General features: G+C 51.6%; 120 protein-coding genes, 1 other RNA gene, 1 pseudogene and 1 riboswitch. Of the genes and pseudogenes, 68 read left to right on the top strand and 54 right to left on the bottom strand.

Annotated elements, in window-relative coordinates; all coding sequences use genetic code 11:
* The first annotated feature begins 231 nt into the window (after positions 1–231).
* Positions 232–897: a tetratricopeptide repeat protein gene (locus NR121_RS14955; RefSeq protein WP_054819059.1), complete on the top strand. Its 666-nt coding sequence runs from the start codon at positions 232–234 to the stop codon at positions 895–897.
* Here the strand turns inward: NR121_RS14955 and thiO are convergent.
* Positions 892–2,049, bottom strand: coding sequence for a glycine oxidase ThiO (thiO, locus tag NR121_RS14950; protein WP_054819060.1), 1,158 nt, complete (start codon positions 2,047–2,049; stop codon positions 892–894). The genes NR121_RS14955 and thiO overlap by 6 nt on opposite strands.
* Complete coding sequence (locus NR121_RS14945) at positions 2,046–2,690, bottom strand: thiamine phosphate synthase (protein ID WP_062410830.1); 645 nt, start codon at positions 2,688–2,690, stop codon at positions 2,046–2,048. The genes thiO and NR121_RS14945 overlap by 4 nt, the downstream gene beginning before the upstream one ends.
* A 220-nt stretch (positions 2,691–2,910) precedes the next feature.
* On the opposite strand from NR121_RS14945, the gene thiD reads away from it, so the two are divergent.
* The 4 genes from thiD (at position 2,911) to NR121_RS14925 (ending at position 5,423) form a co-directional block, all read left to right on the top strand.
* Positions 2,911–3,729 carry a bifunctional hydroxymethylpyrimidine kinase/phosphomethylpyrimidine kinase gene (gene thiD, locus NR121_RS14940; protein ID WP_054819061.1) on the top strand — a complete coding sequence of 273 codons (819 nt, stop codon included), beginning with the start codon at positions 2,911–2,913 and terminating at the stop codon, positions 3,727–3,729.
* 114 nt (positions 3,730–3,843) lie between these two features.
* The gene (locus NR121_RS14935) at positions 3,844–4,293 is read left to right on the top strand and encodes a DUF86 domain-containing protein (protein WP_054819062.1); all 450 of its coding nucleotides are present in this window, start codon (positions 3,844–3,846) and stop codon (positions 4,291–4,293) included.
* Between the two features lie 201 nt (positions 4,294–4,494).
* A complete protein-coding gene (locus tag NR121_RS14930) occupies positions 4,495–5,130 on the top strand; it encodes a helix-turn-helix transcriptional regulator (RefSeq protein ID WP_054819063.1) in 636 nt (211 codons plus the stop codon).
* Between the two features lie 113 nt (positions 5,131–5,243).
* Entirely contained in the window at positions 5,244–5,423 is a 180-nt protein-coding gene (locus NR121_RS14925) for a hypothetical protein (protein ID WP_054819064.1), read from the top strand.
* Between the two features lie 40 nt (positions 5,424–5,463).
* Here the strand turns inward: NR121_RS14925 and NR121_RS14920 are convergent, their stop codons facing one another.
* Positions 5,464–6,564: an LCP family protein gene (locus NR121_RS14920; protein WP_082660642.1), complete on the bottom strand. Its 1,101-nt coding sequence runs from the start codon at positions 6,562–6,564 to the stop codon at positions 5,464–5,466.
* Positions 6,565–6,865: 301 nt separating this feature from the next.
* Between NR121_RS14920 and NR121_RS14915 the strand changes: the two genes are divergently transcribed.
* On the top strand, positions 6,866–7,432 hold the full coding sequence (locus NR121_RS14915) for an FAD-dependent oxidoreductase (protein WP_062407067.1): 567 nt from the start codon (positions 6,866–6,868) through the stop codon (positions 7,430–7,432).
* Positions 7,433–7,529: 97 nt separating this feature from the next.
* Here the strand turns inward: NR121_RS14915 and NR121_RS14910 are convergent, their stop codons facing one another.
* Positions 7,530–8,165, bottom strand: a complete 636-nt coding sequence (locus NR121_RS14910) for a bifunctional 4-hydroxy-2-oxoglutarate aldolase/2-dehydro-3-deoxy-phosphogluconate aldolase (protein ID WP_256831404.1) — start codon at positions 8,163–8,165, stop codon at positions 7,530–7,532.
* Positions 8,166–8,416: 251 nt separating this feature from the next.
* On the opposite strand from NR121_RS14910, the gene NR121_RS14905 reads away from it, so the two are divergent.
* Positions 8,417–8,860, top strand: a complete 444-nt coding sequence (locus NR121_RS14905) for a DUF948 domain-containing protein (protein WP_054819068.1) — start codon at positions 8,417–8,419, stop codon at positions 8,858–8,860.
* A 7-nt stretch (positions 8,861–8,867) separates the two neighbouring features.
* Positions 8,868–9,272 carry a YtxH domain-containing protein gene (locus NR121_RS14900; protein WP_054819069.1) on the top strand — a complete coding sequence of 135 codons (405 nt, stop codon included), beginning with the start codon at positions 8,868–8,870 and terminating at the stop codon, positions 9,270–9,272.
* Between the two features lie 62 nt (positions 9,273–9,334).
* Here the strand turns inward: NR121_RS14900 and NR121_RS14895 are convergent, their stop codons facing one another.
* From NR121_RS14895 to NR121_RS14870, 7 genes are all read right to left on the bottom strand, one after another.
* Entirely contained in the window at positions 9,335–10,540 is a 1,206-nt protein-coding gene (locus tag NR121_RS14895) for a phosphodiester glycosidase family protein (protein WP_062407075.1), read from the bottom strand.
* 91 nt (positions 10,541–10,631) lie between these two features.
* Positions 10,632–12,440 carry a putative bifunctional diguanylate cyclase/phosphodiesterase gene (locus tag NR121_RS14890; RefSeq protein WP_062407076.1) on the bottom strand — a complete coding sequence of 603 codons (1,809 nt, stop codon included), beginning with the start codon at positions 12,438–12,440 and terminating at the stop codon, positions 10,632–10,634.
* A 73-nt stretch (positions 12,441–12,513) separates the two neighbouring features.
* Positions 12,514–12,636 carry a cyclic lactone autoinducer peptide gene (locus tag NR121_RS14885; RefSeq protein WP_137669923.1) on the bottom strand — a complete coding sequence of 41 codons (123 nt, stop codon included), beginning with the start codon at positions 12,634–12,636 and terminating at the stop codon, positions 12,514–12,516.
* Positions 12,608–13,165, bottom strand: a complete 558-nt coding sequence (locus tag NR121_RS25360) for an accessory gene regulator ArgB-like protein (RefSeq protein WP_062407078.1) — start codon at positions 13,163–13,165, stop codon at positions 12,608–12,610. The genes NR121_RS14885 and NR121_RS25360 overlap by 29 nt, the downstream gene beginning before the upstream one ends.
* Complete coding sequence (locus NR121_RS14880) at positions 13,137–13,871, bottom strand: hypothetical protein (protein WP_054819071.1); 735 nt, start codon at positions 13,869–13,871, stop codon at positions 13,137–13,139. Before NR121_RS14880 ends, NR121_RS25360 begins: the two co-directional genes overlap by 29 nt.
* Positions 13,872–14,234: 363 nt before the next feature.
* Positions 14,235–14,837 (bottom strand): hypothetical protein, encoded by a 603-nt coding sequence (locus NR121_RS14875; protein ID WP_256831403.1) that lies wholly within the window; start codon positions 14,835–14,837, stop codon positions 14,235–14,237.
* 296 nt (positions 14,838–15,133) lie between these two features.
* Positions 15,134–15,799, bottom strand: a complete 666-nt coding sequence (locus tag NR121_RS14870; protein ID WP_054819073.1) for a helix-turn-helix domain-containing protein — start codon at positions 15,797–15,799, stop codon at positions 15,134–15,136.
* 164 nt (positions 15,800–15,963) lie between these two features.
* On the opposite strand from NR121_RS14870, the gene NR121_RS14865 reads away from it, so the two are divergent.
* From NR121_RS14865 to NR121_RS14845, 5 genes are all read left to right on the top strand, one after another.
* The gene (locus NR121_RS14865; RefSeq protein WP_062407082.1) at positions 15,964–16,401 is read left to right on the top strand and encodes a hypothetical protein; all 438 of its coding nucleotides are present in this window, start codon (positions 15,964–15,966) and stop codon (positions 16,399–16,401) included.
* Between the two features lie 212 nt (positions 16,402–16,613).
* Complete coding sequence (locus tag NR121_RS14860) at positions 16,614–17,042, top strand: disulfide oxidoreductase (RefSeq protein ID WP_054819074.1); 429 nt, start codon at positions 16,614–16,616, stop codon at positions 17,040–17,042.
* Positions 17,043–17,214: 172 nt separating this feature from the next.
* Positions 17,215–18,024, top strand: coding sequence for a glutamate racemase (racE, locus tag NR121_RS14855; RefSeq protein ID WP_054819075.1), 810 nt, complete (start codon positions 17,215–17,217; stop codon positions 18,022–18,024).
* Positions 18,025–18,101: 77 nt separating this feature from the next.
* Positions 18,102–19,172, top strand: coding sequence for a M14 family metallopeptidase (locus NR121_RS14850; protein WP_256831401.1), 1,071 nt, complete (start codon positions 18,102–18,104; stop codon positions 19,170–19,172).
* Between the two features lie 153 nt (positions 19,173–19,325).
* The gene (locus NR121_RS14845; RefSeq protein ID WP_054819076.1) at positions 19,326–19,559 is read left to right on the top strand and encodes a hypothetical protein; all 234 of its coding nucleotides are present in this window, start codon (positions 19,326–19,328) and stop codon (positions 19,557–19,559) included.
* Positions 19,560–19,600: 41 nt separating this feature from the next.
* On the opposite strand, the gene ytvI is transcribed toward NR121_RS14845, so the two are convergent.
* Entirely contained in the window at positions 19,601–20,710 is a 1,110-nt protein-coding gene (gene ytvI / locus NR121_RS14840) for a sporulation integral membrane protein YtvI (RefSeq protein ID WP_054819077.1), read from the bottom strand.
* Positions 20,711–20,729: 19 nt separating this feature from the next.
* A complete protein-coding gene (locus NR121_RS14835) occupies positions 20,730–21,113 on the bottom strand; it encodes a winged helix-turn-helix transcriptional regulator (RefSeq protein WP_054819078.1) in 384 nt (127 codons plus the stop codon).
* Between the two features lie 305 nt (positions 21,114–21,418).
* Here NR121_RS14835 and NR121_RS14830 point away from each other — a divergent pair, with 305 nt between their 5' ends.
* The 3 genes from NR121_RS14830 (at position 21,419) to NR121_RS14820 (ending at position 22,770) form a co-directional block, all read left to right on the top strand.
* Positions 21,419–21,721: a hypothetical protein gene (locus NR121_RS14830; RefSeq protein ID WP_054819079.1), complete on the top strand. Its 303-nt coding sequence runs from the start codon at positions 21,419–21,421 to the stop codon at positions 21,719–21,721.
* A gap of 51 nt (positions 21,722–21,772) precedes the next feature.
* Positions 21,773–21,994 (top strand): YuzB family protein, encoded by a 222-nt coding sequence (locus NR121_RS14825; RefSeq protein WP_054819080.1) that lies wholly within the window; start codon positions 21,773–21,775, stop codon positions 21,992–21,994.
* A gap of 302 nt (positions 21,995–22,296) precedes the next feature.
* Positions 22,297–22,388: riboswitch (cyclic di-GMP riboswitch) on the top strand.
* Between the two features lie 82 nt (positions 22,389–22,470).
* Entirely contained in the window at positions 22,471–22,770 is a 300-nt protein-coding gene (locus NR121_RS14820; RefSeq protein WP_054819081.1) for a hypothetical protein, read from the top strand.
* 168 nt (positions 22,771–22,938) lie between these two features.
* Here the strand turns inward: NR121_RS14820 and NR121_RS14815 are convergent, their stop codons facing one another.
* Entirely contained in the window at positions 22,939–24,114 is a 1,176-nt protein-coding gene (locus NR121_RS14815) for a THUMP domain-containing class I SAM-dependent RNA methyltransferase (RefSeq protein ID WP_062407088.1), read from the bottom strand.
* Between the two features lie 228 nt (positions 24,115–24,342).
* Here NR121_RS14815 and NR121_RS14810 point away from each other — a divergent pair, with 228 nt between their 5' ends.
* Together NR121_RS14810 and aspA are read left to right on the top strand one after the other, a co-directional pair.
* Positions 24,343–24,984 (top strand): O-methyltransferase, encoded by a 642-nt coding sequence (locus tag NR121_RS14810; RefSeq protein ID WP_054819082.1) that lies wholly within the window; start codon positions 24,343–24,345, stop codon positions 24,982–24,984.
* 84 nt (positions 24,985–25,068) lie between these two features.
* Positions 25,069–26,502 (top strand): aspartate ammonia-lyase, encoded by a 1,434-nt coding sequence (gene aspA, locus NR121_RS14805; RefSeq protein WP_054819083.1) that lies wholly within the window; start codon positions 25,069–25,071, stop codon positions 26,500–26,502.
* Between the two features lie 93 nt (positions 26,503–26,595).
* Here the strand turns inward: aspA and NR121_RS14800 are convergent, their stop codons facing one another.
* A complete protein-coding gene (locus NR121_RS14800; RefSeq protein ID WP_062407090.1) occupies positions 26,596–27,357 on the bottom strand; it encodes an IclR family transcriptional regulator in 762 nt (253 codons plus the stop codon).
* A gap of 246 nt (positions 27,358–27,603) precedes the next feature.
* On the opposite strand from NR121_RS14800, the gene NR121_RS14795 reads away from it, so the two are divergent.
* Genes NR121_RS14795 through NR121_RS14775 form a run of 5 tightly spaced genes read left to right on the top strand, consistent with a single transcriptional unit; the run spans position 27,604 to position 32,656 of the window.
* Positions 27,604–28,713 carry an extracellular solute-binding protein gene (locus NR121_RS14795; protein ID WP_174350858.1) on the top strand — a complete coding sequence of 370 codons (1,110 nt, stop codon included), beginning with the start codon at positions 27,604–27,606 and terminating at the stop codon, positions 28,711–28,713.
* Between the two features lie 9 nt (positions 28,714–28,722).
* Positions 28,723–29,844, top strand: a complete 1,122-nt coding sequence (locus NR121_RS14790) for an ABC transporter ATP-binding protein (protein WP_256831399.1) — start codon at positions 28,723–28,725, stop codon at positions 29,842–29,844.
* Entirely contained in the window at positions 29,837–30,694 is an 858-nt protein-coding gene (locus NR121_RS14785; RefSeq protein ID WP_256831398.1) for an ABC transporter permease, read from the top strand. Before NR121_RS14790 ends, NR121_RS14785 begins: the two co-directional genes overlap by 8 nt.
* Positions 30,691–31,494 carry an ABC transporter permease gene (locus NR121_RS14780; protein WP_054819085.1) on the top strand — a complete coding sequence of 268 codons (804 nt, stop codon included), beginning with the start codon at positions 30,691–30,693 and terminating at the stop codon, positions 31,492–31,494. Before NR121_RS14785 ends, NR121_RS14780 begins: the two co-directional genes overlap by 4 nt.
* A gap of 55 nt (positions 31,495–31,549) precedes the next feature.
* Positions 31,550–32,656, top strand: coding sequence for a M20 family metallopeptidase (locus tag NR121_RS14775; RefSeq protein ID WP_256831408.1), 1,107 nt, complete (start codon positions 31,550–31,552; stop codon positions 32,654–32,656).
* A 130-nt stretch (positions 32,657–32,786) separates the two neighbouring features.
* Here the strand turns inward: NR121_RS14775 and NR121_RS14770 are convergent, their stop codons facing one another.
* From NR121_RS14770 to NR121_RS14750, 5 genes are all read right to left on the bottom strand, one after another.
* Positions 32,787–33,998 carry an MFS transporter gene (locus NR121_RS14770; protein ID WP_256831397.1) on the bottom strand — a complete coding sequence of 404 codons (1,212 nt, stop codon included), beginning with the start codon at positions 33,996–33,998 and terminating at the stop codon, positions 32,787–32,789.
* Between the two features lie 45 nt (positions 33,999–34,043).
* Positions 34,044–34,793 carry a metallophosphoesterase family protein gene (locus NR121_RS14765; protein WP_074727843.1) on the bottom strand — a complete coding sequence of 250 codons (750 nt, stop codon included), beginning with the start codon at positions 34,791–34,793 and terminating at the stop codon, positions 34,044–34,046.
* Between the two features lie 63 nt (positions 34,794–34,856).
* Positions 34,857–35,828 (bottom strand): ABC transporter ATP-binding protein, encoded by a 972-nt coding sequence (locus tag NR121_RS14760; RefSeq protein WP_256831396.1) that lies wholly within the window; start codon positions 35,826–35,828, stop codon positions 34,857–34,859.
* Positions 35,829–35,875: 47 nt separating this feature from the next.
* Positions 35,876–36,667 (bottom strand): ABC transporter permease, encoded by a 792-nt coding sequence (locus NR121_RS14755; protein WP_062407100.1) that lies wholly within the window; start codon positions 36,665–36,667, stop codon positions 35,876–35,878.
* On the bottom strand, positions 36,664–37,440 hold the full coding sequence (locus NR121_RS14750) for an ABC transporter permease (protein ID WP_062407102.1): 777 nt from the start codon (positions 37,438–37,440) through the stop codon (positions 36,664–36,666). Before NR121_RS14750 ends, NR121_RS14755 begins: the two co-directional genes overlap by 4 nt.
* A 295-nt stretch (positions 37,441–37,735) precedes the next feature.
* On the opposite strand from NR121_RS14750, the gene NR121_RS14745 reads away from it, so the two are divergent.
* Together NR121_RS14745 and NR121_RS14740 are read left to right on the top strand one after the other, a co-directional pair.
* The gene (locus tag NR121_RS14745) at positions 37,736–39,310 is read left to right on the top strand and encodes a CapA family protein (protein ID WP_256831394.1); all 1,575 of its coding nucleotides are present in this window, start codon (positions 37,736–37,738) and stop codon (positions 39,308–39,310) included.
* A gap of 720 nt (positions 39,311–40,030) precedes the next feature.
* Positions 40,031–40,843, top strand: a complete 813-nt coding sequence (locus NR121_RS14740) for a DUF92 domain-containing protein (RefSeq protein ID WP_256831393.1) — start codon at positions 40,031–40,033, stop codon at positions 40,841–40,843.
* 164 nt (positions 40,844–41,007) lie between these two features.
* Here the strand turns inward: NR121_RS14740 and NR121_RS14735 are convergent, their stop codons facing one another.
* The 7 genes from NR121_RS14735 to NR121_RS14705 form a co-directional block, all read right to left on the bottom strand.
* A complete protein-coding gene (locus tag NR121_RS14735; RefSeq protein ID WP_256831392.1) occupies positions 41,008–43,512 on the bottom strand; it encodes a beta-propeller domain-containing protein in 2,505 nt (834 codons plus the stop codon).
* A gap of 128 nt (positions 43,513–43,640) precedes the next feature.
* Complete coding sequence (locus NR121_RS14730) at positions 43,641–44,981, bottom strand: sensor domain-containing diguanylate cyclase (protein ID WP_062407110.1); 1,341 nt, start codon at positions 44,979–44,981, stop codon at positions 43,641–43,643.
* Between the two features lie 136 nt (positions 44,982–45,117).
* Positions 45,118–45,474 (bottom strand): LapA family protein, encoded by a 357-nt coding sequence (locus NR121_RS14725; RefSeq protein ID WP_062407112.1) that lies wholly within the window; start codon positions 45,472–45,474, stop codon positions 45,118–45,120.
* An 83-nt stretch (positions 45,475–45,557) separates the two neighbouring features.
* Positions 45,558–47,348 carry an oligoendopeptidase F gene (gene pepF, locus NR121_RS14720; RefSeq protein ID WP_256831407.1) on the bottom strand — a complete coding sequence of 597 codons (1,791 nt, stop codon included), beginning with the start codon at positions 47,346–47,348 and terminating at the stop codon, positions 45,558–45,560.
* 227 nt (positions 47,349–47,575) lie between these two features.
* A complete protein-coding gene (locus NR121_RS14715; protein WP_235594237.1) occupies positions 47,576–47,767 on the bottom strand; it encodes a hypothetical protein in 192 nt (63 codons plus the stop codon).
* A gap of 183 nt (positions 47,768–47,950) precedes the next feature.
* The gene (locus tag NR121_RS14710; protein WP_062407118.1) at positions 47,951–48,757 is read right to left on the bottom strand and encodes a TerC family protein; all 807 of its coding nucleotides are present in this window, start codon (positions 48,755–48,757) and stop codon (positions 47,951–47,953) included.
* A gap of 293 nt (positions 48,758–49,050) precedes the next feature.
* A complete protein-coding gene (locus tag NR121_RS14705; RefSeq protein ID WP_256831391.1) occupies positions 49,051–49,284 on the bottom strand; it encodes a hypothetical protein in 234 nt (77 codons plus the stop codon).
* A 371-nt stretch (positions 49,285–49,655) separates the two neighbouring features.
* Between NR121_RS14705 and NR121_RS14700 the strand changes: the two genes are divergently transcribed.
* The 3 genes from NR121_RS14700 to NR121_RS14690 all read left to right on the top strand — a co-directional run bounded on the left by NR121_RS14700 (position 49,656) and on the right by NR121_RS14690 (position 51,356).
* Positions 49,656–50,201, top strand: a complete 546-nt coding sequence (locus NR121_RS14700) for a methyltransferase domain-containing protein (protein ID WP_256831390.1) — start codon at positions 49,656–49,658, stop codon at positions 50,199–50,201.
* 86 nt (positions 50,202–50,287) lie between these two features.
* Positions 50,288–50,485 carry a cold shock domain-containing protein gene (locus NR121_RS14695; RefSeq protein WP_062407120.1) on the top strand — a complete coding sequence of 66 codons (198 nt, stop codon included), beginning with the start codon at positions 50,288–50,290 and terminating at the stop codon, positions 50,483–50,485.
* A gap of 250 nt (positions 50,486–50,735) precedes the next feature.
* Positions 50,736–51,356, top strand: coding sequence for a transposase (locus NR121_RS14690; RefSeq protein WP_256831389.1), 621 nt, complete (start codon positions 50,736–50,738; stop codon positions 51,354–51,356).
* A gap of 86 nt (positions 51,357–51,442) precedes the next feature.
* Here the strand turns inward: NR121_RS14690 and NR121_RS14685 are convergent, their stop codons facing one another.
* The 4 genes from NR121_RS14685 to NR121_RS14670 form a co-directional block, all read right to left on the bottom strand.
* Positions 51,443–52,111 carry a nitroreductase family protein gene (locus NR121_RS14685; RefSeq protein WP_082660649.1) on the bottom strand — a complete coding sequence of 223 codons (669 nt, stop codon included), beginning with the start codon at positions 52,109–52,111 and terminating at the stop codon, positions 51,443–51,445.
* Between the two features lie 100 nt (positions 52,112–52,211).
* Positions 52,212–52,343, bottom strand: a complete 132-nt coding sequence (locus NR121_RS14680; RefSeq protein WP_256380586.1) for a hypothetical protein — start codon at positions 52,341–52,343, stop codon at positions 52,212–52,214.
* On the bottom strand, positions 52,343–53,536 hold the full coding sequence (locus NR121_RS14675; RefSeq protein WP_062407124.1) for an MFS transporter: 1,194 nt from the start codon (positions 53,534–53,536) through the stop codon (positions 52,343–52,345). Before NR121_RS14675 ends, NR121_RS14680 begins: the two co-directional genes overlap by 1 nt.
* Positions 53,533–54,897 carry an MATE family efflux transporter gene (locus NR121_RS14670; RefSeq protein ID WP_062407126.1) on the bottom strand — a complete coding sequence of 455 codons (1,365 nt, stop codon included), beginning with the start codon at positions 54,895–54,897 and terminating at the stop codon, positions 53,533–53,535. The genes NR121_RS14675 and NR121_RS14670 overlap by 4 nt, the downstream gene beginning before the upstream one ends.
* A gap of 165 nt (positions 54,898–55,062) precedes the next feature.
* On the opposite strand from NR121_RS14670, the gene NR121_RS14665 reads away from it, so the two are divergent.
* From NR121_RS14665 to pfkA, 4 genes are read left to right on the top strand one after another with little or no spacing between them, the layout of a single operon-like run.
* Entirely contained in the window at positions 55,063–55,380 is a 318-nt protein-coding gene (locus NR121_RS14665; RefSeq protein WP_054819020.1) for a hypothetical protein, read from the top strand.
* A 38-nt stretch (positions 55,381–55,418) separates the two neighbouring features.
* Positions 55,419–56,015, top strand: a complete 597-nt coding sequence (locus NR121_RS14660) for a hypothetical protein (RefSeq protein WP_074727866.1) — start codon at positions 55,419–55,421, stop codon at positions 56,013–56,015.
* A 47-nt stretch (positions 56,016–56,062) separates the two neighbouring features.
* Positions 56,063–57,088 (top strand): tetraprenyl-beta-curcumene synthase family protein, encoded by a 1,026-nt coding sequence (locus NR121_RS14655; RefSeq protein WP_054819044.1) that lies wholly within the window; start codon positions 56,063–56,065, stop codon positions 57,086–57,088.
* Positions 57,089–57,135: 47 nt separating this feature from the next.
* The gene (gene pfkA / locus NR121_RS14650; protein WP_054819022.1) at positions 57,136–58,101 is read left to right on the top strand and encodes a 6-phosphofructokinase; all 966 of its coding nucleotides are present in this window, start codon (positions 57,136–57,138) and stop codon (positions 58,099–58,101) included.
* 65 nt (positions 58,102–58,166) lie between these two features.
* Here pfkA and NR121_RS14645 read toward each other — a convergent pair whose 3' ends face one another.
* The gene (locus NR121_RS14645) at positions 58,167–58,610 is read right to left on the bottom strand and encodes a peroxiredoxin (protein WP_062407130.1); all 444 of its coding nucleotides are present in this window, start codon (positions 58,608–58,610) and stop codon (positions 58,167–58,169) included.
* Between the two features lie 150 nt (positions 58,611–58,760).
* Here NR121_RS14645 and NR121_RS14640 point away from each other — a divergent pair, with 150 nt between their 5' ends.
* Positions 58,761–59,492, top strand: coding sequence for a uracil-DNA glycosylase (locus tag NR121_RS14640; RefSeq protein ID WP_062410836.1), 732 nt, complete (start codon positions 58,761–58,763; stop codon positions 59,490–59,492).
* 123 nt (positions 59,493–59,615) lie between these two features.
* Here the strand turns inward: NR121_RS14640 and NR121_RS25355 are convergent, their stop codons facing one another.
* Positions 59,616–59,741: a putative glycoside hydrolase gene (locus NR121_RS25355; protein ID WP_375162528.1), complete on the bottom strand. Its 126-nt coding sequence runs from the start codon at positions 59,739–59,741 to the stop codon at positions 59,616–59,618.
* 20 nt (positions 59,742–59,761) lie between these two features.
* Positions 59,762–60,109, bottom strand: a complete 348-nt coding sequence (locus NR121_RS25350) for a putative glycoside hydrolase (RefSeq protein ID WP_062407132.1) — start codon at positions 60,107–60,109, stop codon at positions 59,762–59,764.
* Positions 60,110–60,357: 248 nt separating this feature from the next.
* Here NR121_RS25350 and NR121_RS14630 point away from each other — a divergent pair, with 248 nt between their 5' ends.
* Positions 60,358–61,518, top strand: coding sequence for an MFS transporter (locus NR121_RS14630; protein ID WP_062407134.1), 1,161 nt, complete (start codon positions 60,358–60,360; stop codon positions 61,516–61,518).
* Here NR121_RS14630 and tatA read toward each other — a convergent pair.
* The 3 genes from tatA to NR121_RS14615 all read right to left on the bottom strand — a co-directional run bounded on the left by tatA (position 61,511) and on the right by NR121_RS14615 (position 63,074).
* Positions 61,511–61,735, bottom strand: coding sequence for a twin-arginine translocase TatA/TatE family subunit (gene tatA, locus NR121_RS14625; RefSeq protein WP_054819025.1), 225 nt, complete (start codon positions 61,733–61,735; stop codon positions 61,511–61,513). The genes NR121_RS14630 and tatA overlap by 8 nt on opposite strands.
* A 134-nt stretch (positions 61,736–61,869) precedes the next feature.
* On the bottom strand, positions 61,870–62,064 hold the full coding sequence (locus NR121_RS14620) for a hypothetical protein (protein ID WP_054819026.1): 195 nt from the start codon (positions 62,062–62,064) through the stop codon (positions 61,870–61,872).
* A 179-nt stretch (positions 62,065–62,243) separates the two neighbouring features.
* Positions 62,244–63,074, bottom strand: a complete 831-nt coding sequence (locus tag NR121_RS14615; protein ID WP_062407136.1) for a YitT family protein — start codon at positions 63,072–63,074, stop codon at positions 62,244–62,246.
* Here NR121_RS14615 and NR121_RS14610 point away from each other — a divergent pair.
* Positions 63,030–63,428: pseudogene (locus NR121_RS14610) on the top strand (transposase); the annotation flags it as partial. The gene NR121_RS14615 and the pseudogene NR121_RS14610 sit on opposite strands and share 45 nt — an antisense overlap.
* Before the next feature lie 114 nt (positions 63,429–63,542).
* Here NR121_RS14610 and NR121_RS14605 read toward each other — a convergent pair.
* A complete protein-coding gene (locus NR121_RS14605) occupies positions 63,543–64,226 on the bottom strand; it encodes a DUF4247 domain-containing protein (protein ID WP_256831388.1) in 684 nt (227 codons plus the stop codon).
* A 49-nt stretch (positions 64,227–64,275) separates the two neighbouring features.
* Complete coding sequence (locus NR121_RS14600) at positions 64,276–64,809, bottom strand: DUF4178 domain-containing protein (protein WP_137669935.1); 534 nt, start codon at positions 64,807–64,809, stop codon at positions 64,276–64,278.
* Positions 64,810–65,085: 276 nt separating this feature from the next.
* On the opposite strand from NR121_RS14600, the gene cshA reads away from it, so the two are divergent.
* From cshA to fsa, 4 genes are all read left to right on the top strand, one after another.
* The gene (gene cshA, locus NR121_RS14595) at positions 65,086–66,642 is read left to right on the top strand and encodes a degradosome RNA helicase CshA (RefSeq protein ID WP_054819027.1); all 1,557 of its coding nucleotides are present in this window, start codon (positions 65,086–65,088) and stop codon (positions 66,640–66,642) included.
* A gap of 172 nt (positions 66,643–66,814) precedes the next feature.
* Positions 66,815–67,657 (top strand): YesL family protein, encoded by an 843-nt coding sequence (locus tag NR121_RS14590; RefSeq protein WP_256831387.1) that lies wholly within the window; start codon positions 66,815–66,817, stop codon positions 67,655–67,657.
* A gap of 77 nt (positions 67,658–67,734) precedes the next feature.
* Positions 67,735–67,915, top strand: a non-coding RNA gene (gene ssrS, locus NR121_RS14585) — 6S RNA.
* A gap of 49 nt (positions 67,916–67,964) precedes the next feature.
* On the top strand, positions 67,965–68,621 hold the full coding sequence (gene fsa / locus NR121_RS14580; protein ID WP_062407143.1) for a fructose-6-phosphate aldolase: 657 nt from the start codon (positions 67,965–67,967) through the stop codon (positions 68,619–68,621).
* A 56-nt stretch (positions 68,622–68,677) separates the two neighbouring features.
* On the opposite strand, the gene xylB is transcribed toward fsa, so the two are convergent.
* A complete protein-coding gene (xylB, locus tag NR121_RS14575; protein WP_256831386.1) occupies positions 68,678–70,216 on the bottom strand; it encodes a xylulokinase in 1,539 nt (512 codons plus the stop codon).
* Between the two features lie 191 nt (positions 70,217–70,407).
* Between xylB and NR121_RS14570 the strand changes: the two genes are divergently transcribed.
* Together NR121_RS14570 and NR121_RS14565 are read left to right on the top strand one after the other, a co-directional pair.
* Positions 70,408–71,604, top strand: a complete 1,197-nt coding sequence (locus NR121_RS14570) for an ROK family transcriptional regulator (RefSeq protein ID WP_062407146.1) — start codon at positions 70,408–70,410, stop codon at positions 71,602–71,604.
* A 104-nt stretch (positions 71,605–71,708) separates the two neighbouring features.
* Positions 71,709–72,098, top strand: a complete 390-nt coding sequence (locus tag NR121_RS14565) for a DUF1499 domain-containing protein (RefSeq protein ID WP_062407148.1) — start codon at positions 71,709–71,711, stop codon at positions 72,096–72,098.
* 104 nt (positions 72,099–72,202) lie between these two features.
* Here the strand turns inward: NR121_RS14565 and tpx are convergent, their stop codons facing one another.
* Complete coding sequence (tpx, locus tag NR121_RS14560) at positions 72,203–72,706, bottom strand: thiol peroxidase (protein WP_054819028.1); 504 nt, start codon at positions 72,704–72,706, stop codon at positions 72,203–72,205.
* 127 nt (positions 72,707–72,833) lie between these two features.
* Here tpx and gltC point away from each other — a divergent pair, with 127 nt between their 5' ends.
* Positions 72,834–73,727, top strand: coding sequence for a glutamate biosynthesis transcriptional regulator GltC (gene gltC / locus NR121_RS14555; protein ID WP_054819029.1), 894 nt, complete (start codon positions 72,834–72,836; stop codon positions 73,725–73,727).
* 84 nt (positions 73,728–73,811) lie between these two features.
* On the opposite strand, the gene NR121_RS14550 is transcribed toward gltC, so the two are convergent.
* Both NR121_RS14550 and NR121_RS14545 read right to left on the bottom strand, forming a co-directional pair.
* Positions 73,812–74,495 carry a zinc metallopeptidase gene (locus NR121_RS14550; protein WP_054819030.1) on the bottom strand — a complete coding sequence of 228 codons (684 nt, stop codon included), beginning with the start codon at positions 74,493–74,495 and terminating at the stop codon, positions 73,812–73,814.
* A 30-nt stretch (positions 74,496–74,525) separates the two neighbouring features.
* Positions 74,526–74,954 (bottom strand): helix-turn-helix domain-containing protein, encoded by a 429-nt coding sequence (locus NR121_RS14545; protein ID WP_054819031.1) that lies wholly within the window; start codon positions 74,952–74,954, stop codon positions 74,526–74,528.
* A gap of 368 nt (positions 74,955–75,322) precedes the next feature.
* On the opposite strand from NR121_RS14545, the gene NR121_RS14540 reads away from it, so the two are divergent.
* Genes NR121_RS14540 through NR121_RS14530 form a run of 3 tightly spaced genes read left to right on the top strand, consistent with a single transcriptional unit; the run spans position 75,323 to position 78,575 of the window.
* Complete coding sequence (locus NR121_RS14540) at positions 75,323–76,711, top strand: ammonium transporter (RefSeq protein ID WP_373864965.1); 1,389 nt, start codon at positions 75,323–75,325, stop codon at positions 76,709–76,711.
* Positions 76,712–76,749: 38 nt separating this feature from the next.
* Complete coding sequence (locus tag NR121_RS14535) at positions 76,750–77,817, top strand: DUF294 nucleotidyltransferase-like domain-containing protein (protein ID WP_256831385.1); 1,068 nt, start codon at positions 76,750–76,752, stop codon at positions 77,815–77,817.
* Positions 77,818–77,840: 23 nt separating this feature from the next.
* Positions 77,841–78,575 (top strand): exonuclease domain-containing protein, encoded by a 735-nt coding sequence (locus NR121_RS14530; protein WP_054819033.1) that lies wholly within the window; start codon positions 77,841–77,843, stop codon positions 78,573–78,575.
* Between the two features lie 46 nt (positions 78,576–78,621).
* On the opposite strand, the gene NR121_RS14525 is transcribed toward NR121_RS14530, so the two are convergent.
* Both NR121_RS14525 and NR121_RS14520 read right to left on the bottom strand, forming a co-directional pair.
* Positions 78,622–79,071, bottom strand: a complete 450-nt coding sequence (locus NR121_RS14525) for a M67 family metallopeptidase (RefSeq protein ID WP_256831384.1) — start codon at positions 79,069–79,071, stop codon at positions 78,622–78,624.
* A 75-nt stretch (positions 79,072–79,146) separates the two neighbouring features.
* A complete protein-coding gene (locus NR121_RS14520) occupies positions 79,147–80,442 on the bottom strand; it encodes an MFS transporter (RefSeq protein WP_062407156.1) in 1,296 nt (431 codons plus the stop codon).
* A gap of 175 nt (positions 80,443–80,617) precedes the next feature.
* Here NR121_RS14520 and NR121_RS14515 point away from each other — a divergent pair, with 175 nt between their 5' ends.
* Positions 80,618–81,160, top strand: coding sequence for a TlpA family protein disulfide reductase (locus tag NR121_RS14515; protein ID WP_062407158.1), 543 nt, complete (start codon positions 80,618–80,620; stop codon positions 81,158–81,160).
* 57 nt (positions 81,161–81,217) lie between these two features.
* Here the strand turns inward: NR121_RS14515 and cimA are convergent, their stop codons facing one another.
* Complete coding sequence (cimA, locus tag NR121_RS14510; protein WP_062407160.1) at positions 81,218–82,840, bottom strand: citramalate synthase; 1,623 nt, start codon at positions 82,838–82,840, stop codon at positions 81,218–81,220.
* Positions 82,841–83,006: 166 nt separating this feature from the next.
* Here cimA and NR121_RS14505 point away from each other — a divergent pair, with 166 nt between their 5' ends.
* From NR121_RS14505 to NR121_RS14475, 7 genes are all read left to right on the top strand, one after another.
* Complete coding sequence (locus NR121_RS14505) at positions 83,007–84,314, top strand: DNA polymerase IV (RefSeq protein WP_074727873.1); 1,308 nt, start codon at positions 83,007–83,009, stop codon at positions 84,312–84,314.
* Positions 84,311–84,805 (top strand): molybdopterin-guanine dinucleotide biosynthesis protein B, encoded by a 495-nt coding sequence (gene mobB / locus NR121_RS14500; protein WP_074727875.1) that lies wholly within the window; start codon positions 84,311–84,313, stop codon positions 84,803–84,805. Before NR121_RS14505 ends, mobB begins: the two co-directional genes overlap by 4 nt.
* Before the next feature lie 99 nt (positions 84,806–84,904).
* Positions 84,905–85,141 carry a ferredoxin gene (locus tag NR121_RS14495; protein WP_054819035.1) on the top strand — a complete coding sequence of 79 codons (237 nt, stop codon included), beginning with the start codon at positions 84,905–84,907 and terminating at the stop codon, positions 85,139–85,141.
* A 142-nt stretch (positions 85,142–85,283) separates the two neighbouring features.
* Positions 85,284–87,158: a CHASE2 domain-containing protein gene (locus tag NR121_RS14490; RefSeq protein WP_083351267.1), complete on the top strand. Its 1,875-nt coding sequence runs from the start codon at positions 85,284–85,286 to the stop codon at positions 87,156–87,158.
* A complete protein-coding gene (locus NR121_RS14485; RefSeq protein WP_256831383.1) occupies positions 87,137–88,969 on the top strand; it encodes a FecR family protein in 1,833 nt (610 codons plus the stop codon). The genes NR121_RS14490 and NR121_RS14485 overlap by 22 nt, the downstream gene beginning before the upstream one ends.
* A 28-nt stretch (positions 88,970–88,997) precedes the next feature.
* Positions 88,998–90,599 carry a stalk domain-containing protein gene (locus NR121_RS14480; protein WP_054819037.1) on the top strand — a complete coding sequence of 534 codons (1,602 nt, stop codon included), beginning with the start codon at positions 88,998–89,000 and terminating at the stop codon, positions 90,597–90,599.
* Positions 90,600–90,761: 162 nt separating this feature from the next.
* Positions 90,762–92,171, top strand: coding sequence for a L,D-transpeptidase family protein (locus NR121_RS14475; protein WP_256831382.1), 1,410 nt, complete (start codon positions 90,762–90,764; stop codon positions 92,169–92,171).
* A 47-nt stretch (positions 92,172–92,218) separates the two neighbouring features.
* On the opposite strand, the gene NR121_RS14470 is transcribed toward NR121_RS14475, so the two are convergent.
* Complete coding sequence (locus NR121_RS14470; RefSeq protein ID WP_171005842.1) at positions 92,219–92,356, bottom strand: hypothetical protein; 138 nt, start codon at positions 92,354–92,356, stop codon at positions 92,219–92,221.
* Between the two features lie 166 nt (positions 92,357–92,522).
* Between NR121_RS14470 and NR121_RS14465 the strand changes: the two genes are divergently transcribed.
* The 3 genes from NR121_RS14465 to NR121_RS14455 are packed head-to-tail and all read left to right on the top strand — an operon-like array spanning position 92,523 to position 94,906.
* Positions 92,523–93,623: a quinone-dependent dihydroorotate dehydrogenase gene (locus NR121_RS14465; protein WP_054819040.1), complete on the top strand. Its 1,101-nt coding sequence runs from the start codon at positions 92,523–92,525 to the stop codon at positions 93,621–93,623.
* 19 nt (positions 93,624–93,642) lie between these two features.
* Positions 93,643–94,446 (top strand): GTP diphosphokinase, encoded by an 804-nt coding sequence (gene yjbM, locus NR121_RS14460; RefSeq protein WP_062407171.1) that lies wholly within the window; start codon positions 93,643–93,645, stop codon positions 94,444–94,446.
* Positions 94,447–94,480: 34 nt separating this feature from the next.
* Positions 94,481–94,906: a DUF309 domain-containing protein gene (locus NR121_RS14455; RefSeq protein ID WP_235594243.1), complete on the top strand. Its 426-nt coding sequence runs from the start codon at positions 94,481–94,483 to the stop codon at positions 94,904–94,906.
* Between the two features lie 73 nt (positions 94,907–94,979).
* On the opposite strand, the gene NR121_RS14450 is transcribed toward NR121_RS14455, so the two are convergent.
* A complete protein-coding gene (locus NR121_RS14450) occupies positions 94,980–95,462 on the bottom strand; it encodes a thioredoxin family protein (RefSeq protein ID WP_256831380.1) in 483 nt (160 codons plus the stop codon).
* 223 nt (positions 95,463–95,685) lie between these two features.
* Between NR121_RS14450 and NR121_RS14445 the strand changes: the two genes are divergently transcribed.
* From NR121_RS14445 to NR121_RS14435, 3 genes are read left to right on the top strand one after another with little or no spacing between them, the layout of a single operon-like run.
* Positions 95,686–97,161, top strand: a complete 1,476-nt coding sequence (locus NR121_RS14445) for an RsmB/NOP family class I SAM-dependent RNA methyltransferase (RefSeq protein WP_137669943.1) — start codon at positions 95,686–95,688, stop codon at positions 97,159–97,161.
* A gap of 2 nt (positions 97,162–97,163) precedes the next feature.
* Positions 97,164–97,919: a pseudouridine synthase gene (locus NR121_RS14440; RefSeq protein WP_074727887.1), complete on the top strand. Its 756-nt coding sequence runs from the start codon at positions 97,164–97,166 to the stop codon at positions 97,917–97,919.
* Between the two features lie 19 nt (positions 97,920–97,938).
* Positions 97,939–98,751: a Cof-type HAD-IIB family hydrolase gene (locus NR121_RS14435; protein ID WP_054820140.1), complete on the top strand. Its 813-nt coding sequence runs from the start codon at positions 97,939–97,941 to the stop codon at positions 98,749–98,751.
* Between the two features lie 96 nt (positions 98,752–98,847).
* On the opposite strand, the gene NR121_RS14430 is transcribed toward NR121_RS14435, so the two are convergent.
* Positions 98,848–98,940 carry a sporulation protein YjcZ gene (locus NR121_RS14430; protein ID WP_082660651.1) on the bottom strand — a complete coding sequence of 31 codons (93 nt, stop codon included), beginning with the start codon at positions 98,938–98,940 and terminating at the stop codon, positions 98,848–98,850.
* A 190-nt stretch (positions 98,941–99,130) separates the two neighbouring features.
* On the opposite strand from NR121_RS14430, the gene NR121_RS14425 reads away from it, so the two are divergent.
* On the top strand, positions 99,131–100,174 hold the full coding sequence (locus NR121_RS14425; protein WP_054820139.1) for a hypothetical protein: 1,044 nt from the start codon (positions 99,131–99,133) through the stop codon (positions 100,172–100,174).
* An 82-nt stretch (positions 100,175–100,256) separates the two neighbouring features.
* On the opposite strand, the gene NR121_RS14420 is transcribed toward NR121_RS14425, so the two are convergent.
* Positions 100,257–101,630: an RsmB/NOP family class I SAM-dependent RNA methyltransferase gene (locus tag NR121_RS14420; RefSeq protein ID WP_256831379.1), complete on the bottom strand. Its 1,374-nt coding sequence runs from the start codon at positions 101,628–101,630 to the stop codon at positions 100,257–100,259.
* A gap of 210 nt (positions 101,631–101,840) precedes the next feature.
* Between NR121_RS14420 and queD the strand changes: the two genes are divergently transcribed.
* From queD to queC, 3 genes are all read left to right on the top strand, one after another.
* The gene (queD, locus tag NR121_RS14415; RefSeq protein ID WP_062407184.1) at positions 101,841–102,317 is read left to right on the top strand and encodes a 6-carboxytetrahydropterin synthase QueD; all 477 of its coding nucleotides are present in this window, start codon (positions 101,841–101,843) and stop codon (positions 102,315–102,317) included.
* A 44-nt stretch (positions 102,318–102,361) separates the two neighbouring features.
* Positions 102,362–103,021 carry a 7-carboxy-7-deazaguanine synthase QueE gene (locus NR121_RS14410; RefSeq protein ID WP_082660972.1) on the top strand — a complete coding sequence of 220 codons (660 nt, stop codon included), beginning with the start codon at positions 102,362–102,364 and terminating at the stop codon, positions 103,019–103,021.
* 71 nt (positions 103,022–103,092) lie between these two features.
* The gene (queC, locus tag NR121_RS14405) at positions 103,093–103,788 is read left to right on the top strand and encodes a 7-cyano-7-deazaguanine synthase QueC (protein ID WP_062410839.1); all 696 of its coding nucleotides are present in this window, start codon (positions 103,093–103,095) and stop codon (positions 103,786–103,788) included.
* A gap of 52 nt (positions 103,789–103,840) precedes the next feature.
* On the opposite strand, the gene NR121_RS14400 is transcribed toward queC, so the two are convergent.
* The 3 genes from NR121_RS14400 to NR121_RS14390 all read right to left on the bottom strand — a co-directional run bounded on the left by NR121_RS14400 (position 103,841) and on the right by NR121_RS14390 (position 105,779).
* Positions 103,841–104,098, bottom strand: a complete 258-nt coding sequence (locus NR121_RS14400) for a DUF1450 domain-containing protein (protein WP_054820137.1) — start codon at positions 104,096–104,098, stop codon at positions 103,841–103,843.
* A 109-nt stretch (positions 104,099–104,207) separates the two neighbouring features.
* Positions 104,208–104,660 carry a helix-turn-helix domain-containing protein gene (locus NR121_RS14395; RefSeq protein ID WP_062407185.1) on the bottom strand — a complete coding sequence of 151 codons (453 nt, stop codon included), beginning with the start codon at positions 104,658–104,660 and terminating at the stop codon, positions 104,208–104,210.
* Between the two features lie 660 nt (positions 104,661–105,320).
* Positions 105,321–105,779, bottom strand: coding sequence for an S-layer homology domain-containing protein (locus NR121_RS14390; RefSeq protein WP_256831377.1), 459 nt, complete (start codon positions 105,777–105,779; stop codon positions 105,321–105,323).
* Between the two features lie 113 nt (positions 105,780–105,892).
* On the opposite strand from NR121_RS14390, the gene NR121_RS14385 reads away from it, so the two are divergent.
* Both NR121_RS14385 and NR121_RS14380 read left to right on the top strand, forming a co-directional pair.
* Positions 105,893–106,522: a rhomboid family intramembrane serine protease gene (locus NR121_RS14385; protein WP_256831376.1), complete on the top strand. Its 630-nt coding sequence runs from the start codon at positions 105,893–105,895 to the stop codon at positions 106,520–106,522.
* Between the two features lie 189 nt (positions 106,523–106,711).
* Positions 106,712–106,918, top strand: a complete 207-nt coding sequence (locus tag NR121_RS14380) for a helix-turn-helix domain-containing protein (protein ID WP_054820134.1) — start codon at positions 106,712–106,714, stop codon at positions 106,916–106,918.
* Between the two features lie 132 nt (positions 106,919–107,050).
* Here the strand turns inward: NR121_RS14380 and NR121_RS14375 are convergent, their stop codons facing one another.
* Entirely contained in the window at positions 107,051–108,193 is a 1,143-nt protein-coding gene (locus NR121_RS14375; RefSeq protein WP_256831375.1) for a GGDEF domain-containing protein, read from the bottom strand.
* A gap of 168 nt (positions 108,194–108,361) precedes the next feature.
* Here NR121_RS14375 and NR121_RS14370 point away from each other — a divergent pair, with 168 nt between their 5' ends.
* The 3 genes from NR121_RS14370 to NR121_RS14360 form a co-directional block, all read left to right on the top strand.
* Positions 108,362–109,492, top strand: coding sequence for a glycosyltransferase family 4 protein (locus NR121_RS14370; RefSeq protein WP_062407190.1), 1,131 nt, complete (start codon positions 108,362–108,364; stop codon positions 109,490–109,492).
* Positions 109,493–109,518: 26 nt separating this feature from the next.
* Entirely contained in the window at positions 109,519–110,796 is a 1,278-nt protein-coding gene (locus NR121_RS14365; RefSeq protein ID WP_256831374.1) for a metallophosphoesterase family protein, read from the top strand.
* A partial coding sequence (locus NR121_RS14360; RefSeq protein WP_256831373.1) for an AAA family ATPase occupies positions 110,793–112,688 on the top strand: 1,896 nt, incomplete at its 3' end. The genes NR121_RS14365 and NR121_RS14360, both read left to right, overlap by 4 nt.

Raw genomic sequence — 112,688 nt, 5'->3', positions numbered from 1 at the left:
CCATTCGCGACCCATTCACCGAATTCCTGCATGTTCAGAGAACGTTCACAGGTAAGCCGGGTAATTTTAAAATGTTTTGCCGTTTCTTTTATCATTATTCCATATCATGCTTATACTGCAAAATAAAGGGTTTTGGGATGGCGGATCGCGCCAGCGTTCGTGTATTGTTCACTTTACAGCAAAATATGGTACAATCGGCTAAAATGATATGAAGGCAGGAAGTGATGAAGAATGGGCAAATTATTGATTTTTTCCTTGTTGTGGTGGGTTCTGGGCAATCCTTTTGTGGCCATTATTGTGGTTATCATCCTTTTTTATTTGCTGGATCGCCGCTTTATTGGAATGACACCGAGCGTGCTCAAGCCTCTCAAGAGATCGCGGCGCTTGTCGAAGCTTAAAGAGGAGCTTCGCCTGAGTCCGCACCATACATCGACCAAGCTGGATATTGCCAGAATCTATATGGAACAAAAAAAATACGCTGCTGCGCTTGAACTGCTGGATCAGGTAGGCGAGGTCATGGAGGATTCTGCGGATGTGCTGAGCGAGAAGGGAATCTGCAAGCTGAAGCTCGGAGCGGTGGAAGAAGGAGAGCGTTTGATCCTGCAGGCGGTGCAACTGAATCCCAGGGTAAAATACGGCGATCCTTATCTTAAACTGGGCGAAGCCTTCGCGGATACGGATGCAAAGAAAGCGATTGGATATCTGGAACGGTTCCGTGAGGTGAATTCCTCCTCTTGCGAAGCGTACTATTTGCTAGGTCAATTATACCGCAAGTTGGGCAGAGAAGAAGAAGCCCGCCGGTCGTTCCGCGAGGCGGTAGAACTGTACCGGGGGCTTCCGAAATACAAACGGCGCCATGAACGCCGTTGGGCGCTGCTTGCCCGTTTGAAATCATAATGATGCCGTTGCTTTTGCGGAATCTCTCATTGGCGAGAAGGGCTTGAGATCCTCAAGAGGCTTGTCTCCTGCCGCGATCTGAGCAACAATTCTGCCGGTGACCGGAGCAAGCAGAATCCCGTTTCTATAATGACCTGTGGCGAAAATCAATCCGGGAAGCTCACTGGTTTCGCCGAGATACGGCAGCCCGTCACGTGTCCCGGGGCGCAGACCTGCCCAGGAGCTTATAAATTCGGCCTCTTCTATCCGCGGCAGCAGCGCGGCCGCTTTGCCGTGAAGCTCGGCTATGGCCTTTACGGTGACTTGCTTATCGAAACCGGCTTCCGCTTGCGTCGCTCCGATGATATAGCTGCCGTCCAGCTTCGGTACGATATAGCAGCCATGAGTAAATACGGTTGAACGGATGATCGGAGCTCCCGTTTTGACCGATATGCATTGTCCCTTTACGGGGAACATATCAAGCTTGATGCCCAGCGGCCCGGTCAATGCCGGACTCCAGGCTCCGGAAGCAAGCACGACGATGTCGGCATACAGGGGGCCCTCCGAGGTTTGAACGCCGCAGATACGTCCGGTGCCGGGCTCCGTCAGCAGCTTGAATACGGGCGTCCATTCGCGGATGCGGCAGCCTTGCCGTACAATGGCTGCGCCAAGTGATTTGGCGAGCCAGACCGGATGGACCTGGTGATCGGCGTGAAAATGTAATCCTCCCCGCACTTCAGCGGAAAGCTCTGGCTCCATCCGCCGCATGTCCTCCGGCTTCATCCAGTCGGCGTTCTGAATCCACGACAGACGGCTGCGAAGCTCAAGCTCGTCTTCTTCCGTCAGGGCGGCGCGAAGTATTCCCTTACCGATGTATTGTGCCGTTACGCCGCCGATCTGCTCAAGCTCATCGATCCAGGCTTTATATATCTCCTGGCTTTGGCGGCAAAGCTCGTAGAACGGACCGGGCTGATGTATTTCCACCTGGGCCCCGAGCATACCTGCGGCGGCAGTAGACGCTTCCTGATGAATAGCCCCTTTGTCGAGAAGGGTGCAGGCATAACCGGCCTTGGACAGTTCGAAGGCCGCTGCACAGCCGATGACGCCTCCTCCGATAATGATTGCGGTGGGGGCCGATGTCCTGCCGCCGGTTTGTTGTGCTGCCGTGCTCATGTAAATCCTCTCCTTGGTTTGTGCTTGGTCCGATCAAGCGCCTCACGGTAAGCGTATACTTGTCCGACAGGGTCAGAGTGCAGCAGGACGGAAGACAGTACAGCTACGCCTGCGGCACCGGTGGACAGAACGTCGTCCACGGTCTGCGGCTCGATGCCTCCGATGGCGATGACCGGCACGTTTGCGGCAATCACAGTTTGTCTCAGGACGGCAATGCCTTTAGGGGGGATTCCCGGCTTCGAGCCCGTAGGGTAGACATGGCCGAAGATGACGTAATCCGCGCCTTGGAGGGATGCTTCCGCCGCTTCATTGGCAGAATGCACAGAACAGCCGATAGTCATGCCTGTCGGGGCGATAGCCCGTGCCTCTGCAGGCGACAGACTGTTCCCAGTGAGCTGCACCCCGTCCGCCGAGGCTGCAAGCGCAGCGTCCATACGGTCGTTCAGCACTACCTTTGTTTGAGGGAGCAGGGGCTTCAGCATCGCGTGCCATTGCACAAGCTCGTGTGCGCTCCGGTGCTTCTCGCGTATATGCAGCACATCGATGAACGACACAGGGCACCGCTTCAGAATCGCGGCCACCTCTTCGAGCTCTTGCCGTCCCGTGGTGATGATGTGCAGCGCATGCAGTCTACTGATCATCAAAGATCGGACCCTTTCCTTAACTCTTTCGTTAACTTCATCATAACGCTTTCGCTTTGACGGCGTCAAAGCGTTTATTCCAGTTGTCATAAAATGATCACCAAACGAAACAACCCCGTCCCCCCGGGCTTCTTGACGGTAAACCGACGGAAGACTAAACTTAAACTAAGGTAAATTCTAGACACTGCGTATTATCTTATTGAATAAGGAGATTGTAGGAATGGTCATATCTAAAGCTCTGACCATCGCCGGTTCGGATAGCGGCGGCGGTGCGGGGATTCAAGCCGATCTCAAAACGTTTCAAATGCTGGACGTGTTCGGAATGTCCGCCATCACGGCCGTCACGGCACAGAATACATTGGGTGTGCATGGAATATACGATATCCCGCTCGAAGGCATCGAAAAGCAGATTCAGGCGGTCTTATCGGATCTCGGAGCCGATGCGGCCAAAACAGGCATGCTTTCGCAGCCGGAGGTCATTGAGCTTGTGGCGGACTGTATTCGTAAAGCCGGTCTGCGGCGGCTGGTGGTAGATCCTGTGATGGTTTCCAAAGGCGGTGCCCGCCTCCTTGCCGAGAACGCCCAGGACGCGCTGCGGCAAAAGCTGCTGCCGCTGGCAGCCGTCGTAACGCCGAATATTCCGGAAGCGGAGGTCATCACGGGGATGACCGTGTCGTCGCTGGAGGACATGAAGCAGGCGGCTGTACGTATAGTGAAGGAGTTGGGCGCTTCGGCAGCCATCGTGAAGGGCGGTCATCGCAGCGGCGATCCTACCGATGTGCTCTATGACGGAGAAAGCTTCCACCTGCTGACGGGGGAACGTTATGAGACGCGCCATACGCACGGGACAGGCTGCACCTTCTCCGCAGCGATATGTGCCGAGCTTGCAAAAGGGAAGCCGCTCCTGGAAGCCGCGCATACGGCCAAGCGCTTCATTACGCTGGCGATCCGCCATGAACTGGGGATTGGCGGAGGACACGGACCGACGAATCATTGGGCCTATTCGCGCGAAGGTGCGCCCTCCAGGGAGAACGAATGAAGATGAGCTACGAATATTTGATGCAGGCCGTCGTGCTTATCGTTCTGTTGTTTGTTTCATTCCCTGCAATCCTGATATGGTCTAAACGGAGAAATAAGAAACGGAGATAACCACATGTATTATGTCAACCAGGAACAAATCGATCTGCGCTTGTCATTTGTGCCTACGCTGCTGCAGGCTTGCACCGAATTAAGAGAAGCCTGGCCGGAAGATGTACAGGGGGAGGCTAAGGAAGAACCGCTTCTCCTTCATTTTGCCCAAGAGCGGACGCTTCATCTGGCTATCGAGACGGTAACGGATGTAGGCAGTCTGCTCATTGATGCGTTTATGATGCGCGATGCAAGCAGCTACGAGGACATTATCGACATTTTAGGCGATGAAGGCGTCTTTGACCAGGACACGGCTGCAACGCTAAAGGAGCTGGTTCTGCTGCGCCGACCGTTAACACAGGATTACACTGCGGTCAGGCACAAAGGATTGCATCCCATGATCGGCAGGCTCCCGGCAGCACTCGAAGCATTCGCCGAAGCGGTTCCGGCTTTCATTCGTAAGGAAATGCTGTAGGCGGTGCTGCAACGGGTAAAAGACGTGAATCCTGTTCTGTAAATCCGTTCTCGTTTTTCATATCCGGTTCTTATAACTTTGAGCACATTCATTTACTTATGGATTATTTTCGTTTACAATGTGTTGTATTCAGACGGCGACATAACCCGGCAGCGGCATGAACAAGCGGCGCTCGGCTAACAAGAAGGACGGTGAGACCGGATGAACCACGGGGCGGACGTATCCACGAGAAAAATGATTTTAACCATGCTTAAAACCAAGGGACCGCTGAGCGTCAGCGAGATGACCAGAGAGCTGGGCATTACGGAAATGGCCGTACGGCGTCATTTGAACACGCTGGAACGAGACAACCTCATCGCATCGGAGCTGGTTCGGCAAGCGATGGGAAGACCCATGAATCAGTATTCGCTGACAGAGCATGCAGAAGACTTGTTTCCGAAGAAGTACCAGCATCTCACGTTGGATTTGTTGGAAGAGCTGGAATCCGCTTTGGGGGAAGATAAGGTGAACCTGCTGTTCGAACGCCGGAAGCAGCGCCTGATCCGACGATATGAGAATCGGATGGAAGGTAAATCCCTGGTGGACCGGGTACTGGAGCTCTCGGACATTCAGAATGCGAATGGCTACATGGTGGAGCTGGAACGGAAAGAAGACGGGTCCTTTCTGCTGAACGAGCATAATTGCCCCATCTCGCAGGTGGCTAACCAATACAATCATGCGTGCAGTTGTGAGCTGGAGATGTTCAAAAGCTTGCTTGGCAAAGAAGCCAGAGTGGAGCGAATGGAATGTCTGGCCAAGGGAGGCAGCAAGTGCGCTTACGTTATACAACCTAAATAAACCATCTTCAGAAACCGTAAACCGTAATACGGCTGAAGATGGTTTTTTGCTATTTTCATAAAAAGCGGCGGATTAGAAAAAAATAATCCCTATACTGAGGCGGAGGGAAAAGCATGGAGAACGAACAAAAAAGCCGGCTGGAGCTGCAGTTCGGCAGACAACTGACGGAAGGTGAAGCGGCGGAAATATTAAATGAGCAAATCGTTCATCCGGATGACGAGGAATATGATGAAGAAATGGATGATGCTGCGCCATCTCTGGCAGCCACCCAAATCTTCAGGAGACATCTGTAATCCGTGTGAACGCTTGATCGTATGGCTGACAGGACCTCCTTTATCGGGAAGTCCTGTAATGTGTCTGGGTTATGTTTTTGTCCCGGAGGTCGGTGACGGATGGGTCTATACCGAAGCGCTTTGAAAGTACGCTATAGGTCGCGCCTGTAACCGTGCTGCTTTCCGATGGTAGGCCCAGCTGCGTCCGAAGCGCGGCGATGGCGGCACTAAGATCCTCTTCTTTGGGCACAATATAGGGGCTATCCCATCGCCCATCCAAAGGAATCGATTCGATATGATCGGGCTTCAGCTTCTGAAAGGACAGGATGAATTTGCGCAGCTGGTCAGGCGGAATATCGGTTTGCACATTTTTGCCGGCAATGTCGAGCAATCCTCCCCATTGGGTGATTCCGGTAAACGAGGTCATCTTATCAAGCAGCGTAGACAAGACCTTCTGCTGCCGTTCGTTTCGGGCAATGTCGGAGGATTCCTGCGTGCCCCGGTTGGACTTGCGGTAACGCAGGAAATCAAGCGTTTCCTTGCCGTTGAGTGTTTGCAGCCCTTTGGACAGATTGATGTTCGTACCGTCGAAGTTATCTACATAACGCATATCCATGTCGACATCAATTGTAATTCCGTTAAGCTCGTCAATCACCTGGCGGAACCCGTCAAAATCGATCACCGCTATATAATCGATCGGAACGTCAAACATGCCGCTGAAGAATTTTTTGGTATGGGCGAGGGCCGTTTCGCGGTCCTTATTATAATAGTAAGCGTAATAATAGTTGGCTTTTTGCGAGGACAGTCCGAATTCTCTTGGCTTTAGCTGCAAGTCGCGAGGGATGGAAACCATGGTGGCTGAACGCGTCTCAGGATTGAGCGAGACCAGCATCATCACGTCGCTATTCATGCTTCCTCCGCTGCCGCTTCGGTTATCCACACCGATCAGCAGAAAGCTCATCGGTTTCAGCTGCGCGCTGCTTTCAACAGCGGCTGACTGATGTGCGCCTGCGGCGGATACGGACATTTGCTCCAGAGCTTTATCAGCTTTATGTATTAAATAACCCGCATAACTGGCTGCCCCTATACCGAAAATTCCAAGGGTAAGCATGACGGTACGCAGTATTTTTCGGTTTTTTTTCTTTTTGCGCGGTGACAACATCCGTAGTTCCTCCCGATAAGGTAAAATATGCACTATCTATCATAATAACGTATATTGATGGGTAAAATGTTACAAAAATATTAAATTTTCGACGAAAAGCATGTGAAAATTTTTTTAGAGCAGGCAGCGGCAGCGAGAACGGTGAGAAGTTGACATATGCCATAATTTGGAGGATAATAGAATAAAATAGAATACGATTTACTTTTTACGTTACAAAGCAGATTGGCATATGTAAACATTTTGGAGCGGCGGACCAATTCTCTGTTTGCGTGTCCGACATACTGGAAAGGAGAATGAAATCATGTCTTACGATGTTGCTATTATCGGAGCAGGACCAGCCGGAGCCAGTGCAGCGCTTTTTACCGCCAAAGCCGGGAAGAAGACAGTGGTTATCGATAACGATCAGAGCATTACCAAACGCGCATGGGTTGAGAACCACTACGGGGTAACGGAAATCTCGGGCCCGGATCTCGTCGAGATCGGCAAGAAGCAAGCTGCCAAGTTTGGCGCAGAACTGGTGCAATCCAAGGCGGTAAATGTAAAAAAGACTGGTGATGTCTTCCAGGTGGAAACGGAAAACGGAACCTACGAGGCGAAGCATGTCATTCTTGCCACGGGTGTTTCCGTCGAACTCGCGGAAAAGATTGGCGTATCCACCAAGCCGGGTACGGAGCCCCGGATCAAAACGGTCTTTGAAGCGGACAGTGACGGCAAAACGGCTGTACCAGGTATTTGGGCGGCCGGGACGGCTGCAGGAGTAAGCGTGCATACGATCATTACAGCCGGGGACGGCGCCAAAGTGGCTATTAACGTAATCAGCGAACTGAACGGTGAACGCTACGTGGACCACGATGTCATAAAAGGTTAAGTGAAGATGAAGGCGGCCTAAAGGCCGCCTTTTTTGGTTTAACGCTTATGACTGCCGCAGCCGCTGTTGGCTTTTGTTCTCTTTGGATGAAGCGGGCTCAGCCTCTTAAACGAGCCGTTAACCGCGATGCCTTTTCCTGAATCCATCCATAATTTCCGGCGGCAATTTCCTTTAAATTGACAAGCGAGCCGCCGATGCCGACACCGTAACACCCTATTTTGATAAACTCGACTATATTGTCTTCGTTAACCCCGCCGACGGCCATCATAGGAATGTGATTCAAAGGTCCCATCAGCTCTTTAATGTAGCCCATGCCAAGGCTGGACCCCGGAAAAATTTTCACAGCCGTCGCCCCGGCTTTCCATGCTTTGACGATTTCCGTCGGCGTCATCGCTCCAGGGAAGATAGGAACGTCACGGCGGACCGCATAAGAGATGACTTCTTCCTCCATATTAGGCGTGACCAAATAGGATGCGCCCGCGTCCAGGGCTTGACGGGCATCGTCCAAATCCAATACGGTCCCGGCTCCGATATACATCCGGTCGCCGAACTGCTCTTGCAGCTTCCCGATCATCCTGAGCGCTCCGGGCGTATTCATTGTAATCTCCATGACGGGAATGCCCCCCGCCAACAGCGCCTCGGCGACGCCGACAATGTGCTGTTCTTCCACACCTCGTACGATAGCAATGATTTTGACCTCTTCAATTCGCTGCAAGCCTTGCTCTCTGTTCATATCGATGAGTCCACCGCTTTCTTATGTAATCAGGAGAATCAGAAAACGCATCCACTTCTCTCCATTATACCTTCTTTTTTCTTCTTGCCAACCAGGTTGACGTCATGAACTGCTTATGATTGTTTTGCGTTCGGACAGGTCTGCTGCCATACTTTTTTTTCAATTGTTGTGTCAAAATGGCCCCCGGCGTCTTATACTGTAGTATCTCATAGGCATTCGTCCAGAAGCTTAATGGATCGGAGGTGACGGCCATGTGGTGGCAATGGGGACTCTTGCTCTGCATGCTCGCATTCCTTCTATTTTTATTTTTCGCTGTCAGGTTGATACAAACGGCAACAGAGGTGCTGAAGCGCAGCGAAATGAAGCTCGAATTTATGCAGGAGCAGGTGCGCAGAACGACGGAGGAATCGGAGCGGCTGGTTAAGGTTTCCACCGAAGTGATGGAAGATGTGCAGAAAAAGCTGGGTACGGTCGACTTCTGGTTTGCTGCTGCGAATGAAACGGGTGAAGCGGTGGACCGGATGTCCCGTTCCGTCAAGGCTGTATCATTGGCAGTGGAAGATACGGTATCGGAAGCCCGCAGGGCTGTCCTTAACAACCGCGACACCGCTAAGGATTTGGTAGAGCTCATGACAGCCGGTCTTCATCTCTGGTATCGACTGAAAGCTTCGAAATCAAATCAATCCAAGGAGTGAAGAGAAGATGACAGCAAACAAAAAAAACAAGGATTTGATCATTGGAGCGGTGATCGGCAGTGTGCTGGGCGCCGTAACCTCGCTGCTGCTGGCACCCAAGTCCGGTCGTGAACTAAGAAACGATATTGCAGAGGGGTATCAGCAGGTCAGTGAGAAGACACAGCGGCTGGCGGGGGATGTCGCCGAGAAATCGAAGCAAATCTTTTCCGCCGTATCGGAAACGTCCCAAACGACAGTAGAGACGATCGGAAAGCATACTTCCGAATGGGCAAGCAAAGCCAAGGAAGTGGCGATTCATGTAGGGGAAGAAGTGAAATCCTGGAAAAAAGATAAAGCCGCTCAACGGCAGGACGACATAGCTGCTGCAGAAGCTTCCGTCGCCGCTACAACAGCGGAACGCGAGGAAGCATAACATAGGCAACGGGACTTGGCTTTTACTCCAAGTCCCGTTCCGTTATATAGTTGAAGATGGATTTACCACTTGGACGGGTCGATTTTACTCGGATCCAGTCCCTCCCAAATATTGCGAATGTTCGCTTTCTTCGGATCCTTGAAAACAAGCCAGGATGTCGGCAAATATCGTTCGCCATATTCACTGGAGGGCTTGTTTACAATGACGGCCTTGGTTGTTTTATTGGTGGAAGCGGACACTGCGGCATCCTGATTTCCCTGATTCCCCAGCACCAGTACTGAGGATGAGCCGCCGTCCAAATTAGCCGCAGTGACTGCACCGCGCTCTAGAAAAATATTCTGGATGTCGTAAAGCGTGGCGCCGATGCTGTGTCCGGGTTGACGCCCGTCAATAACGGCGAACATTACCGTTCCGTCGGCCTTTTGGGCCATCGCGGTCCTGGGAGCGATGCCCCAGCCGTCGGCTTTGCTCTTAATCAGCCCGACACCGTTTGCGATAAACCTGGGAGCGAACGTGACCGCTTCCTGTACGCCCATTTTCAGAAGCTCGGACGGAGAATATTTACCTGCTACCATACGCCCCTCTTTGTCGATACCGACGATATGGGTTGGCGTATTCATGCCGCCGTCATTATAAAAGATTTGGCCTCCGGACATGACAAGCCCTGTAGGCTGGAAGCCGTTTCCTTTCCATTCCGGGTCTACAAAGCCCCCCGCATTCACGCCGGCGAGCGCATCCAGACGCTGCACCATATCGGAAACCTTCTCGCCCTTTCCGGCTTTTCCGGGCACAGCGATACGCAGCATCGTCGGATCATGGACAATCAGAAGCTTACCTTTAAAATTCGTACCTTGAATATCTTCAATCTCAATAGGCGGCTTGGACTGCTTCTCTATCGTGGAAGTGCTTGTGCCGTCCACATGGACGAGCCCTTGATCCTGGACTTCCGAATAGGTGTCGAATTGCGACCAGTATCGATGAACCCGCTTTTCCAGCTCATCATTGCCGATAATATATTTGGCCCAGTGGCGGTGCTGGGTTGTAATCAGCGTATCGGCCATCAAATATCGAAGGTTGGTGCCTGATTCGGTTAGAAAAAACCATAGTAAGAAAAATAAGCCGAAGATAAACAATACAAACAGAGTATAGAAAAATAATGTTACCGAAACGGATAATCTGCGGTTTTTAACGTTTTTTTTTCTCTTGGGAACCGCGCTGTAAGAAGGCCGCGATGACGAACGGGAGCTGCGGGATAGAGGAGCAGGCATGGTTCAAATCCTTTCCGAATGAGCTGGACTACCATAATTTGACGAAAAAAAAAGAAAAAAGTTGCAGCCGCAGACCGCCTTTTTTCTTGGTTCAGATGTTTACATACAGTTGCTTGTTATTTTTAATTAAATGTTCAAAGTCGCTGGCGGGGATCGGCTTACTGAATACATTGCCTTGAATCTCGTCACAGCCTTGAGCAATCAGGAAATGAAGTTGGTCCATGGTTTCTACGCCTTCCGCCAATGACTTGATCTTTAATTGACGGGACATGGCGATCAAGGCCGTTACAATCGCAGCATTGTCTTCATCGGAAGAAATATCCCGAATAAACGATTGGTCGATTTTCAGCGTATGTACATGGAACCGTTTCAAATAGCTTAAGGAGGAATATCCGGTGCCGAAGTCATCAATGGAGAGGCGTACGCCGAGCACCTTCAGCTTTTGCAGGGTCTCGATAATGTAAGGGACGTTATTCATCGCTACATTTTCCGTGATTTCCAGACAGAGCCGATCGGGGGCCAAGCCGGACTCTTGCAGGGTATCCATCACCGTCTGCACAAAATTCGACTGGTGAAACTGTATCGCTGAAATATTGACAGATACGACCAGAGGGGGGAGGCCCTTTTGCTGCCACTCTTTGTTTTGCATGCACGATTGCTTCAAAATCCAGTTGCCGATCGGTATGATCAGACCGGTTTCCTCGGCCAGCGGAATAAATTCCGTGGGGGATACCATGCCCCAATCGGGGTGCTGCCAACGGACGAGAGACTCCATGCCGATCACGGACCCATGGCGAAGATCAACGATCGGTTGATAATAAATTTCAAACTCTCCGCGCTCCAGGGCTTTGCGCAAATGCACCTCAAGGTTCAAACGGTGCAAGGATCGCTTGTTCATATCCGGGTGGTAATAATGATATGAATTTCCCCCTTTCTCTTTGGAACGGTACATGGCGATATCCGCATTTTTTAAAAGGCTCTCCACTTCGGTGCCGTCCTGCGGGTAAATACTGATGCCGATGCTGGACGTGACAAAAAGCTCGTTGTCCTCAATAACGAACGGTTCCTTGAGCAAATCCGATATTCCTCCGGCAAACTGCGCAGCTTCTTCCGCTTGAGTCACATCCGTAAGAAGAATGATAAATTCGTCACCGCCGAAGCGGGCGACGATGTTTTCGCCTTTAACATATTCCTGAAGCTTACGGGCCAGCATTTGAAGCAGCTGATCTCCGATATGATGTCCGAGCGTATCGTTAATGACTTTAAAGCGGTCCAGATCAAGAAAAATAACCGCCATCATCGAACCGGTGCGCTGCGCTTCTTCAAAATAGTCCTTCAGCTTCTCGTCGAACATCGTGCGGTTAGGCAGGTTGGTCAACGAGTCATGGTAGGCCATGTGCAAAATTTTTTGCTCTGCTAGCTTGCGTTCATTTACGGCACGAATGGTAGCATATGAACGGAGCAGCTGGTAATCGTTGGTTTCGCTTGTGATTTTGGTGAACAGTTTCTCATGCAGCGTAGGATTATGCTCTGCGGAAGCGGAATTGGATGTTTTAATTAGCTGTATCGCATTCTCGATGTGTTCTTTGTGAATTCTTGCGGCGGATGCGGTTATATGGCTTGCCCGGTTTGATGTCAGATACACCAGGCCTTTTTTGGAGTCGTATCGATCGACATGATTCATATTCACGATATTGGTGCTGTCCAGCTGGCGAAATCCGTCCTCGAATAACCATTCTTCTAAGTTGTCAAAGGAAAAATCCAAATAGTACTGTTCGTCTTTGGTATGAACGATGACTTCGCGGTCCCGAATGCGGTCGATCTTGATTACATCGGATGCATCGACTACAAGTGCCTCGGAACCCCTTTTGCCATCGCGAGTAACGGGAATTTTCTGCATGAATGTTCAGCTCCATGGAAAAGGATGAGGCTGACGCGCCATGGCCCGTCAGCCCTAAAGTGCTACGATGTTCTTATTTTTTCAAGAGTTCTTGCGGAGTTTCCGGACGATTCGCAATGATGGTGTTGGTGAAAACAAAGAATGAAGCAAGTACTACAGCAACGCTATTAGCTACTTTTGCCATTTTCAGTTTCATTGTACCACCTCCTTTCCATTAATTTAAACAAGAAGTATCCCGGCTTGGTCAAAGTAACGGACTGTGCAAAAAAAACGGCGGATAAAAGGGAGGATTGAAAGTAAAAATTGCTGCCTATAAATATTAAACATATGATTTTTAAGTAAAGGTAGTTTTTGGGATCGATGCGGCTTATATTTTCCAACCCTTCCGGTGCCTTGATCAAAAAAATTATGAAGCTGAGTATATTAAGAATCAACCCGGTATGAAAGTAAGCGTAATCGATATGGGCCAAGGAAGTTAAAATCGTCAAGGAAAAGATGCAACACCCCAGCGAGGAACTGAGGTGAGCGCCGCCGCTCAAGTATCTAAGGAACAAAAAAGAAAAAATCGTTATAACCGCCTCGGGCAGGCGGCCCGTAAACGTACAGATGATTAAAGTCGCAGCAATAGCCAGGGATGTATTGATCAATAAACTGAGCGAATAAAACAGAACTTTCTCGGATGCGGCATCGGCATAATTATTTCGGATTGCTTTTGCTATGCTCATTGCTGAGCGATCGATCAAGTTCATCTCTCACAGGCCTTTCATAAGTTTCTCTAATGATTTTTTTGTTGTGAATATAAGCGACATATATACCAATCAGAAAGATGAAGGCAATAAAAGTAGAACTTACAATATTCATAGAATGATTGTAAAAAGAGATCAATTCGAGCTGAGCTAGGACAATGCTCAAAACTAAAAAAGCCGACAAGATAAAATTATATCCTTTAAGTGCCGTGCGGGATGCCAAATACTTGGTTTTAAACAAGAATCCGATCTTTCTTCTTTGCAGAGGATAGATGATCAAACTGATGATGAATGCGGTAATCAATTGTATAGAACCGAGCACCGCAACCGACTGCTGAATTTGTACCGGGTCAAATAACCCCAGCTTGATGCCGGAAAGCATGACGGCGGATTCGATAATGACTCCGGCGATAAAACCGGTTACACTGACAAGAAGAGAGTAGAAAAAGGGAATTCTGTAAATGATCATGATTAATATGATTTCAGCAGACAGGGCGGAAATTACGGCAAAAGTGCCTAACTCGACGATATCCCTGAAATAAAACGTGATCAAAGACATGATGAATGCGGTACCGTATATCTTATGTAAATAGTAATAATACTGAAAACGAAACATCGTTAGAGAGAGCACGATCATAGCGCTTAGTTCGATGGAGGAAAGAAATACTTTTATAGCAAAACTCATTGGAATGGGCTCCCTTGTCTTCTATTCTATAGGGTAATTAGAACTTGGTACATAGTTAAATAGACTCATGCTGATCCATGTTCATTATTGTTGTATAAAATTTACTTGTATTTTAGTTTAATACACTTTAAGTAGGGTGACAAGCGAATTATGTCGAATTTTGCTGATAACTTGAATCTCTCCCTATATTGATTTATGTACTGGAATCAAGGCGCATAATGTGCGATTCTATTGTGCGCAGGACAGGAGTGCAAAAAGTAATGAAGAAAAACAACAGGTTCGCAGTGCCGATTGGCTTATAAATAACCGGGACTTAAGAACCATCCGTTTTGATCATAAAAAATGCGCATTTGAGTTTTGAACCTAGTCATCCGACAATTCCTTTTCATAAAAAATGCGTATGATCCCGATCAACAGCAGCACAGAAAACAATTGAATGACCGCAGTTTCGGCCTTCCAATAAAATATGGAGGATACGGTTAGGGTAATGATCAACAGACCGGTACTCATGATAAAAAACATGGCTTTGTGAAAGCGGGGGTGAATGTGGTCTTTGCAGTTAATATGAAAGGGCACGAATGAAAAGCCGAGTCTGAATTTTTTAAGGATACAGGCGGCGGACAAATTCAGCAAGAACAAAGAAATGACGGGCATCGTCATGCTTTCCTGCGCGATCTTATAAAAATCTTCTGAAGTAAGCCGACTAATCATCAAGAAGAATCCCAGTTCCGTTGTAGTATCCACCAGATAGACCACTACACTAACGATCAAAGCGTATATAAAACGAAGTCTGAAAATCATGTAAAAGCATAAGATAACAAAAAGAGGCTGCAAAATTAAGCCTATGACCGAATGTGTCGTTTGGACAAAAACGGATATAAGCGTCAGTACAACAGCGCTGACAACAATCTGTTTCCGGTATTCTTTAAGCCGCTGACGAAACACTGCCAAAGCTAACACAATCATCGACAGCCAACATATAAAAAATAAGGGAACTAAATATAACACCCTCATAATATACCAACTTTCCTTGGGTAGTTACTTGGACATTGTATTGAAGTAAGGATGCTCCAATGGTTTATGGCTCTCGCTATATGCTTAGCGCCCAAACATGGAAAACAAGCCCGCAGCACATGATCGCGCAGACGGGCCAGTAGGCGGCGGTTGTATGAAGATTAAACGATTCAGATCAGGGCAGGGTAAACGTATCCCGTGATGTCTCTCATCTTATGTCTGCCCATTACTGCCAGCGCCGGTTTAAGTTAAATGTGTTTGTTGGCTGCGGAAAACGTCGGGGTGTTTCCGCTTTTGCCGAATGAAAATTCAAGGCTCTTCTCGGTATTGGCCGCTACTTTGCGGGCAATCAGGTCGTGATACTTTTTCTGCCGGATCGCAGAGATGGTTACGCGGGGGCCGGTGCCGTCTTCATGAAAAAAAAGCAGTCCCTTACGTTCGTCATACTTGCGAATGTGATTTAGATTAACATACAGATCGGTATCCATTTTCTTGAAGTCGTTTTCTTCCAGTTCGTCTAAAAACGTGCTGAAATCCAGCAGCGAATCGATGCTATGGACAATGTTCGAGCCCTCTGTATGATAAGTGATGTCCTTCCTGCCGATTTCGATAAAATACACGTGATTGAGATCCATATCCAATCGGTTGCCGTTGGATTGCGAATCGGTATCGCCGCCCGGCAGATGTCCCGCTTTGATCATCAATTCCGTATAAGAATAACCGTATGCAGCCGAGAGCTTCTTCAGCGTATCGGGCGAAGGGGTGATTTTGTCGTTGGTCGAACGGTTTCGTTCCAGTTCCAAATCTCTGATATAAGCATGAGAAAGACCGCTTTTCTTAGCCGCTTCTCTCAAAGACATGGATCCTCGAAGACCTTCAAGAAATTTTCCAAAATCAGGAATAGGACGTCCCATCCCGGTTCACTCCTTTCTAGTACTTAATTGTAATGGACAAATGCGGGAAAAGAAATAGTTTTCTTTACATTGCGCCATCTGACAAAGTATCCCTTGACGGTTTGTAATATCGATACTACATTAGATGTAGCAGTCTTTTTCAGTGTGAAGGGGGAGAATCACTATTGCGAGATAAAATAATGAGTCGTTGGAGTACATATGAACCCTTCCATGTACCATTTAACGGATATAAAATAGCCGACATCGTAATCACCAGCCACGCACAAAACCGGTGGTCCGAGCGTGTGGAAGACGAAAAGGGCGGAATTGAGCATATTTGCAGTTTTTTATGGAATAAATTGAAGTACGGCGGAATTCAACCGTATTATGCGAATGAGAAGGACGTTTATCTCATTGACGAGGACCTGGTGATGGTATCAGAGTTTGTCGAAATAAAAGATGAGATCGACATTGCCGGCAACCCTTTGCACAAAATGATCGTAGTGACGTTTCTTGGCCGCGTCTCTCAAGACATTCAGCTTCGTGATTTGAAGGCGTATTATTCATGGCTTAGGCACAGCCGAAGAATGACTCTTGTGAAGAACGGAAGAAAGAAAAGATAATGAAAACCGGTGTTCAGAGGCCGGCCTGCGGGCCGGCCTTTTTTGGGGTATCTCTGCTTTTCGGTGTAGAGAAAGAACGGTGAAACCAGCGAGCTGTGCCTGAACGGGCCAGGCTCGCTGGTTTGTTTCTGCGGAATGAGCGGACTTTCGTAAGATGGAACACCTCCGCCGGTTCTGATATGATGAGATTAATAGAAGGGAGAGAAAGAGTTATGAATTGGAGGAACACCATCCGCGAGAACGGGCTGCATCTTTCCTGGTTCGTGGCGTTGACCGCCACCCTCGGCAGCCTGTATTTTTCCGAAATTCTGCATTACATTCCATGCAAGCTCTGCTGGTATCAGCGTATTTTGATGTATCCGCTCGTCATTATCCTGGGCATTGCTGCCGTTCGCAAGGAACGACATATGTACATATATGCGCTCCCTATGTCCATTTGGGGCGCCGGCATCTCGCTTTATCATTATTTGATGCAAAAAACATCATGGTTTACAAGCGGCGCGCAAGCCTGCGGTCCGATTCCATGCGATGTCGACTATGTGAATTATTTCGGATTTATCACCATTCCTTTTATGGCATTAACCGCATTTGTAATCATTGCTGTTCTGCAGATTTTGATGTGGGCCGCAGAACGCAAATAAAGGGCGCATTCGTGGAGAGCAGCGGGTTTGGGTTTTCTTTGGACAAGGGGTCTGTTAATATAGAATAACTTGTGCGGTTACAGTATACGCCAGGTACCAATTGTTTCCTTCATTCATAGACTGGAAAAGCATACATCGTTTCAACACACCAACATAAAGGAAGCGAAAACACGTGCAGCAAGCGATAGCCATACTGGATTCAGGGGTTGGAGGATTGACCGTGGTCAAGGAGGTCATGCGTCAATTGCCGCAAGAAAAGATCATTTACTTCGGGGATACGGCCCGTACACCGTACGGCCCGCGGCCTGCGGAAGAGGTATTGATTTTTACCCGCCAGATTGTCGATTATTTGCTTCAATTTCATCCCAAAATGATTGTTATCGCCTGCAATACGGCAACGGCGGTAGCTCTTGAAGAGATTCGCAGCAGACTGCCGATCCCCGTCGTCGGTGTGATTCATCCGGGGGCCCGGGCAGCGATCAAAACGAGCAGGAATTTGAGAGTCGGGGTCATCGGTACCGAAGGCACCATCAAAAGTCGTGCTTACGAGTACGCTCTCCGCCAAATATCGCCACAAATTCAGGTAATCTGCCAGGCTTGCCCATCGTTCGTACCGCTGGTGGAGCAGGGTCTGTTCCATGCTGAAGAGACGCGGAAGGTTGTGGCGGATACATTATCCGAGCTGAGGAAGAAGCCTATAGACTGTTTGATCTTAGGTTGTACGCACTATCCTTTTCTTTCCGATATCATCTCCCAGGTTATGGGACCCAACGTGACTCTGATCAGTTCTGCGGACGAAACGGCCAGAGAAATCAGCACGATCTTGTATCATAAGGGGAAACTTGCGACCACGGGTACCGTACCCGTACATCAGTTCTTTTGCAGCGGCGACCCGGTATTGTTCAGGAAGATCGCCCAATCATGGCTGAACGAGCATATTAAAGTAACGCCTGTGGTTTGGCAGGTTCCGAATATTATCTAATTCCCGTTCATATGCATTAGCTAGGCTATCGGCCCTTTATAAGCGGATAGGCATTTGAACTTGAAGGGGGAAATGAGATGATATTCCCTTATACGGTGCGGTATGGAAAACCGTTATTCCGGTTGGCCGCGAGGAAAGGCGGGAACGTGGCGGACCGGATCGCGGCAAATCCGGGCGGTGATCCGCATCGCCCTTGTATCTGTATCGGACAAACCGTTGCTGTGGCGCCTGGCAGGACGATGGAAGCCGTGGATACGGCCAACCCCTATGATTATGAGCGCATGATGGAGGATTTGGGGCTCTTGAAGCAAAGGTATCCGTTCCTGGCGGTCGAATCGATCGGCCGGAGTGTGCTTGGAAAGACCATTCCCTCCATCCGTATCGGATCAGGACCCGCGGAGGTGCACTATAACGGTTCATTTCATGCGAATGAATGGATTACAAGCCTGCTGTTGATGAAGTTCATTGAGGACTACGCTTCAGCCTATGTGAATGGTGCGCCGCTTGGAGCATGGGATGTACGGTCGCTGTTCGAACAAACGTCGCTTTGGATCGTACCTATGGTGAATCCGGACGGAGTGGAGCTTGTCTTGCGGGGCCTTTCAAGGGAAAACCCCTATTACAGGCAGCTGATGGAATGGAACTGCGGATTGCAGGATTTCTCGGGCTGGAAGGCCAACATCCGCGGCGTTGATCTCAATGACCAGTTCCCCGCGCACTGGGAGATCGAGCGCGACCGCCGCGGCGTACCCGGGCCGGGCCCGCGGGATTATACCGGTATGGCTCCCCTGTCGGAACCGGAAGCTTTGGCGATGGCGGAATTTACGAAAAGCCGTAACTTTCAACTCGTCGCGGCGCTGCATACGCAGGGGAAAGAAATCTATTGGAATTACCGCGATCTGGAGCCCCGTGAATCGGAAGCGATAGCATGCCGATTGGCCAGCGTGAGCGGATATGAAGCGGTTAAGCTCCATGGCAGCGATGCGGGATACAAGGATTGGTTTATTCAAGAGTTTCGGCGTCCCGGCTTCACTGTGGAAGCCGGCCTCGGGGTTAACCCGCTGCCCGTTTCACAGTTTGGGGAAATGTATCGCGAAATCGCTCCTTTACTTCTGGAGGGGCTGGCGTCGGTTTCCATCAAATCGTAAATGACAAATCCTATCCTTTCGTCAAGGGGCAAGCCGGCTCTGTTATGACAGATGCCGGCTCGTCTTTTTTTGCTGCATGCTGTTGGGTGAATGCCGGGCATTTGGTGTATAATGGAATATAGAGCTGGGAGAGCACTAGGAGGAGAGAGCATCATGTGGAGACGATTATTATCGGTAAGGCGCTGGGCGCATGTGTTCCGCAGGATTGTGCCGCTTCTGCGCTCTTCGCGAATTCCTTTCCGTGAGAAGCTGTTGTTCGCCGTTCCGGCACTGGTGTATTGGATCATACCTGACGTGCTGCCGGCGCTGCCTATTGACGATGTGGCCGTCATCATGCTGCTGATGAACTGGTTCACCGAACGGGCAGAGCGCAAATATGGCGCCTAACCGGCAAGAGCCGCCCAAGCGGGCGGCTCTTGCCGTTATGCCTAACGGGAGGCACCGGGGTCTTGTTCATATTCTTCAGCAGGCATGCGAATCCATCTTTTCAAGTATCCCTGCTCATACAGCGCTTTAATCAGAATGATCAGAATCGGCGATAAAATCAAACCCGCGACCCCAAAAAGCGAAAGTGAAATGATGATAAACGCCAGCATGGTAAAGGCCGATACGCCGAGCGAATCACCGGTAATTTTGGGCTCAAGGATTTGTCTCGTTGTAATGACAACGGCAAGCAGCACCGACAGCCAGATCCCCAGCGTTGTTTGTCCGACGATGAACAGGTAGATGATCCACGGGATGAACAGCGTAGATACGCCGAGAAGCGGCAGCACGTCAAATACCGCCGATAAAAGCGCGATGGAGAAAGCGTTCTTCACATCCAACAAGAGCAGCGATATGAAAACGACGATAAACGTCAGCGTGATCAGCTTGGCCTGTGCCTTGATGTAGGTGACGATTCCCTTCAATACGTTTTCGCGCAGAAAATGGAACGCCTTTTTAAAGGTTTTGGGCGTTTTCTCTTCAGCCATACGCTTCCATGATTCGATTTCGATGCTTAAGAAATAGGCCAAAATGATCCCGATGGCGAAATTAATCAAAAAGGTTGAAACCGAGGTTAATGCCGTAAAAGTTCCCGTAAGAAAACCGGTGACGAATTGGGTTATTTTACCGGTGATGACCGTCGAATATTCTTTGGCCTGTTCAATCAGATCCTGGATAGGCAGCGGACCCAGGTAATTCTGAAGAGCTTCGGACCGCTGAATGATTTCCCTTTCCATGACGGCCGTATATTCGGGAAACTTATCTTTAAGGTGTAAAATCTGCGTTGTAAAAATGGCGCCGAGTCCGGTAATCGCCCCAAGGATAACCAGAATAAACAAAATGGTCGAGATGCCGGAAGCAATCGATTTCTTGAGCCCTCTGCGGTGCAGAAATTTCGCGAGCGGCTCGATAATCATGTAAATGACGAACGAAAAGAAAATCGGCGTGGCGATCCGATACAAGAGACTGAAGATGTACATAAACAAATACACCGTCAAAATCAGGAGCGCAATATCGAAGATGGTTTTGTAATATTTGCGGTAAAAACTAATCATTCGGTCACCTCGGACTTCGTCAATCCTCTGCGGCTTGCGCACACCATTTGGCGGCCCAGAGCTTCATCTCTTTTAACATGCGGTGCAAATCCTTGCCTTTGGGTGTAAGCTTGTACTCCACGGTAACAGGAACCGTCGGATAGGCGGTCCGTTCCAATACGCCGTTATCCTCCAGGTGACGAAGCGTGTCCGTTAACGATTTGGGGCTGACGGATTTGATTTTGCGCTGAAGCTCGCCAAACCGTTTGGTACCGCCGAACAATTCGCGAATGACGAGAAATGACCATTTGCCTCCGATAACATCGAGCGCTTTTTCGATGGAGCACTCGATATGAACCGGCTTCACCGGAATAGAACTGCTGGACTGACGCTGTTTGAGCTGCTCGTTTTCCCGCATGGACATGGTTCTCATCCTTTCCGTATGGCTATGTCTGTGTAGGTGCCGAGAGGCAGTAACCTTGTGGTAAGTAATGATATGAAAATGTAATAATATCCGAATTTTTTCACTCCTTTCCATTTTATATAACAAGCCATAGAATAGCAAATGCAGCGGCGATACCGTTTGATAGGGAGAAAGCGCGTATGAAAAGGGTGAAGCCGGTTCCCGGCTGGACGCAGCTGCGTGAGATCATGATACGTGAAAGTTGCTTTCACCACCAAGTTTCTATACAATAAGGTGAAAACGATAAGTGCTGGGAGATGGAAATCATGAAATGCAAAATTTCGCGCAATGCCGCCAAAGTGCTTTTGGCCGAAATAGAGAAAGAGGAAGACAAAGAATTGAAGCTCCGCGTATACGTGACGCATTCACACGGAGATCATGCGCATTACGGTATGAAATTGGACAAGCCTACGGAAAACGATGTCGTCGTCTCGACCGACAAAGGCATCGATGTGATTCTTCAGAAGGACGAGCCGTTTTTGGACGGTATTCGCATCGATTACTTCTATGTGCCTGAGGAAGGCTTTTCGGTGACCAATCCGGGCAAAGGCAACCACGGCGACCACTGATTGTTTAGCGGGTTCCGCAATGGGTTAATGCAATAGAAAGGAAGCCCCCGTATGGCCAACGATATACGTATTTGCGATAAATGCAAGCATATGAGATTAAAAACGGCTTTGCCCAAGCTGCAGAAGCTGGCCCCCGACGCAGAAATCAAGGTGGGGTGCAAATCGTACTGCGGGCCCTGTTCGCGCTTTGCCTTCATCTTCGTCAATGGCCGGTACGTTACCGGCAAGACGGAGGACGAAGCGATCGAAAAGGCCAGTAAATATGTGAAGTGACTTCATAGCGGATACCTACGCGCTTATGTTCAGGTCAGGTCCTGACCGCAGGTTGCTGCGGGTTTATAAGCGTTTCGGAGTCCGCTTTTTTTCTTTATCATCCGTCTTTTTAAGGAGTTAAGTACCTCATCATTTTGGCCCGTATCGGTTCCTTATAGGAGAAATTGGGCTGTTATATATTGAAAATAGTTCCAAAGACTCAATATATTTGGTGAAAATAGGAATTTTGAATTATGTATCTCTTAGGTCTTATCTTTTATTCTTAAGGAAATGAAGTTCATTTGAAGACATTATTCGAGCAAACTCGATAAAGGCAAACCAGGCGAAAGCCTGGGCACGCAAAGCTATAGGGGCTAAAGCGCTGATTCCGGCGCCAAGCCAGCCAGTTGCCGAAGGTAAGGAGCGACGCATCCATTTGCTACTCCTGTACCCGTAGGTTGAGAGTCTCTTTGTTTTTGAAAAAGGAGTGGAAACGGATGCAGGGTCAGGATCGGAGCATCATGTCAAGAAAAGGCTTTTACACGAAAGTAGGGAATGATTTCGTAGGCGTGTTTTTGTCGAACGAAGGTCCGAAAATGTTCATTAACCGTGAGGTTTACGAACTGATGGCGCCGTGCTGGGACGTCGAAATGGTTAAGGGGCGCAGCCATCAGATCGTGAATTTTTACTGGTGCGGCGAAGTCAAGCTGTCTGTAAGATGCGAAGCGGATAATGACATATTCATGCCGCTATTCGATTATTTGAGCTGCAGGGAGTCTCTGGTTCGTCACGCCTGATTGCCGGAATAGAAGAATAACCGATATCGCAAAAAGAACCGCGGATAAGGCGAAGTGCCTTTGAAGCGGTTCTTTTGCATGCTTATATGATATGTCCGGGCTGCTTCAGCATAAACATGGAAAGATGAAGAAGCTTAAGACGATCACAGTACGGCAAGGTCCCGAATGTTATTGTTCGGAAGGAGCCGCCTTGTTGCTGCGCCAACCGTATAAACCGCCGGGGGCGAAATATTGGTAAAGACTGCATTCGATGCGGCCGTTGAACAGCTTGCGTTTCTTGTCGGTTTTACGGCCCATATGATGCTCAAGCTGTTTGTTCGGGCTCAGGATGAAGGCGGACCATGTAGGCAGCTGCCCGTATAAATGGCTGAACTGGCGAATAGCCCGTTCCGCTTCACCGTGGTCGCCCAGACGTTCGCCATACGGCGGATTCGTAATGATACATCCGTAATCTCCCCGCGGCATGACCTTGGCAACCGGGAGCACCTGCAGGGTCAGCTCCTTTGCCAGGCCGGCCGCCTTCGCGGCGGCCAAAGCGACATCGATCGCTTTCCGGTCGATATCGGAGCCCGTAATCTGGAGCGGGATGTCATCCTTTACAAGATCGTAAGCTTCTTCGCGGGCTTGAGACCATAATTCATTAGGAATGAGCGGCCACTTCTCGGCGTTGAAGCTGCGTCTTAAGCCCGGGGCCAAATTCCATCCGATCATTGCGGCTTCGATGGGTATCGTGCCCGATCCGCAGAAGGGGTCATAGAGCGGGCGTTCGGCCTGCCACCGGCTCAGCAGGACCAAGGCTGCGGCCATGGTTTCTTTCAGCGGGGCTTCCGTGACCAGCTTGCGGTAGCCGCGCTTGTGAAGTCCGGGGCCGGTTGTGTCCAGCGTCAATGTAGCGATGTCGTTGAGCAGCGACACCTCGATGACGAAGCGGCCGCCGGTTTCGCGGAACCACTCCGTACCGTACCGCCGTTTCATGCTTTCGACGATCGCTTTCTTGACGATACCCTGGCACGCGGGAACACTGGACAGCTGTGACTTGTGCGACCGTCCTTCCACAGGAAACTCCCCGTCCTCGGGAATCCAGTCCGGCCAAGGCAGCGCCTTGACGCCTTCAAACAGCTCGTCGAAAGTAGCGGCTTTGAATTGGCCCATCTTGACGAGTACGCGGTCGGCCGTGCGAAGCCACAAATTGGCGCGGCATATGGCTAAATAATCACCTACGAACGTTACGCGTCCGTTCTCAACCGTGACTTGATCGTAGCCGAGATTGCGCACTTCTCTGGCTACAACGGCCTCGAGCCCCATAGGGGAGGTGGCGATGATTTCAATGGAATCTGACGACATGTTGAACTCACTCCGTATCTGTTATGAAAGGGAAAACTCCGAATATCAGCAGGTTGAACTAAGTCTGGAAAAGCCATACAATTAATTAGTATAGGCGATTGACGGTGATTATACAATGACACAAAGCCATTATGGCGGGTATTGGCGCCGCATTGCAGGGTTTCGCCTATTGGCGCAAACCATCGTGCATGGGCGCGGGCCGGCCCAAAACGGGAAGGAAGGAAAACCATGACAACATCAATAACGGCAGAGCAGTACCTGGAAGGATTTTTTGAACCGGATGAGCTGTTGGAGCGGGTTAATGAAGGCATCCGGGCCAACGATATGCCGGAAATCTCGGTAGCCGCCGGTTACGGGCGGCTTTTGACTATGCTTGTGCGCATTACAGGGGCCAAAGAGGTGCTGGAGATCGGAGCGCTTGGGGGATACAGCGGAATTTGTCTGGCACGGGGGCTGCCGCATGACGGTAAACTGGTCTCGCTGGAGTTGAAGCAGGAATATGCGGATCTGGCTTTCAAGCATGTAAGCGAAGCAGGATTTGGCGGGAACGTGGAGTATCGGATCGGTGAGGCGCTGGACAGTCTGAAGGCGCTCGATGCGGAGGGACGGAAGTTCGACCTGTTTTTTATTGACGCGGATAAAGGCAATTATCCGAATTATCTGGAATGGGCGATCAAGCTGGCCCGGCCGGGGGCTATCATCCTGGGCGACAATTTGCTTATGCGCGGGAAAGCCGTAAACCCGGAGGCAAAGGGGAATGCGGTTACCCAAATGAGGCTGTTTACGGAAGCGGTGGCTCGGGATCCCAGGCTCGAAGGCGTGCTGCTGCCTGCCTACGACGGTTTAGCCATAGCAAGGGTGAGGGAATAATCATTATAAGAGGAGCCGTTGTTTTCATATCTTGTTAGGGAAACAGGAACATGCTGCTTTCCATGCGTTTCCATCGATAGGAGGATGAGAAGTTTGACACAGGTGCGGTTAGAAAAAGATTTTCTGGGCTCCAGGGAGGTTCCGGTTCAAGCTTACTATGGCATTCAGACGCTGCGGGCAGTGGAGAATTTTCCGATCACCGGTTATAAAATTCATTCCGAATTGATTCGCGCGATGGGGATGGTGAAGAAAGCCGCCGCCACCGCCAATATGGAAATCAAACAGCTGAATCCGCGCATCGGGCAGGCTATCGTTCAGGCGGCAAAGGAAATTGTTGAAGGGCAGTGGCACGATCAGTTTATTGTCGATCCGATTCAAGGAGGAGCAGGCACTTCGCTGAACATGAATGCGAACGAAGTGATTGCCAATCGGGCGATCGAGCTTTTGGGCGGAACGAAAGGGGACTATTTCATGGTCAGCCCGAATACCCACGTCAATATGGCTCAATCGACGAACGACGCGTTCCCAACAGCCATCCATATCGCGGCCCTCTCCTCCATTCAGAAACTGCTTGAAACGATGCGCGAGCTGCATGCCGTTTTCGTGGAAAAAGCCCGGGCATTTGACGGGGTTATCAAGATGGGGCGGACGCATCTGCAGGACGGGGTCCCGATCCGTCTCGGTCAAGAATTCGAAGCCTACGCAAGGGTGCTGCTTCGGGATATCGAACGCATTACGCATTCCCGGCGGCACTTGTATGAGGTCAACATGGGAGCCACGGCGGTTGGAACCGGACTCAACGCAGACCCGAGATATATTGTCCGCGTGGTCGAGCTTCTGGCGGAAGAAAGCGGGCTCCCGCTGGTCACCGCCGAGCATCTGGTCGACGCCACCCAAAACACGGATGCGTATACGGAGGTTTCCTCGGCTTTGAAGGTGTGCATGATCAATATGTCCAAAGTCGCCAACGATCTTAGATTGATGGCATCCGGGCCGCGGGCCGGCCTCGGTGAAATTATGCTGCCGCCCCGTCAGCCCGGATCTTCCATCATGCCGGGCAAGGTTAATCCGGTGATGTGTGAGGTCGTCAATCAGGTAGCGTTCCAGGTGATCGGCAACGACCACACCATTTCGTTGGCTTCCGAAGCAGGACAGCTCGAGCTGAATGTGATGGAGCCGGTCCTGGTGTTCAATCTGCTGCAATCGATCAGCATGATGGATCAGGTGTTTCAGGTGTTTAACAAGCACTGTCTGCAGGGCATCGATGCCAATGTGGAACGCTGCCGTGAATACGTGGAAAAAAGTGTGGGAGTGATCACTGCGCTGAATCCCCATCTCGGTTACGAGACGGTGGCGCGCATTGCCCGCGAAGCTATTGTGACCGGACGCTCCGTGCGGGAATTATGCCTGCTGTACGATGTGCTCAGGGAAGAGGAATTGAATCTGATTCTCGATCCTTATGAAATGACCAATCCCGGGATTGCGGGGGCCTCTTTATTGACCGATAAGACAGAGTAAATGAGAAAAAGACTTGGCCTGTACACCGGCCAAGTCTTTTTTAGCTCCTGAAAGACCCGGACATTCCAATCCTAACGCAGCCTCTTTTTGTTTCTACCTGCCCTCCCGATACCCCAGTTCTTGGGAAATTTCCCGCGTAATCTGCAAAAGCTCCCGGACCCACTGCTCCTGATAAGGCGTCATACGGTCGGTTGGCCCGATGACGCTGACAGAGGCCGGCACTTTACCGTAAGCGTCGAAAATGGGGGCCGCAATCCCTGTCGCCCCTACGTTACGCAGATTGGAGCTGATCTCGTAGCCGTTTTTCCGGATTTCCTCAAGCCGGTCTTGCATCATTCGCGATTCGGTAATGGAATAAGGCGTGAATGTAATTAAATCGTCGGCCAGCACCTCATCGATAAACTCACGGTCATGAAAAGCCAGTATCGCTCTGGCTGCGGAAGTGGCATACAAGGGAAATCTCCGGTATTCCTCCGCGTTGAAACGAATGGGATGCTTCGAATCGATTTTGTCCACATAGATTGCATCTTTGCCGTCGATAATACACAGGCAAACGAGTTCCTTCGTCTTTTCCGAAAGTCTTTGCAAGTAGGGCTTGGCGAAATCCACCAGATTATGATTCTTCAACACCTTGTTTCCAAGCTCCAATAGAGTATATCCTAGCGAGTACTGTTTGTTTAAAGGGTTTTGCTTGATAAACCCCTCGCTTTCGAGCGTCATTAACAGCTTATGTACGGCGCCTTTGGATAGCTCAAGCTTTCGGCTTAATTCGCTCACACCGAGCTCTTTGGGTGAATTCAAAAATATTTTCAGCAGTTTGCAGCTATTTTTGACCGAAGATAAATAATTGTCCATAGTAAATGTGCTCCTTATGTTGATAATAAGCTTGGATTCATAATGAAATTAGAGTTAGTGTAACACAAACCGAGAATTCTTCCCATATCCTTCAAATTATGTGATGTAATCTTCCATGGAAGAGAGTTTTTTTAAAAAAGAGTATTGCACAACCTAATGCTGCATGCTAAAATCACAATATGTTTTACACATAGAAAACGTCGTTCTCATATAGAGAACGATAACACAACAAAAGGAGGAAAATCAATGAACAAAAAAGCGGGGATATTGGCAGTATTGACTTTGTGCGGAACGGTATTGGCAGCATGCGGTTCTTCGACCAAGGAAAACCCGGCTCCCGCCGCAGGGACGGGGGGACAGGACCAGTCTGCGGCGGCTGTGGAAAAAAAGCTGGTTGTCGCCGGTAACGGGGCAACGGTTGAGCAGCTGATGAAAGACGAAGTGTTCAAGAAATTCAATGAAAAGTATCCTGACGTGAAATTAACTTATGTAGCCGGCGTGGCTACGGAAATTGTGGCAAAAGTCAAAGCGCAAAAGGCTTCTCCTCAGATCGACGTTACGGTAATCGAAGCAGGCGAGCAGGAAGCGGGCCGTGTAGAGGGTTTGTGGGAACCGATTACAGAAAAAGATGTCCCATCGATTTCCAAAGTGTCGCCTGAGCTCAAAGTCAATGAAAACAGCGGCGTAGCCGTCAACTTTACACCGATGGGCATTTCGTATAATGCCGCCCTTGTGCAATCCAAAGGCTTGCCGGTGCCTGAATCCTGGAACGATCTTGCCAGGCCGGAAATGAAGGGCAACCTTACGTTGAGCGAAATATCCAGCAACTTCGGCCGTTCGGCGCTGATCATGCTGTCCTATGCCAACGGCGGTTCAGAGAAGGATATGGAGCCCGGATTCAAAAAATTAGAAACCATTGCAGGCTATATGCCCACATTTGCCAAAAATGCGGCTCAATTGCAGCAGAACCTGCAAAATCAAACCGCAGCTTATACCGCATGGACGATGGCCCGCAGCTTAGTGCAGAAAGACGCCGGGCTCGACCTCCAATTCGTCATTCCGAAGGAAGGCTCCAATCTGGTTCCGACGGTAGCCTCCGTTGTCAAGGGAACGAAAAGCCCGAACGCAGCCAAGCTGTTCGTAGAATTCCTTCTGTCCGATGAAGTACAAACCTCGTTTGCCACAAAGCTTTATTATAACCCGGCAACAAATGTCAAACTTCCGGACGATATTTCTAATAAGCTGAAGGTTGATATGAGCAAAGCCGTGAAATTCGATTATGCCGTTCTTAGCAGCGAATCTTCCAAATGGCTCGATCGCTTCAACAAAGAAATCGCACCAAAAGTAGGGAAATAGGTGATCCTCGTGTCGAAAATGATTGATGTAGAATTGAAAGGCGTTCAGAAAAAATTCGGTTCCAATGTGGTTGTAGAAAATTTCAACCTGCAGGTGGAGCAGGGAGAATGCGTCTCTTTCCTCGGTCCTTCGGGATGCGGCAAAACGACTACGCTCAACATGATTGCCGGCTTCCTTGAGCCAGATCAGGGCGAACTCATCATTAAAGGAAAGAAAATGAATGGCGTTCCATCCAATAAAAGAGAGCTCGGCATGGTGTTTCAGACGTACTCCTTATTTCCGCACATGACGGTATTTGAGAATGTAGCCTACGGCCTCAAGCTGCGCAAAACGCCGAAGACGGAAATTCAAGAGCGCGTGAAAAAGGTGCTGGAGCTTGTGAAGCTGCCGCATGTGTCGGACCGTTATCCGAAGCAATTATCGGGCGGTCAGCGCCAGCGGATTGCTATAGCAAGAGCGCTTGTGACCGAGCCTTCCCTGCTGCTGTTGGACGAACCGCTCAGCAATCTGGATGCGAAGCTCCGCGAAGAGCTGCGCGACGAGTTAAAGCGTTTGCAGCAGGAGATCGGCGTGACGACGATTTTCGTAACGCACGATCAGGAGGAAGCGATGTACCTGTCGAACCGGATCGTTGTACTGGACCACGGTAAAGTGGAGCAAATCGGCAGCCCGTGGGATATTTACAATTTGCCTGCATCAGAGTTCGTTCATACCTTTATTGGCAAATCGAACCGGTTGAACGGTACCGTTTTATCGGCTTCGGAGAGAGACGGAATCGTTCTGAGGACCAATGAAGGACTAGAGCTTCGTGCGTCATTTAAAGGCCGGACATTCCAGTCCGGAGAGGCGGTATCGATCTATGTGCGTCCGGAGAAAATTGCCTTTTCTACAGGTACAGGGGGAGGCTTGCAGGCGGAAAGCCGCAATGAAGCACAAGGACGCATAGGCCAGATCTCGTTCCTGGGTTCCTACGCGGAAAGTGAAGTCCTGCTCGGGAATACGGTCATCCATGTGCGTATGCCTTCGGACAGCCAGAACCGTATATGGACGGCCGGCGATACAGTGAACTTGCAGTGGAAGCCGGAGGATGTATTCGTATTCCCGGGAAAGGGGAATGGGGCTCATGGGTAAAGGCGCTTTGTCCTCTGTGCGTTCGGCCGCTTTCCTTCTTGCTCCGAGCCTTGCCGTCGTGGCAGGCGTATTCCTGCTGCCGATGCTGTATATTCTTATGCTCAGCTTCCAGGATGGTGAAGGACAATTTTCATTCGAGAATTATGCGCTCCTTGTCCAGGATCCCTATTATCTGCAAATTTTGTGGAGAACGGTCAAATTGGGGCTGCTGACGGTATTGGCCTGTCTCATTTTAGGCTATCCGGTCGCCATGTATATGGCTAAGTGCTCGGGCAAAATGCGCGGTTTGATCACGTTCCTGATCATCTCCCCTCACTTGATCAGCGTAGTCATCCGAAACTTCGGCTGGGTCATCATTCTGGGGGAAAAGGGCTGGATTAACAACACGCTCATGCAGCTCGGTCTGATCGATCAGCCGATCAAGCTGCTGTATAACGAGCTTGGCGTTGTCATCGGCTTGACCGATTCGCTGATCGTTTACATGATTCTGGCGATCGCCACCAGCATGTATCAGATCGACGAATCGCTGTATAAGGCGGCCGGAATTCTCGGCGCCGGCAAATTGCGCACATTCTTTACTGTGACGCTTCCGCTCACGCTGCCCGGCATCATGGCGGGAACGACTCTCGTGTTCAGCTTGTCGATGAGCTCATTTGTGACACCTGCTCTGATGGGCGGTACGTCCGTCAAGGTACTGCCTGTGATCGCCTATGAGAAAATTATGGCTCAGATGAACTGGCCGCTCGGTGCTGCGCTTGCGTTCCTGCTGCTCGGATCGACGATTGCGCTTGTCACTTTGTTTACCCGGCTTATGGAGACAAAGCGGTATAAAGAGGTGTTTTCTTCATGATCAAACGAATCACTCCGCTGGGAGTCATCACCTTTTTCGTCGTTTTGTTTGTGATCTCGCCGCTGCTGATCATTATTCCAACCTCTTTAACGTCGGCAAAGTATCTTTCTTTTCCGCCGGTCGGTTTTTCTTTGGACTGGTATGAAAGAATATTCGACCGCCCCGAATTTGTCGAATCCTTCTGGTTCAGTCTGCAGCTTGCGGCACTTTCGGCTGTGCTTTCAACCTTGATTGGAACGATTGCCGGTCTAGCCTTGCATAAGTACAAGTTTCCCGGAAAAGACGTCATTAACGGACTTTTGCTGTCGCCGCTTACCGTGCCGGCGCTGATCATCGGCATTGCGGCTTTGCTCTTCTTCACGAGGATCGGACTGGCGGGCACCTTCACCGGCCTCCTGTTGGCGCATATCTTAATTTCGATTCCCTATGTCGTGCGCCTGGTGCTGACAGGACTCAGCTCCTTCGATTATACCCTGGAGCGTGCCGCATACATTCTGGGCGCGAAGCCGATCAACGTCTTTTGGGATATTACGATGCCGATCATTAAACCGGCTATTTTGTCGGGAGCGATTTTCGCCTTCTTGACCTCCTTTGACAATGTCACGGTGTCTCTCTTTCTGGTCTCACCGACGACGACAACGCTCCCGATGGCGATATTCAGCTACATGCAGGAAACACTTGACCCGCTTGTAGCCTCGATTTCATCGGTCGTCATTTTATTAAGTCTTGTATTTATTATTTTATTGGAACGTGTGTACGGTTTGGACCGGCTGTTCGGTTCGAAATCGCATTCGCACTAACGGAGATGCTGCTTTGGTGAAGTTACAGACAATAAAAGAACAAATTGAAGGGTATATGCCTGACATTCTCCGATTGCTGGAGGAGAGTGTGAATATCGATTCGCCGTCTACAGACAAGCGGCAGAACGATTTGATGGCCGACTGGTTTACGCGTCAATTTCAACGGCTGACCGGAGGCAGGGTCATTCGGGTTCCGAACGAAACGTATGGCGACCGCCTTTTGTGCGAAGTCGGAAGCGGGGAAAAACAGATTCTTCTGTTGGGTCATTACGATACCGTTTGGCCGCTGGGAGAAGCTGCCCGAAGGCCGTTCCGCATCGAGGACGGGCGAGCCTACGGTCCCGGCGTTTACGATATGAAGGCCGGTTTGCTGCAGGCCATATTCGCACTTAAAGCGCTGTTGGACTCCGGACGGTTTCCAGAGGATAAGAAAGTCGTACTGCTCATGAACAGCGACGAAGAGCTGGGAAGTCCGACGTCCCGTGCTTTGATCGAGGAGCAGGCGAAACTGTCGGCTGTCGCTTTCGTATTGGAGCCGCCGATGGAGCCAAGCGGTGCGCTCAAGACGTCCCGCAAAGGCAGCGGACGCTATAAGCTTGCGGTACAGGGCATCTCGGCGCATGCCGGGGTAAATCCGGAGAAAGGCGTATCTGCCATTCATGAGCTGGCTTGTCAGATTCAGCGTCTTCATGCGCTTACGGACCTTTCGCGGGGGACCACGGTGAACGTCGGCGTGATCCGGGGCGGTATCGGGAGCAATGTCGTTGCGGAGCATGCTGAAGGAGAAATCGATGTGCGCGTGGCTACCTCAGCCGAAGCGGAGCGCATCGAAGCGGAGCTTGCCCGGCTTATTCCGGCGCTCCCTCAAGCCCGGCTTACGCTTACCGGCCGGATGATGCGCCCTCCGATGGAACGTACCGACCGTACGGCGGCCCTGTTCGCCTTGGCGCAGGAAATCGCCCGGACGGATCACGGACTCGAACTGGCGGAGACACATACCGGCGGTGTGAGTGACGGAAACTTCACCGCCGCCGTCGGCACACCGACGCTGGACGGTTTGGGCGCAAGAGGCGACTTTGCCCATTCTCCGGATGAATACGTCCGGATTGACGAGATACCGCTGCGCACCGCGTTGCTGGCCGAGCTCATCCGGCGCTGCTAAAGTCTTAAATGAAACAGCCTGGTACCTCTATGGGGTAACAGGCTGTTTTGCTGTACATTCCTCGTCAGGTTTCATATCTGAAGGGCATCCTCATTCATACCCGAATGGGATGCCCTTTATTAGCGATAAGCTACGAACCTGTTTTCTGCACATGATTTCTCGGGAATAGAGAGAGCCTGACCCATAAAGCGTTTAGCAGCAGCAGCACGGCGGCCGTCATGAAGATTCCCCGGATGCCGATCAACCCCGATACGGCTCCCCCGATGACCGGTCCGAGCATATTGCCCAAAGCCAGGGCGCTCGTATTAAAGCTATAGGCCCGGCTTTCCATGCCGCTTGGTGTATACTGGCGTATTAAGGTCTGCACGGAAGGGAGAAGCCCTCCCATAAAAACGCCCAACAGGAAACGCGAGGCGAGCAGCTGCCAGATGTTGGTGACAAAGGCCTGGGGAATAAAGGCCAGACCCGTCCCGATTAAAGCGATCGCCAGAATGCGCTGCGATCCCAGCCGGTCCCCCAGTCTACCCAGCAGCGGTGATGCGATCATGTTCGAAAAGCCGGTCACCGAACCGACAAGTCCGGCATAAAAGGCCAGCAGCTGGCCGCTGCCGTGGAGCTCTTGTACGAACAAGGGAATCAGCGGCATCGAGCTAAGAATCGAAAACTGGATCAGGAAGGTAACGGAATACAGAGCCGGCAGCTGGCGGATCCGGATCAGCTCGCGAAACCCGCTGAACACCGACATTGTTGGCCTGGTTTTGGCTTGCTCGATGTCGAATTTTTCTTTTACCAAGAACGCGGCGAGCACGGAAGCGGCGAACAACAATCCCCCGGTGATGTAAAAAATGGGGCGAAAGCCGACCCATTCCGCCAATACTCCCCCAAACAAAGGTCCGAGAATCGTGCCCGCCACGCTGCCGGATTGCAGAGTACCCATGGCGAAGCCCATCCGTTCACGGGGCGTATTCGCGGATACCAACGCGACGGCGGCCGGCATAAAGCCCGATATAACGCCGTTAGCCAAACGAAGCAGCAGCAAATGCAGAGGCGTAGCGGCCATGCCCATGAACATCATGACAAAAGCCATGCCGAAGCCTGACCTAAGGAGCATGACCTTGCGTCCGAACCGGTCGGCAAGTCCTCCCCAGATCGGCTGAAAAATAAACGAAGAGACGAAGTTGGCGGCGAAGATCAAGCCCGCCCACACGGCCACTTCATGCGGATCGTGAATTCCCATTTCCTGTATGTATAGGGGCAGGAACGGAATAATCATGGTCATGCCGGACATGACCATGAATTGTCCAAGCCAGAGTACGATTAAGTTGATTTTCCAACGTTCCAAAAAAGGTTCCTTCTTTCCTTGCTTGGATGGATAACTTACAGCGCTTCAACGTTCCAGGCCGGTTGTCTGTTCATAACGGAACCGCTCCAGCTCAGGCAGTCCGACCTGCTCTGCGATAGCGACGGCTTTCTCGATATCGTAAGGGACGCGTACGGATTGCACGGAGAACGGGGCTTCCTCCATAAGGTCCGCCACACCCTCCAGAATCACGTAGCTGGCCTGCGCCAGTCCGTCGTAGGGAGCGCCGACGCTGCCCGTATTGAACAGCAAAAGTCCTTTGCTTTGTTTGGATTTGAGCGTCTGCATGAACGGGATGTGAATGTCCCCGTAGCCGATCACATCCGGCGTATGCTCCGTTCCCAGGAATCCTCCGGTATGCTCGGTGTTCTCGAACATCGCCAGCTTTTCTTTCTTGTCCGCTTTTTGCGGTACGCGATGATAGACGCTTTTCGCGGAAGCGTGCAGCAGCCGGATACGCCTGCCGCTCATCCGAAGATCCACGAAAAAAGGCAGCTCCCGCAAATAACGGAGCCGTTCCGCTCCAAGCCGTTCCTGCTGCCACAAGCCGGATTCCTTATCCTGAGGCTGGTTGATTCCGTGTTCCCAATTGCCCAGCACCGTCACTTCGCAAAGCTCGCGAATCCGATCCACAACCTCACAAGGCTGAGGGCCTTTGCCGACCAGATCGCCAAGACAAATGATGCGCCGGATCTCGCGGCAGCGGATGTCCCGCACAACAGCTTCCAATGCCTCCAGGTTACCGTGGATGTCGGAAATGACTGCGATTTTGTCCATTGTCACCCATGGCCTCCTGTTATTCCATTTTTTCATATGTTTTTCATTATACCACATACCGGGCTAGTATATTTGATGAATCACTTCTTCAAAATCAGGCTCCTCCATATGAACGTCGCTGATCGTACCGAACGATTCCAGCTTCCGGAGCACTTCCATCGCAGGGATATCCCGCCGGTTGAAATGAATCGCAAGCCCGCGGCCGCTCGTCTTTGCGATGCTGAATTCGGGTAACGCATCCGGGCCCGGAACGTCCGCTTCCGAGGTGAAGGTAACCTGAAGGAGGGTAGGAAGCCCGATACGTTCGCGGAGCTGACCGATCGTTCCGTCATAAACGAGCGACCCGTGGTTAATGACCATCACACGGCTACATAACTGCTCGATGTCATCCATATCGTGAGTCGTGAGCAGCACCGTTTTTCCCAGCTCCCGGTTAACGGTGGACAGCAGCTTGCGGATATTTCGCTTGGCCAGAATATCCAGCCCGATCGTCGGTTCGTCCAGAAACAGCAATTCGGGCTCATGAAGCAGGGCGGCAGCCAGATCGGCACGCATCCGTTGGCCGAGGGACAGCTTGCGGACAGGGACGTCCATCAAATCGCGCAGCTCGAGAAGCTCGTCCAGCTCGCCAAGCGTCTTTGCTTTACGGCGCGGGTCAATGCGGTACATTGCGGCAAGAATATCGAACGAATCGCGAACGGGCAGATCCCACCACAGCTGGCTGCGTTGTCCGAATACGACGCCGATCCGGGAGGCTACCCGCCGCCGGTCCTTATGGGGATTAAGTCCGCCGATGCGGACTTCCCCGGAGGAGGGATGAAGGATACCCGCCAGCATTTTGATGGTGGTCGATTTGCCGGCGCCGTTCGGTCCGATATATCCGACAAATTCGCCTTGCTCTATGGTGAAGTTAATCTCGCGGACGGCTATTTTTTCCGCACCCGCCCCGGAGAGTACCGACTTCAACCGCTCCCACCTGCTTGGATGGTTCGGGGGGAGCCGAAAGCTTTTATGCAAATTTCTCACTTCGATCATTCAAACGGCAGCTCCTCTCTATATTTATGGAAGGATGCAGGCTTGCATCAGCTTCCCGTGCTTTGATAGCGGGTAAGGCCGAGCTTCCAGAAACGCAGCATAAGCCCCAGAAAAACAACGGTAAACAGCATGACGCCGGGCAGCAGCCACCAGCCGAATTCCCCTCTCAGCACATACAGTGCGGGAATGTAGTTGGCCATTCCTACGGGAATGAGCGTAAGCAGAACGGTTCGCAGCCAAAGCGGGTACAGATCCATCGGGTACTGAACGGCGGTTCGGGCGGCGTCTTCCGTCAGATTTTGAAGGTCGCTGATGCGTGTAATCCAAAAGCCGAAGGTGGCGGTGCCAAGTCCGATCGCGAACAGCAGGGCCGCTCCGGTGACAAGAATGAGCAGCGTTAAAGGAACCGCCAGCCATGTGACTTGCCCTATGCTCATCATGTGGCTTAAGCAAAGCGTCAGAATGATCCCACCCTGGATGCACTCGCCGAACATGGGCCGGAAGTTTTGCGACATCAGCGCGAGCAGAACGGGGACCGGTCGGATCAGCAGGCCGTCGAGGTCGCCCGACACCAAATATTTTTCCAGATGGTGCACATCGTTGGCAAAGCTGCGATAGAGCGCCTTGGACAGCAGTATGGTGGAATACAGATAGCCGATATCGTACAGGGACCATTCTTGGATGTTATCGAATTTCCATAAAATGATCGAAATCAGTAAAAAATCGGTCGCATTGACTACAGCGGCCAGCAGCGTAGACAGCCAGAAGTTGAATTTGTACTGCATTCGGCTGCGGATGCTTGCTCTAATTAGCAGAACATACATTCGAAGCGTGTTCATCCGCCCTGCACCTCCACTTTGCGCCGAACGAACGCGGTGGCTGCCAAACAAAGCGCCGTAAGCAGCGCGCACCACAAAAAACCGCCACACATGGTGGAGGGGGGAGCGAGGCCTAAATAGATTTTGCTTGGAACGTGCTGCATATAGGGATATGGGGTCCAAGCGCTTATCCGCGAAAGCCAGTCGGGCAGCCATTCGATCGGGACCAGAAAGCCGGAGAGGACGGAAGAGACGGAAAAATGGACCCAATACAGCCAGTTGGACTCGGTGGTCCAAAGCGCCGTGACGCCGATGAGGTAGTTGATGCAGATGTTCATATAAGAGGCGGATGCCAGCGACGTTAATGTAAAGATCCATGTTGCCGCGTCTGTAGGGACGGGCAGACCGATCGTCCAGATATAGATGAAGTAGATGGGCACCGTTTTGTATATCAGCTGATAGCCGATTTGTCCCCATTCCCGCCCCATCAACTGATAGAAAAGATGAACCGGGCGCATCAGGTCCAGGGCGATATGTCCGCTGCGAACGGAACGTTCGATGCCAAGTCCGTTGGTGATGAACAAGGTGATCCACAATACCGCCTGATTGAACGCAACATAATGGATGACATTTTGCAGGCTGTAGCCGTTCATCCCCGCGGGCTCGCCGATTCCTTTCCAGATGGAAACGTAAATAAGACCGAACATGGCGCTCGCGACGGTATTGATCGCATGCGAGGAACGGTACTGCAGGTTTCGCGAGAACGCTTTTTTAACCAATACGGGAAAAAGCATAGGCACCTCCAAGGTTTCAAACTCTCTCCAACTGGTAACGGCAGTGGAGAAGTGAATGGGTTCGTGCAATCATGCCTAAGTCCGCTCGGGGTGAGTAAGTCTGAAAATCGAAAGGATATCTATCATACCAGAAGGCAGCGGGGAACAGCAACATATTTTTGGTACAATTGCCCATGACCGGGGGAGGGCCTTTTGGTATAATGGTACACGGAGGTTGCCGGCAGTTGGGAGGAAAAAGGGGTAGGTTGCGATTAGATCACGTACAGAAAAACATAAGCGTCTTAAAGAGAAAAAAATGAATCGCATGTTATGGCTGAAGATCACTTTGTTGACAGTTTTGACGATAGGTGCCTTCGCCTATTTAATGCAGGAGCTTGATCGGCCTCATGGTATGGTGGAAGGTGAAGCGGCGTCAGGAGCCAAAACGCCGCCAGCTCCAAGCGCAGGAGTTCAGCCGCGGCAGGATGATGCGGACAAGCCGCCGGCGGTGAATGAAAACGAACAGGCGAATATCGCCCCAGATAACGATAAAGCAGCGGACCGTGTGAACATGTCCTTTGTCGGCGATGTGATGTTCGCGGGTAAAGTGGAGGCTCTCCTGAAGCAGCACGGATATGATTATCCGTTCAAATATGTTCGTTCCTATCTGGAGAAGGCGGATATTGCCGTCGCCAATCTGGAGACGCCCATTACGACCCGAGGCACGCCGGAGGATAAGACCTATGCTTACCGTTCGTCGCCGTTGGCCCTTTCCGAGCTCAGGAAAGCAGGGGTGGATCTCGTCAATTTGGCGAACAACCACAGCATGGACTATGGGGTGGAGGGTCTCCTCGATACTTTGGATTACCTGGATGCGGAGGGGATCAGGCGGGTCGGGGCCGGAAGAGACAGCGAAGAAGCGTACCGTCACGTCATCATGGAGCATAACGGAATGAACATCGCGTTTCTCGGGTTCAGCCGGGTGATTCATTCCGCAAGCTGGTATGCGGGTAAAAACAAGCCGGGGCTTGCTGAAACCTATACGACAAAGCTGCCGCTTCAGGCAATCGCCAAAGCCAGGGAAGAGGCCGACCTCGTTGTCGTCATCGCCCATTGGGGAGAAGAACGAAATCACCGACCGATCAAGGTGCAAACCGATCTGGCCAGACAGTATATCGATCAAGGTGCGGATCTGGTTATCGCGAGCCATCCGCATGTATTGCAGGGCTTCGAGCAGTATAAGGGCAAGTGGATTGCGTACAGCCTCGGCAACTTTATTTTTACGACCAACGAAAATTCGGCTACGTGGGAAAGTATGATACTGGAAGCGTCCTGCTCGAAAGAAGGAAGCTGCGATTTGCAGCTTGTGCCTATCTTGACCAAATGGGCTCAACCAATCCGTATGGTAAAGGAGGAAGGCCGCAAGCTGTTCGACAAATTGACTGCTATTTCGGTTAATGCCCAGGTTGATGAGGAAGGGCGGGTTACGGCAGCATCCCGACCGTCAACGGGGCAGGCGGCAGTGAAGTCATCGGTGAACGAGACCAAGAAGCCGGCAGAATCCAATCAGGCTGTTCGATCGGGAAGCAAGGCGGACCCGGGCAACAAATCCGATAGCAATACTGCAAAGCAAAGCGAATCAGCCAAATCCGGAAGCACAGCGAATCGGAATGAAACGCCGAAATTGAACGGAACGACCAAGCCGGATGAAGCGCCGAAATCGAACGGAACGTCGAAACCGAACGCGAATCCTAATTCAGATGAACCGGCAAAAACAAATCATCCCGTCAAACCCGGCGGGACACCGAATGTGGGCGAATCCGGGCAAACCGGTAACCAAACCAATCCGGGAGGTACGGCCGAGTCCGGAGAACCTGTTTCCGGTGAGTAAACAAAAGAATGGCCATGAGGAAAATACAAACCGGCCCAGGATCGGCTACAAAAGAAAGTCTGCAGCAGAACTTGAGATCCGTACATATGAATCCGTACATATGAAAAAAGACGCTCCATAAGACTGATTTTCAATGCAGTGGCCAGCGTGTGGTAGGCAGAAACGTGGTCGGCGATCTCCGGCTTCAGAAATGGGTACGTCAATAGTGGGATGAGGTGGAAGCTGACTTGGCAAAAAAAGAAACAGCCAGCAGAACTATTGGCCAAAGAGACCCTGGACGTGCAGAAGAAATACGAGCAAGCGATGAAAAAACTGTTGGGTGAGAAGAGATCACCCGACTCAAAGTAGCCCATCGCTGGATTGGGAGGGGAAACATACCCGGTTCGGACGGTTCTTAAGATCGGCGAAGTCCCTAGATCCACCTACTACTACCGTCTTCTTACGCGGCAGGACATTTTAACGAGCCTCTTTTGAAGCTGTAGTGATTCCACAGCAGCATCATTGGCCCCATACCCACCAGTCTAGAGAATTGCCCGGCCGGCGGCCGGGTTTTCTTGATGCTGCACAATGAGTAAGTTCAGTCAAGCGCTAAGTAAAACCGGGATGATGATCCGGCATCCTTGAAAGGACTTCGACGGGAATATTCCTTTTCGCAAGAAAAGCTGCTGTCAAACTTTGATCGAATGTGTTTTTTATTCAGGAAGAGGAGTTGAAGTACAAATGGCGGATCTGCTGGTTGGACTTGCCGGGAGTTTGCTTATCGCAGGAGCGGCCTATTGGAAAAAGTCGCTGACGATTTCAGGCCTGGCGGCGGCTGTACTGCTTGGCACCTTGATGTATGCGTTAGGAAGCCTTCCCTGGTTTGGGACGCTGATTGCCTTTTTTATTACCTCATCGGCATGGTCCAAATGGAAAAGCCGAAGAAAAGAGGCCGCGGAAAGCGGCTATGCCAAATCGGGGAGGCGTGATGCAGGACAGGTTTGGGCTAACGGCGGGCTGGGGCTTGCGCTGTGCATCGGATATTGGTTGTTTCCGCACCCGCTCTGGTGGGCCGCTTTTGTCGGTGTCATGGCAACGGTTACCGCCGACACTTGGGCAACGGAAATCGGCGGCGTCAGCCGCTCGGTTCCCAGGTCCATCGTCAGCCTGCGCACCGTAGAGCCCGGGACATCCGGTGGCGTGACACCGCTTGGGCTCGCCGCCTCGGCGGCCGGCGGGCTGTTCATCGGAGCCGCAGCTTGGCCGCTCCTGCTGCTGTCGCCGCAAGGGCCTCTCCCGTCCGCAGCGGCCTTGTGCTTCATCGGCCTGCTCGGCGGTTTGGCCGGGTCGTTGGCGGACTCCTGGTTTGGTGCGGTTTGCCAAGTCATGTACCGCTGCCAGGTGTGCGGCAAAGAGATCGAAAAAAACCGCCACTGCGAGGCAGCGGCGGTTCGAATCCGTGGGCATGCGCTGATGACCAACGATACGGTTAACGCCCTAAGTTCCGCGTTCGGAGGTCTGATCGCCTTGGCCATGTGGCATTGGATTGTTTAGTCTTGTTTGCGTGAATAGGCTTTGTAAGTAACGTAGATCGTTAGTCCCGAAACAACCAATGCAATAATGACGGAGATGGTAATGATGGTGTTTACCATAGCTTACCTCCATATAGGATTTGACACTTGTAATTGTACCCGATGAGGAAGCCGCTGCCAAGCCCGTTATTGGCGCGGCTTCCATGGAGGGAGCTTGAGCGATCCGATTTCGGTTAACGTGGACAAATCGTTTGCTTTCAGCATATCCGGCGAAGCGGTATACAGGGTATCGCCGATATAGAGCAGCCGTTCGACGTTGCGGTCGCTGCTGTACCATTCACGCCCGGCCTTTTGCAGGTCTTCATCGCTCAAATGGGTAATCCTGCCCCGAAGCTGGAAGCCATTTTGCAGATCCAGCCCGTAGACGTATGCACCCTGGAACGTGAACTCGCCGTATTTTGTCGCATCTGCGGGAGCACCGCCGGAGGATTTGTCTTTGACCTCCATAACCGTCACCGGAAAAGCGAGCAAATTTTTCTCTTTGGAGAACAGCAGGGCTTTATGATTGTTCAGCAGCTCCGAATGCGTGCCCCGGCCGCCGATCGACTCTTTGAACAGCTCTTTCGGATGGGCGACATCCGATACGTCGAACAGCGCCAGCTTCATGCCTTGATAATATGCAGTAGGACCGCCTTCGAAACCGGAACCGTTTTTGTTGTCCACTACTACGGCGTCCTTGCCGAAGCCAATGATATGGTTCTCGTCATAGGGGTGCAAATAATCGCTGTAGCCCGGTATTTTGAGCTGACCCAGCACTTTGGGCGCCTGAGGATCCTTCAAATCGATAACAAACAGAGGATCGACGTTCTTGAAGGTAACCATATAAGCCCGGCTTCCGGCATAACGTACGGAGTAAATGCGCTCGCCTGGGGCCAGATCTTCCACTTTGCCTACGACATTCATCGTTTCGTTCAAAACATACATATTGTTCTTTGAAGTAAATTCATCGTCGCGCCACATGTCTCCCTTGGTGGTTGCGATGCGGAAATAGCCGTCGTGTTCATCCATGGAAAATTGATTCAGCGGGTGTCCGGGCACTTTGCCGCGTCCGAGGTACTTGACCGTGCCGTTATCCATGCCAAATTTATAAATGACGCTGCTCGTTTCGACCGGTACCGGCCGGATCGGCATAATTTCCTGCCCGATTCCGGGAACCGCCTTTGACGATTGTTCAGGTTCTTCTTTAACGGGTTCGTATTCATTCACTGTAATATACAGATTGTTTTGCGATGCATACACATATTGGCCGGAACCGAGATAGCTGGTCACCTGCATTTTTTGCTCCGGCTTGCTGAGGTTGAGTCCGCCGACGAGCAAATAATTCGGCTCCACCGCTTTCGGGAAATATCGAATGTCCTCGTAGCCGATGGTGATAAAAGAGTCCCCGGCCGCAGAGTCACGGTAAGCCGGTGTGGAGAGGGCCGCTTTCTTTTCCGCAGGGCTGATCTGTTTGTCCATAAGCCAATACGTATCCATCCCTTTGTTGGTGACGATGTAAAGCGAATCGCCGATTTTACGCGACGAAATGTAATTTCCCTCGAGTTCCGTTTCTCGGACAGGTTTCATTTCCGTACGGTCGCCCAGCTCATATACGATCGCCTTGGTGGTGAAACGTTGAGGCGCGGGCCAGATCATTTTTTTTCGCTCCATAAACTCGGGTACGGGCGCGACCTTGATACTTTTTGTCGCTGGGGCATCCACCGCCGGACTGCTGACCGGGGTGGAGGGATCGCTCGCAGCCGGCGCGGCCGAATTAGACGGTTTTATCTTATCGTTTATCGGATAATGGGTATTGCCGATCACCACGAGATGCTTGCCGTCGACATAAATTTCCTGCGGGTAAAATTGGCGGTCGGCCCAGTACACCGTACTGACGACGCTCATACTATCGGCAGGGTAGGCCTGGGATACGATCACCCGGTCACGGTTTACCTGATAAATGTATTTGCCGTCCGTCTTGATGATATCCGCCTCATCCACGCCTTCCACCTGTACATTAGTACCGGAGTGCGAGGGGGCTGCAGAAAACGTCGGAGCCGTAGAGGCGGATTCACTGGTTGGTGTTTTGGCGGCACCGGATTGTGAAGCCAATTTATCGGTAACCATTAAACGCATGCCGCCATGGACCGCAGCGGAATCCTTCAGCAGCTCCTCCATTCGTTCGAGCGATCCGACCGTGGGCAGGCTTTTGTCCGCGTCCACGATGTCCACCGATCGGTTGGCGCCATCCCAATACACATTAAAATCAAAAGATTCACTGAAAAAACGGAGCGGCACAAGCATATAGCCGTTATCCGATACCGGTGCCGCGTCCAGCGTTACGGGTGTGCTGCCGCGATACGCCTGGTTGCTGTCCAGGCTCAGCTTAATGTTTCGCTCTCCTTTGCTGGCTATCGCCGTCCGTTCGCGTTCGTTCCACTGCACCGTGACACCCAGAGCTTCCGAAAGCTCCCGCAGCGGTACCATCAGCGTGTTTTGGATCAAGCGGGGTTGGATCGAGAAACGGACCGATTCTCCGTTCAAGCTCAAGCCGACCGTCTTTTCCGTTTCGGCCTGCATTTGTTGAGCCGGTACGCTAGAAGCAAGCAGCGTGAGCGCGACCATGCATGAGAGCAGGGTTGTTTTTCTCACATAAGTCCCTCCATTCGTTTTTATGTATTTCCATGATTTGCTTTCAACTCTACTGACGCAAACCGCACCCGATTTGTTTCAATATAAAAACGCCCTTTTCTTCAATAAAGAAAAGGGCGCAGCTGCGTTTAGGAGGGTTCATAGGTTTTGACCCGGTTTCGTCCGTCTTTTTTGGCCTGGTACAACGCCTTGTCCGCTTGCAGGAGGAGCTCGTGGCTGGTCATCTCCAGAGTAGGAATGACCGTCGCCGTTCCCAAGCTGGCTGTCACCACGGGGGATACATCGGATTGCCTGTGAGGAATGGACAGGCTTTCCACTTCTCTGCGCAATTGTTCGGCCACCGTCTGTGCCCCGCGCTTATCCGTAAAAGGAAGCACGATGACAAATTCTTCACCGCCGTATCTGGCAATGATATCGCCGGGACGCTTGACAGCCGCACGCAGCGCATTGGCTACTTGCTGCAGACAAAGGTCTCCCTTTTGGTGACCATAGGTGTCGTTGTACTTTTTGAAATAGTCGATATCGATTAGTATGACGGTTAGCGGAGTAGAGAAGCGAAGGGCCTGCCGCCATTCCAGCGCGTAGCATTCATCGAATCTTCTTCGGTTGGCCACACCGGTCAATGCATCGATATTGGATATTTGCTGCAGCAATTCGTTCGTTTGAAGCAGCTGATGCTCCAATTTTTTTCTGGCAGAGATGTCCCGGGAAGTGCACAGCGCTTCTTTAAACTCCCCGTCGTCGCCTCTCAGGATACTTCCGGTGGTTTCAAACCAGACATAGCTGCCGTCCTTACGGCGGAAACGATATGAAAAAAGGACAATATCGGAACGGCCATCGACGATGTCTTGCGGTTGGGGAACGGCATCCAGATCCTCCGGGTGAAGCAGCTCGTAAGCGATGATGCCGACCAGTTCTTCGGGTTCATACCCGAGAAGCTTGCGGCAGGCGGGAGAGACGTACAAGAACCTGCCCGACCTGTCGTGCTTTGAAATCATGTCCGTGGAATGATCGGCAATCATCCGGTACATTCGTTCGCTTTCGAGTAAGGCGTTCCAAGCCTGCTTGGCGTCGTCCTCCTTGCGTTTGCGCTCCGTCACATCCTGAACCAGCTTGAAATATAAAGGACGGATGCCGTTGGACGGTGTAATCTGAGAAATGCTGACGCAAGTCCACAAGGTTTCACCATTTCGGCAGATATATCTGATTTCATGCTGCTTCAACGACCGATCGTTGGCAGGACTGTCCGACAGGAACGAATACAGGAGATCGCGGTCATCGGGATGAATGACCGATTTCCATGGTTTATCGGACAATTCTTCCTCCGCATATCCGAGAAGTGAGCAAAATGAAGAATTCACATGAATAAAAAAGCCATCAGCAGATACAAGGGCCATACTTAAAGCCGATTGGTGAAATGAGCTGGCCAATAACTCTTTTTCCTGAATTTCCGCCCATTGAAAATCCATGATGACGGCATCCTTCCTTCATAGTATAGGACTTTCGCCCTGCTAATAGTACTATATTAATGAATGCCGTCATTCAGTTCAATGAGGAATGTTGAAAAATGCTCATTTTCAAATGCATTTGACTAAAACTTGATTTTTACGATTTAAAATCCTCGGAATTTGGGTTGAGCGATTCCTTTGGGAGAACGATTTCACGATCCCCCGGGGATAAAGATGAGTCCTTCCATTCCTCCGGGGCTTGTCCGTTCCCGGATTCTGCGAGCCGCTTCTCCAATTGCTTGATGGTCCGCTGCAGCTTGAACTGTCTCATGAATCCGATAAAAAGGGCAATCAGTCCTCCGAGAAAAGTGGAGCCGATAATCACCAATATGAGAGGGATATCCGCTTGCGTGAACAAAAAATTAACCTGAACCGGCTCTACGTTAATCACTGCAAATACGGCGGTAATCAGGGCAAAAATAAGTATGAACATGAGAAACCACTGTGCTTTCATAGTCCCTCCCCTTTACATGAGTGTCTATAATAAGGCTTAAAAAAGCTGAGCCGGGAGAACCGGTCTCAGCCTGCGGCGCATGGTTATTTCGCCAGTGCCTCCATTTGTTCGAGCAGCTCTTTAAATACGCTCATGGCTTGCTTGATTGGCTCCGGAGAGGACATATCCACGCCGGCCCGTTTTAAAATGTTAATCGAATAGTCGCTGCCGCCGCTTTTCAGAAAACCGATGTAGCGCTGCACCGCCGGCTCGCCTTCCTCCAGAATTTGCTTGGCGAAGCTGGTGGCTGCGGAGAATCCTGTAGCGTATTTATACACATAGAAGCTGTTGTAGAAATGCGGAATCCGCGCCCATTCCATCTCGATATCCTGGTCTACGACCATGCCTTTGCCGTAATACAGCACATTCAGATCGTAGTAAATTTGGCTGAGTAGCTGAGGCGTTAACGATTCGCCTTGCTCCGCTTTTTCGTGAATGATTTTCTCGAATTCGGCAAACATCGTCTGGCGGAAGACAGTCGTCCGGAATTGGTCCATATAGTAGGTAAGCAGGTACATTTTTTCCTTTTTGTCCGTCGACTTTTTCAACATATAGTCCATCAGCAGCGCTTCGTTAAGCGTAGAGGCGACCTCCGCCAGGAAAATCGTATATTGCGCGTAACGGTAAGGCTGGTTGACATCGGATAAATACGAATGAAGCGCATGACCCATTTCATGCGTCAATGTAAACATGCTGTTGAGATTGTCTTTATGATTCAGCAGCACATATGGATGGGTCCCGTAAGCTCCCCAGCTGTAGGCGCCGTTGCGCTTGCCTTCATTCTCGTAAATATCGATCCAGCGGTTGTCGAAGCCTTCCTGCAGGATGCCCAGATAATCGTCGCCTAGAGGCTTCAAGCTTTCTTTGACCATTTGCTTCGCTTCCGGAAACGTAATATCCATTTTGTACTCGTCGACGAGCGGAGCGAACAAATCGTACATGTGCAATTCGTCCACTTTCAGCAGCTTTTTGCGCAGCTCCATGTAACGGTACATCAAAGGCAGCGATTCGTGGATGGTGTCGATCAGGTTCGTATAAACTTCCTTTTTGATATTATCGCCGAAGAGGGACATCTCCAGCGTGGAAGGGTATTTGCGCGCCTTCGCATAAAAGATGTTCTTGGTTACGTTCGCGGCCAACGTAGCGGCAAGGGTATTTTTTTGCTTGGCGTAAGTGGAATACATCGCTTCAAAAGCCTGCTTGCGGACCTCGCGGTCTTTGCTTTCGAGGAACTGAATATATCTTCCATGTGTCAGTTCGATTTCCTCGCCGTGCTCATTTTTTACCTTGGGGAATTTTAAGTCGGCGTTATTCAGCATGCCGAAGATGGTTCCCGGAGCCTGCGAAAGATTGCCTACTTGGGCGAGCAGCGCTTCTTCTGTTTTACTGAGCACATGCTGCTTTTGGCGGATCATCTCCTCCAGCGTGCGCTTATAAAAGGAAAGCTCTGGGTTTTCGACGAGCTTATGCAGCTGTTCGTCTGTCAGGCTCAAAATTTCCGGGGAAATAAACGACATGGCTTCGTTGGCTTCGACGCTTAATTTTTTGGATTTATCGGATAAGGCCTGATATGTAGGATCCGCCATATCTTCATGGTGCTTCATGTTGGCGTATACATACAGTCGTTCGGTATGTAGGGAAATTTTGTCCTCCAGCTCGAAGCATTTTTTTATCGCAGCCGGGTCGTTAAGCTTACCTTCAAAACGCCCGATTTCTTTCAGGTCATCCTTGACCAGTTGATACTCCTTATCCCAAGCCTGTTGATTTGGAAAAAGGTCTTCCAGGTTCCAGCGGTGTTCCAAGGCTACGTCCTTACGCTTTGGCAGTTGATTCATGGGAGCCCTCCTTGTCATATGATATGGTTTGGCCGCTGCATCCGTCTGCATCGCGGATGCGCTCAGCAAGCCGGACAACAGCATGCCGCACAGCAGCAAAGGCATGATTCTCAAATTTGCTCACGCTCCATGGAAAATAGGGGTTGGTCTGGAAAGCATTCCTTAGTATGACCGGAGCGAGGCTTAAATATTAGTATATGAAAATCATGGAAGGAAGTCTAATGCCTCTAAGCGGGTGCGGCAAAAAAGCTGAATATCATCAGCACGAAGGAAAAAGAAACCAGCACCAGTGCGATGATCGCCAGAGGACGTTTCACTCCGGGGGGCAGCGTATCTCTTTTCATGATTAATACGAGTGCCAAAGAAAAGGACAAGATCATAAACGTAACAACGGATGCCGCATTGCTCAACAGAATCACCTCTTGCTAAGTAGTTTCGCCACAAAGGTTGAAATTCCTGCGTTTCCATAGGCAAGATATACCTGAAATCAGGAAGGGGAGAGTCGGCTGCAGGATGCGAAAATATAATACGCCCGAACACGATGGTTTTCATTGGAAAAAAATAAACAACCCGGCGAGAATACCGCCGGATTGTTTTATTGGTCAGCCCTCGGATTTGGCGACTTTCACCAATACGATGCGGCCTTGATCATCGACTTTTGCTTCAAAGCTGTCATTAGCTTCGATTTGAGCTTCATTTTTTATACTGTCAGGGATGGTCAGTTGTCCTTGTTCATTGATGGAAATGAAGTTTTTTGACAGCTTCTTCAAGTAACCGGCGAGAATGACGCCGATGACGACAATGGCGATGAATGCCCACTTCATTACAGGATTTTCATCAAACCAGCCTTTGACAAAAGGATCCCCCGTCAGCATGGAACCTGCAGTGTACGCGAGCACCCCGGCACCGATCGTAATAATAACAGGGAATTTTTCGACCAAACGAATGAACAGCGTGCTGCCCCAAACCATGATAGGGACACTGACGATCAAGCCGATGATTACCAGATCGAAGCTGCCGTGGGCTGCGCCTGCCACGGCGATGACATTGTCAAAGCCCATGACTGCGTCGGCGATAATGATGGTTCGGATAGCGGGCCAGAGCTGAGGCTTCGCTTCGATGTTATGCTCCTTTTCATCCACGAGCAGTTTATACGCGATCCATACCAGCAGTACGCCTCCGATGAGCAGGAGGAAAGGCAGCTGCAGGAGCCAAACAACGGCCAACGTAGCGGCGATCCGTATGATAACGGCGCCTACGGTTCCCCAAATGATCGCTTTCTTCTGATGTTCTTTCGGTAAATTTCGGGCGGCCAATGCGATAACAATGGCGTTGTCCCCGGCGAGCACCAAATCGATCAAGATGATGTTGAACAATTTGATGAAATAATCCAGTGTAAGGAAGTCCATTTTTAAATACCACTCCTTCATCCAAATGATTTTTACACAAAAATGACCTCTACCGATACGGTAAAGGTCGTTTTCAATCAAAAATAGACCTTTACCGCAATAGGCAAAGGTCTTGCTAACAACGTTTCGTTGCCAATAAAGCCGGGGTTTATCAAAAACCCGAACTGACGACTTTATTGTGACAGCTACTCCCCTTTGGAGGACATCCTTATGTAATTGCCCTCATTATAACGAGTGGACAAGCTGCAAGTCAAGCCTAATTTTGTCGGTTTCATGTCGTAACGTTTATGGAATTATATTTGACGGAAAGCCTCGATTAAAGCCTCATACTCTTCTTCCGTGCCTTGAAAACGGTCTTTGGGGAATCGCTCGTGAACCCAGCTCATCATCTCCAGACGGCTCAGGAATGTGTGGCATTCTTCTCCCCAATCTTCGGATATTTCCCGCAGGATCAGCTGCTTTCCGTTAACCTCTACCGTCATCATATTCCATTTGTCCTTCTTGTAAATTGTGTGTTTTTTGATCATTTTCAAGAGCTCCGTTCTATTATGATATATTTGAACACCGTCTATGCGCGAAATGATACCTTAGCTGTAAGGGAAAATCAAGGAAAAGAAACAATGACGCTTTTTGTTGGTGTATGATATAATTCCGGATACGCTTCAGCGCCGGCCCTCCGGCCGACGTTGAAGCGTATCCGGAACAGATGAGGAGAGTGGATTTTGAGATGAGTGGAGAAGCAAGAAAGTACGAACAAGCAGGCGTTGCCATGACATTCCGTTCCTATGTGGAATATGAGCGGATGGTTCTCACTGGATGAAGAGGTGCTTGGGGCTGGCCCTATCCTGGATATTGCCGCAGGGGCTTCATCCTTTGTGGCTGAGGCGGCAGATCGCGGGTGGGAAGCGGCCGCAGTCGATCCCTTGTACGCCATGACGCTGAAGAGCTGTTTGAACACGGAAAGAAGGAAATTCAGGTATCTACTCACAAGCTTGCCGGGCTGGAGAGGGTTTGCGACTGGACGTATTACGGAAGTCTCAGGAATCACAGATCCATGCGTGAAGCGTCGCTCGGCCGCTTTATTGAAGACTATAAGGCCCGCGGCAAGAAAAATTATATGGCAGGGATGCTCCCGAAGCTGCCGGTGGAGGACAATTCACAGGGACTTGTGCTGTGCAGCCACTTCTTGTTTTTGTATCATGAGCAGTTTGATTATGATTTTCATCTGGAGGCGATAAATGAGATGCTTCGCGTTTGCCGTCCGGGCGGTGAGATTCGTTTGTATCCGCTAGTCACACTCGGGTGGGAGAGGTATCCTTTCCTTAAATGCCTTTTAAAAGAGCTGGAAGGGGAGGAGCAGAAGCTAACTTTGATGCCTTCATCGCTTCCATTCATCCCCGGATCGAACCAGTTATTGCGTATACAAAAAAGCGATTTCGAATAAATTTCATTGTGTTGATTTATCCTTATAAGGGTGCTATAATTGAACCATTCGCCCTTGATGGCGATACATCTAGGAGGTTGTTTTCATTGAAAGGTACAGTAAAATGGTTTAACGCAGAAAAAGGCTACGGATTCATTCAAGTAGAAGGCGGCGACGATGTATTCGTTCACTTCTCCGCAATCCAAGGCGAAGGCTTCAAAACATTGGAAGAAGGCCAATCCGTTGAATTCGAAATCGTTGAAGGAAACCGTGGTCCTCAAGCGGCTAACGTTCAAAAGCTGTAAGCTTAACACTAAACTATAACTACCCTTTACGGGTTAGCATGATATAATGTTTCTCTGGAAATCAAATGACTGGCTTCTAGTACTTGCTCCTTGATTTCACAAGAAAACGTACCGCTGCTTTGCGGTGGCTCCTTTCATGTGCAGGTAGTTTTCTTATAGGTTAGTGCCACAACAACAAGCCGATAAGAGCGGTTCTTGGAATAAATCCAAGAACCGCTCTTTTTGCTAAATCAAGGTTTCGCTGCCGGCAATGGAACAAATCGTTTTATGTTCATCACTGAAGTTATTGGATTTTGTCCAACAAGAAATGAACGCATTAGAAGCAGATTGGTTTGCAAGGGCCAAGAAAAACCCTAATGTACCCTTACTTATGGGTATACCGGGCATATCGGTGTTGAGTGCTTTAACCATCCTTGCAGAAATTGGGGATGTGACAAGATTTCTTTCTCCAAAGAAGCCAGCATGCTATGCCGGACTTGTGCCATCCGCTCATCAATCCGGAAAAACGCGTTATACGGGGAACATAACGAAAGAGAGCCGAGCAACACTGCGATGGATTCTGGTACAATGCGCGCAGCGAGCCATTCAGAGCAAGGGGAAATTACGTGCTTTTTACTTAGGGTTGAAGGAGAAGAAAGGGCATAAGATTGCGATTGTAGCAACGGCTCGCAAGTTACTGCACATCATATGGGCTGTGTTGGTTAGGCAAGAGGAATATAGGGATCTGCGGAAGGATTTGCTGGAGAGAAAGCTTAAGAAGATGCAAAAGCAAGCCGCGGAGTACGATGCTTCCATGGATGAGCTATTCAGCATGATTGAAATTTTAGAGGAATTTTCAGATGAGCATTCCCTCATAATACATATTTTTTGAACAAGGGATTTGCATGTTTTCATAGGTGAGAGGACGGGGGTTAGTCGCCCTCTCCTACTCGATTACCGCAAAAGCTGCTGTTGATATTACTCCACAATACGAAGAATATCGTCAATTTCTTTACGCGCGAGCCGTGCAGGACGCTCTGCCGGATGCCCGAGCGCGATGACCATATTGATCTGGCACTCCGGGCGAATATCCAGGTAAGCGCGAAGCTGCTCGCCGGCGAGCAGGACGGGGCCGGTCATTGGGCATGTGGCAAGTCCGCGGGCATGTGCGGCGAGCATCAGGTTTTGTGCGGCCAAGCAGCTGCTCTTGATACCTTCTTCTTCCCATATCGCGTCATCAACCAATTGGATCGGATCGAAAATCCGCTCGCGGAACTTGGAGTTGTAGGGCGTAGCCAAGCAGATAATCAGCACCGGGGCATCGGCGAATGCAGTCGCATAAGGTCCGAAGGATTTGGTCAGCAGCCGCGCTTCCCTGGAAAGTCCCCGCCGTTCGGCTTCTGCGGCTTTGAGGTGCAGCTGCTCCCAGGTCATCCGTTCGATTTCTTTAATTTTATTTCGATTCATAACGGCGATAAATTCCCAGGTTTGCGAGTTCGTATCGCTCGGGGCGTATCTGGCACAATCGATGATGTCGCGAATATCTTCAATCGAAACCGGTTGCTCGGTAAATTTGCGAATGCTGCGTCGATCCAGCAGGATCGATTTGAAATCCTGATAGGGCAGTGTCATGATGTCGTCAGTCATGTATGGTTCATCCTCTCCGTATGGCAAGCCGTCAGCTTACTGCTTAGTACTTGGTACTAAATTATCCCTTATTATACCGTTCGTCAGAGGAAAAGACAACTCAACGGTTTCGCCTTCGCCGATCCCGGAGACGATCCGTCTTCTCCATCGTTTCCATGCCGATCTGCACAATGCGGCGCCCGCCTTTAAGCTCGCCTTTCTCTTTTGCCGACAGGTGCGGTCGTCCCTCCATCAGGAGGGACCCTGTTCCAACTCATGAAGGGCCGTACGCCCTCTGGTTCGAAGGTGAAGCCCCAGGAAACCCAGCATCGCGGCAAAAGCCAATGCCGACGCCAAGGCGTACATGGCGTGCGGTCCCCAGGAGTTAAAGACGGTTCCGCCCAAAGCACCGCTAATTAAACCGGCCAGCCCGGACCAGGTGATGGCGAACAGCGCCTGGCCGCTGGCACGAAACTGGTCGGGCACCACGCTTTGAATATAGCGGATGACGGTGAACAGAAAGATCCCGAAGGAGACGGAGTGCATGAATTGAATCCCGATAACCCACAGCGGGTTGTCTATAACGCTCATCAATAAAAAGCGGGCCAAGTATACGAGGCAGCAAATGATGAGCAGAGGCAGCTCCTTGTATTTATGGCCATGCTTGCTAAGCCAAAAGAATATAGGGATTTCGCTCACGGCCGAAACCATCCAGGACCATCCGACGATGGTCTGATCGGCGCCAAGGCGTTCAAGATAGAGGGCCAGAAAGCCGTCATTCATCCGGTGTGCCACGGAGATTACGAGGACCGTGAGCAGGAACGCGAGAAACGAGCGGGAGGTGACAATCGGCACGAGTCCGGAGAAATCCGGTTTCTTATAACCCGTCTGGCGGGCGTCCTTCAGCATCAAGGATAAAAGAAGGGAGCAGCCGATCGTTATCATCATCAATACAGCCGTCAGCTCTATGCCGAAGTCTTTCAACAGCTTGCCGAAGACCAGTGCAGCGGCGGCAAAGCCGATCGAACCCCAAACGCGGAAGGAAGCATAGCTCTTTCCGGTGTTTTTGATCGTCAGCAGAATTTGGCTATCGTTCAACGAGCTCATCGGGGATTGAAAAAAATAAAAGCTCCCCATCAGTACCATCAGAAGACCGAACGCATCGGTGCGGAAGATGAAAGCCGCGGTAAGCCATTGTCCGATCAGAACCAGGATGACTATTTTTTTCACCGTTTGCCATCGGTCGCTCACCACGCCCCAGAATAGGTTGGACACGATACCGAGCATCGGGCCGACAGAATACAAGAGGCCAATTTGGACCGTTGAGAATCCCTTGGACAAAAAGTAAAGCGGAAAATAAGAAGTAATAACGGCAACCGTCGTATATATAGAGAAGGTAAAGCAGCAAAGCGTTGCAGCATTACCTCTGATTAATCGCTCACTCATGCATTTTCACTCAATTCTTTTGTGTTTCCTGCGGCAGAAAGCGGCGGTCCGGGGATTTTACCCTCCATTTTGGCCGTCTCCCGGATGACGAACCAGACTACGGCGGCTTCTGCGGCTGTGCCGAGCGACTGCGCCAAGGCGCCGATCATCCCGTTCCAGCCGGGACTAAAAGCGATGCACAGAAATAAAGCCAGCAGGGTGGCGCACACGTTTGCAGCCTGAGACCAAACCATCACCTTCGTTTGGCTGCGCAGCATCAGCAGTCCGTTCCCGTAATCCAGCCAAGGGAAAATCAAGGTCATGATCATAAACACACGGAGCGTAGCAAGACTCGCCTCCAGCAACCTCTCGTTCACTCCCATCACATGCTCCATAAACCAAGGACCGGCAGGCGTATAGGACATTACGGCAATCAGCAGGCCGGGAATCAACGAGATCATCAGTGTGAAGCGAAGCACAGACTCCGGATCCTTGCGGTAAAAATTCAGAACTAGCTGGTGCACGTAAGTAAAAAAACTTTGTACGAGCTGCGTCAGGCTGGCTGCGATGGCAAAGGCTGCTATGGACAGCTGAATATCCGTCGTTTTGCCGAGAAACGCATTGATGGCGGGGATGGAGATCACCGCAATAAACGACGAGTACATTAACGGCTTGTAGAATCCGAATACTTGCGAAGATTTCTCGATGGAATGCCCGGGATGCTTCTCCGGAATGACGCTGCGCAGCAGCGACCGGCCTTCCCAGTAACTGACGGCCGCTTCAATGATCATCCCGGTGAGGAAGATGATCGCACCGACCGTAGCGCTCGTAACCCCGGTTTTAATAAAATACAGCGAGAGCGAGTACATGCCGACCAAACGGATCAGCATTCCGATCGTAAGCCATTTCGTCCGCATGTTATAGATGATGATTCCGTGATAAATACAGCGGATGCCCGAAAAAATACTGACGAACATCAGCACCCGGTACACGTCGACCATCGGGGCGATCATGCTTTCCTCTGCTCCGAACAAATGCACGAACACCCACGGACCGATAGAGGTGTAGCTGATGAGAAGACCGATGAGAGAAACCGAGCCAAGCACATAAAAGCCCACAAGCGACATCGCCCGAAACGATTGTCTGTCGCGGACGAGGGCTGAGCAGGTTTGACGCAGCAAAACGGCGGGTTTTTCGGTAATGCCTAGTATGCTCATCGGCAAAGCGTAGGCGGAAATGATGATCTCCGGATGGGAAGATCGCGCCAATGTGCTGTTAATGATGACATGGGATATGGTAACCAAGCTCGCCGAAAATCCTAGCGGAAGGAAGAAGGCAAGCAGCTGACGAAACGTGATGCGAGTTTGTTCCGATGCGTTCATGACGGGCTCCCTCTTTTCACATGTCACACATTATACCATGAACCGGACCGGCAGGGGAGAAAAATTTGTTTTCCTACTGGAAGCAGTGAAGCGTTCGTGATACATTAATATAGATAAGCTGTCAGCGCCTTTTGCGGTGATCCGGAACAGAAAGGTGGAACAGAAATGTCTTACTCTTTTATTATGGATGAGAGGATAGGTATACCGCTGCCTCACCTGGAGAAAAATTTTGAAGATTACAGCGAGCAGGAGCAGGCGGAGATTCTTCTTCGCTGGGAGGAAATCCGGGGAATGATCCCGGATCGGATCAAGCGGCTGGAGACGATGATCATCGCCAGACAGGATCAGCTTAACGTAGAAGATAATTTTGCGGTTTCCTGCCGCCTGAATACTGAAATTGCAGATCTGGCCAGTACGATCAATGAGCTTCATTTATGGTTTCGGGTTCATCAGGACATGGCCGTGGGAGCGGCTCATCACTAATAGATTCCATTCGCTGATTGATAGAGGAGGTAAGAAGCTTGACCTGGACCGAAAGCTTATACAAGCTTGCAGCGAAGCTGACGGCTCACAAGCCTTCGCTGTATCCGACGGAGGAGCTTGACGATTTGACGGATGTCAAGATAACGAAGCTCTCCGTGGACGGATTCGAAGGCGAACGCCGATCCTATGCGCTTTCCGTTAAAGCGGGCTTGCACTTGTTTAACGAAAGTTTGGAACCGTCGCACGCCATTTCTCAGGATATCGATACGCCGACCGGAAGCTATTGGCACGCGATCATGCATCGGATGGAAGGGGATTACAGCAATGCGAAATACTGGTTTCGCATGGCGGGTGCTCATCCGGTATATGATGATGTGGCCAAAGAAGCGTTCGCGTATATAAGACAAACGGGTTTGGAGGATATCCAAAGCGCGGCGCTCAAGCAGCAGTTTGAACAATGGTTATCGGCAAGCGGCTATGATCCGGTTCGGTTCACGGATCTGGTGGAGTATCAAGTCACGAAGGCTAACGACGAGCGGGGAGAGGAGCTGCTGAAGCATATTCAATGGATCGAAATGCGTAAGCTCCTCCGGCATGGTTATGCGTTCAGTGGCGGCGAAAGGGAGTTATTCTGATTTTCTTGAACCGCAATCCTCAAGTTCCCAGAAGCCCGTTGCAGCTTATGCTTCGCGTTTATCGCCACGTTCTTCCCGCTGTCCGGGAACAGCTGGATCATTGGCGTTCCAAGGCGGAACAGATCCCGGATGCGGAGCTGCGCAAGCAGGCGATTAACAGCTTAACCTCAAAGCAGTTTCACTGTGAAGGCGGAGCCGTATATGCGGCGGCGAACCTGTCGATGCGGCATATACTCATTCCGCTCATCGCCGCTTTTCAAACGATCAGCGATTATTTGGACAATTTGTGCGACCGGAGCACATCGCTCGATCCGGAGGATTTCCGTCGGCTGCATCAATCAATGCTGGATGCGGTGGATCCGTCCGCGCCGCTGCACGACTATTACGAATTTCATAAGGAGCAGGAAGACGGAAACTACCTGAATGAGCTTGTCAAAACATGCCAGGCCAGCATTCGCATGCTTCCGTCCTATGCGCCGGCGGCTTCTTCCGTTCGGGAACTCGTCAGCTTGTATTGCGATCTGCAAGTTTACAAGCATATGGCCAAGCCTTTGCGCGAGGATGCGCTGCTGTCTTGGTGGGAGATGCACCGGGAACGCTATCCCTCTATAGGATGGAATGAATTTGCCGCTGCGACGGGATCCACTCTCGGCGTTTTTGTGCTGTTCCTGGCGGCATCCGAGCCCGAACTTAGTCCGGAAACCGTGCGGAACATCCATGTCGCTTATTTTCCGTATATTTGCGGACTGCATATTTTGCTTGATTATTTGATCGACCAGGAAGAAGACGCGATTGGCGGGGATCTTAATTTTTGTAGCTATTATGACAATATGGACAAGACCGTTGAGCGGATTGCACTGATTGTGAAGGAGGCCAAACGCACATCGGAGAGGCTGGAGCATGCCGCATTTCACCGGATGATCATCGAAGGGCTGCTTGCGCTTTACTTGTCCGATCCGAAGGTCAGAAAGCAGCGGCAGGTCAAACGGGTTTCCCGGCAGTTGATGAAGGACAGTCCGCTGATGCGGATGTTTTTCCTCGTTAACAGCATTTGGATTCGCAAAAACTCGTAATTCCAACGATAATTAATGGTGTGCTTTATCAACAAGGAGGAATCATCATGTCGGTAAAAAAAATCGCAGTACTTACAAGCGGAGGGGATTCGCAAGGGATGAACGCGGCCGTTCGCGCTGTCGTTCGCAGCGGCCTGTATCACGGGCTGGAGGTATTCGCCGTTCAGCGCGGCTATGCCGGCCTGATTAACGACGATATTCGCGAGATGGACCTGCGTAGCGTGGGTGACATTATTCAACGCGGGGGAACGATTCTGCAGACGGCCCGCTGTAAGGAGTTTCTGACGCCGGAAGGGCAGCAGCTCGGCGCGGAGAACCTGCGCAAGCGGGGCATCGACGGTCTGGTTGTCATCGGCGGGGACGGCTCCTATCAAGGGGCAAACAAGCTCAACAAGCTCGGGATCAAAACGATGGGCTTGCCGGGCACGATTGACAACGACATTCCTTTTACCGATTTTACGATCGGCTTCGATACGGCCGTCAGCATTGTCGTGGACGCGATCAACAAGATCCGCGACACCATGAGTTCCCATGAACGATCTTCCGTCGTTGAAGTCATGGGCCGCCATTGCGGAGATATCGCATTGTACTCGGGACTTGCCAGCGGGGCGGAGACCATTCTGGTGCCGGAGGTTCCGTATGATCTGGATGAGATCGCGAACCGGATGTCCGAAAATTTCAAAATGGGCAAGCGCCACAGTATCATTATTGTTGCCGAAGGGGTAGGAAAAGGGGAAGATATTGCCGCGGAAATTACGAAGCGCAACGGCATCGAACCGCGTGTGACCGTGCTTGGCCATATTCAAAGAGGCGGTACGCCGACGCATAACGACCGGATTTTGGCGAGCAACCTCGGCGATTTTGCAGTGCGCAAGCTGCTGGAGGGCGTCTCCGGTAAAGCGTGCGGCATCATCAAGGGAGAGCTTACGGTAACCGATATCGATCTGGTAGTAAACTCCAAAAAACAATTCAACATGGAGCTTTATGAATTGGCTAAACGGTTGTCTCAGTAATAAGGGAAAAAATATAAGCATTCTCACTCCTTTTGAAGGGGAGAGAATGCCTATTTTTTCAACAGTTATCGATGCTCCTCCAGCGCCTTCAATATTTCGGCGGTGGGGCGGTTGCCTTTCATGGCGTACACGATGGTTCCGTTGCGGCCGATGACATAGACGGTGCGCTGTTGACCGAGAAGACCAAACAGGGTGTGTCCGACGTCGTACAGCTTTTGAATGTTGGCTCCTTTGTCGGCAACCAGCGGAAAGTCGTACATAAATTTGTTGGCGAACTGTCGGTGCTCCTCCAGGAACCCGGAGTTGATCCCGAGCACCAGCGCATCATATTTGGCGTACTGCTCTTTAGAGTCGCGGACAGCGCACAGCTGCTTTGTACATATGGGCGTATGGTCCTTCGGATAAAAAATGAGAACAATCGGACGCTTGCCCAATGTCTCCTCCAGTCGAATCTCACCTTGTGTACTGTCCGCCGAAAAAGACGGAGCTCTTGTACCCACAGCCAGCATAAGAATCACCCCTCATCTTTGCTGCATCAAGTAAAGATGAACAGCATCCAGCTACATTGTAGCGGATTGCGGTGAACGCTTGCAAGGAAAGCGCGTCACGTTCAAGTGCCTGGAAGCTGCTGCTTGCGCATCATTTCGTCCGGTCTGATCATGATTTCAAATAAAAGGAGGCGTGCGTCGGTGGGCGTCATTCTGAAAAACGATTGGGCGGACCTGCTCGAAAACGAGTTCCAAAAACCTTACTACATCAGGCTGAAGCATTTTTTAAAACAGGAATATGCTTCGCATACCGTGTATCCAAACATGTACGACATTTTTAATGCGCTTCATTATACGTCATATGCAGATACGAAAGTTGTTATTTTGGGACAAGACCCGTACCATGGACCCGGACAGGCCCATGGCCTCAGCTTCTCCGTCAAGCCGGGAGTTCCCGCACCGCCGTCCCTGCAGAACATGTTCAAGGAGCTGCAAAGCGATTTGGGCTGCCCCATTCCGGATAACGGTTATTTGGTTCGTTGGGCGGAGCAGGGAGTGCTGCTGCTCAACACGGTGCTGACCGTGCGGGCCGGAGAGGCCAACTCGCATAAAGGAAAGGGCTGGGAATCATTCACAGATCAGGTGATTCGCCTTCTGAACGAGAGGGAGGAACCGGTAGTCTTCATTCTTTGGGGAAGCCATGCCCAAAAAAAATTGGAGCTGATTACGGAAAAACGCCACTGCATTCTACGTTCGGTTCATCCGAGTCCGTTATCCTCTCACCGCGGTTTTTTCGGAAGCCGTCCGTATTCAAAGGCCAATGAGTTCCTCCAAACCATCGGCAGGTCGCCGATCGATTGGCAAATTCCTAATATCGGCAGGAGCGGGGCGGCCAACGGATAGCTTTTATTCAAACGGTGAAGGCCCGATTCCGGTATATACGAAGTCGGGCCTGCCTGTTATTGGTATTCTACACCCTGCGTGTAAGAGTTCACAGCGTTCCATAGAAGAAACTCTTCAATGCCGTTATCCTTTAGTGCGCGGATTTGCTCTATAAATCATCGGGCAAATGACATCTACCTGCTCCGATATTTTTTGAAAATCCTGGCCGATCCCTTCGGCAGCAGGCACGGATGCGGCATAGCCGAATATATCTGCGGATACGCGGACGCCTAACGGGTTGAGCTGTTCTCTGGCATACTTCGCAAATTAATAAGTGCAGGCATATCGCGAATAATGTTCTTGGTTGTGTCCATGGCAAGCAAATCCGGGTTTCCGGTGTTATATGTGATATAGCCCCAATCGTCCTTTACATCGACTACCAGTGCATTGAGTTCCGTACGATCCATCAGCTCCAGCAGTGAATGTAACCGGGAACCGCCGGCGCTGTGAGCGGTTGCGTAGACGCCCTTAACCTTGGGAGCATCTGGTTGAGGGTCCTGCTTGTTTACCGGCCTCAATCGGTTTTCGGGGCTGCCGTTTGACGGTATCTGCTGTACAACGGCGTTTTTTCGAATCAAGAGATGCTTGCGCCAGCTGTTCGAACGTCATATTCGGATGTTCAGCGCTGACACCCCCCCAGGCGAGGAGAAACGCGGCCAGCAATAATTCCATTTTCTTGTCTCTCTTTGGCAGTTATTCTATATATTTGTAGTTTATTCTGATATTATAATAGAATAGCAGGTCATTCGGATAGAGAGTTTTGAAGTATGTTGTTGATTGGAAGGACCAACCCGCAAGAAACTAGAGTAAAAAGGATCGATATCGGATGAAGAATCAACTGCGGATGCTGCGGGGACTTAATTTTTCATACTATGCCACCAGCGCGGTGCTTATGCCGTTCTTGCCCATTTACTTCGAAGGCAGAGGATACTCCTCTTCCCAAATCGGGCTGCTGATGATGATCGGGCCTTTCGTCTCCATCTTCGCCCAACCGATATGGGGCTATTTAAGTGACCGCTATCAGACACTGAAGCTGATTATATTCGGGCTTTGGGGGATGACCCTTTTGTCCAGCGTAGGCATCTTTACAACGACCGGCTATTCGTTTGCTTTGTTGTTCATGCTGCTGCTTTACTTTTTCATGCTGTCGTCGGTACCGCTGCTGGATACGTTAACAATCAAGTCTGCGGTGCAGGCGGGGGCCAGTTACGGCTCGATCCGATTATGGGGATCCATAGGCTTTACGCTGCTGGCCGTCTCCAGCGGGTTTATTCTGCAGGCGCTGGGCGGACTTCAGAATATTCCTTATTTATACTGGAGCATTTGGATGCTGCCGCTCGTGCTTTTACTTTTCTTAAAGGATGAACGAAGCCCTGCGCCGCGGGTATCGTTCCGTTCCTTTACCAGCATGTTTCGGAACGGCCATTTTCTTTGGTTTCTGCTGCTTGTGTTTATTCTAACCGTACCGCACCGGATGAACGACGTCATGTTCGTGCTGTATCTCAAAGATTTGGGGGCAACGAATGCGATGGCGGGCTGGGCGTGGGCCTTGGCCGCCTTCAGCGAAATCCCTACGTTCGCGCTGTTAAGCCGTTATATGCACAAGTTTCACGAGCTTGCACTTCTCGGTATTGTGGCCATATTGTACACGCTCCGTTGGCTGGCTTACGGTTGGATTACGGATCCGCTCATGCTGATGGTTCTTCAAGTGACGCACTCCATCACCTTTGCCGTATTTTGGATTGTAGCGGTACAGTATGCGGTTCGGCTGGTTCCTCCTGAACTGCAGTCCACGGGACAATCCATGCTTTCCATGGTATTTCTGGGGTTGGCCGGCATTACCGGAGGATTTGTCGGAGGTTGGATTAAGGATGAATGGAGCGGGGCGGGCATGTATATGTTCGGAGCGGGAATGACTTGCATCGCCGCGATTTTGCTGCTTGGCACCCATGTTTATTATCGCAAAAAAACCATCCGGCTTAATTAGCGGATGGTTTTTCGTTGGAAGCGGTCAGTTCTTTCTTGGTCGGCTCCGTATCATGTATGGCTTCGCTGCTGTTGCCGCTGTTTCCGTTCGTAGCATCTTTAAACTCCCGAAACATGCGGCCGAAGCTGCGTCCGAGCTCTGGAAGCTTGTTCGGCCCAAACAGAAGCAAAGCGACGAGAACTATCAATAGAATATGCATGGGTGACAAAGCGCCCATTGTAAACACCTCCGGAAAACTTTTTCTACTACAGCATACCACGAGCATAACATGAAAATGAAGCCGGCAGGAACGGTCAATTATTACGAAAAGACAACATTTTTGCGTCGCTGCGACAGATTAAAACGCCTATCTTAATGAAGATAGGCGTCTTTTTGATGTTCAGAAATGCTGTATTGAATAATTTCCATTGCATCCTCCGCTTCAAGAGCGGCCAGGCCATTGCGCAGGACAATCTCTGATTCAAGCTCGTGTTTCTTTAAAGTAGGATATAAATCAGGCGTTAATTTCATAACAATAGTCGCCAACTTTACTGTTTCCACAAGCATCACCCTTCCCGTCATCATCTAGTGTTGAAGAGAGCAAGTGCGACTTACGAGCAATACAGGTAAGGCCGGTGAAAAGATATGAAATTACGCTCATATTATAACATAATCAAAACAAAAAATCTTGGTTTATTTATGCCAAATTTGGCATCAGTGCCGCCAATTGTTGAATGAGCCCGGGGCTACCGGCGGAAAAGACCCATGACATTTACCGTTTCCGTAATATTCACGAACGCTTGCGGATCCCACTGCCTGATCAGGCCTTGAAGGTCGTACAGCTCATACCGGGTAGTTACCGTCATTAGCATATGCTGAGGGTCCTTTGTATAGGATCCTTCCGTATTGATAACGGTAACGCCCCGCTGAAGCTTTTGCATTTTTTTCAGGAGCAGATTCTTTTTGCGGGTTACGATAAACACCGTCACTTTCAGATGCCGGATATGGATCGTATCGATCATTCTGCCCGTGATATAGATGGACAGCATGGAATAAAGGGCCAGATCCCAGTCGTTCTTGAAATATCCGAGGGCCAGAATGACCAGGCCGTTAAGCCCGAATAGAAAGGTACCCAGAGGAAAATCGCGTTTGCGCGTGAGGATGGAGCCCAAAATATCGAAGCCGCCGGTTGATCCGCCCGCCCACATGGATAAACCTGAACCTAAGCCGATAAGAACGCCTCCGGTGACCGATGACATAATGATATCCCGACTGACTTCCGCAACCGGAATCATGTGCATGAACCAGGAGGTCAGGATAACCGAAATCACGCTGAGAATGATAAATTTACGGCCAACAGTAAGTAAGCCCCATATCAGCATAGGCAGATTGAAAACAAAATACAAGAGGGAGATATGAAGCCCTGTAAAATAGCCTACGATCATGGAAATACCGGAGATTCCGCCGCTGAGCAGCTGATGGGGAATCAGGAACAAATTAAAGCTGGCAGCGATTAAAGCGGAGCCGAGCACACAGATGAGCACGGAGCCTATGACGGACCGTTGGAAATAGAGCATGAGCGTACCTCCCTAAGTTCTTCATGTAGTATATCCCAAAAAGGGTCCGTCCCAAAACAGGACATCAGCAAGGTGGACAACTGGTCATATGATGAAGCCAGCGACACTTGGCATTATCCTGGCGGTCAGGCACGAGAGCTGCTCCAAAGTGAAGAAGGATACAAGCTTTCCGTTCGTCGTATGATTGAACCCGAGAGTGTGTTTGGACAAATGAAAAGCAACCGGAGCTTCCGGCGTTTCCTGCTTCGCGGCTTGCCTAAAGTGAGCCTGGAGGTCGGGTGGCTTTCCCTTGCCCATAATCTGCTCAAATGGGCAACAACGAAGGAAAAAGAGCGAGTAGGGGTGGGAATCTGACCACCAAACTCGCTCTTTTTCACTAAATCGTTGGCTTATTTGTAAACTATGGTTGTTTCTCAGTAGTTTTGATACTACTTATGAGACAGCCCCTTGGATTGGTTTCCGTTCCGGCTATCTTCTCTTAAAGGAACCGGAGCGGATGCTTGTACTTGGTTTCGAACCGGTGATGCGGGAAGGCGTTTTATAATTTTTCGTTGAACCGTCATTACGTCTGATCGACTGGCTGCTTCCTGACACCGATTTGGACGGCGAGGTGGTAAAGGTGCCTTTACGCTCACTGGTCGAAGGTGCGGTGGTTGAAGAAGGGGCGGGAGCGCTTTGGTGCTTGCCGTAATCCTCGTACCGTTTGGTAGACGTGTAGCCTCTATAGCCGCCGCTATCGCCGGACCAGACGGAGCCAAACAGCGACTGCAGCAGGCTGGCGGCCACATAGCCCTGGAGGAAGGAAGAGTCGTAATGTTCCTTCGCATACTCTATGGAATCTAACTGCACCAGCGTGGTATTCTCGTTTTCTTTGTCTTTTTGTATGTTGATGATCTTGTTGTCGTAGACCAGGAACATCTGGTTCTCATCTTCTTTGCTGATTTCCAAAGGGGGTTCTTGATCTGCGAGTTCTTTGGCGACAGTCGGAACATTCTTGCCTTCTACAGAATAGATTTTGGCCGTGCTTTTTCCTTGACCTTGAACATCAATTAAGGAATAATTCTCTTTTATATAATTGCTTGCATCCCCGCAGCCGGCCAGCAGTGCAAATACCAGTACGACGGCAAGCCATTTGGATATCCTGCTCATCATGTTCCGTCACCTCCTGCATAAAGCTTCATTTATACTTGCTTTCGCCTGGTTACTTTGAGCCTTTCAAAAATTGAATTTGACTGCCCGGAGTGGGCGCACCTTCCATGGCGACGTATTTGCCGTCTTGCCATTGCAGGAAGAAATAACGGTCTCCCGTTCCGATATAACGCCAGAACAGCACCTGATCGTTGCCGCGGAAATCCGTATTGCCTTCTGTCCTCACCGTATCGCTGCGATGATGCTCCAATTCAAAGAGGCTTTCGGCTCCGATATCAAGCCGGGTCGGAACGTCATTGGGATCGTCCAGCGATCCTTCCACAAATTCACACAAGAAACATTCATAGATTCTTCCTTTTTCCACAAGGAGGCAGGAAATATGCTTGCCGTTCTGCAAATAATAAGCAAACCGGTGCGGCGGGAATCCTCTGTCGAAATAGACGGCTTTTCCGGAAACGACATATTCCTCTAAATCTACGTTTACGATATCGCCCACTTGAGTATCCTCGAAAGGATTGGACGGCTTCGCTTCCGGCTGTGGTTTGCTGCCTTTTATGATCGAACCAACTCTTTTCCAGATGGACATGGGTGTTTCGCTCCTTTTACGGTTTAACACGAAGACTTTAGCATCATTATAATATTATATACGATATTTGATGTTTTTGGGTTTCAATTTGAAGTTATCTGGTATATGGATGTTGGGTGTGGTATAATACTAAAGATATTCTTAAGTACGGCGTAACTGTTCATTTCTGACACGTTTGAAAAGTGTTTTATGAAGAGATAAATAAAGCAAAGATAGGAGTCGCACTTAAGGGTATAGACAAATAAAAGAACCCTAGTACAAAGGAGATTGAAATTTTTGAAAACATTTAGTGAATTCGGCTTAGAGCCAAAGGTGCTGCGCGCCATTACGGAAATGGGCTTTGAGGAGTCGACACCGATTCAAGAAAAAGCCATTCCGGTAGCGTTGGAAGGCCGCGACCTGATTGGCCAAGCCCAAACGGGAACAGGAAAAACCGCTGCATTCGGTATTCCGCTCGTAAACAAAATCGATGTAAAAGAAGACCGCATCGTAGCGCTCATCATGTGCCCTACACGTGAGCTAGCGATTCAAGTAGCGGAAGAAATCGAGAAGCTGGGACGCTTCAAAGGGATTCGCTCTCTTCCTATTTACGGCGGTCAGGATATCGTAAAGCAAATTCGCGCACTGCGCAAAAAGCCGCAAATTATCATCGGTACGCCAGGACGGCTGCTTGATCATATTAACCGCAAGACGATTAAGCTTGATGATGTGCAGACCGTTATTCTGGACGAAGCGGACGAAATGCTCGACATGGGCTTCATGGATGATATCCAATCGATTCTCAAATTGGTTCCCGAAGAACGCAAAACGATGCTGTTCTCCGCCACGATGCCGGCCAATATTCGCAGGCTGGCCGATCAGTTCCTAAAGAACCCTGAACACGTATCCGTCATTCCAAAGCAAGTCAGTGCTCCGCTGATCGATCAAGCATATATCGAGCTGCATGAGCGTCAGAAATTCGAAGCGCTTTGCCGCTTGCTGGATATGGAAGCTCCGGATCTTGCGATCATTTTCGGCCGGACCAAGCGTCGTGTCGACGAGCTCTCCGAAGCGCTGCAGAAGCGCGGCTATACGGCAGAAGGACTTCATGGCGACTTGTCCCAGAACCAGCGCGATAATGTGATGCGCAAGTTCCGGGACGGCAGTATCGACGTTCTGGTAGCAACGGATGTAGCCGCTCGCGGCTTGGACGTATCCGGTGTAACGCATGTCATCAACTTCGACCTGCCCCAGGATCCGGAAAGCTATGTACACCGTATCGGCCGTACCGGTCGCGCGGGCAAAGAAGGCGTTGCCTACACGTTCGTTACACCGCGTGAGATCGACCACTTGTACTTCATCGAGAAAATTACGCGTCACCGCATAACCCGCAAGCCGATGCCGAGCTTGGCTGAAGCCATTGAAGGCAAGCAAAAATTGACGGCTGAGCGCGTGCTCGATGTGCTGCAGCAAGAAGAGCATAACGAATACAAGGGCCTTGCGATTTCTCTTCTGGAGCAGCATGACTCCGTACATTTGCTTGCGGCCGCGCTGAAGCTGTTGACCGGAGAGAAGAAGGATGTAGCCATTGAGCTTACTCCGGAGGATCCGATTCGCGCCAAGAAGAGAAGACCGGATGTTCGCAGCTACGGCCGCAAACCGGCAGGTCCTTACGGAACGGCCGGCGGTGCCCGCAGGAACGACAGGCCTTACGATCGTGACCGGAATGGACGCGGACGCCGTGAGGATGGCGGATACCGCGATAACCGCGATTATCGCGGACGTTCGGACGGCCGTGATCAAAAAGGCTATTCCCGTCCTTCCAACCGTTCGAATGAGGGAAGTTTGGTATAATGGAATGAAAGCAAGCGCGCAGGCAGTAGCGTGCTTGCTTTTTTTATCGAAGCGTCAAGTATTTAGCTCCCGGTTTTATAGACCCGTTCGTTGAGGTATTGGGTATAGATGTCTGTCTTGAAAGTGAGAATTAAGCTATAATAGTTGTTGTATTATGAAGGAGGGCATAATTTTGGAGTTTCGTGGAATGATGGGTGGGTTTTACCGCATTTCCGAGTGGATCATGCGTCTTTCGGTCATTAACATCCTTTGGGTCATATGCGCCATCCCTTTCTTTTTGCTTGGGCTTGTCCTGCTGCAATCGCAGACGGGCGACCAGGTAGTGCAAACCCTTTTTCTCATGGCGGTCGTTTCTCCCTTTACGATTTTTCCTTCGACAGCGGCCATGTTCACGGTGGCCCGAAAGTGGCTTACAGGTGAAGAGGATGTTCCTCTGCTAAAAACCTTTTTCCGCGGTTACAAAGAAAATTTCCTGCAGAGCATGCTCGGCGGATTCATCTATATACTGCTCGGCGTAATCCTGTACACGAACTTCCGGTTTTACGGCAGCCAAACGGGAGTCTTTGGAGTTTTGCGCTTCCTGGTATTATCGCTCACAGTGGTTCTGATAATCTCGCTGTTCCATTTTTTCTCCATCATGACCCATTTGCACATGAAATGGTTTCAGATTGTAAAAAATGCGATCCTGATCACGATCGGCAATCCGATCCGTTCGTTATCGATGATGGTGCTGAACGTCATCATCCTGTACGTCAGTTTCGCGATATTCACGTTTTTGATTCCGTTTTTTATGGGGAGCTTCATCGCGATCGTATCGTTTTGGCACTTCAACCTGATTTTCGGCAAACTGCAGGAAAAACAGCAGGAGATTGCGGATCAGGATGAGGAAAAGGCGGATAGAAAGCAAGGAGGAGCGGAACAGGAGTCCGAGACCCGGATGGAGAGAGGCCAGAGGCCTAGTGAATCGGGAGCGATCGAAGAGGGGGATTACCAAGGTAAGAATGGAAAGCCATAATGTCCCGCCGATTCCACAAAGATAAAAACGCAACAGGTTTACTTTCCGCTTGAAGTGCACTATAATAAGACTACAACAAAATCCTGCGATGTGCGTTTCGGTTTTCAGTTGTTTTGAACCAATGACTGTTTCTAGGGAGACCTACATAGAATCGCGGCTGACATGCCCTCGAAAAGGGACTTCAAAACCGATTCTGCGGACACCCACCTGCGAGAGCGGGTTTGAAACAAGAAAATCGGACGGCATTGCGGGTTTTTTTTGTGCACTTGTGTAAGCGTAAAAAAATGTGAAGAGAGGATTTTTGGAGATGAAGCTGTTTATTGATACCGCTAATGTAGAAGAGATCCGTAAAGCTCATGAACTCGGCGTCATCGCCGGAGTAACAACGAATCCTTCACTCATCGCTAAAGAAGGCAGAGATTTCTTCGAGACGATTAAAGAAATTATCTCCATCGTCGGCGATCTCCCGATCAGCGCAGAAGTGATCAGCCTCCAAGCTGATGAAATGGTGGAGCAGGGCAAAAAGCTCGCTGCACTTGGAGAAAGTATAGTAGTGAAAGTGCCGATGACAGAAGAAGGTTTGAAAGCGACCAAGCGCTTCAGTGAACTCGGCATCAAAACGAACGTTACGCTCATCTTCAGCTCTCCGCAAGCCTTGTTGGCAGCACGCGCAGGGGCAACGTATGTTTCTCCGTTTGTCGGACGTTTGGATGATATCAACCAGGTAGGTATGAATCTGATTAAGGAAATCAGCCAGATTTTTGCCGTACACGGTATTGAATCCGAGATCATTACAGCCAGCGTTCGTACGACAACGCATGTCATCGATGCGGCTCTGCTCGGTGCGGACATCGCGACCGTACCTTATAAAGTGATTCAACAGATGGTCAAGCATCCTCTGACGGATACTGGTATTGAGCGGTTCCTGAAAGACTGGGAAGGCGCCAACTTAACATCGTTTTAATAAGCTACATATAACAAACAACAACCCGGCATCGTTTGAATGCCGGGTTCGTTCATTCATGGCCGTGCGGCCAGATTCGTTAATTGATGCATCGTCTGCTTCAACGTACCGTATAAAGATCGGTAGATCTTGTAATAAGCGTCGTAGCGCTGAGAGCTTGAAGCATCAGGCTCGATGAGGTCCTCTATGTCAATCCATTCCCCGCATAATGACGGGATATCCCGGCCAAGGACTCCGGAAGCAGCCATGAGCGCGGCTCCGTAAGCCGGACCGTCCGTTGAGTTCACAGTAACGACGGGCAGCCCGAAAATATCAGCAATCATCTGTCTCCAGAAACGGCTTCTTGCCCCGCCGCCGTTCACACGCAGCTGTCTGATTTCGATTCCAGATGCCTTGATCAGCTCCATGGAGTCGCGCAAACCGAAGGTGATGCCTTCCAAAATCGTTCGGGTCAGATGAGCTTTGGAGTGACGCAGGTTGAGGCCAATGAACCCCCCTCGCGCTTTGGCATCGGCATAAGGGGTCCGTTCGCCGGTTAAATAGGGCATAAAGAGCAGTCCTTCGCTTCCGGGAGGAGCGGTTTCCGCCAGAGCGGTCAAATATTCATATACGTCCCGTCCTTCCGCCTTCGCTTGCTCCAGCTCCTCGCAAGCAAAGTGGTTTTTCCACCATTGGAACGATCCCCCCGCGGAGAGCATAACGCCCATTCGATGCCACTTTCCGGGCACTCCATGACAGAAGGTGTGAAGACGGCACTCCGAATCCGCTTGATAAGGATAAGTATCGTCATGGACGAAGACGACGCCTGATGTGCCCAGCGCAACGGAAGCGATGCCGCTTTGTACCGCCCCGACGCCGACAGCGCCGCAGGCTTGGTCGCCGCCGCCTGCCACTACCGGTATGCCCGGGGCAAGGCCTGTCGCTTCTGCAGCGTCAGGCTGAACATACCCGGCCACCTCATTGCTTTCGTAGAGCGGAGGAAGCCATTCCTCCGGCAGGTCCAGCCGTTGGAGCAGCTCGCTCGACCAACGGCGCTCGGCCACATTCAGCAGCAGCGTCCCGCTGGCGTCGGCGAGGTCCATGCCGAAGGCTCCGGTCAGCTTGAGACGCACGTAATCTTTGGGCAGCATTAAATGTGCCGTTCGTTTGTAATGTTCCGGCTCGTGATTCCGCAGCCATACGGCCTTGGGTGCCGTAAAACCGGTTAGCGCCCGGTTGCCTGTAAGTCTGGAAAGCTCATCTCTGCCGATCGTTTGTTCTATCCACCGGCATTCTGCCTCCGTTCTTTGGTCACACCATAACAGGGCGGGACGGATTGGGCGAAGCCGGCGGTCAAGAAATACCGAGCCGTGCATTTGTCCGGACAGACCGATGCCTGCAATTTGATTCCCGTTTACCCCGCTTTCATTTAGCAGTGCACGGATGCAAACGGCTGTGCCGTTCCACCAATCCTCCGGCTCCTGCTCCGCCCAACCCGGCTGCGGCTGAAAAAGCGGGTATTCCACGCTTCTGCCCGCCTTGACGGCGCCGTGATTGTCCACCAGAATACATTTGACCGCGGACGTGCCGAGATCGATCCCCAAATAATAAGTCAATGCGCTCACCCCATCTGTGGATTACAGTGCTATCGGCCTTTCAGACTTTGTTTATCGGATAAACAAATATGATTATATATATTCGCAGAGGAACGGTAAAATCCTGCACACTTTCCGGTGGCTTCAGATGAAAATCCATTGATTTTGCGGTACAATGTTAGCGAATGACACAGCTCGGAAGGTGACTGGATTTGAAGCAGGGACCGGTTTCTGGTGATAGTACATTTCTTAAAACGCTAAACAAATCAACGCTTCTGGATCTGATTCGAAGGCACGCTCCGCTTTCGCGAGCGGATTTGGCCAAAAGTACAAAACTGACGAGGGCAACGGTTTCAGCTCTGGTGGAGGAATTGATCGCGGAGCATTGGGTCGTGGAGACCGGTACCGGTGAATCCAGCGGAGGGCGGAAGCCGATGATGCTTGAACTGAACCGCAGCGCGGGATGTGTGATCGGACTGGATTTACGGATGACCAACATCCTGCTGATTGTTACCGATATGCAGGGGACGATTATTCGCAAGTCGGTGCATCCATATCGTTCCCACACGGGCACGAGCGGTTTCCCCTCCGATCCCGACCAGTTATTCGAGCAGATTGTAGCGGTCATAAAAAAGGAAAGACAGGCGCTTCCTGAGACGCCGTTAGGGCTCGTCGGAGCAGGGATCGGCGTTCATGGATTTGTGGAGTATCCTTCCGGACGCATTGTATTTATGCCGCATACCGGTTGGAAAGGGCTGAGCTGGAAGGAAGAAATGGAAGCACGGCTTCAACTTCCGGTGATTCTCGACAATGAAGCGAATTTGGCCGCATTAGGAGAGCACGAATTTGGAGCCGGTGCCGATAGCCATGCCGGAGATATGCTGTATTTAAGTATTGCCGGCGGTATTGGAGCAGGGTTTATATCGGGAGGCGAGCTGTTTCGGGGAAGCGGGGGCCTGGCCGGAGAAGTAGGGCATACGACGATTGAAGCCAATGGTTTGCCTTGCTCCTGCGGCAATCGGGGCTGCTGGGAACGGTATGCGTCTGAACGGGCGGTAGCCGACAAGCTGAATTTGCAATACGCGCCCGGGATTACGGACAGGATTTTGCGCAAGTTGAGAGAAAAGGATCCTGACGCACTGTCGGCCATCCGCGAGGCGGGAATATACCTGGGCATTGGCATCGGGAATATGATGCATGCGCTCAATCCGCAAATGATTGTTGTCGGCAATGCCATGAGTGAATACGGTCCATGGATCAATGATCAAGTGCAGGAGGTTCTCTCAACGCGATATTCCTATGTCCGTTCGTATCAGGTCCAAGTCCGGTATTCCCGGCTCGGTGAAGACAGCTGCGCTCTTGGAGCCGCATCCTCCGTCATTCGTTCGATCATGCAGCAGAGGTCATAAATATGAATAATTTGTGAATTCCCCTCTTTCTCTTCAAGGGAAACAATGATATGATTAAAGATAGTGTTTCATTGTAATTGTTACTTCATTAAGGAGGGAATGCTTTGTTAAAGCGAACCTTAGTCGGATTCATCCGCAGTCATGAGACAACAGGAGAGAAAGCGAAGGATCCGGCTTTAAAGACCCGCTATTATAAAATCTCCATGGATCAGGCCTGGGATGAGATCATCAACTTGTTAAAAAAGCTAAACGGGTATAAGCTTCTTCATGAAGTACGCAGCGTAGGGGAGATTGTGGTTGAGCGTAAAACCATCACCGGAAGAACACAGGACATCACGCTGACCTTGTTCGGTATCAACCCGCTCAAAACCGCTGTTGATATTTATTCGGCATCCCGCGGATCTCTTGGGGATCTAGGCTCCAATTATCGTACGATCCTCGATTTATATAAACATATAGATAAGCGGCTGGCCGCTTATAAAATAGACAACTGAATGTAAAAAAACAGCGTGGAGTCCTGTTTTGGCACCACGCTGTTTTTTTGTGAATCAGTTATAGTACAAGTCTGAAATGAGCATCGCTCAATCCGGATAATGGATTAAACCAATTTTTTAACGGCTTCAATGGCCGCTTCGTAGTTCGGGTGATCCGTCATCTCGCTCAGGTACTCGACGTATTGGATCGTGTCGTTGGCGTCAATGACGAATATGGATCTCATCAGCAGGCGAAGCTCATCGATCAATACGCCGTAATTTTTGCCGAAAGAGTGGTTTTTGTAATCGGAGAGCGTAATCACTTTGTCGATTCCGGCAGCACCGCACCAGCGGGATTGGGCAAACGGCAGGTCTACGCTGATCGTAAGCACGACTACGTTGTCGCCAAGCTTCGCTGCTTCTTCGTTGAAGCGGCGGGTTTGCGCATCGCATACGCCGGTGTCAAGGGAAGGAACTACGCTGATCAGCTTCACCTTGCCTGCATAATCGGCCAGAGATGCGGTTTCGAGCAGATTCTTATTCACAGTGAAGTCAGGAGCTTTGTCGCCAACTTTGACTTGTGTTCCGACTAACGTAATCGGATTGCCTTTCAGTGTCGCTTGTGCCATATATACAGGGGCCTCCTTCAAGGATTGAGAATGATTGGTATTCCACCGTAATATATTATAAGCTTTTATAAGAGAACTTGTCCAATAACAATATGCATTAAAGTTAGGATACGGGAGGAAACACAACGTGGAACTCAGACAGCTGCAGTATTTTGTAAAGGTGGCGCGTAAACAGCATGTGACGCAAGCAGCCGAAGAGCTGCATGTAGCCCAATCGGCGGTCAGCCGGCAAATCCGCCAACTCGAGGAGGAGCTTGGTGTACAGCTGTTTGTGCAAAAAGGACGCAATCTGCAGATTACCGCGGTAGGGAAGCTTTTCTTAAGCCGAATCGAAGCTGTGCTTACGGACCTTGAACGCGCAGTGAATGAAATTCATGAATATTTGGACCCGGAGCACGGAGAAATTCGTGTAGGCTTCCCCCACAGTCTGGGTATATACTTGCTTCCGACCGTGATTGCACATTTTCGCAAAAACCATCCGAAGGTTAAATTTCGGTTGCGGCAGGGAACATACAATAGTCTGATCCGGGACGTCATGAAGGGTGAAATCGATTTGGCGTTTATTTCGCCGTTTCCCGAAAAGCACAGTCACGTTGCCGGCGAGCTGCTGCTCCGGGAGGAGCTGTATGCGATCGTACCGCAGGGGCATGTCCTGTGTGAATATCAAACGATTCGGCTTGAGCAATTGAAGGAAGATTCATTTGTGATGTTTAGCGAGGAATATTCGCTGCGTGCGATTGTGCTGGAGGCGTGCAGAAAGGCCGGTTTCTCACCGCGCATCGGGTTTGAGGGAGAAGAAACGGATACCATTCGGGGGTTAGTGGCAGCGGGCATGGGGGTCAGCCTGCTGCCGGAAATGGCGCTTACGGAAATCAGCGAGCTTCAACCGGTCAAGGTACGCGTTATTGAGCCGCAGGTCACCCGCAGCATAGGGCTGATTCATCGTACAGGGGAGAAGCTCCCGCTGGTTGCCGAGGTGTTCCGTGAATTCTTGATCGACTTCTTCATCAGGTACAAATAATCACGATATGGAGTCCGCCAGAAGCATAAAATGCCGCCCGGTGCTTGTTTAATGAAGCATCGGGCGGCATCTTTGTACCATCTGTTATTCGTTGCGGTTGGTGAAGATCATAATATATTTGACCAGCTCCAGCAGGGAGATCAGCGCCGCGGCGACATAGGTAAGGGCAGCCGCGTTCAATACCTTTGCTACTCCCCGTTCTTCATCGTTGGTGATAAAGCCCTCAGCGACCATCAGGTCACGTGCGCGGTTGCTGGCGTTGAATTCGACCGGCAGCGTAACAAGCTGGAAAGCTACGGCAGCGGAGAAGAAGATGATTCCGACGCCGAGCAGGAAGTTAAACTGCTGGAAGAAGAGACCCGCCAAGATCAGCAACGGAGCGACGCCCGAGGTCAGGTTGACCACCGGAAACATCCGGTGGCGAAGCACCAGCATCGGATAAGACTGTTGGTGCTGAATCGCGTGTCCAACTTCGTGGCAGGCAACCGATACGGCGGAGATGGAATTCTCGTAATACACCGGCTCCGACAGCCGTACGGCGCGGGCTATAGGGTCGTAGTGGTCCGTCAGCGCTCCCGGTACCGGTTCAACCGGGACGTCGTAAAGTCCGTTTGCATCAAGCAATCGGCGGGCGGCTTCGTAACCGGTCATACCTGAATGAATCGGAACCTCGGACCATTTATTGAAAGTTCCCTTGACCCGAAACTGCGCCCATAAGGAAAGACCGAACGCAACAATGATAAGGTAGTCCATAGGGTGAAAAAACATGGCTTCATTCCTCCGTTATATTTTTTATGATTAAAGGGGACCTTTACCCAACAGCAACAACAAGGCTTCGATACATGCAGCCGCAGACGGCGTCAGTGACTTGTGAAGCGTTTTTAGCTGGGACGGCTTCAGCTTCTCAAGCAGCGGTTCAACCTCTTTCGCCTCTTTCTCCAGCTGATGCAATAATACCTGTAAAGACGTCAATTTATCTGTCACTAATTCATCATGGCTAACCTTGTTCCACTGCTGCAGCGTAGCCTTGATTTCCTCTAAGGTATATTTCTCCCGCTTCATACTTTCAATACGTTTGAGCCGCATTAAGGTTTCATCGCTGTATAACCGGTAATTGGTATTTGATCTTTTCTCAGGTTGGATCAATCCGAGCTTCGTATAATAGTCGACTGTTCTGGGACTGACATTCGATAACTGAGCCAGTTCGCCGATTTTGTAAAGCTTCATATCCCCATGATATGCTCCCTCCATTTTCGCCATATGATGGTATTTTCAAGGTCTATAGAACTAATAATACTGAAACCGAACCATACAGTCAAACGTTATACTTTGAGCTTTTCGACGAATGAACGGAGAGGAAGATCAGAAAAGAAACAAATCTGTATTAAGAGGTTAGTATATGTTTGCCATATTACGAATATTCGATTTTTTTACAGCTTGTAAAACCGAATAATGTACATTTTATGTAAGGTTATTTTTCGTTTTTTACATGATTTATAGAAAAAAACCTATTGCCAAATGAAAAGTACGTGTATATAATGACAATATGAATTTCAATTGATGTTATATAAACTAACATTAAAAAGGAAGTGGTCATGATGTTAAAGAAGTTACTATTATCCACGGGCCTTATGTCAGTTTTGATTCCTGCGGCAGCCTTTGCTGAGGATGCGACGCCGGCGCAGCTGCAAGGGGCAGTCGATGCTGTATGGGTCATGCTGGCTGCCATTCTTGTCATCTTCATGCAGGCAGGCTTTGCTTTGCTGGAAGCCGGCTCCACCCGAATGAAGAATGCAGGCCACGTTGCAGGTAAAACGATTCTTACGTTCGGTATTTGCGCCATCGCGTTCTGGGCTATAGGTTTCGGCTTAGCTTTCGGTGACGGCAACGGGTTTATTGGAATGACAGGTTTCTTCGTAGACGGAACGGAAACCCAAGCGGCGGCCGCATTCGGAGCATTGAGCTTCTCGGACGTTCCGATCGGAATCAAGTTTTTGTTCCAGTTGGCTTTCGCAGGGGTATCGCTGGCCATTGCATTCGGCGGATTTGCCGAACGCGCCAAGTTATCGGTATACTTTATCTTTAGCGTACTGTATGTTATTGTCATTTATCCGATTGTTGCTCACTGGGTATGGGGCGGCGGATGGCTTGCAGGTCACGGTAAACAGGATTTTGCCGGCTCTACGGTCGTTCACCTGCAGGGCGCAACGGCTGCTCTCGTAGCGACGCTGATGCTTAAGCCGCGTATCGGTAAATATAATAAGGATAAAACGCCGAATTTGATTCCAGGCCATAACCAGGTCCTGTCCGTGCTTGGCGTCATTATTCTCTGGATCGGCTGGTTCGGCTTTAATCCGGGCTCCACTTTAAGTGCTATGGGTGACGGCTTCTTTGGATATATCGCCATGACGACGAATTTGGCGGCTGCTGCCGGAGGCGTTGCAGCGATTATCGTAGCATGGATGTATTTTGGCAAGGCGGATATTCCCAGCATGTTGAACGGTGTGCTTGCTGCACTGGTTGCTATTACAGCTTCTTGCGCATTCGTTACGGTCAGAGACGCCATCATTATTGGCGTAGTTGCCGGCGTCATTACTTTCTTTACGGCACAATGGTTTGAAAAAGCAGGGATTGACGATCCGATTTACGCCTTCTCCGTACATGGTATTGCCGGAATATGGGGAACGCTGGCCAATGGTATTTTCGCCACGCCGGAGCTTGTCGAGAAAGTAGGCGTAGGTAAACCGGGGCTTCTCTATGGCGGAGGCTTTGAGCAATTGGGCGTGCAGGCGATGGGGGTATTCAGCGCATTCTTCTTCGTACTTGTCCTGTCCTGGATCATCCTGTCGATCTTGAAAGCGACCATCGGTCTTCGTGTGACGGAGGAAGAAGAAATCATCGGTCTTGACCTGTCCGAGCACGGTACGTATGGCTACCCTGAGCAAATGAAGAAAGCGGCTCAAGGCGGCACGGTGAATGCATAAGTAAACAAAACGCCTTCGTTTTTAAAGGGGATGTCGGTATGGAACGCCTCTCATTGGAAATGATTCAACAGGAAGCAGCCAAAGCTCACAGCTTGCAGGAGCTAAGGATCTTTCGGGATCAGGCGCATGAGGAGCTTCAGCGGCATCTCCTTTTTGCCCGTCCATTGGATTGGAATAGAAAAGTGAATACATTGCATGATGCGATCATCCGTCGGGTCATTCAACTGTCGGAAGCGCAGCTGGTTCGCGAGTCGGGCGAAGCCCCGCCGGTTCCTTACGCATTCCTGCTGTTCGGCAGCGGGGGGCGCGGCGAGCAAACGCTGTGGAGCGATCAGGATAACGGGCTTATCTATGCCGAACCGGACAGTGAAGAGGCGAAAGCCGGGGCGGAACGTTATTTTGCCGGACTGGCGCAGCGCATTTCAGCCAATTTGGAGGAGGCGGGATATCCGCCTTGCAGCGGCGGCGTGATCTGCACCAATGACCAGTGGCGCAAGACGGCGGCCGGATATCGGCGGATGCTGCGGGAATGGCTGGAAAACCCGCATTGGGAGCATGTAAGGTATTTGCTTATCTCGGCCGATGTCCGAACGATATATGGCGATCCCGGTTTAGACGGCGCGATCTCCGGCGAAATCATCGGGTTCATCAAATCGAACCCCGCAATGCTGGAGCATATGCTTCATAATACACTGCATCATAAAGTTTCGATCGGGTTATTCGGTCAGCTCATTAAAGAGCGCTATGGCGAGGATGCGGGAGGCGTGGATGTCAAATACGGGGCCTATATTCCAATGGTTAACGGAATAAGGCTGCTCGCTTTGGAAGCGGGGATTCGCGTCTCATCGACCGAAAGGCGTATACAGGAGTTGATGGCAAACGGTCACGTAGATCAAGAAATCGGCCGCGATTGGCTGGAGGCGTTGACCATCGCCCTGAAGCTGCGTTCCATGACGCCTTATCAAATAGAAGGCAGCCACTACACTACCCGCGGGAAGCTTACACCGGAACAGTTGACCAAGGAACGAATAACGGAGCTTAAACGTTGTCTGCGTATCGGAATCGATCTGCAGAAGTATGTGAAAAGCAAATTTGCTAAAAGATAGAAAAGGGTTAGGAGAGATCTTCAATGAAGGATATGAAGCCGGCCGGAAGGATGTGGCATCTGTACAAAACGGGTGGGTTCACTTCTGCTCTTACCTCGATGTTCGATGTGCAGAGCGCCCAGCAGATGGCCTTCATTCGATCCATCATGAAGGAGCAACGGAAAAATTCATTGTACGACATTCCTTTACATTCGGTGGAACTGGTGGTATTCGATTTGGAAACCACCGGATTCTCTCCTTATAACGGGGATGAAATCATTGCTTTCGGTGCGGTCTCGGTTAACGGAAGCCAGATTGCCGAAAGCCAAACCTTCTACAGCCTGGTCCATCCGAAACGTTCGATTCCGGACGAAATTGAGAAGCTGACCGGGATCACGAATGAAATGGTGGCAGAAGCGCCGGACCTGCTGCATGCGCTCAGAGGGTTTCTTGAGTTTGTGCAGCGGAAGGTGCTTGTCGCCCACGGTTCCGGGCATGATAAGCATTTCCTCAATTCCGCGCTGTGGAAAACCTCCAGAGTGAGCCTGTCCCACCGGTTGCTCGACACTATGATGATCGCCAAGTGGCTGAATCCCAGGCTGAAAGCCTATGATCTGGATACGCTGCTTGATCTGTACGGAGTTGAAGTGACCAAGCGCCATCACGCCCTTGAGGATGCTTTGATGACGGCGAGGCTGTGGTCCAAACTGATGCTGGAAGTGCAAGCCAGAGATATCCAGACACTGGGCGACCTGTATACGCAATTAAGTTATCATTGACTCTTCTCCGGCGAGCGGATTGGCGGATTCGTGAACCGGGATTTTTTTATTTACAGTCTGATTCCAGGATTTCAAAGGGGTAGGAAGTATAGTGCCAGGTTCCGTCTCCTTGCTGGTCATATTGATAAGCCTTCACCAAGGGGATTTGGGGATCTTCCAAAGAGACAATCCAATGCCATGCTGCTCCCCGCCAGGATGACCGTATGTCCTCTGCCGAAGGAACGGGAGGGGTGCGCGGATGCGAATGCACGATCCCCGCAGGTTTCTGATTCCCATGGCGCCCCGCAAATAAAGCCCGAATCATTTCTTCCGGATCCATCAAAAAATGCCGCTCCGGCTCGTTGTGGACGTTGGCTACCGGTACAAAATAATCCATCTCTCTTTCATTGCTCCCAAACAGAAAACCGCAGGCCTCCTGCGGCTTTTGCTCGATGCAGTGCCGAAGCATGGCAGTCCATGCCTCACGGCGGATACATAAGCTTTTAAGTATGCTCATCGTATAACGGCGACCTCATTCCAAACAGGATGGTTAGCACCATTATACAGGATCCGGCGCCTGCACGCCTCCCTTTTAGCCTCCGACCTTCCCCTCCGGTTTAATGAAGAAAAATACGAGGCCAAGCGCCAATAAGGCCAATGCCGTAACGGAAATAAATACAATCTGATGCGATTTTTCCATCATCCAGCCAAATAAGGGCGGTCCAGCCGCAACACCCAAAAATCTCAGGCTGCTGTATATGGAAGTAATCATGCCTCTCTGTTCGCGTTCGACAGAGCCGGTAATCATCGTATTCAGACAAGGCAGGAGGAGTCCCGTACCGATGCTGCTGAGCGTCAGCAAGCCGATGAACAAGGTTAGATTTTGGTTAAAGAAAAAAATGCATAAGCCCAAAGACACGGTCATCAAAGCAAGTCCGATATTCATAAGCCACCGCATCAGTATTCCGTTCTTCTTGATGACGGAGCCGGTTGTGTAAGAGGTAACCACCAGGCCGAGGAGGGGAATAGCCAGCACAAATCCCTTTTTGACGCCGTCAATATAGTAAGGCTCGAGCTCAAGAATGTCGGATAAATAAAACAGGACGCCGAATAAGACGAACAACGCCAGGGATCCTGCAAAGAAGGACGTGATTAGCCAACGGCCTTTTTCTTTCAGCACCTTCCCGATATTTTTCATGTATGGCCCCGGTTCGGGAGCTTTTTTTTCTTTTTTCGGTTCTTTAAGCAGAAACATAACGGCCAGTAAGGACATGAGACAAAAGAAAGGGAAAGCGAAAAAGGGGGCGTACCATACCCACAAGGCGAGCAGCGCGCCCAGGATCGGGCTGATGACCTTTCCGGCTCCATTCGAAGCTTCGGTCAAGCCGAGCGCCTTGCTTTCCGTTGCTTCCTTATACATATCGCCCGCCAAGGCCATAGCGATGGGAGCCGTACCTGCCGCTCCAAGTCCTTGGATGGCTCTTGCGATAATGATCACCGTGTAGGAGTTCCACACGGCCCCGAAGCCTGCCAATACCCCCGCAGCCCCATATATAATTAATGAAGGGATCATAATGGCCTTTCTGGAGAAGCGGTCGGACAAATAGCCGGAAAGCGGAATGACCAGGCCCGCCGTGACGGAGAACAGGGTGATGACGAGGCTGCTCTGAAACTGGCTGATCCCCAGCCGTTCCTGCATATCCGGCAGGATGGGAACGAGCATGGAATTCCCGAGCACAAGCACCAGAGGTACGGTGGCAATAGCGATAAATTCCCAGACCTGCCCTTTGGACGCCTCATTGTTCCGGCCTGATTCCTCCGATTTGTATTGCGGTTCAATATCGCTGTCGAAAAAAATTTGAAGCTTTTTCCTTTTGCTTTTTTCCATGTCGAACCTGCCCCTCTGAAGACAAAAGAATGTAGCTCTAATGTTCCCGTACCCTAGCGGGATCATGCCTTCCGGCTTATTCCAGCAGAAACAAGGGCACAGCCTGAAATCTTTCTGTAAATGAGGGGAATACTTAGGAGGAGAAGCACAGCGGGTCGGACTGGAGGAACCACTCATGAAAAAAAACGCAATACTGCTGCTGGTCGCGTTGCTTTTGGCAGGCATTGCCTTTTACCAACATGTCAGGGGGCCTGAGTCCTCTACACAAGCTGCATCGGCAATGAACCGGCTGGCTGTAGGTCAGCCTGTGCCCCAAATCATATTACAGGGGCTGGACGGCTCGGATTATCGGCTTGGCGGAGCCCGGGATAAACCGTTGGTGATAAACTTTTGGGCATCCTGGTGCAGGCCCTGCCATGAAGAAGCGCCTGATTTAAGTCAGGTATACGAGCGGTATCAAGGCAAAATCGATTTGTATGCAGTTAATGTAACAAAAGATGACAGTATAAACCTGGTGCAAAGCTTTGTGCAGCAGTATCGCTATACGTTTCCTGTCCTTCTGGATTCGAAAGGAGAAGCGGCGTCCGCTTACCGGATTTTATTTGTGCCGACCAGCTTTCTGATCGACCGTCAGGGGAGGCTGCTGGAGGTTATTCATGTCCTCCCTAAAGAGGAACTGGATAAAAAAATCAGAAGGCTCGTCGAATCGGCGGCCTGAAAAAAAGCCGCAGTCCTGTTTAAAGAATTAAACAGTCTGCGGCTTTTACTATAGGTTTTAATGATTGATGAGCCCGACCTGTTCCCGCTGCTGTTCTTTAAGTTGGCGGGCGGCCCGGGTTTGGCTCAGCAGGGCGTAGCGCATGCTGTCGACCAGCGCCTGCCAGCTTGCTTCAATGACATTTTCGGATACGCCGACTGTACTCCATGTGGATTGGAAATCGGACGATTCAATCAGCACCCGAACTTTTGCGGCTGTCGTATCCTTCTCGTCCAATACGCGAACCTTGTAGTCCGTCAAGTGCATATTTTGCAGCCCCGGATAATACTGCATCAGGCATTTGCGCAGCGCATTATCCAACGCATTGACCGGGCCGTTGCCCTCGGCAGCGTTATAAACAGTCTCGCCGTGTACCTTGACTTTAACGATGGCTTCGGAAACAACCGGTTGGTCCTCGGATTTGGCAACCATGATTTTAAAGGATTCCAACGTGAAGACTTCTTCCAGATGTCCGTATGCGCCGCGGATAAGCAGCTCCAATGTAGCGTCGGCCCCTTCGAATTGATAGCCTTGATGCTCCATCTCTTTAATTTGGGCGATCAATTGCTTCGTCTGCTGGTTATTGGTATTGAAATCGAGTCCCAGCTCCTGCGCCTTGAACACCAGATTGCTTTGACCCGCCAGCTCGGAAACAAGAACACGCTGCTTGTTGCCTACCAGCTCCGGCGTAATATGCTCGTATGTGCTGGAATTCCGCAAAATGGCGGACACGTGGATGCCCCCTTTATGGGCGAACGCAGCGGTGCCGACGTACGGCTGGTTCATCGGCATGTGCATGTTGGCGATCTCGCTGACGTAACGGGCGACATTCGTTAAGTTTGCCAGCTGCTCGTCGCTGATGACATCATATTTCAACTTTAATTGGAGGTTCGGAATAATCGAGACGAGATTCGCGTTCCCGCAGCGTTCTCCGTATCCGTTAATCGTCCCCTGAACCTGGGTGGCTCCGGCCATAACGGCGGCGATACTGTTAGCGACCCCGACCTCACAGTCATTGTGGGCATGAATGCCGATCGGACATTTCACCGCCCGGCGTACGGCGGCAACGATTTCCGATATCTCATGAGGAAGCGTCCCTCCATTGGTATCGCAGAGGGCAATCCAATCGGCTCCGGCTTCTTCCGCTTTCTTGATGGTTGCCAGGGCGTATTCCGGATTGCTTTTGTACCCGTCGAAAAAATGCTCCGCGTCATAGATGATTTCCAAACCGCGGCTCTTCAAGTAGCGGACGGAATCATAAATCATCGCCAAGTTTTCTTCAAGCGTCGTTTGAATAGCCGTGTGCACTTGGAAATCCCAAGATTTGCCGAAAATCGCGGCGGCTTGTACACCGACTTCCAGAATGCGGTTCAGGTTGGCATCGTTCTCAGGCAAAGTGTCCTTGCGGCGCGTGCTGCCAAAAGCGGTTACTTTGGCCTGCTTAAGACCAAGCTCCTTGACACGAATGAAAAATTCAATATCTTTATTGTTGCTTCCCGGCCATCCGCCTTCAATATAGGAAACGCCCAGTTCATCCAGCTTCTGGGCGATTTTGAGTTTGTCTTCGACAGACAGGCTGATGCCTTCCCCTTGAGTTCCATCTCTCAAGGTCGTATCGAATATTTTAATTTTGGCTCCCATGGTAAAGTCCTCCTGTTCCATTAACCTGTATACACCATCAAATGAATGAAAAATAGATTTCATAATTATAGCACATTGTTTCTTGTAAAGGATATTATTAAAATAAAAATAACACCTATCTTTTTAATGACGAGTATACTGACATCAGGGCGAGGTGACCTTGAACATGCCGGAAAGAAAGCCGGGGACCGGGGATGGTTATCCCGTGAACGGCAGAGTCATACTCCATATCGATATGAATGCATTTTATTGTTCCGTGCATGAGGCGGTGGAACCTGACAAATACAAAGACAAGCCGCTGGCCGTCGCCGGCAGCGTGGAACTGCGGAAAGGGATCATTGTCACTTGCTCCTACAAGGCCCGCAGCAAGGGAGTGAAGACGGGGATGCTTGTCGGGCAAGCGCTGAAGCTTTGTCCCGAACTGATTGTCATCCAGCCGGATTTTGAACTCTACCGGAGCTTCTCCAGACGGTTTATGAAAATCGCTTACGAATATTCGCCGCTGGTCGAAGCCATGTCTATTGACGAATGCTACGTGGATATTACAGGCTCCAAGACGTTCGGGACACCGCTTGAGATTGCTTCGGCCATTCAGGAACGAATTCGCAAAGAGCTGCACCTTCCTTGTTCGATCGGCATAGCTCCCAATAGACTGCTCGCCAAGATGGCGTCGGATATGAAGAAGCCCAACGGCATTTCCGTGCTGCGCAAAAGGGACGTGCCGGCCATGCTCTGGCCGCATCCATGCTCCTATTTATACGGGATCGGGAAGAAAACCGCCGAAAAGCTCAAAAGGCTGCAGATTCATACGCTTGGTCAGCTGGCGCATGCCGATGAGGCGGTTTTAATGCATCATTTTGGCGTGCTGGGGCCGGTCTTGAAGCATGCTGCGAACGGAGAGGACGATTCGCCGGTCAATCCGGAGCGGGAACAAAGCAAGTCGATCGGGCATACGACGACCCTGCCGGTCAATTATACGGAGTATGCCGATATTCACCGGGTATTCCTTAATTTGGCCGATCAGGTGGGCCGGAGGCTGAGGAAGCAAGGGCTATTGGCTCAGACCGTGCAAATCACCATCAGGGATCCCGATATGAAAACCATCACGCGTGCGGCGAAGCTCAATGAACCGACGGAGGACGCCTCGGACTTTTACCGCCTTGCTTGCCGCCTGTTCGACACGCATTGGAAGGCGGGAGATCCGGTAAGGCTGCTGGGGATCACGCTGCAAAGTCTGTCTCCCAAACGGGAAGCCGCCGTTCAGCTGGATTTATTCAGCTATCAGAAGCAGCCTGCGAAAGAGAAATTGACCCAAACACTGGATGCGCTGCGCGACAAATTCGGCGAGGGAGCCGTTCTTACCGCGGGAATGCTCGGCAACGACCCTTCGACGCTGATCCGCAACGCAAAAATCCGCGGCACCTCCCTGCAAATGGATCACCTCAGATTAAAGGGACTGGAGGAAGAGGAGTGAAAACGAAGGTGATCGGCTTTACCGGCTATGCGAACAGCGGCAAGACCACGTTAATCCGGAGATTGACGGAGCACTATGAGGCCAAAGGCATAAACGTGGCCGTCATAAAACACGACGGGCACGGGCATTATAAAGAAGCGGCCGATACGGACTCGGCCCGGTTTATTCAATCGGGGGCCTCGGCTTCCATTGTCATATCGCCGGATTCCGTCCGGACCTATGAACGTCGGATAATGCCGCTATCCGATATGATCGAAACGCTGCAGGAGCGCTACCAGTATATTTTCGTGGAAGGATTCAAGCGCGAGCCGCACGCGAAAATCGCCGTCTTCCGTACCGAAGAGCAGGCGGATATCGTTAGCTCCCTCCCGGTTCCGCCCGTCGCTTGGGTTACAACCGATGTTGCTTTGGCCGAACACCGTGTTCCGGACTGCCCTGTTTTTCAGCCGGACGATATTGAATCGATAGCGTGCTTTATCGAAAACCTATAACGATACGTTATCATTATGTTCGCTACTTTCTATTTGAACTTTATAGGCATTTATATTATATTTTAGGATGAGGTAAACAATAAGGGAGGAAGATTAGACATGGCTAAATACACATGGGTGGACAAAGAAACCTGTATCGCCTGTGGTGCTTGCGGCGCAACGGCACCTGACATTTACGATTACGACGATGAGGGTCTTGCTGAGGTAATCTACGATAACGACGGCAACAAAGGCGTAACTGAAATTCCGGAAGATCTGTACGATGATCTGCAGGATGCGCAAGACGGCTGCCCTACGGATTCCATTAAAGTGGCGGACGCTCCTTTCAATAAGTAAGACTTCAGAATTATAACAAGGCTTGTTCCTGATGCGGGGAACAGGCCTTTTTTCTGTTTTTCTACATTTTTTTCGCCGGATGTATAGGATTATATGGTAATATAAAAATTGGTAATTTGCGAGTTGGCGTAGGGGGTAATCTATGAAAAAAGGAATGAGCGAAGCCGGGGTTACCCTTATAGGCAATGGTTTCATCGCACTGCTGTGCGTACTGCTTCTGGCGACCGGCCCGTTACAGGTGCTGTCCAATTCATTATATGATTTTAATATCAGGCAAACCATGTTGCAAGCACCGCATGAAGACATTCTCGTCATCGGGATAGATGAGCGGTCGATCAAGGAAGCCGGTCCATACCCCTGGGATCGAAGGATTTATGCGGAACTGATTTCCCGCCTGGAGGAAGCGGGAGCGAAAGTCATCGCTTTCGATATCGAGCTGTATACGGACAGCAATAACCCGGAGAGCGACAAGGCGCTGGCCGAAGAGCTTGCCAAACACCGCAATATCCTTATCCCCTCTCATGCCCATGTGGAAGGAGAGTTTCAGCGAACGACCACGGTCAAAGCGGGCGAGCTGATCAAGGCCCGGTCTGTGACGGATCCGATTCCGATGTTCAGCCGTTCTGTATACAGAACACATATCAACATGACGCTGGACAGCGATGGGGTAGTCCGCTCCCATTGGATGCAAATTGATACTCCGCGGGGAGTATACCCGACGCTGAGCCTTGCTATGGCGCAGTTGGCCGGGTTGGATGTAAGCCGGTTTCTGGATTTGCCCTTGATAGACAAACGTCCCCAATCCGAAATGCTGATCCGTTGGGATGGCAAGGAGAACGATTTCGAAACCGTTTCTTTCATTGACGCATGGAATGGAACGGTGCCTGCCGAGACGTTCCGCGACCGTCTGGTGCTTGTGGGCTACACCGCCCCCGGGTCCGATCAAGGGATTACGCCCGTAGAGAAGCACATGCATATGGTTTACGCGCATGCCAATATACTGAATCAGATTTTAACGGGCCAAGTGATTACCCCGGTGCATAAGGCATTTGGGATGGCGCTGGCTTTACTTACCATGCTGCTGCTCGGCTTCAGCACCTGGAGACTGAAGGCTAATGCGGGCATCATCGCGGCGTCAGGCGTCATTCTTATGCTGTTCGGCGGCCAGTTCGCGCTGTTTGCCTTCAGCTCGCAATATTTGGATGTTATGGCTGCAGCCGTATGCGGCGTGATAACCTATCTGGGCAATCTGGCCATGAAAGCTTATTTTGAGACCAGACAAAAAAATTATATCACCAGGCAATTCGGCCGCTACCTTTCACCCGACCTGGTCAAATCCATCGCCGACAGCAAGCGGGAAATTCAGCTGGGGGGCATCAGCAAGGAGCTTTCGATCCTGTTCCTGGATGTGCGCGGATTCACTCCGCTTTCAGAGAAGCTGAAGCCGGAGGAAGTGGTCGATTGTCTCAATAGGTTGTTTAACCTGATCACCGAACGGGCGCTGCACAATCATGGCACAATTGACAAATTCATCGGCGATGCCGCGATGATCTTGTACAATGCGCCGCTCGACGTACCTGACCATCCTTATTACGCGGTCAAAACGGCCTATGAAATTCAAAAGGGAATGGAGAAGGTCAGGGCAGAAATATGTGAGAAATACGGCGTAACCCTCAGTGTCGGCATAGGGATTAACACCGGCGAAGCCGTTGTCGGCAACATCGGTTCCTACCTCCGCGTGGATTATACGGCGATCGGAGATCACGTCAACACGGCGGCACGAATCGAATCCCATACGGAGCCAAACCAGATTCTCGTATCCGAAGCGACGTATGAGCTGACCAAAGCATACTTCGAATACCGCTATGCCGGGGAAAAGCGGATGAAAGGCAAAAGCCTTCCCTTGAAGCTGTTCGAGGTGGCGGGCGTCAAAGGGGCTCCGGCTTCCGGGAAGGACGGGATTCCTGCTTCTGCGTTAAAGAAAGGGGTTTTCAGGTGGAGAAAGCAAATCGGTTGAAAAGGAAAAAACGGGCAGCAGTGTTCATGTGGTTGATGATGTTCGCCCTGCTCTTCTCTATGCTGTCATTCGTACCGGCCCCGCCCGTTCAGGCTAAAAGCGTGCGCGCTGCAGTAGTGGTTGAGGTCAAAGGGAATGTGACTTACACCAAATCCGGGGGTTCAAAGTCGCACCGCGCCTATGTGAATTTGAGCCTGAACCGAGGCGACGCCATATCGACAGGGTCTTCTTCTTCCGTCGTCATACGCATCGTTGACCGTGAGGATGAACTGACGATCGGTTCGAACGCGGAAGTGTATATCGCGGATTTGCTGGAGGAGAACGGCGGCAAAAAGTCCAAAGTGAAAGCATGGGCCGGTTCGTTATGGGCAAAGGTGAAATCGCTGGTGAGCCCGGAGGATGAGTTCGAGGTGGAGACGCCTACGGCCGTCATGGGTGTTCGGGGGACGCAATATATGACGCTTGTCGATCCGGTTACCGGCAGAACGACCATGTACGTGGCGGCGGGTATCGTAGAGGCGACGTCGACGCTTTCCACCGGTTCGGAAGGCCATCCGTCGGGATCTGCTGCCGTATACCCGGCGCAGCAAATCGACATGGATTTGCGGGCGCAGGCCGAGGATTTAAGGATTCTGGTATATTATGCGGAACCCAAAGCCATCGTCGAGTCTGCATCGCCGCGAGTGCTGGAAGCATTCCTGACCGCCATACCGGAGATTCAGGCGGAGAATGAAGGAATAAAAAACCGGATGCAGGAACAATTCAATCAAGGCATCCGGCAGCCGGACGACCGGTCGATTCTGAGGTACCTTACGCAGGATGAATTGGACAACGTCTTGCGCAACTTCGACGCTCTCGTGACGGAACTGGTTCAAGAGGCCGTGAGAGCAAACAAGCTGGATCCGCGAAAGGTAGATGAAGTGAATGCCCGGATTACGGATCCGGGCAAGAGAATCGACTTGACGCAGCCCCCGGCAGTCGACAGGACGGCAGGGCTGGACCCGGCCATTGAAAGGCTGAAGCAGGTCAACAGGAATACGGAAGCAAGCCCTGCAAGACTGGAACGGCTCCGGATGGAGCAGGCTATGCGGAAGCTGAGGCCTTATTTGGCGGAGCTGGCAGGCGAAAGGAACAGGTTGGCGGAGGAGAACCGAAAGACGGAGGACGCTGCCAATCAGAGAGCCTCGGAAGCCTTGATGAATCAATTGTCCGATTCGGAACGCCGGAAGTTCTTGGAGAATCGGCTCAAGCTCGGGGAGCTGATGAATTCCAATACCCCGGCACCGCCAGCTGGCGGCGGTCCATCCGGCGGCGGAGAACCTGCCATACAAGTGCCGGGTCCTGTTAAGCCGGCCGTAACGGTCAAGCAGCATGGATCGCCTGTAAACGGCTTTATTCATCTTGATCTGGAAATGCGGCATTTTACGGACAAGGAGCCGTTCTACGCCGTGGAGGCTCACCTCGTCTACAATCAGAGCGAATTGAACTATAGGCAAACAGCGAAATTTACGAATGCGGCCAGTGCTGTATTCAAGGACCGGCAAGCTGCAGAGACATTGACCCAGCACAAGGGAGAGACGCAAAATGAGCTGATATACGCAGCATCGCAATATGAAACCGGTCCAGATCAGCCTGTGGATCACATCCGGTTGAACGGATCCGGACTGTTGGCGCGCATTCCGCTGCAAGTGTTGGATTCGGCCGCCAATACGGCGAATGTCGAGCTGGTATACGTGAAGGTCGTCGATAAAGAAGGCAGGACCGTTTACGAGCTGACAAGCCCGCAATCGATCACGGTTATAACGAGGTAAAGGTTTGTGCGTACGGAAGGAGAAACCAATGAATAAAGCTGTACTACGGGCCGCTTTAGCCGTCCTGGCTTCCGTCATGATCGGCGGTCAGGGCGCCTTAGCCGCCTCTTGGGAAACGGATAGTCTCCGGGGCCCGGAGCAGCAGATCATGGTCAATGTCACCAGTCAGGCAGGCTCCGGGGATATGGGCAGCATGAACGGGGCGGAGAAGAATGCGACGTTTCGTATTCCGTCCCGGCTTGCCGTGCTGCCGGACAGCACGGTACTGATTTCGGATTCAAGGAATCATATGATTCGCATGCTGGCTCAAGGACGGGTTGGCACCTACGCGGGCATCCTGTATGAAATGGACGGTAAAGGGTTTCCGGTCGGAGGTCTTTTGGACGGACCTGGCGACATGGCTCTATTCCAGGAGCCGCACGGAATGGCCGTAGATGCCGGAGGCAATGTCTATGTAGCTGATGCGGGAAATCACGCGATCCGGAAAATCGACGCTTCCGGCAGAGTCTCTACCGTAGCCGGAAACGGTTTGATCGGATTAAAGGACGGCAGGGGAAAAGACGCCTCCTTCTACCGCCCGACGGATGTGGCTGCCGCGCCTGACGGAACGCTGTATGTAGCGGATACGCTCAATCATGTCATCCGCCGCATTACTCCGTCCGGTGAGGTAAAGACGCTGAATGCCCCTTCAACCCGGGCCGTGGAAGTGTCTCCGGGCCAGGCTTCACCGGCCGGCGATTACGCCGACGGCGACTTGAAACAGGCGAAATTTAACGAGCCGGGCGGGCTCGTGATGGACGACAAAGGCAATTTATATGTCAGCGACTCGGGCAATCAACGCATTCGCTATATCGATTTGCAGGCGGGTACGGTAACCACCGTAGCCGGAGGAGGGACCGCCTCCGCGACCAAAGACTTGTATGCTCCGGGGGATTATGCGGACGGAGAAGCGGGCCATGCCAGATTCAACTTCCCGCTCGGCCTGGCACGGACAAGGGAAGGCGGGCTGATTATTGCGGACAGTCAAAACCACGCGGTTCGTTATTTATGGAACGGCCGGGTTACTACGCTTGCAGGCGTACCCGGCAGCACCACGGGCGAGCTGGACGGCATTGAAGGACACGCGCGGATGCATAGGCCTACCGGTGTAGCCGTACAAGCTGACGGCAGCATTCTGGTGGCGGATGCCTATAACAACAAGCTGCGTCAAATTCGTTTGTACAGCCTTCCGGCGGATTTGCCCAAGGACAACAACGTCAAGGTCGTAGTAGACGATCAATGGATTCCATTCGAAGTCCATCCGGATTTGACAAACGGCCGCACGATGGTACCGGTCCGCACCATGGCGGAAGCGCTTGGCTATGAAGTGACGTTCGACGCCGGGACCCGCACCGTACGGCTCAGCAAGGACGGTACAATCATTGAAATGGGCATGGACAGGAATGGATTAAAGCGGACGGCAAAAGGCAGGGAATGGAGCTCGGAAACGGATGCGGCGCCTTATATCAAGCAGGACCGCATGTTCGTTCCTATACGTTTCGTTGCAGAAGCAATCGGCCTGGACGTCCAATGGGATAACGCTTCCCGTACGGCCATCCTCCGTCATAAGACCATCGACACTGCGCGTTAAACGTTCAAAGCCGGGAAGAGGGCTATCTTCCGACTTTCAATGAAATTCGCCTTCCCGGCCGATCGTTCGGCCTGCGGAAGGCGTTTTTGTTCCCCATACTCTCAAAAACCGCACGGCAAACGCCGATAATTTAGTGGACGAGGCGGAAAGAGGGGAATGCTCTTGAAATCGAAGGATCCAAAAGATCAGCTTCAACTCTTTTTTAAGCAGGACCCGCAGTATTTAAAAACATATGTCAAAGAGCATCCGAACAATAAGATGGCGTGGTACTTGCTTGGACGCGAATACGAAGCGCAGGGCAAACAAGGCAAGGCGCTGTATTGTTACGCCCAGGCAGGCGAAATATACGAGGCTTATGAGAATCAGAAGGTCAATCTGCCCCCCGAAGCATTGGAGCAGATCCGGGGTTGGGGCTCGACCCGCAAGCGCCGCCGCCGTATGGGCCGTCTCCGATTAGGCTTGGCGCTCCTGATGTTGGCGGCTGCGGTATTATTCGCGCCAGGCGCTCCTTCATTGCCTGTATACGTAACGGAGAAGGAAGTGCCGCTCCCGGAAGGCGTAACCCCCGCACAGCTGCAGGAGACAAAAGTCTATTATATTACCGGAGGGAAGACCCAGGAAAGGATCGGAGCCGCTTTACAGAGCATGCTGCTGGAGGAGAGAATCAGCAGCTTCGCGATTTTGGCCAGGGGGATTCCGATGGGACAAACCTCGTGGATCAGCTGGCTGAGAAAGCCGGAGGTGCTGCTTTCCGTCGAAGCGAAGCAGGATGCTTCGCAGCAGCAAATCAATTACCATGATGCCGAGAGCTGCGGCTGTCAGCCGGCCGATCCTGGCAAGGCGGAGCAGATCGTAGCCGCATGGATGTCCAAACAGGAGCAGGAGCTCGTGCTGAAATCAGCCATAGCGTATTATACCAAAGCGAATGGCCGGGCACCGGAGCAGTTGACGGAATTAACCGCGCCTTATCCCGGTAATGTGCTGCCCGGCGTTACCGCGGACATGCAGGAGCTGTTCGACCGGCAGAAAGATGAAATCGCTGCCGAAACGGCCGAATGGGTAAAGCAAAACGGGTCGCCAAAAGCGTCAGAGGCCATGCCGGGCGCGGAAGGCTTGACGAGGCCGATGAAGGAGCCGCTGCGGATTGTGGTCGACAAGTCCGCCCACCGTTTGGCTCTAGTCAGCGGCAATCTGATCGTGCGCAGCTACGCCGTCGGGCTGGGAGGCGACCGTACGCCCGAAGGGACCTTTGCGATCACGGAAAAGGTCCGCAACCCGAACGGGAAGTCGAACGGCGAGTTCGGCAGCCGGGGCATGACGCTTTCGGATACCCTTTATGCCATTCACGGAACGAACCGGCCGTCGAGCATCGGCAAGGACGAGTCCCTGGGCTGTATCCGGATGCGCAAGGAGGATGTGGAAGAACTGTTCGACATGACGCCGCTCGGTACACCGGTAACGATCGGCAGAGGGCTGCTGCCGGCGGAAGAATCACGCAGCGGGAGCCCGTTCAGGCTGCCGCTGCAGACCGGGGAAACGAACCCGGGGAAAGTGTACCGATGGCTGAACTGAAAGGTCGGCTTGGCCGGACAGAGGCTTCGGGCTTCCCTGGAGGATGGCTAGCTGCCGAGGATGAGGAGTACGGCCATGATGATGACAATCGCTGCAAATATGGAGCTGATCCAGATGATCAGCTTTTTGTTCGGCTGCTCCTTCGCTTTGCGCTGCAAATAGGAGGAGTTTTTTTTCTTTGGCATGACAATCGGCCCTTCCGAAAGAGTGAGTTTAAACATAATATTAACATAATGCAGCCGGATTGGCAGGGGGATTTTGCAGCTTGTCCTCTTTATTTTTGTCCCGCAAAACGATACACTGTCAAAAGAGAGTAAAAGACGAGAGAACGTGCGGGGAGAGGACAGAAGTATGCTTTACAAAAAAATCGCCAAACCGGTTCTATTTGGGATGGACCCGGAAAAAGCGCATCATGTTATCATTGACGGAATGCATACGGTCGGTAAGCTGCCAGGGGGGCGAATGCTGCTCCGTTCGGTATGGGGGGTTCGGCCGGCTCCTGAGCTGGAGATGCAGCTTTGGGGAATTACGTTTGCCAATCCTGTCGGATTAGCAGCGGGACTGGATAAGAATGCGAAGGCGGTCCCCGCATTTTCAAACATCGGCTTCGGGTTTATGGAGGTTGGAACGGTAACGCCCAAGCCCCAGGCGGGCAATGAGCTGCCCCGCTTGTTCAGACTGCCGGAAGACGCTGCGCTGATCAACCGAATGGGCTTTAATAATGTAGGCATTGAAGGAATGAAGCGTAATTTGCGGAATCAGGGGAAGCGAACGATCCCGCTGGCGATTAATATCGGCAAAAATAAATCGACGCCAAACGAGCAGGCGGAGGAAGATTACCGTGCATGCATCCAGGCGCTGTATGGTTACGGCGACTTTTTCGTTGTGAATATCAGCTCTCCGAATACGCCGGATTTGCGCAATCTTCAGCATGGAGACGACTTGTCCAGGCTGCTTGCCGCCGTGAAGGACGAGGTACGCAAGCAGCATGCGCGCTTTGGCGGAAGGGAAAAGCCCGTGCTGGTGAAAATCGCTCCGGACCTGCAGCCGCAAGAAGTGGAATATATGGTGGATACGATCTTGCGGAGCAATATTTCCGGCATCATCGTCTCGAACACGACCATCTCCCGCGACGGGCTGCAGAGTGCGCACCGCAGCGAGGCCGGGGGATTGAGCGGCCGTCCGCTCACTAAGCGATCCACGCAGCTCATTCGCGCTGTTTACAAAGCAACAGGCGGGCAGCTTCCGATTATCGGTTCGGGGGGGATTTTCTCCGCGGAAGACGCCTATGAAAAAATACGGGCCGGGGCCAGTCTGGTTGAAGTCTATACGGGATTGATCTATGAAGGTCCTGCTCTTATCGGACGCATTAACGAGGGACTTCGGGCTTTACTTCGAAAGGACGGTTTCAAGCATATTTCCGAAGCGATCGGTTCAGAGCATCGAGGCTAGGAGAATGGAGGAGTAGCGATTGGACGGACGCGATTGGAAAAAATTCCTTATGCCCTATGAACAAGCGGTTGAGGAATTGAAAGTAAAGTTCAAAACCATGCGCGCAGAACTGAAAATCTGGGAGGAATATTCTCCGGTTGAATTCGTCACGGGCCGGGTCAAACGGATTTCGAGCATTCTGGAAAAATCCAAGCGGCTCAATGTGCCTATGGAAAAGCTGGAGACAGGTATCGAGGATATTGCCGGGATCCGGATCATGTGCCAATTCGTCGAGGACATTGAACGGCTGGCCGAACTGATCCGCAAACGCGAGGATATGAAGCTGATCTACGAGAAGGATTACATTCTCAATAAAAAGCCAAGCGGCTACCGCAGCTACCATATGATCGTAGAATACCCGGTACAAACGGCGCTCGGCATGAAGCGGGTATTGGCCGAAATCCAGCTCCGCACGCTGGCGATGAATTTTTGGGCTACGATTGAGCATTCGTTGAACTATAAATATCGGGAAAGCCTGCCGGAGAAGGTGCTGAACCGGCTCAGCAAGGCGGCGGAAGCGGCGTTTCTGCTCGACCAGGAAATGAGCAACATCCGCGAGGAAATTATGGAAGCTCAGAAGCTGTTCGAGGATAAATCGAACATCGTCAACCGGGTTCTAAACGGCATCCAGGAGCTGTATTTTTACCACCGGGTTCGCGAGGCGGCGCAGTTTCAGCTGCGCTTCAACGAGCTTTGGGATACGGATGACGTCTGGCATTTGAAGCGTCTTTCCAGCGAAATCGAAGATGCCATCATCCGGGCCAAAAAAGGTTCAACGCCGTAAACCGGCTCCGGATAAAATGGGGGAGGGTTGCCCTTTGAATACCTATGATCCTCTGTATGTACAGTTTGTATACTATTTTAATGAAGCAAGGGATTACTTCGAATGTCACGAGGTGATGGAGGAATTGTGGCTGGAAGAAGGCCGAAATCCTCTTTATCAAGGCCTGCTGCAGGTAGCGGTAGGCCTTTACCATTATAGGAACGGGAATGTGAACGGGGCGATAAAGCTGTTTACCGCTGCGATAGAAAAGCTGGAGGGATATCCGGGCGATCGTCTCGGGATCGATCTGCACCAGCTTCGCGAGGACAGCAAAACGTATCTGGCGAAGCTTCTTCGTTTGGAGGAAGAACCGTTTGCTTTTTACGATTTGGATATTCGGGTCACGGATCCGCAGCTGGAAGCGCTGGTGGAAGAGCTTCGCCTGCATCCGCCGGAGGCTCATGAAGAGGATGCGCCGTGAAGGCCCCGGGATCATAGGGACAACGGGCTGAAAAAAGCAGAGGACAGCGGCTCCTCTGCTTCTATGTGAAGGGCTATTGTTTATGTTTGGCGATAAAGCTGCGGAACGTATCGGCGGTTTGTTCGCCTTCCAGACGTTCTACTTCTTTGCCGTCTTTATAATATACGAAAGTAGGCGTGAATTGAATATTATACCGCTGCCAGGCGTCACGGTATTCCTCCAGGTTAAATTGTTTGACATCCACGTTCAGTTCTTTGGCGACAGGCATCAGCACCGGAGTCGTCGCTTTGCAGTGGGAGCAGGTGGATGCAAAATAGTAGAGGAAAAAATCTTCCTGTGCGGCGATTTTCTTGTCCAGTGCGTCAGGTAAAATAATGTTCTGGTAGTTAGGATCGTCAAGCAGCTTCAGCGTTTCGGGATGAAGCTTGCTCGGGTCAATGCCGTATACATTATCGGCATACTTGCCGTATTTGGCTTGATTGGCCTGCTGATTTACAACATAAAGCGCGCCGAAGAGAACGACGATGATGGATAAATAAATGCCAAGCTTTTTCATAGTGCTCCTCTTTTCTTCTTAGTGGTGTAACGTTCTTTCAAAATATTCGTTACTTACTCTTTCGTTTCCTTCTACGATTGTACCCTAAAAATGAAGGAATTTCGAACTTGCGGATGACATGAGCGGTTGAAGCGGATGCGGGGATCCGCTCGTTGCGGAGCCGGACGATAATAAGTACAATTGGACTAATGCCTGTAGAACAATTAAAGCGAGTTGAGAACTGATGACGGTGCTGATGCTGCCTGAAGCATTTTTGGATAAAATGGAACGTTTGCTGGGGGCGGAGTCTGCGGATTTTCTGGCTTCCTACCATAAGGAGCGGCTGTACGGGCTGCGTGTCAATTCATTGAAGCTCAAGCCGTCCCGGTTTCAGGAGCTGACGAATTTCCGGCTGGAGCCGGTGCCCTGGACGGAAACCGGGTTCTATTACCGTGAAGAGGATCGTCCGGGGAAGCATCCGCATTACCATGCCGGACTATACTACATCCAGGAGCCAAGCGCTATGGCGCCTGCGGAGCTGCTCGACGTACGTCCCGGCGACCGGGTGCTTGATTTGTGCGCCGCGCCCGGGGGCAAAACCACCCAGCTCGCCGGGAAGCTGCAGGGGACCGGCGTGCTTGTCGCCAATGACGTGCATCCGGACCGGGTCAAGGCGCTGGTGAAAAATATCGAGCTCAGCGGAGTTCGAAACGCGGTTGTGCTCAATGAAAATCCGGACAAGCTGGTGGAGCCTTTCGCCGGATATTTCGATAAAATCCTGGTCGATGCCCCCTGCTCGGGGGAGGGGATGTTCCGCAAGGAAGAGGACATGGCGAAAGCCTGGCGTCCGGATTGGCCCGGGAAGTACGCTGCGATACAGCGGATCTTGCTGCGGCAGGCGGCTCGTATGCTGCGTTCCGGCGGTCGGCTGGTGTATTCGACCTGCACGTTCTCGCCGGAGGAGAATGAAGCGATCATCGCGGAGTTTCTTGAAGCGCATCCTTTATTCGAGGTGGAGCCGATTCCGGAACGCAGCGGCTGGATGCCGGGACGTCCTGACTGGCTGGGCGAACAAGGCGGCCGCGCGGCCGAGGTTGCCGGCACGGCAAAGCTGTGGCCCCATCGCCTTGAGGGCGAAGGCCACTTTGTCGCGGTGCTGCGCCATCGCGGGCAGGCTGCGCCGGAGGAGGCGGGCGCGCGGCCCTTCGTGACGCAGGCCGCCGCTAAGGCGCCACGCCGGGAAGGCAAGCGGCCCGCGAAGGCCGCGGCGGCCGACCCGCGCGAGGCGCTTGCGCGCTTTGCGGCGGAGCAGCTGGCGGCGGCGCCGTACGACGCCGCGGGCCTTGTGTGCCGCGGCGAGCATGTGTACGCTGCGCCAATGGGGCTGCCGCCGCTGGACGGAGTCCGGGTCATCCGGCCCGGCTGGTACCTCGGCAGCGCCGCGGGCCAGCGCTTTGTGCCGTCGCACGCGCTGGCGATGGGGCTGCGCGCGGAGGAGGCGCTGCGTACGGTGACCTTCACGGCCGACGATCCGCGGGCCGTGCGCTACTTGAAGGGCGAGACGCTGATGCACGCCCCCGACGAGCTGCGTACGGCCGGAGAAGGTGTGCCGGCCAAGGGCTACTGCCTCGTCTGCATCGACGGTTTTCCCGCCGGCTGGGCCAAATGGCAGGACGGCCTGCTCAAGAACGAATATCCTCCCGGCTGGAGGTGGACATAGAGATGAAAGCAACGCTTCGTTTAGACAAGCTTCTCGCTCATACGGGCTTCGGTACGCGCAGCGAGATCAAACAGCTGGTAAAACGCGGAGCCGTCAGCGTGAATGGCAGGACGGTCAAAGACAGCGGGCAGCAGGTGCATCCGGAGCGCGATGAAATCCATGTGGACGGAGAGCCGGTCGTGTACCGGGAATTCGTTTACCTGATGCTGAACAAGCCGCAGGGTGTTGTTTCGGCCACGGAAGACACCCGGGACCGTACTGTTCTGGATCTGATCGATAGTAGGTACGCCCATTTTGATTTGTTTCCCGTCGGACGGCTGGATAAAGATACGGAAGGGCTGCTGCTGCTGACCAATGACGGCAAGCTGGCTCATCAATTGCTGTCTCCCCGCAAGCATGTGCCCAAAACGTATTATGCCGAGGTAGAGGGAGCCGTAGACGAAAGCGATAAGGCTGCGTTTGCCCGCGGCGTCACGTTGGATGACGGGTACGTCACGATGCCGGCGGAGCTTGTCATTCTGCACAGGGGAAACCCGGCGCAATCCGAGCTGTCCCGTATTGAGCTCACCATTATGGAAGGGAAGTTTCATCAGGTAAAACGCATGTTCCAATCGGTTGGGAAACGCGTCGTTTTTCTCAAACGGATCGCCATGGGACCGCTGAAGCTTGACCCGAATCTTCCTGCAGGGAAGTACCGGGAGTTGACGGAAAAAGAACGGCTGTCTTTAAAGGAGCATGGTGAATATCATAAGAGCTAGAGAAGGAAGTGGGCAGGAAATGCAATACCAATTAATTGCGCTTGATGTGGACGGAACGCTGTTGAACGACAATTACGAGCTGACAGAGCGTACGGTATCCACACTCCGGCGGGTTCATGAGGCGGGGAGCCGTATCGTGCTGTGTACCGGGAGAGCACCGGAAAGCTCGGTTCCGATTATGGAGCAAATGGGATTTGAGGGGGTGCTGATTGCGCATAACGGGGCCGCTACGGTCGAGACGCCGGGCTCCCGGCTGCTGCATGAATTTTCTTTTCCGATCGGGCATATTGCGGGGCTTGTCCAATACTGCCGCGCGGAGCATGTGCATTTTGACTTGAACACCTCATGGAAAATGTATGTGGAACACGTAGGCGAAGCGGAAGCGGCGATGTACGAAAAATATATGGCGGTTCCGGAACGGGTCGATGATGTGCTTGCCTTGACGGTACCTATCGTGAAATTTACGATGTTCGGTTCGCAGGAAGCGATGGATCGGGTAGAACGGCAATTGGCTTCATTCGACCTGCCGTCCTCGCTTCAAGCGATCCGGAGCGGAGCGCATTTTATCGACGTCATGCTCAAATCCGTATCCAAGGGACGTGCGCTGAGCAACCTTTCCGGGATGTGGGGGATTGAACCGTCCTCTATTCTGGCCATGGGCAATTATTATAACGATATCGATATGCTCCGCTTTGCCGGGCTTGGCATAGCCATGGGCAATTCTCCGGAGGAGGTCAAGCTGGCTGCGGATGAGGTTGCACTTTCAAATAATGAGGAAGGCGTGGCAGAAGCGCTTATGCGTCATGTGTGCCCGGAGTTGGCGGGCCAATAAGCGTATGTATGAGCTGCCGCGGCCGGCAAAAGAAGGCTTGGAGAATGCTCCGGCCTTCTTTTGCCGGCATGCTCTTTCATGGATTACCGCAGCAAATCAATAAATGCCTGCCCTAAGCAAGACCACCAGCAGAATAAACAAAACCAGAATGACACCCGTCGATGTGAAATAACCGTGAGAATGAGACATGGAAATACCTCCTTAACGTGATTGTTTTCATCTAATGCCGCATTGAAATCTTTTATAGGGCAACTGTCTGCTATAGGATATGACATATGACCGTATTGGTTTGGGCGGATGACCCGGGGCGCATAAATTTTGGCCGGGAGAGGACATGCTAATCGTGTAACCATACTGTGCCAGCTTGGAGGGGACCCGAATGAATCATGTCATGCTTAGACCGGATTTGAAAACGGCCGGCGGAGAGGTTTGCGACATTTTGTACAAAAATCGTTTTGTTGGAACGCTGGCGTTAGTCTACCGGGAATCCGACCGAATCGCGGGCACGCTCCAGTTGGAGAAAGAAGTGTTGTCCGAGACCGAAAAAGACGAGGTATCCGATCACGTGCACACTTATGTCTGGGCGCTTGTGGACGCTTTGCGTGCACGTGATTGCGAAGTAATGGTCACTTACAGCAGTTATGATCACGTCATTGCGACAGAAGACGCGCCATCGCCGCAAAACCGCAGTTCCGATGCGGAGGAGGTGCCGGAATACGGTCCCGATTGGGTGGACTACAGTACACGCCTGGAGGATGAGAATCCGGACGAACGGGAAGAGTATACGATGGCCGATTATGAAATGGTCGTTGTTGGTGAGGACGACGATTCGATTGAGTATCATATTTATGACCATGAGGACGATCTGGTAGCTGAAGTTTTCCTCACCATAGAAGACCGTATCGTGACAGGAACGGTCGATTGGCTGTTCGAGCCGTCGGAAAAAGAGCTGAATACCATCGCCGATTTGATCATTCTTGATTTTAACGAGGATGAAGTGGACGGCTTTGTCATTCATATGCAGCACCTCGATGAACTCATCGAAACCATCGAACTGACGCATGAGGATCTGCTGCCGAAAGACGATGCAGACGATGATCCGGACGTTTATTCAAGCCCTTTGCGGAATGAGTATACGATTGTCCTGGCACGCGATGACGGGGGTGTGCTTACGTATGAGATCTATCAGCAATCTCGCGGCGGCTTGCCGATCGGGACGGCTACGGTGGATATCAGTCAGCGGCAGCTTACGGGCTTTATCGATTTCCGGGAGCCGGGAAGCACGGACGATCGCGAGCTGATCGCTACCTTATTGATGGAAGAGCTGGATAAAGAGAAGGACTATGATACCATAAATCTGACGATGATGCACAAAAACCGGCTGATCGAAGAAGTATTGTTCGAGACGGAGCACGTGCATTAATGAGAAAGGCTGTTCCGCAAGATGAGCTCATCCAGCGGGACAGCCTTCATTATATTACCGGCAAGACGCCGGTCGCTTGCCTTTAGCGCCTGAGCCCTTTGGGGTAGTGATTCTTAAGCTGGTGCCCCGTTTGCTTGCCCCAGCCGAGGGGGTAACCGTCGACGGTAACCAGGGTCCAGCCGCTGCCTGCCGCGGGACGTTCGATGACTTCTCCTTGAAGATAGCGCTGTACTTGCGAACTGTCCGCTGCGAAGTCCGCCGCATGGCTGACAGTCAAAGCCGAGGGCAGGGCAAGAGCGAGGGCATGGGCAGGCTCAAGCCGTCCCTTCTTCACTTCCCCAAGATGCAGACCCGGTCGCAGCACCTTCATGCCCTGTAGCCATGCGCCGTCAAACGGGCAGTCCATCACGGTCGGCAGCCAGTACAGCTGCCCGCCGAAGAGCAGCGGTTCACCCGGCGGAAGCTCGAAACGGCCGGGGCTCAATGCCTCCGCGGCGAAGTCTTTAAACAGCCGCATGGCGTCCTCTTCGGGACGCTGTTTTCGCCCGCCCCGTTGTGCCCTTTTGCGAGATTGGGAGGCTGCCGCCGTTAGGCTCCCCGATGCTTCCGAGAGCTGCAGGACGGCTACAAAGTGACCTTCCCCGGCCTCAAGATGCGGCCAAATGCGCTCCATCCGCTCGAGCTGAAGCTTCGGGTACCGCTGCAGCAGCGCTTCGACCGTCCGTTCATTCTCCAGCTCATTGAATGTGCAGGTGGAATAGGCCAGCCGTCCGCCCGGCTTCAGCATCGTGACGGCGGCATCCAGGATGTCCTTCTGCCGCGCCGCGCACATCTCCACATGTTCAGGCGACCATTCCTTGATCGTGTCCGGATCCTTCCGGAACATGCCTTCGCCGGAGCAGGGGGCGTCCACCATGATTTTATCGAAAAAGCGGGGAAACCGTTCGGCCAGCTGCCGAGGCGCCGCGCTGACCACAACGGCGTTAGGCACACCCATCCGTTCGATGTTTTCCGACAAGATTTTGGCCCGCGCAGGATGGATTTCATTCGAAATCAGGAGCCCCCGGCCCGCAAGCTTGCCGGCAATCTGTGTCGACTTGCCTCCCGGAGCGGCGGCAAGATCCAATACGATCTCACCAGGACGCGGATCCAGCAGCTCGACGGCGGACATGGCCGAAGGCTCTTGTATGTAATACACGCCGGCCGCATGGTAAGGATGCTTTCCCGGTTTTGTTTCCTCCCGGTAATAAAATCCGGTGTCGCACCAGGGCACCGATTCAAGACCGAACATCTTTACCAGCGGCTCTAAGGCGAGTCCGTTACTCCTGCTGATTTTGACCGGGTTCAAACGCAAACCCAGGACCCGGGGAAAAGTATAGCTCAAGAGGAACGCTTCCGCGCCGTCGCCGAGCTGCCGTTTCATTTGTTCGATAAATGCTTCGGGTAATTGCATCATAGGATGCGTTTCTCTCCTTTGTCTGCAAACTATTCTTCATTATACAAGCTTCGCCATATTGTGAGAAGTCTACCCCGCGTGATATAATAGTTCGTTGATTCAGTAAGGTTGTCGCCAAGATTCTATACCCGTATCTGAATCACCTTGACTGACGCTCCGTCCCGAGGGGCCGGCATCGCGTTTATCCTTGGGTAAAGAGGTGAATGACCAATGGAATACGAAATCCCCAAAAAAGTGCAAACGTTAGGGGAAGACATACAGAAGAGCCAGCTCAAGTATCATGACAGAGAAGTGCTCGTATCGAAGGAATTCACATTTGACAGCGCGCACCATCTGCATTGTTATGAGGGCAAGTGCAAAAGCCTCCACGGGCATACGTATAAGCTCCAGGTGATCATGCGGGGCAAGGTGGACGAGCGGGGCATTACGATTGATTTTGCCGACATCAAACGAATAGCGAAAGCCCGCATCCTCGACAGGCTGGATCACCGTTATTTGAATGAAGTCCTGCCGCCGATGAACACCACTGCCGAAAACATGGTCGTCTGGATGTATGAGCAGCTGCGGGACGCTTTGGCAAGCGAAGGGCTGTACCCTGCGGTGCGGGTAGAGGAAGTCCGTTTATGGGAGACACCTACCAGCTACGCTTCGGTGACGGCTAGGTTGATGGGAGATGAACTCTCTTGAGTCAAGCTGCCGAACGTGTAGACATAAACGAGATTAAACTGCCCATGGTTGAAATTTTCGAGACGGTGGAGGGAGAAGGGTCGCGAGCGGGCTTCCCGACGGTATTTATACGTTTGTTCGGATGCAACCTGCGCTGCACCTGGTGTGATACCAAATACAGCTATCCGCCAGCGGAAGCGGAATTCGTGATGACCATAGGCGATATCGTGGCGGAGGCAAGCCGTTATTCATCAAAGCATGTGTGTCTGACGGGCGGCGAGCCGCTGCTCTACGGGGACAGATCGACGGCTCTGATTGAAGCCCTGGCTGCCACCGGGAGATATACGGATCTGCATATCGAGACCAACGGAGCCATTGACCTTACCCCGTACCTGGAAAGGATCAAATCTCCGATTGTAAGGTATATTATGGATTACAAGCTGCCCGATTCCGGTGAAGAGGACAAAATGATTACAGCGAACCTGTCCAAGCTGCGTCCCCAGGACGAGCTGAAATTCGTGATCGGCAGCGACCGCGATTTTCTGGCGGCCAAAACGGTGCTCGAAACGTTCCCGACGGCTGCGCTGCCGCTGTTCAGTCCTGTATGGGAAACGATGCCCCCTGACAAGCTGGTCCGTCTCATGCTGGAACACGGGTTGTCCCAGGTCAAGCTGAATATGCAGATGCACAAAATCATTTGGGACCCGGCGATGCGCGGCGTATGAGTGCGGCCGGGCTTTTCGGTTTGAAAGGACCAACCAACGATACGAGAGTAAAGGCAGGGATAGTATTGCATATGAAAAAGGCAGTCGTCATTTTAAGCGGCGGTTTGGACAGTACAACGTGCATGGGAATTGCACAAGAGGCCGGTTACGAACTGTATCCGATTACCTTCGATTACGGGCAGCGTCAAAGAAGAGAAATTGAGAACGCCCGGCAAGTGGCCGAATTTTACGGCGTGTCGGACAGGCATCGGGTGATTTCGCTCGGATTCCTTAAAGAATTCGGCGGCAGCGCGCTGACCGATGAATCGATCGAGGTGCCGCCGGCCGGGGAAAGTGGCGCGGTAGACTCCGAGATTCCGATTACTTATGTACCGGGGCGCAATCTGCTGTTCCTTTCGATCGCCACGTCTTATGCCGAGGTGAGCGGAGCTGAAGCGATCTATATCGGTGTCAATGCCCTAGATTACAGCGGCTATCCAGACTGCCGTCCGGAGTTTATCCGCAAGGTGCAGGAGGTCATGGCTCTTGCTACCCGCGTAGGTGTTGAAGGGGGGCCGATCCGGATTGAGACGCCGCTGATCCATTGGACCAAAGCGGAGATTATCCGGGAAGGGATGCGGCTTGGCGTGCCGTATCAGCTTACGACCTCTTGCTATAACGGGCAGGAGGAGGCCTGCGGCGTATGCGACAGCTGCCGTCTCCGGCTGAAAGGCTTTGCCGATGCGCAAGCAACGGATCCTGTTCCGTATCGGACCGGAAAGGAATAAAAAAACCGGCACTCCAGGCTCAAATGAGCCTTAAGTGCCGGTTTTTTTTGCGTTAATGCTTCAATTCCTTTTCGATCTTTTCGATCAGTTGTTCCGAACTGGCGGCTTCCATATATTCCGATTCGTAACCGAACCATTTCTTAGGGCGGTTAACAATGACAAACGGGTTAAGCTTGCATCGTTCGCAGTGGTCCAGACAGCCTCTTACTTTTTGGATAAGATGAGGATGGTTATCTTCCATATGTTCATAGGTTTGTGTATTCTTCAGCCGCAGATTATTGCTGCAATATTCTAAAAAGACAGATCTCAATGACAGCACATCCTTATCCGGGAATCAGCTTAGAGTACTTCACGACGGTTGTAATTATATCGATGTACCCGAGCCTCGTCAATGTGATGCCGAATATCGCCAGCGGAATTTATTTTTCGTGATCATATGTAAACGTGGTTCCAACCTCCGAATCGTGCTCCGGAGAGTGACGTTCCTGGCCTTGCAGCTTTTTTTGTTTCCAGAAGAGGACGGTAAGCATCCGTTCAATCCATTCCTTATCCGTAGGGGTAAGCTCAATGCCGTCAAAAACAAGATCATTCTCGCGTAGAAACCTCCGCAAGTTAATGTGGGTCTTTTTATAGTTGCGGTTTTCATGCTCTACGGATGATTTGTCCAGGTAGCCGGCGATCTGCATCAGCTCGGTGTAAGGGATATTCAGCCCTTCCGACAGCTTCATCAGCACGTCGGGTGAGGGAACGCCGCGGTTCCCGTTCTCCAATTGGGAGATGTAGGCCGCCGAGACGCCGGACCGGTCCGCCAGCTCGCGTATCGTGAACCCTTTCATTTTGCGCATATCTTTTAACTGATCATAGAAATCCATAGGCAACCTCTCATTAAAAGGATAAAAAACGAACAGGTAAACAAAGGTTAACAATATTATAATATCAGTATACAATAGCAAATACAATGTCGGACCAACGAATCATTGGCCGATGGATGATATTTAAGTTTTTTTGCGAAATTTCGTAACTTTCTGTAGAGTTTTGGATACAAATTGTATATAATTGTCGTATAAGTCAAAAAGGAGTCGGGCATTATGTACTATTGTATTTTATGCGAAGAGATCCATACGTTGAAATATTCCGAATGTGAAACCGTTTTTTCATCTGGATTCCATTACTATAATCTTACCCTTTACAATGCAGGCATGTGCCAGTGTGAGTACTGCCATCTGGAAGAGGAGCATTCGGCTTCAGCCTAAGGCCGGTTGACATCTCGTCGGGATCTCCTGAACCGGCTTTACAGCGGCCGGCCGTTTGGCCTGCGGCAAAGGGTTCTCCCGATCTTGGTTGCAACGCGATATTCCTGCCTAAGGACCGTTTTCGGTGAAAAAAGACCAAGGGACCCTTACGGGTCCCGAGGTTTTAGTTTGGTAAGAGACTCAGATGTCGGAATTCCTTGTAATCCATCGAATTTCTCAGCACCCCGATGATCTGCACGGATCATGCCCCATCCCCCATTAAACCATCTACGGACCAATTCATTTGACCCACGGAGATCTCGTCGTATTTGAAACGAGTGCACCGTTAAAATCACCGGCCTTGTATATCCCTGCTGTTTGTGCGGCATTCACATACGGTGTATCCCAATTACCTGATGCTGTACCGACATCCAGTGCCAATGCGGAAACTAGCATTTTAACGAATTCTGCTCGAGAAACCTTGTTGTTAGGGAGAAAGTTTCCGGCAGGATAACCATCAACATAACCGCGCTTAACGGCTTGAACGATGCTGGATTCCGCCCAGTGGCCTGCAATGTCTTTGAAGCTATTTCGGATGACCTTATTTAATATCATCGGCGAGTGCAGCGGTTGCCGTTTGAGTACCAGCTGGTGCTTGTGCGGACAAGAGTGTAAGTGCGGCCATGCAAATGAATAGTGTTCTTCATTTTTTCCTCCTAGAAATCTTTTGGAACAGGAGTAAATGGTTAACAACAACACAACGACTAGACCTCCGGTCCGATCTATCCGGACGTTATCTAATTTTTAGATCGATTTGCTGTTCCGGTGCATTTTTCATTACAATTAGATAGAAGAATAAATCGCGGGAGAGGGTGTGGATAACGGTGTTCAGCCGGACAGAGAGCTTAAAACAATATATCAAGTGGTACCCCGTCACTGCGGTTTTGATCTGTATTCATATCATTCTGGTGGGTCTGATGGAATGGTTCGGTTCATCCCAGGATACCGTTACATTGATTCAATTCGGAGCATTATATGACCTGCCGAATCTGGAACCGGAAGCGTGGCGGTATTTTACGGCGATGTTTTTGCATATCGGATTCGCTCATTTGCTCTTTAATTGCTTTGCTTTATACGTGTTTGCGCCGCCGCTGGAGCGAATGCTTGGAAAATGGAGGTATGCGCTGTTTTATCTGGTGTGCGGCTTGGCCGGGAACCTCGTCAGCGCCTGGTTTCATCAAGACTATTTTGTCTCGGCCGGCGCATCGGGCGCGATTTATGGCATTTATGCCGCATATTTATATTTGGCCGTGTTCCGCAAAGATATCATCGACCACCAGACGAAGCAAGTCGTGCTTACGATTATCGGAGTCGGATTTATCTACTCCATCGTTGTTCCGGATATCGATATTTATGCCCATCTGGGAGGCTTTCTCGGAGGGCTGGCGGCGATGGCACTGATCGTGCTTTTTATAAAAAGAAGAACCCGGAGATCAGCTTAGAAAAAGAGGCAAGGCCAAATGCAGGCGCCAAAGGTGAACAACACTTGTTCTCCAGGCGCTTTTTTTGTCGAAGAAAAGACATAAAAATATACAATAGTGAACTTATTTGGTTGCATTAGTAAATTAAAGTGGTATAATTGTAAGTGGTATAATAAAAAAGTAGGTTTGTGAAAGTTTGGGGGGCTGAAAATGAAAATTAAAGCCAAAACGAACGCCATCGTAAGAGCGCGGATTGTCAAAGGGATGACACAGCGGGAGCTTGCAAAATTATCGGGCTTAAGCTATGCGTACATCAGCCTGCTGGAGCGTTCGGTCAAACCTGTCGGGCCCGCCACCGCCAAGAAGCTCAGCGAGCTGTTGGAACAGCCGATGGAGGAGCTGTTTAACATCGAGTAAACCTGCGCCGGACGGATGCCGATTGCCGACATGGAGTGCAGCATAGCCGCATCCGGACTTTGTTCATAAAATTACGGCAGTCGGAAGCTTTCTGTCTCTGTCTCCGGACTGCCATCACTGCGCTCGCTGAGTCTAAAAGCCTACGACTTTGTTTTTTCCGGTCGTTTTGGCTTGGTACATCGCTTCATCTGCCTGCTTGATCAGTTCCTCCGCTGTTACCCCTTTGGAATAATAGCTGTAGCCCACACTGACGGTAACGTTCGTTTCCTCTTCGACCCTTGAACGTATCCGCTCTGCCAGACTTTCCGCCTTCGTATCCGGATCCGTGATCAGCACGACGATTTCCTCACCGCCGTAGCGCCCGCAAATGCCGGCATCCTCTGTTTCCTCCTTCACGATTTGGGCGACCTTTTTTAATGCCAGATCCCCCATCTGATGGCCTTTCGTATCGTTTAATTTTTTGAAATTGTCAATATCGCTGAAAAGTACGGCTACCGGCACACGCTGCTGTACGTATTGCTTCACCCGGTTTTCAAAATATTTGCGGTTATACAGCCGGGTCAGTCCGTCGGTAATGGACGATATATAAATGGCTTGCATCAGCTCGATGACGCGTTCGAAGATAAACAGAAACAGCACGATATGGAATGCAAAAGGGATGGTTCGTTCCAACAGATCCAGCGCACGCTGACTTCCGTTAAAGAGATAAAGATTGGCCATATGCACGGTATGCATCACGAAATAAACAGTTAGCATCAGCTGGTATTTGCCGTTTTGTCCGATTCTCGGATTCACCAGCATAAAGCTTACAAAAATAAGAATAAACAAATACAGCTCCATGCCGAGCGGGCGCAGAAGCGCATGATGTTCCTCGCTGCTCTGAAGCCAGATTGGAGCATACCAATAGGTTAGTGCTGCCGCAACGCTTAAAGCGCCGGACAAGAAAAAAACGACAATATCTCTTTTGCGCGTGACGTTATACAGCTGATACATTCCGATATTCATCATAACAAAGGCGAGCACTTTAAGCACAAGCGCCGTAAATGTCTGCACATCGCCCGTATTGTGCGATAACGTCTGGTGAACTAATTGGCCGTACTGCAGGAGAAAAATACCAAGTGCCACGACCATGGAGAGGTAGCCGATTTTGCGGCGGGTGATCAGAAGGCGGATCGAAACGAACATCGTCATCCCTATAATTACAATCAGCATGGAGTGCAGGAAAACCGGCCCCGCAGGTCCGAAAAACATATCCGATATCGTGAAGTTGTCCATGAAAAGTGGCAGGCCCCCATTATCAAACGGTTACATATGACCCATTATACCAAACATATATTCGAGCAGGGAAGTCTTGTAGTCCTTTTCCATACCTGATAGGATTAGGATGAAGAGACATGCGGGACAGCCGCAACAACAACGGGAAGACCGGAGGTAGGTCTGCTAATGCGCATATTGCAAGCTTTGTTTTTTCCCCCGGAGCAGCCGGGCGGGGTTTCCTCCATGGTTCCCTTCATGCTGGAGCGCTTCAACAAACGGGGCTGGGAAATGGAACTGTTTTCCTTGCCCAAGAGGGTGCGAGGCAAAGGCGGCGAAGAGGTTCATTTCTCTACGTTCGATTGGGAGCCGTACGCCGGAAATCCGGTAGTCGATAAATATATTCAGACGATAAAGGACTATATATGGTGGACAAAGCTTCGCATCAAATCTTCTTACGATCTGATTCATGCCCATCATCCGATTGCCGGTCTCGTCATGAAACGGCTTTTTCCGGATACGCCGCTCATTATGACGATCCATTCCAGCTACGAGCGCGAATTGAAGCTAAACGGAAAAATTAGTGAAGACGGCCCGGAATACCAGTTTCTTACCTCGCTCTACAGGGAGCTTGAGGAGAAGGCGGACCAGCTGATCACCGTATCCAACTCATTCAAGCAGTATTTATCCGATTATGTGCAGGAGCCCGAGAAAATAGGAGTCATTCCCAACGGATTCGACGAGAAAAGGTTTCGCCCGGTACATCATGAGAATCAGGTGCCTCAGCTGATCAGCGTCTGCCGCCTGGTTCCGGCCAAAGGGCTGGATACGCTGCTGTACGCTTGCGCGGAGCTGAAACGCAAGGGGCTGCCGTTCGTGCTTCATTTGATCGGAGACGGACCGATTCGTCCGGAGCTGGAGGCGCTGGCGCAAAAGCTGGGCATTTATGACGATACGATTTTTTACGGCTATATGCTTCACCCGGAAGATTTTATGCCGTTTTTCGATGTGTTTGTACTGCCTTCCCGCGCAGAAGCTTTCGGGTCGGTGTTCGCCGAGGCTGCGCTTTGCGGTCTTGCCCTCGTAGGGACGCGGGTCGGAGGAATCGCCGAGCAGATTGAGCACGGCGTCAACGGTCTTCTGGTTCCCGTAGACGATGTGGCTGCGCTCGCGGCGGCGCTGGAGAAAGTGGCCGGCGACCCGATGTACCGGTATCAGCTGTCGAGGGTCGCGCTGGAGAAGGCGCTCAAATCGTATTCGATGACACGGATTGTTCAGCAGCTGCGCAGTGTGTACCGCAGCTACCGGAAAGACGCCTAGATTTCTTATGAAAGGTCGTGAGAAGCATGAGGTCTTTTCGTTTTATTCACGCGGCGGATCTGCACTTGGACAGTCCGTTTCGCGGTTTGGCCGGACTTCCCGAAGCATGGCGGGAGCGGGTGAAGGAGGCGAGCTTCACCGCGCTTTTGCGGCTCACGGATCTGGCGGTCAGCCAGAGGGCTGATTTCGTAGTGTTCAGCGGCGATATATATGATGCCAAAGACCGTTCGCTGCGCGCTCAGCTGCGGTTCCGGCAAGCTTTGGAGACGCTGGCGGGTCATCGGATACCCGCCTTTGTCATCCATGGAAACCACGATCCTCTGCATGACGGATACAGCGCGAAGCTCACATGGCCCGATGAAGTCAAAGTGTTCGGCGCAGGCGGGGTGGAAAGCGAAATCGTCCGGGCTGCGGACGGGGAGGCTTTGGCAAGGGTCTCGGGCATTTCCTTCGGAAAATCTTCGGTGACGGACAATTTGACGCCGGGGTTTCGCGGTTGGGGTGACGGTTTGTATCATATCGGAATGCTTCACACCAACGTGGACGGCGACGCAAAGCACGACAACTATGCTCCGTGCCGTCTGGGCGATTTGCTTGCCCGCGGCGTCGATTACTGGGCGCTCGGGCATATACATACGCGGCGCATCCTGCACGAGAAGCCGTGGGTTGTTTATCCGGGCAACGTGCAGGGCCGGCATATTCGCGAGACCGGGCCCAGGGGATGTTATCTCGTCGATGTCTCGGCTTCAGGAGAGACGGAGCTTACGTTTCACGCGCTGGATGATGTGAGATGGCAGGAAGCGGAAGCGGCTATAGACGGCCTGGCAACGGAACAGCAGCTGATGGAAGCGTTGGAGGAAGCCGTCTGGGCAGCCGCCGAGGCAGGCGAAGGACGGGCCGTGATCTTGAGGGTGACGCTGACAGGCCGGGGTCCGATGCATACCGTGCTCAAACGCGGCGGGGTGCTGGCCGAACTTGGATCGGCCCTGAAGGAAAGCCTGGCCAGGCATACCGTCTGGGTGGAGTCGGTAGAAGACCGGACCGGCGCGCCGATAGACCGCGGAGAACTGGAAGGCCGCCCGGGATTTCTCGGGGATCTGCTGCGGCTTGCGGAAGCGGCAGGCGCTGACCCTGCCCGGTTGGCTGCGTTTGCGGCCGAAGCGCTCTCGCCGCTTTCTGCGCAGCCCCGTCTTGCGGCGCTGCTGGCGGAATTGGGCGAGGAGGAGCTTGGGCAATGGCTGCATGAGGCGGAGGAGCTTGCCATCGACATGCTGGCAGGGACGGAAACGAGGTGGAGCGGATGAGAATCGAGCGGCTGGATATCGGAGCGTTCGGAGGGATCCGGGACCTGAGTTTATCTTTTGAAGGCCCCGTATCTCTTGTGTACGGGCCGAATGAAGCTGGTAAAAGCACGATCTTGAATTTCATCCGTGCGGTGCTGTTCGGCTTTGGGACGAGAGGAGCGGCGGACCGCTACAGCCCGCGGCAGGGAGGCGGCCAAGGCGGTGCGATTACGCTTTCGGACGAGCAGGGCAGACGCATTCGCGTGGAGCGTTGGTCCAGCCCTCAGGGCGGCCGCGGAAGAACGCCGGCAGCTGGCCGGGTCCGCGTGACGTTTCCGGACGGGACGACAGGCGGGGAACCGGAGCTGTCGGCACTGCTTGGCGGCATTACGCCCGAACTGTTTCGCAGCTTGTTCGCTTTCGGCCTGACGGAGCTGCAGGAGCTGGGGACGCTGCAAAGCGATGAGATCAGCGGCTTTTTGTACAGCGCGGGGCTTGGCGCAAGCGGAACGGAGCTTCGCACAGCGGAGAAGAAGCTCGCTCAGGAGCTTGAGCAGCTGTTTCGGCCGCGCGGCCGGACGCCGCTGATCAACCGCGCGCTGCAGGATCTGGATGCGGCAGAAGCGGAGCTGGCCGAAAGCCGGGCTCAGGCGGAGCGGTATAATGCCATGGAAGCGGAAGCGGGGCAGCTGGCCGCCGAGCAGGAAAGGCTGGAAGCGCTGCAGACGGAGCTCGCCATGCAGGCGGACTGGTTGGAGCGCTGCCTTCGGGCGAGACCGCACTGGGTTCGCGCCAAGGAACTGAAGCAGGAGCTCGGCGCGCTTCCGGACGGACTGGAGCGGTTTCCTGAAGACGCGGTCAGTCGGCTTGACGCAATCTTAACCGAACGGGAGCGGCTTGCTGCGGAAAAGGACCGTCTGGAGCTGGCGCAGTCCGAGCTGCGCCGGGGGATAGAGGATTTGCTTTCAATGGAGGGTTCGGACCGGAATGTCCTGGACCGGCAAACCGAGCTTGAAGACCTGCTCGAGCGCCGCCCGGCCTATGAGGAGGCGAAGCGGCTGCTTGCCGAAGCGGAGGCGGAGGAAGAGCAGCTTGCCTCTGAGCTGGAGCGGCTGCTGCGGAGGATTGACCCGCAGTGGACAGCGGAGCATGTGGAAGGGCTCCCGTCGCCCGTCATGCTGCGGGAGCAAGCGTCCGCCTTCAGGGAGGAGTGGCGTGTCTGGCGGCAGGAGGATGCGCTGCTGACGGCGGAGCTGGAGCGGATCCGGCAGGAGCTCGGCGATTCGGATGGACGGCTGTCGGAGGACGAGCCGTTCTACGCTGCCGATGAAGAAGCCGTCCGCGAAGGGCTGGAGCGGATCAAATCGGCCCGCCGCCTGCTGTCCGACTGGAAGGATGCGCTGAAGGAAATCCAATTTGCCCGGCAGCGGGAGAAGGATTGGGAGCAGTATCACCGCTCAGGCTCCTCAGGGGGCGGTTCCGGCGCCCCTTTATACGGAGTCTATACCCTGACGCTGTTAATTCCGGGCGCGCTGGCGATCATGCAGGAGTTTGTAGCCGCAGGCGTTACTTTTGTCATTTTGCTTGGCGTTAGCCTGGTTTGGACCGTCACGCGCCGATCGGCGTCGAAGGGCGCGTCGCGGCAGCGCCGCCCCTACGCAGGCGGGTTGGCCGCGGATGCTCCGGCGCAGGCGGCCGCGCTGGAGGCGGCGCTGGCTGCGGAGCTGCGCCGGCTGCGGCGTCTCGCGGATGCGGGAGCCGCCGCGGAGACGGCCGCCGCAGCCGAGCCTGCCGACTGGCTCGGCGCCCCGGACCCGGCGCCTGCCGCGCTGCCGCTGCAGCCGGAGGGCATCGAGCCGTGGCTCGATGCCCTCGACCAGCAGCTCCGCACGCGGCAGGCGCAGCTTGCGGCG

The sequence above is a fragment of the Paenibacillus sp. Pae15 genome (assembly GCF_024519685.1).
Lineage (GTDB): Bacteria > Bacillota > Bacilli > Paenibacillales > NBRC-103111 > Paenibacillus_G > Paenibacillus_G naphthalenovorans.
The sequence above is the reverse complement of the archived record's forward strand: the minus strand, read 5'-3'. Positions and strand labels throughout refer to the sequence as shown.

Bases quoted from the DNA above. Each gene is read 5' to 3' on its own strand.
- NR121_RS14955 (WP_054819059.1), top strand. From the start codon at position 232: ATGGGCAAATTATTGATTTTTTCCTTGTTGTGGTGGGTTCTGGGCAAT.
- thiO (WP_054819060.1), bottom strand. From the start codon at position 2,049: ATGAGCACGGCAGCACAACAAACCGGCGGCAGGACATCGGCCCCCACC.
- NR121_RS14945 (WP_062410830.1), bottom strand. From the start codon at position 2,690: ATGATCAGTAGACTGCATGCGCTGCACATCATCACCACGGGACGGCAA.
- thiD (WP_054819061.1), top strand. From the start codon at position 2,911: ATGGTCATATCTAAAGCTCTGACCATCGCCGGTTCGGATAGCGGCGGC.
- NR121_RS14935 (WP_054819062.1), top strand. From the start codon at position 3,844: ATGTATTATGTCAACCAGGAACAAATCGATCTGCGCTTGTCATTTGTG.
- NR121_RS14930 (WP_054819063.1), top strand. From the start codon at position 4,495: ATGAACCACGGGGCGGACGTATCCACGAGAAAAATGATTTTAACCATG.
- NR121_RS14925 (WP_054819064.1), top strand. From the start codon at position 5,244: ATGGAGAACGAACAAAAAAGCCGGCTGGAGCTGCAGTTCGGCAGACAA.
- NR121_RS14920 (WP_082660642.1), bottom strand. From the start codon at position 6,564: ATGTTGTCACCGCGCAAAAAGAAAAAAAACCGAAAAATACTGCGTACC.
- NR121_RS14915 (WP_062407067.1), top strand. From the start codon at position 6,866: ATGTCTTACGATGTTGCTATTATCGGAGCAGGACCAGCCGGAGCCAGT.
- NR121_RS14910 (WP_256831404.1), bottom strand. From the start codon at position 8,165: ATGAACAGAGAGCAAGGCTTGCAGCGAATTGAAGAGGTCAAAATCATT.
- NR121_RS14905 (WP_054819068.1), top strand. From the start codon at position 8,417: ATGTGGTGGCAATGGGGACTCTTGCTCTGCATGCTCGCATTCCTTCTA.
- NR121_RS14900 (WP_054819069.1), top strand. From the start codon at position 8,868: ATGACAGCAAACAAAAAAAACAAGGATTTGATCATTGGAGCGGTGATC.
- NR121_RS14895 (WP_062407075.1), bottom strand. From the start codon at position 10,540: ATGCCTGCTCCTCTATCCCGCAGCTCCCGTTCGTCATCGCGGCCTTCT.
- NR121_RS14890 (WP_062407076.1), bottom strand. From the start codon at position 12,440: ATGCAGAAAATTCCCGTTACTCGCGATGGCAAAAGGGGTTCCGAGGCA.
- NR121_RS14885 (WP_137669923.1), bottom strand. From the start codon at position 12,636: ATGAAACTGAAAATGGCAAAAGTAGCTAATAGCGTTGCTGTAGTACTT.
- NR121_RS25360 (WP_062407078.1), bottom strand. From the start codon at position 13,165: ATGAGCATAGCAAAAGCAATCCGAAATAATTATGCCGATGCCGCATCC.
- NR121_RS14880 (WP_054819071.1), bottom strand. From the start codon at position 13,871: ATGAGTTTTGCTATAAAAGTATTTCTTTCCTCCATCGAACTAAGCGCT.
- NR121_RS14875 (WP_256831403.1), bottom strand. From the start codon at position 14,837: ATGATTGTGTTAGCTTTGGCAGTGTTTCGTCAGCGGCTTAAAGAATAC.
- NR121_RS14870 (WP_054819073.1), bottom strand. From the start codon at position 15,799: ATGGGACGTCCTATTCCTGATTTTGGAAAATTTCTTGAAGGTCTTCGA.
- NR121_RS14860 (WP_054819074.1), top strand. From the start codon at position 16,614: ATGAATTGGAGGAACACCATCCGCGAGAACGGGCTGCATCTTTCCTGG.
- NR121_RS14850 (WP_256831401.1), top strand. From the start codon at position 18,102: ATGATATTCCCTTATACGGTGCGGTATGGAAAACCGTTATTCCGGTTG.
- NR121_RS14845 (WP_054819076.1), top strand. From the start codon at position 19,326: ATGTGGAGACGATTATTATCGGTAAGGCGCTGGGCGCATGTGTTCCGC.
- ytvI (WP_054819077.1), bottom strand. From the start codon at position 20,710: ATGATTAGTTTTTACCGCAAATATTACAAAACCATCTTCGATATTGCG.
- NR121_RS14835 (WP_054819078.1), bottom strand. From the start codon at position 21,113: ATGTCCATGCGGGAAAACGAGCAGCTCAAACAGCGTCAGTCCAGCAGT.
- NR121_RS14830 (WP_054819079.1), top strand. From the start codon at position 21,419: ATGAAATGCAAAATTTCGCGCAATGCCGCCAAAGTGCTTTTGGCCGAA.
- NR121_RS14825 (WP_054819080.1), top strand. From the start codon at position 21,773: ATGGCCAACGATATACGTATTTGCGATAAATGCAAGCATATGAGATTA.
- NR121_RS14820 (WP_054819081.1), top strand. From the start codon at position 22,471: ATGCAGGGTCAGGATCGGAGCATCATGTCAAGAAAAGGCTTTTACACG.
- NR121_RS14815 (WP_062407088.1), bottom strand. From the start codon at position 24,114: ATGTCGTCAGATTCCATTGAAATCATCGCCACCTCCCCTATGGGGCTC.
- NR121_RS14810 (WP_054819082.1), top strand. From the start codon at position 24,343: ATGACAACATCAATAACGGCAGAGCAGTACCTGGAAGGATTTTTTGAA.
- aspA (WP_054819083.1), top strand. From the start codon at position 25,069: ATGAGAAGTTTGACACAGGTGCGGTTAGAAAAAGATTTTCTGGGCTCC.
- NR121_RS14800 (WP_062407090.1), bottom strand. From the start codon at position 27,357: ATGGACAATTATTTATCTTCGGTCAAAAATAGCTGCAAACTGCTGAAA.
- NR121_RS14795 (WP_174350858.1), top strand. From the start codon at position 27,604: ATGAACAAAAAAGCGGGGATATTGGCAGTATTGACTTTGTGCGGAACG.
- NR121_RS14785 (WP_256831398.1), top strand. From the start codon at position 29,837: ATGGGTAAAGGCGCTTTGTCCTCTGTGCGTTCGGCCGCTTTCCTTCTT.
- NR121_RS14780 (WP_054819085.1), top strand. From the start codon at position 30,691: ATGATCAAACGAATCACTCCGCTGGGAGTCATCACCTTTTTCGTCGTT.
- NR121_RS14775 (WP_256831408.1), top strand. From the start codon at position 31,550: ATGCCTGACATTCTCCGATTGCTGGAGGAGAGTGTGAATATCGATTCG.
- NR121_RS14765 (WP_074727843.1), bottom strand. From the start codon at position 34,793: ATGGACAAAATCGCAGTCATTTCCGACATCCACGGTAACCTGGAGGCA.
- NR121_RS14760 (WP_256831396.1), bottom strand. From the start codon at position 35,828: ATGATCGAAGTGAGAAATTTGCATAAAAGCTTTCGGCTCCCCCCGAAC.
- NR121_RS14755 (WP_062407100.1), bottom strand. From the start codon at position 36,667: ATGAACACGCTTCGAATGTATGTTCTGCTAATTAGAGCAAGCATCCGC.
- NR121_RS14750 (WP_062407102.1), bottom strand. From the start codon at position 37,440: ATGCTTTTTCCCGTATTGGTTAAAAAAGCGTTCTCGCGAAACCTGCAG.
- NR121_RS14745 (WP_256831394.1), top strand. From the start codon at position 37,736: ATGAATCGCATGTTATGGCTGAAGATCACTTTGTTGACAGTTTTGACG.
- NR121_RS14740 (WP_256831393.1), top strand. From the start codon at position 40,031: ATGGCGGATCTGCTGGTTGGACTTGCCGGGAGTTTGCTTATCGCAGGA.
- NR121_RS14730 (WP_062407110.1), bottom strand. From the start codon at position 44,981: ATGGATTTTCAATGGGCGGAAATTCAGGAAAAAGAGTTATTGGCCAGC.
- NR121_RS14725 (WP_062407112.1), bottom strand. From the start codon at position 45,474: ATGAAAGCACAGTGGTTTCTCATGTTCATACTTATTTTTGCCCTGATT.
- pepF (WP_256831407.1), bottom strand. From the start codon at position 47,348: ATGAATCAACTGCCAAAGCGTAAGGACGTAGCCTTGGAACACCGCTGG.
- NR121_RS14710 (WP_062407118.1), bottom strand. From the start codon at position 48,757: ATGGACTTCCTTACACTGGATTATTTCATCAAATTGTTCAACATCATC.
- NR121_RS14705 (WP_256831391.1), bottom strand. From the start codon at position 49,284: ATGATCAAAAAACACACAATTTACAAGAAGGACAAATGGAATATGATG.
- NR121_RS14690 (WP_256831389.1), top strand. From the start codon at position 50,736: ATGGAACAAATCGTTTTATGTTCATCACTGAAGTTATTGGATTTTGTC.
- NR121_RS14685 (WP_082660649.1), bottom strand. From the start codon at position 52,111: ATGACTGACGACATCATGACACTGCCCTATCAGGATTTCAAATCGATC.
- NR121_RS14680 (WP_256380586.1), bottom strand. From the start codon at position 52,343: ATGGAGGGACGACCGCACCTGTCGGCAAAAGAGAAAGGCGAGCTTAAA.
- NR121_RS14675 (WP_062407124.1), bottom strand. From the start codon at position 53,536: ATGAGTGAGCGATTAATCAGAGGTAATGCTGCAACGCTTTGCTGCTTT.
- NR121_RS14670 (WP_062407126.1), bottom strand. From the start codon at position 54,897: ATGAACGCATCGGAACAAACTCGCATCACGTTTCGTCAGCTGCTTGCC.
- NR121_RS14665 (WP_054819020.1), top strand. From the start codon at position 55,063: ATGTCTTACTCTTTTATTATGGATGAGAGGATAGGTATACCGCTGCCT.
- NR121_RS14655 (WP_054819044.1), top strand. From the start codon at position 56,063: ATGCTTCGCGTTTATCGCCACGTTCTTCCCGCTGTCCGGGAACAGCTG.
- pfkA (WP_054819022.1), top strand. From the start codon at position 57,136: ATGTCGGTAAAAAAAATCGCAGTACTTACAAGCGGAGGGGATTCGCAA.
- NR121_RS14645 (WP_062407130.1), bottom strand. From the start codon at position 58,610: ATGCTGGCTGTGGGTACAAGAGCTCCGTCTTTTTCGGCGGACAGTACA.
- NR121_RS14640 (WP_062410836.1), top strand. From the start codon at position 58,761: ATGATTTCAAATAAAAGGAGGCGTGCGTCGGTGGGCGTCATTCTGAAA.
- NR121_RS14630 (WP_062407134.1), top strand. From the start codon at position 60,358: ATGAAGAATCAACTGCGGATGCTGCGGGGACTTAATTTTTCATACTAT.
- tatA (WP_054819025.1), bottom strand. From the start codon at position 61,735: ATGGGCGCTTTGTCACCCATGCATATTCTATTGATAGTTCTCGTCGCT.
- NR121_RS14620 (WP_054819026.1), bottom strand. From the start codon at position 62,064: ATGCTTGTGGAAACAGTAAAGTTGGCGACTATTGTTATGAAATTAACG.
- NR121_RS14615 (WP_062407136.1), bottom strand. From the start codon at position 63,074: ATGCTCTATTTCCAACGGTCCGTCATAGGCTCCGTGCTCATCTGTGTG.
- NR121_RS14605 (WP_256831388.1), bottom strand. From the start codon at position 64,226: ATGATGAGCAGGATATCCAAATGGCTTGCCGTCGTACTGGTATTTGCA.
- NR121_RS14600 (WP_137669935.1), bottom strand. From the start codon at position 64,809: ATGTCCATCTGGAAAAGAGTTGGTTCGATCATAAAAGGCAGCAAACCA.
- fsa (WP_062407143.1), top strand. From the start codon at position 67,965: ATGAAGCTGTTTATTGATACCGCTAATGTAGAAGAGATCCGTAAAGCT.
- tpx (WP_054819028.1), bottom strand. From the start codon at position 72,706: ATGGCACAAGCGACACTGAAAGGCAATCCGATTACGTTAGTCGGAACA.
- NR121_RS14550 (WP_054819030.1), bottom strand. From the start codon at position 74,495: ATGTTTTTTCACCCTATGGACTACCTTATCATTGTTGCGTTCGGTCTT.
- NR121_RS14545 (WP_054819031.1), bottom strand. From the start codon at position 74,954: ATGAAGCTTTACAAAATCGGCGAACTGGCTCAGTTATCGAATGTCAGT.
- NR121_RS14540 (WP_373864965.1), top strand. From the start codon at position 75,323: ATGATGTTAAAGAAGTTACTATTATCCACGGGCCTTATGTCAGTTTTG.
- NR121_RS14535 (WP_256831385.1), top strand. From the start codon at position 76,750: ATGGAACGCCTCTCATTGGAAATGATTCAACAGGAAGCAGCCAAAGCT.
- NR121_RS14530 (WP_054819033.1), top strand. From the start codon at position 77,841: ATGAAGGATATGAAGCCGGCCGGAAGGATGTGGCATCTGTACAAAACG.
- NR121_RS14525 (WP_256831384.1), bottom strand. From the start codon at position 79,071: ATGAGCATACTTAAAAGCTTATGTATCCGCCGTGAGGCATGGACTGCC.
- NR121_RS14520 (WP_062407156.1), bottom strand. From the start codon at position 80,442: ATGGAAAAAAGCAAAAGGAAAAAGCTTCAAATTTTTTTCGACAGCGAT.
- NR121_RS14515 (WP_062407158.1), top strand. From the start codon at position 80,618: ATGAAAAAAAACGCAATACTGCTGCTGGTCGCGTTGCTTTTGGCAGGC.
- cimA (WP_062407160.1), bottom strand. From the start codon at position 82,840: ATGGGAGCCAAAATTAAAATATTCGATACGACCTTGAGAGATGGAACT.
- NR121_RS14505 (WP_074727873.1), top strand. From the start codon at position 83,007: ATGCCGGAAAGAAAGCCGGGGACCGGGGATGGTTATCCCGTGAACGGC.
- NR121_RS14495 (WP_054819035.1), top strand. From the start codon at position 84,905: ATGGCTAAATACACATGGGTGGACAAAGAAACCTGTATCGCCTGTGGT.
- NR121_RS14490 (WP_083351267.1), top strand. From the start codon at position 85,284: ATGAAAAAAGGAATGAGCGAAGCCGGGGTTACCCTTATAGGCAATGGT.
- NR121_RS14480 (WP_054819037.1), top strand. From the start codon at position 88,998: ATGAATAAAGCTGTACTACGGGCCGCTTTAGCCGTCCTGGCTTCCGTC.
- NR121_RS14470 (WP_171005842.1), bottom strand. From the start codon at position 92,356: ATGCCAAAGAAAAAAAACTCCTCCTATTTGCAGCGCAAAGCGAAGGAG.
- NR121_RS14465 (WP_054819040.1), top strand. From the start codon at position 92,523: ATGCTTTACAAAAAAATCGCCAAACCGGTTCTATTTGGGATGGACCCG.
- NR121_RS14450 (WP_256831380.1), bottom strand. From the start codon at position 95,462: ATGAAAAAGCTTGGCATTTATTTATCCATCATCGTCGTTCTCTTCGGC.
- NR121_RS14445 (WP_137669943.1), top strand. From the start codon at position 95,686: ATGACGGTGCTGATGCTGCCTGAAGCATTTTTGGATAAAATGGAACGT.
- NR121_RS14440 (WP_074727887.1), top strand. From the start codon at position 97,164: ATGAAAGCAACGCTTCGTTTAGACAAGCTTCTCGCTCATACGGGCTTC.
- NR121_RS14435 (WP_054820140.1), top strand. From the start codon at position 97,939: ATGCAATACCAATTAATTGCGCTTGATGTGGACGGAACGCTGTTGAAC.
- NR121_RS14430 (WP_082660651.1), bottom strand. From the start codon at position 98,940: ATGTCTCATTCTCACGGTTATTTCACATCGACGGGTGTCATTCTGGTT.
- NR121_RS14425 (WP_054820139.1), top strand. From the start codon at position 99,131: ATGAATCATGTCATGCTTAGACCGGATTTGAAAACGGCCGGCGGAGAG.
- NR121_RS14420 (WP_256831379.1), bottom strand. From the start codon at position 101,630: ATGATGCAATTACCCGAAGCATTTATCGAACAAATGAAACGGCAGCTC.
- queD (WP_062407184.1), top strand. From the start codon at position 101,841: ATGGAATACGAAATCCCCAAAAAAGTGCAAACGTTAGGGGAAGACATA.
- NR121_RS14410 (WP_082660972.1), top strand. From the start codon at position 102,362: ATGGTTGAAATTTTCGAGACGGTGGAGGGAGAAGGGTCGCGAGCGGGC.
- queC (WP_062410839.1), top strand. From the start codon at position 103,093: ATGAAAAAGGCAGTCGTCATTTTAAGCGGCGGTTTGGACAGTACAACG.
- NR121_RS14395 (WP_062407185.1), bottom strand. From the start codon at position 104,660: ATGGATTTCTATGATCAGTTAAAAGATATGCGCAAAATGAAAGGGTTC.
- NR121_RS14380 (WP_054820134.1), top strand. From the start codon at position 106,712: ATGAAAATTAAAGCCAAAACGAACGCCATCGTAAGAGCGCGGATTGTC.
- NR121_RS14375 (WP_256831375.1), bottom strand. From the start codon at position 108,193: ATGGACAACTTCACGATATCGGATATGTTTTTCGGACCTGCGGGGCCG.
- NR121_RS14370 (WP_062407190.1), top strand. From the start codon at position 108,362: ATGCGCATATTGCAAGCTTTGTTTTTTCCCCCGGAGCAGCCGGGCGGG.
- NR121_RS14365 (WP_256831374.1), top strand. From the start codon at position 109,519: ATGAGGTCTTTTCGTTTTATTCACGCGGCGGATCTGCACTTGGACAGT.